Source organism: Marinifilum breve (genome assembly GCF_003202155.1).
Taxonomy (GTDB): Bacteria; Bacteroidota; Bacteroidia; order Bacteroidales; family Marinifilaceae; genus Marinifilum; species Marinifilum breve.
Genome location: NZ_QFLI01000001.1, coordinates 57,672 through 173,014, shown reverse-complemented (window position 1 = coordinate 173,014; position 115,343 = coordinate 57,672). Strand labels below are relative to the sequence as shown.

At 34.8% G+C, this 115,343-nt stretch carries 99 protein-coding genes (1 of these 99 only partly in view); 44 read left to right on the top strand and 55 right to left on the bottom strand.

The genetic code is table 11. From position 1 onward, the window contains the following. Window positions 1–607: 607 nt before the first annotated feature. Both DF185_RS00690 and DF185_RS00685 read right to left on the bottom strand, forming a co-directional pair. Window positions 608–1,336, bottom strand: a complete 729-nt coding sequence (locus DF185_RS00690; RefSeq protein WP_165835902.1) for a hypothetical protein — start codon at window positions 1,334–1,336, stop codon at window positions 608–610. A gap of 78 nt (window positions 1,337–1,414) precedes the next feature. Further along, entirely contained in the window at window positions 1,415–2,722 is a 1,308-nt protein-coding gene (locus DF185_RS00685) for an MFS transporter (RefSeq protein WP_110358805.1), read from the bottom strand. A gap of 136 nt (window positions 2,723–2,858) precedes the next feature. Here DF185_RS00685 and DF185_RS00680 point away from each other — a divergent pair, with 136 nt between their 5' ends. The 5 genes from DF185_RS00680 (at window position 2,859) to DF185_RS00660 (ending at window position 12,212) form a co-directional block, all read left to right on the top strand. Continuing rightward, a complete protein-coding gene (locus DF185_RS00680) occupies window positions 2,859–3,257 on the top strand; it encodes a DoxX family protein (RefSeq protein ID WP_110358804.1) in 399 nt (132 codons plus the stop codon). A 142-nt stretch (window positions 3,258–3,399) separates the two neighbouring features. After that, window positions 3,400–4,752 carry an MATE family efflux transporter gene (locus tag DF185_RS00675; RefSeq protein WP_110358803.1) on the top strand — a complete coding sequence of 451 codons (1,353 nt, stop codon included), beginning with the start codon at window positions 3,400–3,402 and terminating at the stop codon, window positions 4,750–4,752. Between the two features lie 4 nt (window positions 4,753–4,756). After that, window positions 4,757–7,069: a bifunctional glutamate--cysteine ligase GshA/glutathione synthetase GshB gene (gene gshAB, locus DF185_RS00670; RefSeq protein ID WP_110358802.1), complete on the top strand. Its 2,313-nt coding sequence runs from the start codon at window positions 4,757–4,759 to the stop codon at window positions 7,067–7,069. Window positions 7,070–7,109: 40 nt separating this feature from the next. Further along, the gene (locus DF185_RS00665; protein ID WP_110358801.1) at window positions 7,110–10,376 is read left to right on the top strand and encodes an ABC transporter permease; all 3,267 of its coding nucleotides are present in this window, start codon (window positions 7,110–7,112) and stop codon (window positions 10,374–10,376) included. Window positions 10,377–10,607: 231 nt separating this feature from the next. After that, the gene (locus DF185_RS00660; RefSeq protein WP_110358800.1) at window positions 10,608–12,212 is read left to right on the top strand and encodes a fumarate hydratase; all 1,605 of its coding nucleotides are present in this window, start codon (window positions 10,608–10,610) and stop codon (window positions 12,210–12,212) included. 98 nt (window positions 12,213–12,310) lie between these two features. Here the strand turns inward: DF185_RS00660 and arfB are convergent, their stop codons facing one another. Further along, the gene (gene arfB / locus DF185_RS00655) at window positions 12,311–12,730 is read right to left on the bottom strand and encodes an alternative ribosome rescue aminoacyl-tRNA hydrolase ArfB (protein WP_110358799.1); all 420 of its coding nucleotides are present in this window, start codon (window positions 12,728–12,730) and stop codon (window positions 12,311–12,313) included. A 93-nt stretch (window positions 12,731–12,823) separates the two neighbouring features. Next, on the bottom strand, window positions 12,824–14,026 hold the full coding sequence (gene trpB, locus DF185_RS00650; protein ID WP_110358798.1) for a tryptophan synthase subunit beta: 1,203 nt from the start codon (window positions 14,024–14,026) through the stop codon (window positions 12,824–12,826). Between the two features lie 358 nt (window positions 14,027–14,384). Here trpB and DF185_RS00645 point away from each other — a divergent pair, with 358 nt between their 5' ends. The 10 genes from DF185_RS00645 (at window position 14,385) to DF185_RS00600 (ending at window position 20,036) form a co-directional block, all read left to right on the top strand. After that, entirely contained in the window at window positions 14,385–15,149 is a 765-nt protein-coding gene (locus DF185_RS00645) for an SDR family oxidoreductase (protein ID WP_110358797.1), read from the top strand. 109 nt (window positions 15,150–15,258) lie between these two features. Further along, complete coding sequence (locus DF185_RS00640; RefSeq protein WP_110358796.1) at window positions 15,259–15,663, top strand: DUF134 domain-containing protein; 405 nt, start codon at window positions 15,259–15,261, stop codon at window positions 15,661–15,663. A gap of 5 nt (window positions 15,664–15,668) precedes the next feature. Continuing rightward, the gene (locus DF185_RS00635) at window positions 15,669–15,986 is read left to right on the top strand and encodes a NifB/NifX family molybdenum-iron cluster-binding protein (protein WP_110358795.1); all 318 of its coding nucleotides are present in this window, start codon (window positions 15,669–15,671) and stop codon (window positions 15,984–15,986) included. A 12-nt stretch (window positions 15,987–15,998) separates the two neighbouring features. Further along, on the top strand, window positions 15,999–16,178 hold the full coding sequence (locus DF185_RS00630; protein ID WP_110358794.1) for a DUF5320 domain-containing protein: 180 nt from the start codon (window positions 15,999–16,001) through the stop codon (window positions 16,176–16,178). Between the two features lie 31 nt (window positions 16,179–16,209). Then, window positions 16,210–16,548 carry a NifB/NifX family molybdenum-iron cluster-binding protein gene (locus tag DF185_RS00625; RefSeq protein WP_110358793.1) on the top strand — a complete coding sequence of 113 codons (339 nt, stop codon included), beginning with the start codon at window positions 16,210–16,212 and terminating at the stop codon, window positions 16,546–16,548. A gap of 2 nt (window positions 16,549–16,550) precedes the next feature. Next, window positions 16,551–17,396, top strand: a complete 846-nt coding sequence (locus DF185_RS00620) for a damage-control phosphatase ARMT1 family protein (RefSeq protein ID WP_110358792.1) — start codon at window positions 16,551–16,553, stop codon at window positions 17,394–17,396. A 4-nt stretch (window positions 17,397–17,400) separates the two neighbouring features. Continuing rightward, window positions 17,401–18,276 (top strand): P-loop NTPase, encoded by an 876-nt coding sequence (locus DF185_RS00615; protein ID WP_110358791.1) that lies wholly within the window; start codon window positions 17,401–17,403, stop codon window positions 18,274–18,276. Next, on the top strand, window positions 18,269–19,153 hold the full coding sequence (locus DF185_RS00610) for a P-loop NTPase (RefSeq protein ID WP_110358790.1): 885 nt from the start codon (window positions 18,269–18,271) through the stop codon (window positions 19,151–19,153). The genes DF185_RS00615 and DF185_RS00610 overlap by 8 nt, the downstream gene beginning before the upstream one ends. Continuing rightward, entirely contained in the window at window positions 19,150–19,560 is a 411-nt protein-coding gene (locus tag DF185_RS00605) for an acyl-CoA thioesterase (RefSeq protein WP_110358789.1), read from the top strand. The genes DF185_RS00610 and DF185_RS00605 overlap by 4 nt, the downstream gene beginning before the upstream one ends. Before the next feature lie 32 nt (window positions 19,561–19,592). After that, on the top strand, window positions 19,593–20,036 hold the full coding sequence (locus DF185_RS00600) for a DUF4405 domain-containing protein (RefSeq protein WP_110358788.1): 444 nt from the start codon (window positions 19,593–19,595) through the stop codon (window positions 20,034–20,036). A gap of 155 nt (window positions 20,037–20,191) precedes the next feature. Here DF185_RS00600 and DF185_RS00595 read toward each other — a convergent pair whose 3' ends face one another. Next, entirely contained in the window at window positions 20,192–21,820 is a 1,629-nt protein-coding gene (locus DF185_RS00595) for a SulP family inorganic anion transporter (protein ID WP_110358787.1), read from the bottom strand. Window positions 21,821–22,286: 466 nt separating this feature from the next. Here DF185_RS00595 and DF185_RS00590 point away from each other — a divergent pair, with 466 nt between their 5' ends. Then, on the top strand, window positions 22,287–23,507 hold the full coding sequence (locus tag DF185_RS00590) for a threonine/serine exporter family protein (RefSeq protein WP_110358786.1): 1,221 nt from the start codon (window positions 22,287–22,289) through the stop codon (window positions 23,505–23,507). 39 nt (window positions 23,508–23,546) lie between these two features. Here DF185_RS00590 and DF185_RS00585 read toward each other — a convergent pair whose 3' ends face one another. Beyond that, window positions 23,547–24,008 carry a nuclear transport factor 2 family protein gene (locus tag DF185_RS00585; protein ID WP_110358785.1) on the bottom strand — a complete coding sequence of 154 codons (462 nt, stop codon included), beginning with the start codon at window positions 24,006–24,008 and terminating at the stop codon, window positions 23,547–23,549. Window positions 24,009–24,185: 177 nt separating this feature from the next. Between DF185_RS00585 and DF185_RS00580 the strand changes: the two genes are divergently transcribed. From DF185_RS00580 to DF185_RS00560, 5 genes are all read left to right on the top strand, one after another. Further along, entirely contained in the window at window positions 24,186–24,764 is a 579-nt protein-coding gene (locus DF185_RS00580) for a Crp/Fnr family transcriptional regulator (RefSeq protein WP_110358784.1), read from the top strand. 127 nt (window positions 24,765–24,891) lie between these two features. After that, window positions 24,892–25,656: an MBL fold metallo-hydrolase gene (locus tag DF185_RS00575; protein WP_110358783.1), complete on the top strand. Its 765-nt coding sequence runs from the start codon at window positions 24,892–24,894 to the stop codon at window positions 25,654–25,656. Between the two features lie 258 nt (window positions 25,657–25,914). Continuing rightward, window positions 25,915–26,694 carry an SDR family NAD(P)-dependent oxidoreductase gene (locus DF185_RS00570; protein WP_110358782.1) on the top strand — a complete coding sequence of 260 codons (780 nt, stop codon included), beginning with the start codon at window positions 25,915–25,917 and terminating at the stop codon, window positions 26,692–26,694. A gap of 7 nt (window positions 26,695–26,701) precedes the next feature. Next, entirely contained in the window at window positions 26,702–27,814 is a 1,113-nt protein-coding gene (locus tag DF185_RS00565; protein WP_110358781.1) for a metallophosphoesterase, read from the top strand. Continuing rightward, window positions 27,811–28,467: an NAD(P)H-binding protein gene (locus DF185_RS00560; RefSeq protein ID WP_110358780.1), complete on the top strand. Its 657-nt coding sequence runs from the start codon at window positions 27,811–27,813 to the stop codon at window positions 28,465–28,467. The genes DF185_RS00565 and DF185_RS00560 overlap by 4 nt, the downstream gene beginning before the upstream one ends. Window positions 28,468–28,478: 11 nt before the next feature. Here the strand turns inward: DF185_RS00560 and DF185_RS00555 are convergent, their stop codons facing one another. The 12 genes from DF185_RS00555 to DF185_RS00495 all read right to left on the bottom strand — a co-directional run bounded on the left by DF185_RS00555 (window position 28,479) and on the right by DF185_RS00495 (window position 38,659). Next, window positions 28,479–29,180, bottom strand: coding sequence for a hypothetical protein (locus DF185_RS00555; protein WP_110358779.1), 702 nt, complete (start codon window positions 29,178–29,180; stop codon window positions 28,479–28,481). Window positions 29,181–29,414: 234 nt separating this feature from the next. After that, window positions 29,415–30,134: a sulfite exporter TauE/SafE family protein gene (locus tag DF185_RS00550; protein WP_110358778.1), complete on the bottom strand. Its 720-nt coding sequence runs from the start codon at window positions 30,132–30,134 to the stop codon at window positions 29,415–29,417. A 3-nt stretch (window positions 30,135–30,137) separates the two neighbouring features. Further along, window positions 30,138–31,091, bottom strand: coding sequence for a YeiH family protein (locus DF185_RS00545; protein WP_110358777.1), 954 nt, complete (start codon window positions 31,089–31,091; stop codon window positions 30,138–30,140). Window positions 31,092–31,165: 74 nt separating this feature from the next. Further along, the gene (locus tag DF185_RS00540) at window positions 31,166–32,053 is read right to left on the bottom strand and encodes a LysR substrate-binding domain-containing protein (protein ID WP_110358776.1); all 888 of its coding nucleotides are present in this window, start codon (window positions 32,051–32,053) and stop codon (window positions 31,166–31,168) included. Window positions 32,054–32,385: 332 nt separating this feature from the next. After that, complete coding sequence (locus DF185_RS00530) at window positions 32,386–32,670, bottom strand: hypothetical protein (RefSeq protein WP_110358774.1); 285 nt, start codon at window positions 32,668–32,670, stop codon at window positions 32,386–32,388. 1 nt (window position 32,671) lies between these two features. Continuing rightward, window positions 32,672–33,190, bottom strand: a complete 519-nt coding sequence (locus DF185_RS00525) for a hypothetical protein (protein ID WP_110358773.1) — start codon at window positions 33,188–33,190, stop codon at window positions 32,672–32,674. Between the two features lie 117 nt (window positions 33,191–33,307). Beyond that, window positions 33,308–33,772 (bottom strand): transcription elongation factor GreB, encoded by a 465-nt coding sequence (gene greB / locus DF185_RS00520; RefSeq protein ID WP_243421739.1) that lies wholly within the window; start codon window positions 33,770–33,772, stop codon window positions 33,308–33,310. Window positions 33,773–34,351: 579 nt separating this feature from the next. Then, window positions 34,352–34,831 (bottom strand): hypothetical protein, encoded by a 480-nt coding sequence (locus DF185_RS00515; RefSeq protein WP_133249918.1) that lies wholly within the window; start codon window positions 34,829–34,831, stop codon window positions 34,352–34,354. Between the two features lie 84 nt (window positions 34,832–34,915). Next, entirely contained in the window at window positions 34,916–35,467 is a 552-nt protein-coding gene (locus tag DF185_RS00510; RefSeq protein WP_110358770.1) for a hypothetical protein, read from the bottom strand. Between the two features lie 224 nt (window positions 35,468–35,691). Continuing rightward, window positions 35,692–36,669, bottom strand: coding sequence for a TlpA disulfide reductase family protein (locus tag DF185_RS00505; protein ID WP_165835901.1), 978 nt, complete (start codon window positions 36,667–36,669; stop codon window positions 35,692–35,694). A 166-nt stretch (window positions 36,670–36,835) separates the two neighbouring features. Next, on the bottom strand, window positions 36,836–37,918 hold the full coding sequence (locus DF185_RS00500) for a tyrosine-type recombinase/integrase (protein WP_110358768.1): 1,083 nt from the start codon (window positions 37,916–37,918) through the stop codon (window positions 36,836–36,838). 171 nt (window positions 37,919–38,089) lie between these two features. Then, complete coding sequence (locus DF185_RS00495; protein WP_110358767.1) at window positions 38,090–38,659, bottom strand: hypothetical protein; 570 nt, start codon at window positions 38,657–38,659, stop codon at window positions 38,090–38,092. Window positions 38,660–39,910: 1,251 nt separating this feature from the next. On the opposite strand from DF185_RS00495, the gene purT reads away from it, so the two are divergent. Together purT and DF185_RS24100 are read left to right on the top strand one after the other, a co-directional pair. After that, window positions 39,911–41,080, top strand: coding sequence for a formate-dependent phosphoribosylglycinamide formyltransferase (gene purT, locus DF185_RS00490; RefSeq protein WP_110358766.1), 1,170 nt, complete (start codon window positions 39,911–39,913; stop codon window positions 41,078–41,080). A gap of 1,345 nt (window positions 41,081–42,425) precedes the next feature. Next, window positions 42,426–43,256, top strand: coding sequence for a YecA family protein (locus tag DF185_RS24100; RefSeq protein ID WP_317046825.1), 831 nt, complete (start codon window positions 42,426–42,428; stop codon window positions 43,254–43,256). A 226-nt stretch (window positions 43,257–43,482) separates the two neighbouring features. Here the strand turns inward: DF185_RS24100 and DF185_RS00475 are convergent, their stop codons facing one another. The 4 genes from DF185_RS00475 to DF185_RS00465 form a co-directional block, all read right to left on the bottom strand. Further along, a complete protein-coding gene (locus tag DF185_RS00475; RefSeq protein WP_110358764.1) occupies window positions 43,483–44,625 on the bottom strand; it encodes an FMN-binding protein in 1,143 nt (380 codons plus the stop codon). A 74-nt stretch (window positions 44,626–44,699) separates the two neighbouring features. Beyond that, the gene (locus DF185_RS23470) at window positions 44,700–44,990 is read right to left on the bottom strand and encodes a VcrB family reductive dehalogenase putative membrane anchor (RefSeq protein WP_133249917.1); all 291 of its coding nucleotides are present in this window, start codon (window positions 44,988–44,990) and stop codon (window positions 44,700–44,702) included. Between the two features lie 59 nt (window positions 44,991–45,049). Further along, the gene (locus DF185_RS00470; RefSeq protein ID WP_110358763.1) at window positions 45,050–46,543 is read right to left on the bottom strand and encodes a reductive dehalogenase; all 1,494 of its coding nucleotides are present in this window, start codon (window positions 46,541–46,543) and stop codon (window positions 45,050–45,052) included. 123 nt (window positions 46,544–46,666) lie between these two features. After that, window positions 46,667–47,755, bottom strand: coding sequence for a helix-turn-helix domain-containing protein (locus tag DF185_RS00465; RefSeq protein WP_110358762.1), 1,089 nt, complete (start codon window positions 47,753–47,755; stop codon window positions 46,667–46,669). Window positions 47,756–47,924: 169 nt separating this feature from the next. Here DF185_RS00465 and DF185_RS00460 point away from each other — a divergent pair, with 169 nt between their 5' ends. After that, window positions 47,925–48,386, top strand: coding sequence for a 3-oxoacyl-ACP synthase (locus DF185_RS00460; RefSeq protein WP_110358761.1), 462 nt, complete (start codon window positions 47,925–47,927; stop codon window positions 48,384–48,386). 8 nt (window positions 48,387–48,394) lie between these two features. Here DF185_RS00460 and DF185_RS00455 read toward each other — a convergent pair whose 3' ends face one another. The 3 genes from DF185_RS00455 to DF185_RS00445 all read right to left on the bottom strand — a co-directional run bounded on the left by DF185_RS00455 (window position 48,395) and on the right by DF185_RS00445 (window position 53,125). Continuing rightward, window positions 48,395–50,422: an ATP-binding protein gene (locus DF185_RS00455; protein ID WP_110358760.1), complete on the bottom strand. Its 2,028-nt coding sequence runs from the start codon at window positions 50,420–50,422 to the stop codon at window positions 48,395–48,397. Window positions 50,423–50,565: 143 nt separating this feature from the next. After that, complete coding sequence (locus tag DF185_RS00450) at window positions 50,566–51,612, bottom strand: quinone-dependent dihydroorotate dehydrogenase (protein ID WP_110358759.1); 1,047 nt, start codon at window positions 51,610–51,612, stop codon at window positions 50,566–50,568. Between the two features lie 121 nt (window positions 51,613–51,733). Next, window positions 51,734–53,125 carry an alpha-amylase family glycosyl hydrolase gene (locus tag DF185_RS00445; protein ID WP_207784537.1) on the bottom strand — a complete coding sequence of 464 codons (1,392 nt, stop codon included), beginning with the start codon at window positions 53,123–53,125 and terminating at the stop codon, window positions 51,734–51,736. Between the two features lie 132 nt (window positions 53,126–53,257). Here DF185_RS00445 and DF185_RS00440 point away from each other — a divergent pair, with 132 nt between their 5' ends. From DF185_RS00440 to DF185_RS00425, 4 genes are all read left to right on the top strand, one after another. After that, window positions 53,258–54,112: an AraC family transcriptional regulator gene (locus DF185_RS00440; protein ID WP_110358757.1), complete on the top strand. Its 855-nt coding sequence runs from the start codon at window positions 53,258–53,260 to the stop codon at window positions 54,110–54,112. Between the two features lie 111 nt (window positions 54,113–54,223). After that, window positions 54,224–54,523, top strand: a complete 300-nt coding sequence (locus DF185_RS00435) for a hypothetical protein (protein ID WP_110358756.1) — start codon at window positions 54,224–54,226, stop codon at window positions 54,521–54,523. A gap of 332 nt (window positions 54,524–54,855) precedes the next feature. Next, window positions 54,856–55,719: a beta-keto acid cleavage family enzyme gene (locus DF185_RS00430; protein ID WP_110358755.1), complete on the top strand. Its 864-nt coding sequence runs from the start codon at window positions 54,856–54,858 to the stop codon at window positions 55,717–55,719. Further along, window positions 55,679–56,359 (top strand): DapH/DapD/GlmU-related protein, encoded by a 681-nt coding sequence (locus DF185_RS00425; protein WP_110358754.1) that lies wholly within the window; start codon window positions 55,679–55,681, stop codon window positions 56,357–56,359. Before DF185_RS00430 ends, DF185_RS00425 begins: the two co-directional genes overlap by 41 nt. 59 nt (window positions 56,360–56,418) lie before the next feature. Here the strand turns inward: DF185_RS00425 and DF185_RS00420 are convergent, their stop codons facing one another. Beyond that, complete coding sequence (locus DF185_RS00420) at window positions 56,419–58,872, bottom strand: DUF294 nucleotidyltransferase-like domain-containing protein (RefSeq protein ID WP_110358753.1); 2,454 nt, start codon at window positions 58,870–58,872, stop codon at window positions 56,419–56,421. A 308-nt stretch (window positions 58,873–59,180) separates the two neighbouring features. Between DF185_RS00420 and DF185_RS00415 the strand changes: the two genes are divergently transcribed. Then, a complete protein-coding gene (locus DF185_RS00415) occupies window positions 59,181–59,696 on the top strand; it encodes a DUF2892 domain-containing protein (protein WP_110358752.1) in 516 nt (171 codons plus the stop codon). Window positions 59,697–59,752: 56 nt separating this feature from the next. Here DF185_RS00415 and DF185_RS00410 read toward each other — a convergent pair whose 3' ends face one another. After that, complete coding sequence (locus DF185_RS00410) at window positions 59,753–60,142, bottom strand: FKBP-type peptidyl-prolyl cis-trans isomerase (protein ID WP_110358751.1); 390 nt, start codon at window positions 60,140–60,142, stop codon at window positions 59,753–59,755. Between the two features lie 44 nt (window positions 60,143–60,186). Here DF185_RS00410 and DF185_RS00405 point away from each other — a divergent pair, with 44 nt between their 5' ends. Then, on the top strand, window positions 60,187–60,372 hold the full coding sequence (locus DF185_RS00405; RefSeq protein WP_110358750.1) for a hypothetical protein: 186 nt from the start codon (window positions 60,187–60,189) through the stop codon (window positions 60,370–60,372). A gap of 20 nt (window positions 60,373–60,392) precedes the next feature. Here DF185_RS00405 and DF185_RS00400 read toward each other — a convergent pair whose 3' ends face one another. Together DF185_RS00400 and DF185_RS00395 are read right to left on the bottom strand one after the other, a co-directional pair. Then, a complete protein-coding gene (locus DF185_RS00400; RefSeq protein ID WP_110358749.1) occupies window positions 60,393–61,250 on the bottom strand; it encodes a YjjW family glycine radical enzyme activase in 858 nt (285 codons plus the stop codon). Next, on the bottom strand, window positions 61,225–62,787 hold the full coding sequence (locus DF185_RS00395) for a YjjI family glycine radical enzyme (protein ID WP_207784536.1): 1,563 nt from the start codon (window positions 62,785–62,787) through the stop codon (window positions 61,225–61,227). Before DF185_RS00395 ends, DF185_RS00400 begins: the two co-directional genes overlap by 26 nt. A 204-nt stretch (window positions 62,788–62,991) precedes the next feature. On the opposite strand from DF185_RS00395, the gene DF185_RS00390 reads away from it, so the two are divergent. Next, complete coding sequence (locus tag DF185_RS00390; protein WP_165835900.1) at window positions 62,992–63,552, top strand: leucine-rich repeat domain-containing protein; 561 nt, start codon at window positions 62,992–62,994, stop codon at window positions 63,550–63,552. A 56-nt stretch (window positions 63,553–63,608) separates the two neighbouring features. On the opposite strand, the gene DF185_RS00385 is transcribed toward DF185_RS00390, so the two are convergent. Continuing rightward, window positions 63,609–65,330 (bottom strand): serine hydrolase, encoded by a 1,722-nt coding sequence (locus tag DF185_RS00385; RefSeq protein WP_110358747.1) that lies wholly within the window; start codon window positions 65,328–65,330, stop codon window positions 63,609–63,611. A 221-nt stretch (window positions 65,331–65,551) separates the two neighbouring features. On the opposite strand from DF185_RS00385, the gene DF185_RS00380 reads away from it, so the two are divergent. Next, on the top strand, window positions 65,552–66,592 hold the full coding sequence (locus tag DF185_RS00380; protein ID WP_110358746.1) for a sensor histidine kinase: 1,041 nt from the start codon (window positions 65,552–65,554) through the stop codon (window positions 66,590–66,592). A gap of 7 nt (window positions 66,593–66,599) precedes the next feature. Continuing rightward, on the top strand, window positions 66,600–67,307 hold the full coding sequence (locus DF185_RS00375; protein ID WP_110358745.1) for a LytR/AlgR family response regulator transcription factor: 708 nt from the start codon (window positions 66,600–66,602) through the stop codon (window positions 67,305–67,307). A 134-nt stretch (window positions 67,308–67,441) separates the two neighbouring features. Here the strand turns inward: DF185_RS00375 and DF185_RS00370 are convergent, their stop codons facing one another. The 5 genes from DF185_RS00370 to DF185_RS00350 form a co-directional block, all read right to left on the bottom strand. After that, on the bottom strand, window positions 67,442–67,966 hold the full coding sequence (locus tag DF185_RS00370) for a hypothetical protein (RefSeq protein ID WP_133249916.1): 525 nt from the start codon (window positions 67,964–67,966) through the stop codon (window positions 67,442–67,444). A gap of 430 nt (window positions 67,967–68,396) precedes the next feature. Continuing rightward, entirely contained in the window at window positions 68,397–70,052 is a 1,656-nt protein-coding gene (locus DF185_RS00365; protein WP_110358743.1) for a hypothetical protein, read from the bottom strand. A 3-nt stretch (window positions 70,053–70,055) separates the two neighbouring features. Next, window positions 70,056–70,295, bottom strand: coding sequence for a hypothetical protein (locus tag DF185_RS00360; RefSeq protein WP_110358742.1), 240 nt, complete (start codon window positions 70,293–70,295; stop codon window positions 70,056–70,058). 21 nt (window positions 70,296–70,316) lie between these two features. Next, complete coding sequence (locus DF185_RS00355) at window positions 70,317–70,649, bottom strand: hypothetical protein (protein ID WP_110358741.1); 333 nt, start codon at window positions 70,647–70,649, stop codon at window positions 70,317–70,319. Window positions 70,650–70,674: 25 nt separating this feature from the next. Beyond that, window positions 70,675–70,932: a hypothetical protein gene (locus tag DF185_RS00350; protein ID WP_110358740.1), complete on the bottom strand. Its 258-nt coding sequence runs from the start codon at window positions 70,930–70,932 to the stop codon at window positions 70,675–70,677. Window positions 70,933–71,339: 407 nt separating this feature from the next. On the opposite strand from DF185_RS00350, the gene DF185_RS00345 reads away from it, so the two are divergent. The 3 genes from DF185_RS00345 to DF185_RS00335 all read left to right on the top strand — a co-directional run bounded on the left by DF185_RS00345 (window position 71,340) and on the right by DF185_RS00335 (window position 75,373). Beyond that, on the top strand, window positions 71,340–73,379 hold the full coding sequence (locus tag DF185_RS00345) for a TonB-dependent receptor plug domain-containing protein (protein WP_165835899.1): 2,040 nt from the start codon (window positions 71,340–71,342) through the stop codon (window positions 73,377–73,379). Between the two features lie 440 nt (window positions 73,380–73,819). Beyond that, complete coding sequence (locus DF185_RS00340) at window positions 73,820–74,950, top strand: tetratricopeptide repeat protein (protein WP_133249915.1); 1,131 nt, start codon at window positions 73,820–73,822, stop codon at window positions 74,948–74,950. Between the two features lie 201 nt (window positions 74,951–75,151). After that, on the top strand, window positions 75,152–75,373 hold the full coding sequence (locus DF185_RS00335; RefSeq protein WP_110358737.1) for a hypothetical protein: 222 nt from the start codon (window positions 75,152–75,154) through the stop codon (window positions 75,371–75,373). A gap of 98 nt (window positions 75,374–75,471) precedes the next feature. Here the strand turns inward: DF185_RS00335 and DF185_RS00330 are convergent, their stop codons facing one another. The 3 genes from DF185_RS00330 to DF185_RS00320 all read right to left on the bottom strand — a co-directional run bounded on the left by DF185_RS00330 (window position 75,472) and on the right by DF185_RS00320 (window position 81,218). Beyond that, entirely contained in the window at window positions 75,472–76,239 is a 768-nt protein-coding gene (locus DF185_RS00330; protein ID WP_110358736.1) for a carboxypeptidase-like regulatory domain-containing protein, read from the bottom strand. 287 nt (window positions 76,240–76,526) lie between these two features. Beyond that, window positions 76,527–78,863, bottom strand: coding sequence for a hypothetical protein (locus tag DF185_RS00325; protein ID WP_110358735.1), 2,337 nt, complete (start codon window positions 78,861–78,863; stop codon window positions 76,527–76,529). An 84-nt stretch (window positions 78,864–78,947) separates the two neighbouring features. Beyond that, window positions 78,948–81,218, bottom strand: coding sequence for a zinc-dependent metalloprotease (locus tag DF185_RS00320; RefSeq protein WP_110358734.1), 2,271 nt, complete (start codon window positions 81,216–81,218; stop codon window positions 78,948–78,950). A gap of 500 nt (window positions 81,219–81,718) precedes the next feature. On the opposite strand from DF185_RS00320, the gene DF185_RS00310 reads away from it, so the two are divergent. Next, window positions 81,719–82,477 carry a response regulator transcription factor gene (locus DF185_RS00310; RefSeq protein WP_110358732.1) on the top strand — a complete coding sequence of 253 codons (759 nt, stop codon included), beginning with the start codon at window positions 81,719–81,721 and terminating at the stop codon, window positions 82,475–82,477. Window positions 82,478–82,700: 223 nt separating this feature from the next. Further along, window positions 82,701–83,687 carry a hypothetical protein gene (locus tag DF185_RS00305; protein ID WP_110358731.1) on the top strand — a complete coding sequence of 329 codons (987 nt, stop codon included), beginning with the start codon at window positions 82,701–82,703 and terminating at the stop codon, window positions 83,685–83,687. Window positions 83,688–84,122: 435 nt separating this feature from the next. Here the strand turns inward: DF185_RS00305 and DF185_RS00300 are convergent, their stop codons facing one another. From DF185_RS00300 to DF185_RS00220, 17 genes are all read right to left on the bottom strand, one after another. Continuing rightward, window positions 84,123–85,076: a tetratricopeptide repeat protein gene (locus DF185_RS00300; RefSeq protein ID WP_110358730.1), complete on the bottom strand. Its 954-nt coding sequence runs from the start codon at window positions 85,074–85,076 to the stop codon at window positions 84,123–84,125. A gap of 149 nt (window positions 85,077–85,225) precedes the next feature. Continuing rightward, on the bottom strand, window positions 85,226–86,200 hold the full coding sequence (locus DF185_RS00295; protein ID WP_110358729.1) for a restriction endonuclease: 975 nt from the start codon (window positions 86,198–86,200) through the stop codon (window positions 85,226–85,228). Window positions 86,201–86,401: 201 nt separating this feature from the next. Further along, window positions 86,402–87,343, bottom strand: a complete 942-nt coding sequence (locus DF185_RS00285; protein WP_133249914.1) for a hypothetical protein — start codon at window positions 87,341–87,343, stop codon at window positions 86,402–86,404. Between the two features lie 237 nt (window positions 87,344–87,580). Then, window positions 87,581–87,745, bottom strand: a complete 165-nt coding sequence (locus DF185_RS24700) for a DUF6678 family protein (protein ID WP_369073403.1) — start codon at window positions 87,743–87,745, stop codon at window positions 87,581–87,583. A 220-nt stretch (window positions 87,746–87,965) separates the two neighbouring features. Next, on the bottom strand, window positions 87,966–88,316 hold the full coding sequence (locus DF185_RS00280; RefSeq protein WP_110358726.1) for a hypothetical protein: 351 nt from the start codon (window positions 88,314–88,316) through the stop codon (window positions 87,966–87,968). A gap of 218 nt (window positions 88,317–88,534) precedes the next feature. Beyond that, the gene (locus DF185_RS00275) at window positions 88,535–89,068 is read right to left on the bottom strand and encodes an HD domain-containing protein (RefSeq protein ID WP_165835898.1); all 534 of its coding nucleotides are present in this window, start codon (window positions 89,066–89,068) and stop codon (window positions 88,535–88,537) included. A 202-nt stretch (window positions 89,069–89,270) separates the two neighbouring features. Next, complete coding sequence (locus DF185_RS00270; RefSeq protein WP_110358724.1) at window positions 89,271–89,852, bottom strand: hypothetical protein; 582 nt, start codon at window positions 89,850–89,852, stop codon at window positions 89,271–89,273. A 217-nt stretch (window positions 89,853–90,069) separates the two neighbouring features. Next, window positions 90,070–91,503, bottom strand: coding sequence for a TlpA family protein disulfide reductase (locus DF185_RS00265; protein ID WP_110358723.1), 1,434 nt, complete (start codon window positions 91,501–91,503; stop codon window positions 90,070–90,072). 163 nt (window positions 91,504–91,666) lie between these two features. Beyond that, window positions 91,667–92,266: a hypothetical protein gene (locus DF185_RS00260; RefSeq protein ID WP_133249913.1), complete on the bottom strand. Its 600-nt coding sequence runs from the start codon at window positions 92,264–92,266 to the stop codon at window positions 91,667–91,669. Window positions 92,267–92,351: 85 nt separating this feature from the next. After that, window positions 92,352–94,001: a HEAT repeat domain-containing protein gene (locus DF185_RS00255; RefSeq protein WP_110358721.1), complete on the bottom strand. Its 1,650-nt coding sequence runs from the start codon at window positions 93,999–94,001 to the stop codon at window positions 92,352–92,354. Between the two features lie 391 nt (window positions 94,002–94,392). Further along, the gene (locus DF185_RS00250) at window positions 94,393–94,983 is read right to left on the bottom strand and encodes a DUF6624 domain-containing protein (RefSeq protein WP_110358720.1); all 591 of its coding nucleotides are present in this window, start codon (window positions 94,981–94,983) and stop codon (window positions 94,393–94,395) included. Between the two features lie 174 nt (window positions 94,984–95,157). Next, a complete protein-coding gene (locus DF185_RS00245; RefSeq protein ID WP_110358719.1) occupies window positions 95,158–95,502 on the bottom strand; it encodes a hypothetical protein in 345 nt (114 codons plus the stop codon). Between the two features lie 33 nt (window positions 95,503–95,535). Then, window positions 95,536–96,990, bottom strand: a complete 1,455-nt coding sequence (locus tag DF185_RS00240) for a hypothetical protein (protein ID WP_207784535.1) — start codon at window positions 96,988–96,990, stop codon at window positions 95,536–95,538. Window positions 96,991–97,529: 539 nt separating this feature from the next. Beyond that, window positions 97,530–98,453, bottom strand: a complete 924-nt coding sequence (locus tag DF185_RS00235; RefSeq protein WP_110358717.1) for a carboxypeptidase-like regulatory domain-containing protein — start codon at window positions 98,451–98,453, stop codon at window positions 97,530–97,532. Between the two features lie 65 nt (window positions 98,454–98,518). Continuing rightward, complete coding sequence (locus DF185_RS00230; protein WP_110358716.1) at window positions 98,519–98,722, bottom strand: hypothetical protein; 204 nt, start codon at window positions 98,720–98,722, stop codon at window positions 98,519–98,521. Between the two features lie 11 nt (window positions 98,723–98,733). Continuing rightward, on the bottom strand, window positions 98,734–98,943 hold the full coding sequence (locus DF185_RS00225; protein WP_110358715.1) for a hypothetical protein: 210 nt from the start codon (window positions 98,941–98,943) through the stop codon (window positions 98,734–98,736). A 1,676-nt stretch (window positions 98,944–100,619) separates the two neighbouring features. Next, a complete protein-coding gene (locus DF185_RS00220) occupies window positions 100,620–104,540 on the bottom strand; it encodes a hybrid sensor histidine kinase/response regulator transcription factor (protein WP_110358714.1) in 3,921 nt (1,306 codons plus the stop codon). A 565-nt stretch (window positions 104,541–105,105) separates the two neighbouring features. On the opposite strand from DF185_RS00220, the gene DF185_RS00215 reads away from it, so the two are divergent. From DF185_RS00215 to DF185_RS00190, 6 genes are all read left to right on the top strand, one after another. After that, window positions 105,106–106,344 (top strand): glycoside hydrolase family 88 protein, encoded by a 1,239-nt coding sequence (locus DF185_RS00215; RefSeq protein ID WP_207784534.1) that lies wholly within the window; start codon window positions 105,106–105,108, stop codon window positions 106,342–106,344. Next, a complete protein-coding gene (locus DF185_RS00210) occupies window positions 106,341–107,888 on the top strand; it encodes a DUF4955 domain-containing protein (protein ID WP_110358713.1) in 1,548 nt (515 codons plus the stop codon). The genes DF185_RS00215 and DF185_RS00210 overlap by 4 nt, the downstream gene beginning before the upstream one ends. 146 nt (window positions 107,889–108,034) lie before the next feature. Beyond that, window positions 108,035–109,564: a hypothetical protein gene (locus tag DF185_RS00205; protein WP_133249912.1), complete on the top strand. Its 1,530-nt coding sequence runs from the start codon at window positions 108,035–108,037 to the stop codon at window positions 109,562–109,564. A gap of 110 nt (window positions 109,565–109,674) precedes the next feature. Then, window positions 109,675–112,812: a SusC/RagA family TonB-linked outer membrane protein gene (locus DF185_RS00200; RefSeq protein ID WP_110358711.1), complete on the top strand. Its 3,138-nt coding sequence runs from the start codon at window positions 109,675–109,677 to the stop codon at window positions 112,810–112,812. Window positions 112,813–112,822: 10 nt separating this feature from the next. Next, complete coding sequence (locus DF185_RS00195) at window positions 112,823–114,499, top strand: RagB/SusD family nutrient uptake outer membrane protein (protein ID WP_110358710.1); 1,677 nt, start codon at window positions 112,823–112,825, stop codon at window positions 114,497–114,499. Between the two features lie 152 nt (window positions 114,500–114,651). Beyond that, a protein-coding gene (locus DF185_RS00190) for a sulfatase family protein (protein WP_110358709.1) crosses the window boundary here: on the top strand, window positions 114,652–115,343 show its 5' end (the start). It continues 862 nt past the right edge of the window; 692 of the gene's 1,554 nt are visible here — the first part of the coding sequence; its start codon is at window positions 114,652–114,654; its stop codon lies off the right edge, out of view.

Genomic DNA, 115,343 nt, shown 5'->3' with positions numbered 1-115,343 from the left:
TATCGTAATAAGCTTATATCAGAAAATATAGGCGATTATCGTTATACCTTACATTATAGAGAGGATTATATACAATTTAGTATTGAATATCAAAATGTATGTTCTATTACAATAGATGATTTTGGTTCATTCGGTTTTTAGGTTATTTTCAAACAATTGATTATGTTATCTTTTTAATGAATATCAGCATAGGTATTGTTTTGGGAAAATAATGATGCCCTGTTTGCAGATTTAATAGGCTAATCGCCCATAGTAGATGCCAATGGCAAAAAATTATATCCCTATTGTAAAAATCAGTATTCCTAATATTAAGAAATTAAGTCTTGCAAAAAATAATAGAATCTTGCAGTAAAAATATAAGCCTTGCAATAAAAAATAATGACTTGCAGAAAAAAAAGAGAATCTTGCGGAAAATAACATAGCACTTGCAGTGCAAGACGTTGAAACAATATGCAAGTCTACAATAAAAAACGCAAGACATATAAATAAAGTGCAAGAAGATAAAAAAATATCGCAAGCTAGAATTTAATAATGCAAGAGAACATTTCTTACCTATAGAAGTACTCAATTGGTAAATTGGAATAGTAATTTTCGCTTAAGGAGAGGTTTATTCCTTTTGTGATGCTCTTTTTTGGATAAAGTAGTTCACTTTATAGCCTTGAAGGCGTTCTTTATTCCCGGAGAATACATATTTGCCAGATAACCTTATTTCATCGAGCAATAATTTTAGATAGGTGTACGATTTGTCTCTCAAAACCTTTTGTTTGTGCTTTTTTTCTGTACTAGATGTATAGTCGTTGTGTATGTCATGAAGAGAATAAGATAATTGACGTGCTTTCTCCAGCTTATCGAAGTTGAAATGTATTTTTTCTAATGGCTCCTTTTCATGTCGTCCTATTTCTGCAAAAACGCCAAGGTTTTCTACTAAGCTGGAAATACCACGTTTTAATTTAAGACGTTTAATTATTTTCATTTGTCTCTTATCATCTCGATAAGCAAAATTAAAATCGTGTAAGATTTCCTTATGTAGCGCATAGCCAGCTTCAGAGTCTTTTTGCCACTTGATTTTAGCATCTGAAGTGCAGTTTTTGATATTCATCCATTCCGTTTGAAGCAAACGACAAGCTTCAATTCGCTCTTTTACATCTTCTATATGTGTAATATTTATTCCAACCTTCGAGAGTTGATCCAGATCATCCATTGCCCATGCTGCAAGGTTTTCAGATTCTTGTAAATAGATGGCTATGGGAATTGTGGGTGTAATAATTTGCTTTTCTGGTATGGATTCAATCTTATCCAAAAGATCTTTTTGAATGTTGTTTGCTATTTCAGTCACTTCAAATAATATGTTTGGTTCAAGTGACAATAAATTTAACGAAAATGATCAGATAATGAATATAATATCAATAAAAACTTAATTCAATTGCGGGTTCTTTGCTTTTCCCGATAGAAGGAGAAGAACAACCACTACTGCTACGCCAATGTATCCCGCAAGGAAATAATTGCCGGTAAGCGTATAAATTCTACTAAAGAACAAAGGAGCTATTGCGCTGGCAAAAACAATAAGCGACATGGATAATCCACTAATGGCTCCCAAATATTTGCGTCCGAAGAAACGAGGCCAGGTAAGCGATGCAAGCACTGCAAACAAACCGCCCATAACGCCATTACCAAATATTAAAATATAATATCCTACAGGATAATTAAGAATTGCTACTCCCAATGCCGATAACAAACATCCGGATAAATAAACCAATAACAATTTTTGCAAACGCATATAATCGCTAAGAATATTGCCAACAAATGCCGTAATGATAGATACGATAGATGTTGGTATAAATACGCTTAGTGCTTTTTGCTCGGAATAACCGCATGAATCGAATATGGAGATTACATTAAAAGTAAAACCAGTAACAAAGAAAGCACTAAAGCATAAGGCAAGGGCAAAAATCCAAAATACCCATGTGCTGCGTGCTTCCGGCAAAGTATAATCTCTTTTAGGTGTGAATGAACTGTTGTTCGATTTGGCTTCAAGTATTTTTCCATCCGGTATTAAACCACATTCTTCAGGATTATCTCGGTAAACAATAAAGGCAAAAACAACGAACAAAAGGGTTAAGATTGCCAATATCTGGTATGCGGTTCTCCAATCGAATTCACCAATTAACATGGCTATAAACAATGGAGCAACAGCAAAGCCAAATGACTGTATGGCACTGGAAATGCTATTGGCCAAACCCCTGCGTTTGTCGAACCATTTCATAATAAGGTTGCGTGATGCCAGAGTTAATACTCCTTGTCCCGAAAAGCGCAGCAAGAAGAAGAAAAGGGATACCATTGCAAATGAAACCACCGAATATTTAATACTAAAGGCTTCTGATAATCCGCTTGCTATGCCCGTTGAAGCTGAAAACAGCATGAGAGTAATGGCAAGGGTTAATGCCGCAATAATAGCGGTAAATCTTGCTCCGAATTTGTCGTATATTTTTCCTGCATAGGTCAATATTGTTGAACTGGCCACGGTTCCAATTAAATAGGCGGTGCTCAACACATCTCTGCTCAATTGCAATTCGTCAATTAAGTAATCGGTGAAGACAGATACACCAATGGTTTGTCCGGGAATGCTGCAAAGTACACCAATGGTACCAGCGGCCATACTTACCCAGCCGTAGAAAAATGGAAATTTAGCAGGTGCAAAAGGGAAATTCGGATTTCTTCTCATTCAAGTTTTGGTTGATAGTTATTGAGCTGCAAAGGTAATCGATTTTGTTTATCCCTTGATAGAGATTAAATAATAGCTAGTTAACAATTTATTAAGAAATTACTTTCTATTTTAGATTTGAATAAAAAATTAATCAATGGAAAATTTAGGAAAACTAATATTAAGAGTGAGTGTGGCAGGTTTAATGTTGCCTCACGGAATTCATAAATTAATGAATGGAATTGGTGGAGTAAAGTACTTGTTAGGGCAAGCCGGAATGCCGCAATTTTTATCTTATGGAGTATATGTTGGTGAAATTGTAGCGCCAATTTTAATGATATTAGGATTATATACCAGAGTTTCTGGCCTATTAATTTCGTTTACCATATTGGTTGCAACGGCAGCAGCACATGCTCACGAAATATTTAAATTCACCGAATATGGTGGTTTGGTTGTTGAATTAAATGCTCTGTATATATTTGGCTCTTTGGCTGTAGCTCTTATCGGACCAGGTAAGTTCAGATTGGGAAATCAACGAGGCTTTTGGAAAGAATAGATATCAATGAACAGATATAAATTGCAAGAACCAAAGTCCCCCTTCAGGGGGATTTAGGGGGTAATCATAGAAATTAACAATAGATTAAGAAATAGAACTCGAAATACATTGTATTTTTGTACTTGTACTTCGAGTTTTTTTTATGATCAGATTTTTAGCTCGCTTTTTTAAGCGAGAACAACAATATTCAGCAGTAGGCAAAGACCTGCTTAAATTGGCCATTCCTATAATTGGTTCTTATTTGTTGCACACAGCTTATAATCTTACTGATATGATTTGGGTAGGATCATTGGGAAGTAATGCTGTAGCGGCAGTAGGGTCGGCAGGATTCTTTCTTCATTTGGGTTGGGCCATGGCTTCCATTGTAACTGTAGGGGCCAATATTAAAATTTCACATTCGGTGGGAGCCAAGGATGAGGAGGGAGCAGGTAGGTTTGCAACTTCGGCACTTTGGGGTATTGGACTAATCGCTACGGTATTTTCAGCTATATTCTGGGGATTCCCCGAAAAGTTTATCAACTTCTTTCAAATGCAGGATCCAGAGGTGAACGAGATGGCCACTTCTTATCTTGTGATTAGTACATTTGGAGTGATTTTAAGTTATGCCAACCTTTTATTCATTAGCATGTTTAATGCTCACTCCGAAACAAAGGTTTCTTTTAAATCCAGTTTAATTGGAACGGCTGCCAATATTGTACTCGACCCAATCTTAATTTTCGGATTATCTCTAGGCGTTGATGGAGCAGCTTACGCTACGATTATTGGTCGTTTGTTGAGTTTGCTTTATTTTCTATACATCTATAAGAAAACGGCTAACATTAATTTTAGAGGCATTTTACCATGCCTGGATAAGTTTAAGACCATATTTGCGGTGGGTACACCAGCTGCGGTTCAGCGAATTTCCTTCTCGATTATATACATTTTCCTTGCAAGAATTATTGCAGATTGGGGACCGAATGCTATTGCGGTTCAGAAAATTGGGGTTCAGATTGAATCAATTACCTTCATGATTGTAGGGGGATTTATGCAAGCTGTAACCATTATGGTTGGGCAGAATTATGGAGCGAAAAACTTGACTGAAGTACCGAATATTTACAGAGCAGGTTGGAGAATGTCTTTCATTGTTGGTTCAGTAACAACAGTATTATTTTTGCTGATACCTAAAACCCTCTTTTCAATCTTTGTTCCCGAAGAAGAAAGTATTCTTATGGGGAAAGAGTATTTAATGATTCTGGCAGTTTCCCAGTTATTTATGTGCTTGGAGATGATTAATGCAGGTGTATTTAATGGTTTAGGAAAAACAAAAATATCGGCAGTAGTAAGTGTAATTTTCACTAGCTTACGCTTGCCGGGTGCATACTTCCTTGGTTTCTATACATTCTTAAGTTTAAATGGTGTATGGTGGAGTATTACAGGAAGTAGTATATTAAAGGGAATTGTAATGTATATGCTGCTTAGGGCATATATGAAAAAAGATACTTTTGGAAAAATTTAGTGCGATGGTTCATTTAGTCAATAATATTAAGAAAACTCTGACTTGCAATGGTATTAAAGCAAGTATTACCGATGGTTTATTTGGTATTGAAAAGGAAAACGTTCGTGTTGATGAAATGGGAAAAATGGCAAGTACGCCACACCCTGGAATTCTGGGTGATAAATTTCGTCATCCATTTATCACTACCGATTTTTCTGAGAGTCAGGTGGAAATGATTACCCCACCATTAAAGAGTATTGCTGAGGTTCATGGTTTTTTGGAAACCTTAAATGATGTGATTTCGGAAAATTTAGGCGATGAACTGTTATGGCCTCAAAGTTTACCACCACTTTTGCCTGATGAGGATGAAATTCCGATTGCAAAATTTGGAGAAGAGGGAGTTCATAAGGAAAAATACAGAGAGGAACTGGCCAATAGATATGGGAAGGAAAGACAGATGTTGTCTGGCATTCACTTCAATTTTTCTTTATCAGACCGATTAGAACGAAAGCTATGTAAAGCCACCAAATGGGATGGAAATCAAACTAACTTTCGTGAAGCTGTATATCTGAAAATGGTTCGCAACTTTATGCGTTACCGTTGGCTTTTGGTTTGGTTGTTTGGCGAAAGTCCAGAGGCAGATCCATCCTTTAAGATGAAATCGCTTAGAACTGGCGAAAAAATGAAGATGGGTTGTAGAAAGGCTGTTTCAATTCGAACAGGATCTGCGGGCTATAGAAATGCCGAAGAGTACTTTGTAGATTTCAACAGCTTGACTGCCTATAAAGATTCAGTGAAAAATTTAGTGGATTCAGGCAAGCTGCTTTTGGATGAGGAGTTGTACCTGCCAATTCGATTAAAGTTCGATGCAGTAAGTAAAAAACTATCTCATCTCGAAGTTCGAATTTTAGATCTTGATCCTTTTGAAAAGTCAGGAGTATCCAAAAAGAGATTGCATTTTATGCATCTGTTTATGCTTTATTGTTTGTTCAAAGAGGAAGAAAATATTTACAATGAAACAGAGCAAAGAATTGCCGCCAAGAATCACGATTGGGTAGCTTGCAGTGGATTGAATCCTGATCTATTGTTGAAGGATTTCGAAGGAAATATGCTGAAGATTGATGAGATGCTTCAAAATATCTTCTCTGACATTAAAAAATTCGCAAAATCATCAGGAATAATTGATAATGAGTGTTATCGCTTGGCAATGGACAAAGCCGAAGAATTGACTCATTATCCAGACAAGCGCTCTTCGCATAAAGTAAAGCAGCAAATAGAAGAGGAAGGCTTTATTAACTTCCATTTGAATCTTGCAAAAAAATACAAAACTGAAAGTGAGATGAGTGGCTTCCGTTTTCACGGATTTGAAGACCTGGAATTGTCTTCCCAGTTGTTAATGAAAGCTGCATTGCGTCGTGGTGTGGAATTTAAAATTTTAGACCGTAGCGAGAACTTCATCAGTCTGCACAGAGGTGATAAAACTGAATATGTAATGCAGGCAACACGAACATCGTTAGACAACTATTCGAGCGTTCTGATGATGGAAAACAAATTGGTTACAAAGAAGATTCTGGAAAATGCTGGAATCAGAGTGCCTTCTGGTTTAGATTATCGTGATGTGAAAGAAGCTCAATCGGATTTTGATTTGTTTGAAGGAAAAGGAATTGTGATCAAACCAAAATCAACCAATTTTGGTTTGGGAATTACAATCTTAAAAGAAAACAATAGCGAAGAGGTATACAAGCGTGCTGTTGAGATCGCTTTCGAACATGATAATAGCATTTTGATAGAGGAATTCGTTTCCGGAAAGGAGTATAGATTCTTTGTAATTAACGAACAGGTTACAGGAATACTTCACCGCGTACCAGCCAATGTTAGAGGCGATGGGAGCAGTTCAATAAAACAATTGGTTGAGGAGAAGAATAAGGATTCATTGCGTGGTAGAGGATATCGAACACCTCTGGAAAAAATTAGACTGGAAGAAGCTGAGGTGATGTTTTTACAGGATCAGAATTTGGATTTTGATAGCATTCCTGCAAAGGATGAAATTGTATACCTAAGAGAGAATTCCAATATCAGTACAGGAGGCGATAGCATAGATTTTACGGATGATATTCATCCTTCTTATAAGGACATTGCTGCAAAATCAGCAGCGGCTTTAGGAGTTAGAATTACAGGTTTGGATATGATGATTGAAGATATCACTAAACCTGCAGCAAAAGACAATTATGCCATTATTGAAATGAATTTCAATCCGGCAATACATATTCATTGTTATCCATACCAAGGGGAGAATCGTAAGTTGAACGAAAAAATATTGGATGCATTGGGTTTTTAAGTAAATTCAGGCAATAAATCTCAATTTGAATCCTCTCTGCATGAACAAAACGAAATACATCCTTAAAAGTTTGTGGTATTATCGCAAGCAGCACTTGGCTGTTTTGCTAGGAACAATTGTAAGTACAGCAGTATTAACCGGAGCTTTAATTGTAGGTGATTCAGTAAGAAATAGCTTACATGAATTGGTGAACCTGCGTTTAGGCAAAGTGGAATATGCCATGACAACTGGCGATCGTTTTGTGCGTGCTGAATTGGCAAATGAAATTGCAAATGATTTGGATGCTCATGTGATTCCCGTTTTGCAGACTGAAGGTATAGCTGTTCAGCCAGAGAGCAACACGAGAATCAATAACATTCAGGTTTATGGTGTTGATGCTTCTTTCGACAACTTATCAGGTACACAGCTTTATCATCTAATAGCAGATGAAGCCTGTTTGAGTGCAAATCTTGCTGACAGAATAAATGTAAAGCAAGGCGATACTTTTTTGTTGCGATTGAAGAAAGCCAGCGTAATTCCTGCCAATGCCCCTTTTGTATCCGATGAAGATCAGAATATTGCTTTAAGATTAAGTGTGAAGGCCATTTGCGATGATTCCCAATTGGGTAGATTTAGCTTGAAGAGCAATCAGGTTGCGCCATACAATGTATTTCTGTCAAGAGAATTCTTAGCGAAAGAGTTGGAATTGGAATCGGTGTCCAATTTGATTTTAGTTGCATCCAAAGACTCAAAAGAAATGGATTTGCATGCATTACAGGAAAGCTTATCTGCAAATTGGAAGTTGGAAGATGCCAGTTTGAAGATTCAGGATGTTGAAGGGACCTCTCAAATAGAAATGATCTCTGATCGCGTATTTATTGATACTCCAATTACTGATTTGGTTCATGATATTTCGGGTGAGAAAGAATATGTACTAAGTTATTTTGTGAATAGTTTACGCATAAATGAGAAGGAAACCCCATATTCTTTTATCACTTCAGTTGATTCTTATGAAATCAAAGAAAATGAAATCATTATCAACTCTTGGTTGGCCGATGATTTAAATGCTAAACTTGGCGATACACTTCAAATTAAATATTACACAATTGGAGCTTTAAGACAATTGGTGGAAGAGTCAAGAGTGTTTACCATTAAAGAAATTCTGCCAATTACAGATTCGCATTGGGATCAATCTATGATGCCATCATTTCCTGGTTTAACCGATGCTGGTTCATGTAGTGAATGGGAGGCAGGTGTTCCCGTTGATTTTTCCAAAATCAGGCCCAAGGATGAAGATTACTGGAAGAAGTACAAAGGAACTCCAAAGGCATATATTTCATCGAATACTGCCATTAATTTATGGAGTAACAAATATGGGACTTATACAGCTGTAAGATTTGATACGAAAGATGATGTCAGATCAAAAGTACAGGACTTGGTTACCCCAGATGTATTGAATATAGGTTTTGAAGGTGTTAGAAACGAAGGAAAAAGAGCAGCCAGTAACATGGTAGATTTTGGTGGTCTGTTTCTAAGCTTAAGCTTTTTTATAATCGCAGCTGCAATTCTTCTTACGGTTTTAATCTATTCTTTGAATCTGGATAACAGGAATGAAGAAACCGGAATTCTTCTTGGTTTGGGTTTTAACAAGTCGAAAATTATTGCAATTCGAATTTACGAATCTATCATTACAGTGATCCTTGGTGGTATTTTAGGCGTATTATTGGGAATCATTTACAACAAGCTGATATTATCCGCACTGAATTCAGTATGGCAAGATGTTGTGCGCACCAATATGTTGGGTGTCCATTTGGATATGAATACATTGATCATTGGTTTTGCTTCAGGTGTGATCATTGCCATTATATGCATTGTATTTGTTACCCGAAAAAAGGTGAAGCAATCGGTTGTTGAGCTGATTAAAGATGTTCACCAAGAGAATGTGATAGGGAAGAAATCGACTTATTCTATTTGGATCGCTTTGTTTTCATTAATAGTGAGTATTACCATTATAGCATATGCATTCTCCTCTTCTTTAGAACAGAATGCTGAGTTATTGCTATCAGCAGGCGGCTTGTTTTTGGTAGCTTTTTCTGCATTCGTTCATTATTATTTAAATGGGATCAGTAGAAAATTCAGCAATCAAACTCCTAGTATAAAAAACCTATCCGTTAAAAATGCTGCAAGAAATGTAAAGCGAAGTCTGGCAATTGTAGTGTTGTTGGCATTGGGAACATTTTCAGTTTTAATAACCGGAGCGAATCGCAAAACATTTCAGGATTCTGAAAACTCTAACCAATCGGGAACAGGTGGATATGAGTATTGGATTGAGGCTACACTTCCAATTCTAAATGATTTAAATACAAGTGAAGGTCAGGAGAAAGCAGGTTTTTGGGAAGGAGATTTGGATGAATCAGTAAGCTTTGTGCAGTTTAGAGCATTGGAAGGAGATGATGCAAGTTGTTTGAATTTGAATCAGGTAAGCAAGCCAAGAGTTCTTGGTTTTAATACTGCAGATTTTGAAGATAGAAAGTCTTTCAGCTTTGCAAAATTGCTTCCAGAAGTTGATAAAGAGAACCCTTGGAGTGCATTGAATCAGAATTTTGGTGAGGATGTTATTCCTGCCATTGCAGATCAAACTGTGATATTGTGGGGCTTGAAAAAAGCGGTAGGAGATACCTTGGTTTACCAGAATGAATATGGAAAAGATGTGAAGCTATTGCTTGTTGGAGGTATGGCAAATTCAATCTTCCAGGGTAATATATTGATATCAGATAGCTTGTTCCAAAAGAATTTCCCATCGGTTAGTGGATCTAAAATTATTTTGGCTGAATCTCCTCAAAAGGATTCTTTATTTATGGCCAATTTTGAAGATAATCTACAAGATTTTGGTGTAAGAGGAAGTAAAACATCAGAAAGAATGGCTGCTTTTTATTCCGTTGAGAACACCTATTTAAGTATGTTTATGATATTAGGAGGTTTGGGTGTTATTATAGGAACAATTGGTTTAGGTATTGTTTTGTTGCGAAATGTTTGGGAACGCAAAAAAGAATTGGCTGTACTCAGAGCTATTGGTTATACTGAGAGCAATATATTTAAACTCTTGTTTAGTGAGAATCTGTTTTTACTAGTAATTGGCTTAGTAGGTGGAATTCTATCCGCATTAATAGGTGTGCTACCCTCATTGTTTACGAATGCCTTCCAAATGCCATACCTGTATGTGTTATTGCTTATTTTCGCCATTACCATAAGTGGCTTAGCATGGATTTATATCCCGCTAAAGGTAATTCGCAGACAGAATATCATTGAATCATTACAAAACGATTAAAAAAAGCTAAGAGCTGAAAGCTGACAGCTATTAGCTTTATAGGACAAGAGAATTATTATCGAATTATCGACTTAATGAATTGAGTTGGTAAGATGGAAGTAAGTTAATCGTATGTTTAAGGGCAATGTTTTAGAATAGCCTTTTTAATAGACTGAGGAAATCATTTTGTTTTATCTTTGTCTGTATACTTCATTAAGTAGAAATAACACACAAAATTTAAATTATCATATCATGTCCGAATTTAAATATCAGAAACCATTTCCGATAACAAAGGATACTACAGAATATCGTTTGTTGACGAAGGATTATGTATCAACAATTGATGTTGATGGAAGAAAAATTCTTAAGGTTGATCCTAAGGGTTTAGAAATGTTATCAAAGGCAGCATTCTCTGATGTTTCTTTCTATTTGCGTCCTGCACACCTTGCAAAATTGCAGAACATCTTAAAAGATGAAGAAGCTTCAGATAACGATAAATTCGTAGCTCATACCATGTTGATGAACCAGGTAGTTGCTGCTGATGGTCAGTTGCCAACTTGTCAGGATACTGGTACTGCAATTGTTGTAGCAAAGAAAGGTGAAGATGTTTACACTGGAGCAAATGATGCAGAGCATCTTTCAAGAGGTGTTTACGATACTTACCAGGAAAGAAACTTAAGATATTCTCAAGTTGTTCCTTTCAGCATGTTCGAAGAAAAGAACACAGGGAATAACTTGCCAGCACAGATTGATATCTATGCAAATCAAGGAAGCGAATATGAATTCTTGTTCTTAACCAAAGGTGGTGGATCTGGAAACAAGACTTTCTTGTATCAGCAAACTAAGGCACTTTTGAATGAAGAGAACTTAACCAAGTTCATCAAAGAAAAAATTAAAGATCTAGGTACTTCTGCATGTCCTCCATACCACTTGGCTTTGGTAATTGGTGGTACTTCTGCTGAAGCAAACCTTGCTACAGTTAAAAAAGCATCTACTGGTTATTTCGATCATTTACCAACAGAAGGTAATGAAGGTGGTCAGGCTTTCCGCGATTTGGAATGGGAAAAGAAAGTAGAGCAAATTTGTCGTGAAAGTGAAATTGGAGCTCAGTTTGGTGGTAAATATTTCGTTCACGATGTGAAAGTAATTCGTTTGCCTCGTCATGCTGCTTCTTGTCCGGTTGGTATAGGTGTAAGCTGTAGTGCAGATAGAAATATCAAAGCTAAAATCAATGAGGATGGTATCTTCTTGGAGCAATTGGAGAAAGATCCAGTAAAATATATGCCAGAAGAAGCTCCTGCTATGAAGGAAGCTGTTGATATTGATTTGGATCAACCAATGGAAGACATCTTGAAAGAGTTGACTAAATATCCAATCAAAACTCGTTTGAACCTTTCAGGAACCATGATTGTTGCCAGAGATATGGCACATATGAAAATTCAGGAAATGTTGGATGAAGGCAAAGAAATGCCTGAATACTTCAAGAATCACCCGATATATTATGCTGGACCAGCTAAAACTCCAGAAGGAATGCCTTCAGGTAGTTTCGGACCAACTACTGCAGGTCGAATGGACCCATATGTTGGCGTATTCCAGAAAGTTGGTGGTTCAATGGTTATGGTAGCAAAAGGTAACCGTTACCAATCAGTAACCGATGCTTGTAAAGCAAATGGTGGTTTCTATTTGGGATCAATCGGTGGACCAGCTGCTGTATTGGCGAAGAATAGCATTAAATCTATTGAAGTGATTGATTTCCCTGAATTGGGAATGGAAGCGGTTCGTAAGATTCGTGTAGAAAACTTCCCTGCATTTATTATCGTTGATGATAAAGGAAATGATTTCTTTGCAGATATGTAATCTGTTATAGAGTTGAAAAATATAAAGCTTGCATCATTTGGTGCAAGCTTTTTTTATGAATGTCTATAGCTAATTGCTAACTGTTCAATGTTTACTGATTACTGTAAATCAGGTTTCTTTCGACTTTCCTTCTTTTTGGAAAGCTGTTGCTTATCAGTCTTTCTTTTTTCAATAGAAGCTCTTGTTGGACGAGTCTTCTTTCTGGGTTTTACAGGCTTTAAAGCCAATTCAATCCACTGGTAAAACTTCTGAATCGCAATTTCTTTATTCAAGATTTGTGAGCGTTCTGTTTGAGCGGTTACCGATAATATTCCTTGACTATTGATATGGTGATAAAGCTTTCTGAAAATGGTTTCTTTTTCTTCTTGAGTTAGGATATTTGAATCAAACACAGAAAAACGCAATTCTACTTTCGAATTCACCTTGTTTACATTTTGTCCACCAGGACCACTGCTTCGTGAAGTGATAAATTCAAACTCTTTGCTCAGATCTTTTGAAAATTTATAGTCATCTTTCATAGGAAGTAAAGATATATTCAATATTATGAAATAGAAAGGTATTACATAAAAAATGCTGCCCATTTGAGCAGCATTTTGACATATTAATGTTCTTTATTCAGGTAATCCATATTTTTCAACAACAAAGTCAAGATCTTTGTCACCACGACCACTCAAATTCAATAGGATGGATTGGCGAGGATTTGCCTTGGCTAATTTCAATGCATAAGCCACGGCATGTGAACTTTCCAATGCAGGAATAATACCTTCTGAACGGCTTAGCTCATAGAATGCATCAATACACTCTTTGTCTGTAACAGAATGATATTCTACCTTATTCCAATCCTTAAGCATAGAATGTTCTGGTCCAACACCTGGATAATCCAATCCACTTGCTACCGAGTAAACTGGATCAGGTTGACCTTCTTCATCCTGTAAAAGATAACATTTAAAACCATGAATAACTCCAGGTTTTCCAAAAGTTAAAGTTGCAGCATGCTCTCCTTTATCAAATGATCTACCTGCAGGTTCAACACCATGTAATTTACACTCTTTATCCTCTAAGAATGCAGAGAAAATTCCCATTGCATTACTACCACCTCCAACACAGGCAACAACATTATCAGGAAGTTCTCCTGTCATTTCCTGAAATTGGTCTCTAGCTTCAATTCCTACAACTCTTTGGAATTCTCTTACCATCATTGGAAATGGGTGAGGACCAACAACAGAACCAATACAATAAATTGTATTAATTGGATCTTTTAGGTAGGATTGAAAAGCAGAATCCACAGCCTCTTTTAAAGTTTTTAAACCATGTGTAACAGGAACTACAGTTGCACCTAATATTTTCATGCGCATCACATTGGGATGCTCTTTGGCGATATCAACTTCACCCATATGAATTTCACACTCTAAACCAAAATATGCAGCAGCTGTAGCCAAAGCTACCCCATGCTGACCAGCACCAGTTTCTGCAATAAGTTTCTTTTTGCCCATGTATTTTGCAAGTAGCGCTTCTCCCATACAGTGGTTCAATTTATGGGCGCCAGAGTGATTTAAATCTTCTCTTTTAAGGTAGATTCTTCCTCCATATTTGTTTGATAGTCTATTACAGTAGTATACAGGAGTTGGTCTGCCTTGAAAATGCTTGCGAATACTTCTTAATTCAGAAATGAACTCATGAGATTTACTGATAGAGTAGTAAGCATCATTAATTTTCTGCATTTCTGCCATTAATTCTTCAGGAATATAACTTCCTCCATACTCCCCAAAATACCCTTTCTCATCAGGGTATGTCTTAAAATAGTTGCTCGACATGTATTAAAATTTGGTTAATAATCTTCTGTGGTTTTTTATTATCGGCTCAAATATAGCAATCGGAATTGATTTTGTTTACCATTGCCTGCTGTTGTATAATAAAAAATGCAATGCCTCTTAAAAACCTCCAGCCCGGAATGCCATTGGAAAAGATTATAGACTACTCGCACCCGGATAAGAAATCGCAGAAACATTGCACTGATGACAAAGGTAAAAAAATAACGATTCATCACATTTATCTCGTAAGCTTGATTTTTACTGAATTTTCTAAATAATCTATAAGTGCTTATTTACATTGCAATTGGGTATCGATATTTGTAATTTGTATAGATTCAATTTAAATAAAACGGAGGTTGCGATGAATGAATTAAAAGTATCCCCTAATGGGCGAGTTGCTTTTGTAAGTGGGGCAAATAGAGGAATTGGAAGGGCAATAACCATTGAATTGTTAGAAGCCGGAGCAAAAAAAGTTTATGCAGGAGTTAGAAACATTAAATCTCTCGATGATTTAAAACCGGAATATGGAGAGCGATTAATACCTATTTTATTAGACCTGAAAAATGATAAGACAATTATTCGAGCTACAAGGCAGGTAAAAGATGTTGAAATTTTAATTAATAATGCAGGTGTGTATGATGCAAGTGGTTTCTTTTCGGATGATACATTAGATAGCTTATCTGATAATTTTGAAGTGAATGTTTGGGGTTTGGTAAAACTCAGTACTTCATTAATTGATCATTTAATGAACAAACCATTTGCGGCAATAGTAAATGTTGCTTCGGTATTGGGATTGGCAAGTATGCCTATAGCTGGGACTTATTCAGCTTCAAAGGCTGCAGTTCATAGTATAACACAAGGAATGAGAGGGGAACTTCTAAATTCGAATGTTTTGGTAATGGGTGTATATCCAGGTCCTATTGATACGGATATGACGAGAGATTTGGATATGGATAAAGATTCTCCACAGAACGTTGCAAAAAATATCATTACAGGATTAAAAGAGGGACGGGAATACGTATTCCCTGATATGATGTCGAAACAAGTTGGTGAATTGTACCTTACCGAGCCAATTACAGTAGAAAAGCAGTTTGCTCACTTTGTTTCAGAAGAACAAGAAGCTTAAATAAGAATATAAGATATTAATGGAGAGATCAGTATTGATCTCTTTTTTTTGTGTTAAAATATTTGCGAAATGAGAATATTCTCAATAAGTTTGTTTTAAAATTACTGATATGCCAAGACGTACAAGATTAAGAAAGGTTGTAGAACCACCGCGATTTAAGGGATATAGACCTTATGGTGTAAATGCAAAAAGACGTGAGTCAATTGAATTGCTTTATGAAGAATATGAAGCCATTAAGTTGGCGGATTACGATTTGATGAATCATAAGGAAGCAGCAGAGATTATGGGAATTTCACGTCCTACTTTTGCCAGAATTTATGAAGCGGCAAGAAGGAAAATTGCTCAGGCTTTGGTTGAAACAAAAAATATTAAAACGGTATATGGCAATGCCATTATGGATAAGGATTGGTTTGTATGTAACAAATGTCACGCTCGTTTTAACATTCCTAAAACAATGACAAGTGATAAATGTCCAGCATGCAATTCAAGCAATATAGAATCTTTAAATAAATAACACTGATGAAAACAATAATAACAGCAACAGGAAAAGGAGAAGAGAAACTATTTGATTTACGTTTTGGTCGAGCTGCCTGGTTCTGTATTTACGATGATGAAACAGACAATATGGAGTTCTTCGAAAACAAACATGTAGATGTTCCATCTGGTGCAGGAGGTAAGGTAGTAGAAGAAGTTGTAGAGTTGGGAGTATCAAGAGTAATTTCAGGTGATTTTGGACCTAAAGCAAAAGATTTGTTGGAAAAATTCGACATACAAATGGTTATTCTGAAAGATGATCGCAGAACCATTAAAGAGATCGTAGAGAATTTTAAATCATAAAGACAATTAGTTATGCCACGAATGGATAGAACCGGCCCCGATGGAAAAGGTTGTAGAACGGGTCGCGGATTAGGAAAATGCCGAAGTAAAGATGATGGAACATTACTGGATAAGCTTGGCACAGGATTAGGCTTAAAAAGAAAGAGTGGCGGTGGATTAGGTAAGCAAAGAAGGAATAAAAGCGGAGAATAGATAATCTCTAAAAGAACTAAAATCATAAACAATGAAGAAGAAAGTCGCAATACCAGTAAAGGAAGGCATATTAGATTCGCATTTTGGACATTGTAGCCATTTTGCATTAATCGATGTTGAAGGAAAAGAAATCATAGCAGAGGAATTGGTTGAAGCACCGCCACATGTTCCAGGAAAATTACCTCCATTTTTGGCTAATCTTGGAGTAACCGATGTTCTTGCAGGTGGAATGGGAGCAAGAGCCATTGAAATATTTAATGCCAATAATGTAAATGTTTTTGTGGGTGCTCCTGCATTACAAGCAAAAGAGTTGGTTATGGGTTTCTTAAATGAAACCATTGAGTTTAATGCTAACTGTTGCAATCATTAAGTATGAATTCAGAATGTTTAGTTTGTCAGGCTAAAACAATAAATCATATTGCAAATAAATTCGGATCAGATAAGAAAGCGACTGCAAAATTTAAAGAGGAAGCAAATTACATTGTTGCCAATAGTCAGTCGCTTTCTACTCCTTATTCTGGTTTGTTACTACATCGTCTGGCAAAGAGAATTTTTAAAACCGAGAATTTATATGCCAACGAAAAACTGAAGGCAAATAAACTTCTTCATCTTAATTATTCGTATTGGAAATCTCTTGTTTCTAATTCTGATAATCCTATGCATGTAGCGGCTAAATTAGCTGTGATTGGTAATATTATTGATTATGGAGCTCATTCGGTTCCGGATGATATTTTATCAGAAATTAATCATCTTCTGGAAAAGGAATTCGCACTAAATGAGAGTGAAGAAATGTTTGAGGCAATAAATAATGCCAAAACAGTTCTTTACTTAGGTGATAATGCAGGAGAAATTGTTTTTGATAAACTCTTTATTGAGACTTTAAATCATCCCAATTTAACCTTTGTGGTTAGAGGTGAACCCATTATAAATGATGTTACCTACGAAGATTCTCACTTTGTACAAATGGAGGATGTTTGTAAGGTGATCTCTAATGGTCATGATGCTCCTTCAACCTTATTGGAAAATTGTTCAAGCGAACTACAAAAGTTATATAGAGATGCTGATGTAGTAATATCAAAAGGACAAGGGAATTTGGAAGGTCTTTTGGATGAAAAAAGGAACAAGTTGTTTTTCATGCTAATGGCAAAATGTGATTTAATAGCTGGCAAGCTTGGAGTTAAGAAAAAAGATTTAGTGATTAAGCAAAACAAGAAATAGAATTATGAGCTATAAAATTGCCATCTGTAGTGGCAAAGGAGGAACGGGTAAAACAACTGTTGCGGTTAATCTTTTTTCTACGATACAAACGAAGTGGACAAAAAATGTACAGTTAGTCGATTGTGATGTAGAAGAACCAAACGATTTGCTGTTTTTTAAGGATGCGAAAATAATTAACCGTTCCATAGTAAATCAGTCTGTTCCTGTAATTGATGAATCGCAATGTACTTTTTGTCGTAAGTGCGAGGAGTATTGCGAGTTTAATGCCATTTCAATTATTCCATCGGTAAAATATGCATCAGTTGATCCCAACATGTGCCACTCTTGCGGTGCTTGTTTGCATGCTTGTAAATTTGGAGCAATTCAAGAACATCAACATCCGATTGGAGAGTTAACCAATTATTCCCGAGGAAATCAAACTGATATTCTTGAAGGAAGTCTTAAAATTGGATCTCCAATGCAGACGAAAATAATAAAGGATCTAAAGGCGAATGCAAGTGAGGAATCGGATATTTTAATTTACGATGCACCTCCTGGAACAAGTTGTCCAGTAGTAGAAACTGTTTCAGCAGCAGACTTTGTTATTTTGGTAACTGAGCCTACTCCTTTTGGACTATACGATTTGCGTTTGACTGTTAATTTGATGAAGGAAATGCAGAAAGATTTTGGAATTGTTGTAAATAAAGCAGGATTGGGCGATAGAGAGGTGTATGCTTATCTAAAAGAGGAAGAAATTGAACTACTGGCAGAAATTCCATTTAATCGAGAGTATGCAGGTCAATATGCACAAGGTAAACTTCTATCTGATATTCCTCCACTGATTGAACAGGAATATATGAAACTTGCCATTTATCTGAAAAACAGAATGAATCATGATTGAAATAACAATTTTAAGTGGGAAAGGCGGAACAGGTAAAACTGGCATTACAGCGGCTTTTGCAAGTTTGGCCAATAATACTGTTTTTGCTGATATTGATGTAGATGCACCAGATTTACATCTGATTTTGGAACCGGAAATTAAGGAAGAGAATCAATTTTTAGGTGCAAGAATTGCTAAAATCGATACACAAATATGTACCAATTGTGGTTTTTGTATAAAAGAATGTCGATTTGATGCTATTCACTATCGAACCGAAGGTGGTTTGGAGGTTAATCCTTTCGAATGTGAGGGATGTCGCCTTTGTGAAAGGATCTGTCCTTTTAAGGCAATCAGTTCAGAACACAGTACCAACAATCATTGGTTCGTATCTGATACTCGATTTGGCACCATGTTACATGCTAAAATGGGTCCAGGAGAGGAGAACTCAGGAAAGTTGGTTACTACGGTAAGAAAAAATGCCAAGGAAAAAGCACGTGAACAAAATGCGGATTTTCTTTTGAATGATGGTCCTCCGGGTGTGGGTTGCTCAGCAATTGCTTCTCTTACTGGAGTAGATAAGGTGATCTTGGTAACAGAACCTAGTAAATCTGGTTTTCATGATGCAGTAAGATTGATTGAATTGGTTCAGAAGTTTGAAATCCCTTTGTATGCGGTAATAAACAAATGTGATATCAATTCTGAAATCACGAAGCAAATGGAATACTTCTTTATTACGCAAGGAATCCAACTTTTAGGAAAAATTCCATTTAACGAGGACATGGTAAATGCGATTGTAAATCGGAAATCGATAATTGAATACAAACCAGACTCTGAGATTGCTGAGAAAATAAAAGAAATGTGGAATAAAGTAACAGAACCAATTAAAGAATTAAAATGATAGAAGGAGAGTGTCGAATAAGACCACGATATGGAGAGGTAGACCAGATGGGATACGTGTATCATGCCAATTACGTAGATTATTGTCATTTTGCTCGAACGGAGTTGATGAGATCATTTGGAATAAATGATAAGGTATTAGAGGAGAATGGAATTATGATGCCGGTAATCGAAATGAATTTGAAATATAAAAAGCCTACTGCTTACGATGAAGAATTATTGGTAATTACAAGAATTTCAGAAATTCCTTCAACTCGATTTAAATTTAATTTTGAGTTTAAAAATCAAGACAACGAATTGGTTTGTAAGGCAAATTCAACACTTGTTTTTGTCAAAAGTGATAGTCGTAAACCAATAAAAGCACCAGAAATAGTTTTAAATAGCTTGAATGAAGCTATTGTAATGTAAGATCTCTTTAAACTAGCCAATAATATTCTATTATGGGAAAAATGAAATTAAATATGTGGATTGATTTGTTGCTATTATTATGCTTTTCGCTAATAGTTGGAATAGGTTTTTTGATTAGGTATGTATTAGTTTCAGGCCAGGAAATATGGGCTAAGTATGGTACACAGGTGAATTTGGAATTTTTAGGGATGAACAGACATGGATGGGGTAATATTCACTTGATTTGTGGGATAATTATGATATTTCTATTGGTTTTGCATGTAGTTTATCATTGGAATCTGATAAAATCAATGTTTGCAAAGTTTATGGGCTTATCAGGAGGTGCTTTGGCAGGAATAAGTGTTTTCTTGCTAATTTGCTTGTCTTTTATTCTATTACCATTTTTCATTAATCCTCAAGTATCTGAGCAAGCAAGAGGAAATAAACATTATCAGATTGAGAAAAGAATGCATAAACATCAATTTCAAGTTAAATAGCAGATGATATACTATTTCAATATGTATCGGTGTCAAAATATAATCTAAAATATAAGTGTAGTAGCGTGATCATGTCTTTTATATTTGGGTTATTGGCATGATTAAAAAAAGCAGGATCAATTGATCCTGCTTTTTACATTAAACCCAAATTGGTATTATATTTTTTCTTTAGCTCTTTTTAGTGCTTCTTCAAAGTTGTCACAAATGTCCTTATCAGAAATATAATCGGCAATTTCACATCTTTCCAGCTCTTGTCTCACTTCTTTATTTACGCCAGACAATATGACCTTTGTTTTGCGGTTGGCCAGATTTTTAATTATTTCTGTAAAATTTCTAATTCCCGTAGCATCTATAAAAGGAACGTGTCGCATTCTGATAATTAAAACTGATGTGGAATGTTTTAGTTCACGTAATGTTTCCTGGTATCTTTTGGCTGCAGCAAAAAAGAATGGTCCACTAATTTCATAAATCTCTATCTCTTTTGGAATAAGATTGTAATTCTGAATTTCATCCGATTCTGTCTCAACAGGCATTACACCATTTATTTTTGACATGCGATACATGAAAATTAAAGCAGCCAGAACAATTCCAAATTCAATGGCAACTGTAAGGTCAACCAATACGGTTAGGAAGAATGTTGTTAGTAAAACGATGATATCGAAGCGCGATCCTTTTAGAATAGATCTGAACGAGCGCCATTCGCTCATATTGTAGGAAACAACAATCAGTATACCTGCCAAACAAGACATAGGAATCAGTTTTGCCCATTTTCCAAATACCAACATGATTAGCAACAGTGTGAATGCATGAACAATTCCGGCAACAGGAGTACGTCCGCCATTTTTAACGTTAGTAGCAGTTCTGGCAATGGCACCAGTTGCAGGAATCCCACCAAAAATAGGAGAGAAAATATTGGCAATACCCTGAGCTATCAATTCGGTGTTCGAACGATGATTTCCACCAATCATACCATCGGCTACTACTGCAGAAAGCAATGATTCAATGGCACCCAAAATGGCAATGGTTAATGCAGGTTGAAAATAGTTGTGCACCAAACTCCAATCGATGCTGGGCATATCAAAAGAAATAGAGTTAGGTATTTCGCCATATATCGATTCTATTGTACTTACTGGCAATTCTAACACTTGAACCATAACAGTCATTGCAATAATGGCAATAAAGGATCCTGGGATTTTTGGAATCAGTTTTCCTGCATACAGACTTATTAAAATGGTTCCAACACTAATGGCAATTGCATAAACATTAATGCTATCCAAATTTGAGAAGTAGCACATCCATTTCTCAATAAATTCTGAAGGAACAGAATCAATATCTAAACCGAATGCAGCCTTAATTTGAGTAGAAAAAATTACAAGGGCAATACCAGATGTAAATCCCACAATTAAAGGATGTGGAATAAATTTCAGGATTGCACCCAAGCGAAGTAAACCAAATAGAACTAGCATAATCCCTGCTAGGAAGGTCGATATCATTAAGCCCTCTAATCCATACTGACTTACAATACCGTAAACAATAACGATAAAGGCTCCTGTAGGTCCTCCAATTTGAACCCTGCTACCACCTAAAAGTGAGATTAAAAAACCGGCAATAATTGCAGTAATCAATCCTTTTTCGGGCGAAACCCCTGAAGCAACAGCAAAAGCAATTGCCAATGGAAGGGCAACAATACCAACAATTATACCTGCGAATAAATCTTTTTGAAAAGATTGAGAATTATAGCCTTTTAAAACTGAGAATAGTTTAGGCTTGAAAATAGATTTCATTGAAATTTGATTTAGTTACCAAGTAAAACTCCAAATGATTGATCTAAATCTCATCTTTTCTTCTGTAGCTGTACTAAAAAATACAACGTAACTCTGCTATGTTTTAATTTTTTAGATTTCGCCACAAAAGAAAATCCAGAAATTTCTATTTCAATCATTCAGAATTTTACATGGTATAATTAAGCTGCAAAAGTAATGCTAAACAGCTCTCGTTGTTCTCTGTTATTGATAAATTTTTTGATTCCAATATAGATTTTATTTAAGGACAAAATTGTCTGTAATTGTTTGATTATTAGGTTTGGGTTGTAGGGTTTTGATCTATTGTAAATTAGTGGGTAGATAGTCGGATTTGTATAAATAAAAGCAAGTGTAAAATAAGATAGCTATATGAGATATATAAATTGTATTTTTGTGCGATTTTAGGTTCCAATAGCTGTAGTAACTATTTAAAAAAGGCAAGAGAAAAATGCAAATACCTCAGAAATACAAATTCATTGTTCAGCTTGGGAAGGCTCTGCATACTTATGGTGTTCCTTCATATAAATCACAAATATATTTAAACGAAATTGCCGAAAAGAAGGGAATCAAAGGCAGTTTTATGGATACGCCTACTTGGATCAACTATGTATTTTACGAGGAAGATGATCATACCTACAACTATGTAGAATGTGTGCCACCAGGAGAGCTAAATTTGGGAGCATTATCCAAGATTGTGGAGATCACCAACAATGTCTTGTCCAATAAAATAAGCTTCGCAGAAGCCAAGCAGGCCATTGAAGACATAAAGACAGCTCCTTTGAGCTATGGCAAACTAACAGAATTGTTTGCTTTTATGACATCTGCAGGAGCTTTTAGCATTATTTTGGATACAAGTTGGGTTTCATCTCTTCTTGCATTTTTACTTGGGGCAGTAGTATATGGTATTACATTATTTGCGCAAAAATCAAGTTATGTGCGAAGTACTTTGGAATCATTGGTTGCATTTACAGTAACCATTATAACTGGTTTATTGGCCTTAAAATTTGAGCAGATTAACATCTCCATGACCATTTTGGCCTCAATCATTGTTTTTATTCCAGGATTATCCATCACAACTGCATTAGAAGAAATTACTTCCCGCAGTTTGGTTTCCGGAACATCAAAACTCTTTGATGCGTTGGTTTCTCTATTCAAGCAATTCTTCGGAGTTGTTCTTGGACTAGCTGTACTTTCCAGTTTTGTAGACCTGAAACCTAATGATGTTGTAAACGATGTGCCCAATTGGATAGATTATTTCGCGATAATATTGCTTGCCTTAAGTTTATTACCCGTATTTAAGGTACGCCCAAAAGATCTGTTGTTTTGTGTAATAGCCGGGTTTGCAAGTTACTACACCACAACATTATTCGATTTTACAGGTATCTTGATTAGTATTTTTATCGGAACAATTGTAGCGGTAAGCTTTAGTAAACTATTTAGCAAGCTTACAAAAGCACCTGAGTTGGTTTATTTGGTTCCGGGAATAGTTATGTTGGTGCCAGGGAGTAAGGCATTTATAGGCTTGAGTAGTGTGTTTTTAAGTGCAGGAAATTCTCACAGCAATATGGGAGAACAAATCTTGTACATATTTATGGGAATTATTGGAGGCTTAATTTTCTCAGGTAGTTTTATTGATAGAAAAAACTCGCCAGTGTCGAATGCGAAATAAAAAAGGAGAAAGTTTACGCCTTTCTCCTTTATATAATCTTTATTTTTTCTCTGGGATTTTGTAGTAGATCTTATTTACCATCTTCCAACCATTTGGAAATTTATACAAAGAAATGTAATCAACGTAAGTAAGTTTTGTACCAACAAAAAACTGGATTTTAGCTACTGCGGCATTACCGGTAATGTCTATGTTTTCGAATTTTACACTTACCTTTTTGTCGCCGGTACGAGGAAATTTGCCATCGGCTTTTTTCTTTTTGGTTTTCTCTTTCCATTGATCGATAGGAAGACTCCACATGCTATTGTCTTTACCAATTCCAATTAAACGGAAATCCGGATGGATTCCTGAATCAATCTTCTCTAAATCACCTTCATTTTGAAGACCATCAACATAAGCTGTTTGAATTACCTGTTTAATTGCTTCTTTTTCTTTTTTTAGATCGTGAGCAAAAACTCCAGAACTTAGCACTAATGCTACTAATAAAAACAAAATCTTTTTCATTTTTTTGACTTTTTAGGATGAGTAAAATAATTGGTGAAATTCGAATGATGGTAAATAGCAGAATCAATTTGGATGATTAAATATAAGACAATTCAGGATTTGTTACAAAGAATATTTTCTATCTTGCTTTAGCACGAATCGAATTAGACCTATATTTGCATAGAAAGCAATAATTGAATGAATACATCACATTTATATCATTTCTTCGATACAGATTTTCCTTTAAATCAGGAAGGATTAAAAGAATTAATAGAATCCTTTAGCGAGAGCAATTATAAGAAAGGAGAAAGCTTGTTGCAAGAAAATACAATTGATACCAAATTAAGATTCCTCAACTCTGGAGTTGTGCGAGAGTTTTATGCGAGTGAAGTCAAGGAAACCAATATCAATTTTTATACAAAGCCTCAGTTTATAACTGATTTTTCATCTTTTAAAAATACTATAATCACCCGAAAAAATCAGGAGTGTTTAACGGAGGTGCAGGTCTTGACAATCAACAAGGAACGATTTGAAGAGCTATTGAACAAATACCCCTGTGGCAAATCATTTATTAATGCTACATTCCAAAAATTACTGGAGGAAAAGGAAGAGTTCGAATACATTCGATTAACCAAACAACCAGATGAAATGTATCAGTTGTTGCTTGAGAATTCGCCTGAGTGTTTGCAAATGGTGCCTCAGTATCACATTGCTTCCTTCCTGGGAGTAACTCCTGAAACACTTAGTAGAATCAGAAAGAAAATGTCACTTAAATAATCTGCTTAAGCATTTCTTGATTTGAATCAATGAAAACTGGTTTTTGACTTTTTAATTTTGTTTTACGATTTTATATACTGAATTAAATGTTTGTACAATCGGTTTAAATAATATAAAAGTCAATATCATGAAAATTCATCATTTACGTCACGCAACTTTTGTAATAGAGGCAAATGGTCATTATATCTTAATCGATCCCATGTTGGGAGAAAAGGCTTCAATGCCACCTTTTGCATTTTTTCGACACAAAGCCATTAAGAATCCTATCATTGAAATGCCTACCAATAGCCAAGAAATCTTGAATAAGGTTACCCATTGTATTGTAACGCATTATCATCCTGATCATATCGATAAAGCTGGAATTAAATTCCTTAAGGAAAAGAATATTCCTGTTGTTTGCTCTTATATAGATGAAAAGAAACTAAAAAAGCAGGGTATTACAGTAACTGAAACAGTGAAATATTGGGAAAAGAAAAATTTATTGGAAGGTACGATTTGTGGTATACCTGCTCGACATGGATATGGATGGGTAGCCAAACCTGCAGGTGATGTAATGGGATTTGTTCTAGAATTAAGCAATCAGCCTAGTTTATATATAAGTGCAGATACCATTTATACACCAGAAGTAGAAAAAGTTTTAACAGAGATGAAACCGGAAATTTCAGTTGTGGCTAGTGGTGCTGCTCAATTTGATATTGGAAAACCTCTGATTATGGATCCAAGTGATGTAATAAAATTCATTAAAAATGCTCCTGGCAAAGTATATGCCAATCACATGGAAGCTGTAAATCATTGCTCATATAACCGAGAAAAACTACATGCAGATTTGGTAAAGAATAAGCTAGCTGAAAAGGTATTTGTACCTCAGGATGGAGAAAGTTTCGAGGTATAATTCGAAAGGATATTATTTTAATTGGAAAAGCCTGTTTGTTTTAAGCAAACAGGCTTTTTCTGTAATAAGTATACAAGAATCAGTAAAAGGGTTAATTAAATTTTTTTAGGCTGCTATAAATTTGTAAATGTATAGAAAAGAAGTGCATAATGGTTAGACTAATGAAACGAGCATGTAAATTTAATTGCTAAATTTTCATAAAGTGAAGTGATTAAATTTATCATGCGACTTTCATTCAAACAGTAAAATTACATAGAAATGAAAAAGGTAGCATTAATAACTGGTGCATCGGTAGGTATAGGTGCAGAATTGGCAAGAATACATGCAGAAAATGGTGGCGATTTGGTAATTGTTGCTAGACGAGAAGACAAGCTAAAAGAACTGAAGAACGAGTTGGAAAGTAAAAATGGAGTAGAGGTATACACCATTGCTAAAGATCTTACCAAGCCCAATGCAGCATCAGAAGTGTATGAGGAAGTAAACAGTAAAGGAATTGAAGTTGAGTACTTAATCAACAACGCTGGTTTCGGTGGACGGGGAAAGTTCCAAGAGAGAAAATGGGAAGATGATTTGGCTATGATTCAGTTAAATATTGTTGCTCTTACTGCTCTAACAAGGTTCTTTTTGGATGATATGGTGAAAAGAAATCATGGGAAAATTCTGAATGTTTCATCAACGGCAAGTTTTGCTCCTGGTCCATTGCAGGCTGTTTATTTTGCCAGCAAATCCTTCGTTACTTTCTTTAGCAATGCCATTAGTAATGAGCTAAACGATACCAATGTTACTGTAACAGCATTAATGCCTGGAGCAACCGAAACAGAGTTTGCCAAAGTATCAGGAATGGATAAAACTGCAGGTTTTAAGAAGACAGTGAGTGCTAGAAGTGTTGCGATGGATGGCTATAAAGGAATGCTAAAAGGTAAAATGGATGTAATATCAGGTTTGACATTCATGCAGAAATTAATGCTTTCATTTATTCCTCTGACACCTAAAAAAGTCATCATTCAGCAAATGCGTAATTTTAATGAAGTAAATTAATTAGGAAATGAGCAAGTACATTCCATATGTAATATTATTCACGTTTTTTACATTGTTAATTCTCTCGGTTGTCTATCTTTCAAAGAGAACTGCCTGGAGCTTTGATACATCTTATCAATGGCCTTTTTACCTGTTCTTTTCTGCAATCAGCATCTTTATGCTTGGTGGTGTAATGTCTAATATTCAGTCGGTTGACAGTAATGGACACATCATTTTTGTTGTTGGTGCAATTACCATGGGAGTATTCCTTTTTGTGCTGCTTTCATTTCTTTTTACAGATATCATAAACATCTACTTTAGGTTTTCACCTTTTAGATTTGGACTAGTAGCATTGGGTGTAACTACTTTATTAACTATTTATGGCGTATGGAATGCTTCTCACCAAAGAGTAAAGTACGTAGATGTTCGGATTGATGGTTTGGAAAAGAACCTTAAATTGGTGCATTTGTCTGATATTCACCTTGGACATTTTAGAGGAGCAGAATTTCTTGAAAAAATGGTGAAGAAAACTAATGCTCAACATGCAGATGCCATTTTTATAACAGGTGACTATTTGGATGCAAAAATTGCATTGAAGAATGAACATTTTGAACCATTAAAAAAACTGAATGCACCAATATATTTTGTAGAAGGGAATCATGATGAGCATACAGATATTGAAGCTATCAATTCAAAAATGAGAGAGGTTGGAGTAAGAGTTCTCGAGAATGAAATTGTTAAGTTTAATGGAATTCAAATTGTTGGTTTAAACCACATGTTGGCCGATAAAGAAACTTTCGATATGCATGCATCTCCTTTTAAACCAACCGTAAAAACTACATTGGCCGAATTGCAGGTGCAAGCAAATCAACCTGCCGTATTACTTCATCATGCACCAAATGGAATTAAATATGCAAGTCAATATGGAATAGATTTGTATTTGGCAGGGCATACTCATGCCGGACAAATATTCCCATTTAATCTATTGTCCGAATTTTTATTTGAATACAACAGAGGGTTGCATGAATATCAAGGTACCAAGGTTTTTGTTTCTGAAGGTGTTGGAACAGCCGGGCCGCCAATGCGTTTGGGAACACAAAGTGAAATCGTTGTGATTAATTTAATTGCCAATCAATCATGAAAAATATTATTATTACAGGAGCCACAGGAATGACAGGTGGTATTATTCTAAAACAATGCCTGGAATCAAAGGAAATAGGTAAAATTACGAGCTTTGTTCGCAAACCGTCAGGTGTAGAACATTCCAAATTAAATGAAGTGGTAATCAGTGATTTCATGGATTATTCAAAGCATCAGGATGAATTTAAAGATATTGATGCTGTCTATTTCTGTATTGGAGTTTATACAGGAGCTGTTTCAGATGAAAAATTCAAAGAAATTACGGTTGATTATACCAATCGTTTTGTGGATGCCTTAAAAGAACACAGTCCCAATGCCAAATTCTGTTTTTTAAGTGGAGGAGGAGCAGATAACACCGAAAAGAGTCGTATGTCCTTTGCCAAATACAAAGGAATGGCAGAGAATTACATGTTTGCCAACCTGGTAAATGCCATTACTTTCCGACCTGGATATATTTATCCCGTTGAGAAAAGGCAGGAACCAAATTTCAGCTATAAGGTATCCCGATTTTTATATCCCCTAATTAAACTTTTGGGTAGAAATGCCAGCATAAAGTCAACCGAATTGGCTTACGGAATGTTTAAGGCAGGACTGCGTGGTGCTCCAAAGAACATATTGGAAAATAGAGATATTTTAAACTTTATAGAACACTAAAGGGTAAATGCCTAAATTAAGTCTGCAGCAATTACAATCATTATTGCTTCAGGAACCCTCAATTCACCTTTAATTGTATATAGTTTAGGTCCTGCAAACTTCGAAATGCTTCTATTGTCGTATGAATAAGTTTCTGGACCTGAAAACTCTGAAATTCTTCCTTTCGATGCAGAATAAATCTTTTTTCCTGCAAACTCCGACAAATGATTGGATTCCCAGGTAAATCTTTTATTACCTGAGAAATCACTAATGTATTTTCCATCGAATTTGAGAATCTTACTTTCTGCAAACTTTGATAAATACATACCATCCCATATGTATTGAGGGCCTTGTGCAAAGGCAGATATTACAGCTTTACCATTTTCCCTTTCAGCTTTAGATTCTTTTTGGGTACTGAATGAATTCATTGTATTTTGAGTTTCATTCCTGTAATCTTGTGCGGATCTGAATGGAGCTCTCATTTCACCATAAGCCTCAGCTTCTTGTTCAAATGTATTCTGATGAATTTTAAGCTTGCGTACTTTTTTTATGAAGTAGAATGCATAAACTGTTCCCATCAGGATCAGTGCAAATAAAATTTCATTCTTCGTAAAAGAGGTCTGAATGGAAGAATCAGTTTTAGGATTGATCTGCCAGTTGTATAATCCGCCAATAACTACCAATCCAACCATTATACCGAGCATTAAAAACCTTTTCTTTATATTCTTATCCATAATAATCAATACATTTTTTAATTTTCGTACAGATTTCCTGCACTTAGAAAGAACAAAGTAAACATAATCTTTCCTAATAGAAGTATGTTTATTTGATTATTTCCTGAATATTATCACACATAGATTGGTATACTTTCACCTAAAGATCTTAAATATCATATCCATTATCTTTTAATCTGTACTATTATCATTTGCTTCATTCTCTTTGAATTGATTCTCTCTGCCTGAAGAGGGTTAGCGTATTAACAAGAGCAGGCAAGAAATAAAAGTAAGTAGAATATTGATGGTACGAAAACTCTTGATTGGAATGATGCCATTAAAATACTTGCCAATCACGGTTCCTGCTAACAGGATGGGAGAGAAGAGCAAGGATAATTTTAAGGCCTGTGGAGTAAGCCAGCCAACCTGGTAGTAGCCTGCAATGGCAATTGCTGCTGTCACAATGCTAAACCATGCAAAGATCTCCCTAAACTGTTTGTTGTCTACATTTGCCCTGTTTAGAAAAAGGGCTAATGGTGGGCCACTAATGGATATAATACCAGTTATTGCTCCAATAATAGCACCAACAATAGGATACACATAAACAGGCAAAATGGCATGTCTTTTACTGCTTTTGATGAAAGACAAGAAGGTGATCACCAGAAATACAACGCCCGAAAAATGAACCAAACGATTGGCATCAACATACTTTAAAATCAATACCCCTATAAGTGTAAAAATCCCACCTGATACGATTAAGGACATGGATGCTTTGTCAATTAATGCTTGGTTTTTCTTTTGTAAGATGATAAATACCGAGGCAACAAGATTGCAAATCATGAGAACTGGGATAATCTCCTTGGGTTCGTACCATGTCAATAGAATCGGTAAAGAAATTAGAGCAAAACCAAAGCCGCTTACACCTTTAATTAAACTCGAAATTATCACGGTAAGAAAGATATAAATATTTGGCATGACTTAATAAATTAACAGGAACAATGAACCTACTGCTATCACTACCCAAAGAATAATGCCAAGAGCAAAACTTTTGACACCCGATTTTCTAATTTCACCAACACTGATATTCGAACCGATTAGGAACAAAGCAATCAGCATTCCGCGTTTTCCCAGCCAGCTAAAGTGTTCGTAACTTGCATGGTATACTGGGAAAGTATTGGCAAAAACAATGGCAATAACGAATAACAAAATGAACCATGGAAAATGGATGGATTTCTTTTCTCCATTTCGATTCACAAATGCAACAATCAAGGATAATGGGATTATCCACAAGGCACGAATAAGTTTAACAGTGGTGGCAACTTGCAAGGCCTTTTCGCCATAAATAGCTCCAGCGCCAACAACCGAGCTGGTATCGTGAATGGCTATGGCAGCCCAATTGCCAAATGTTTTCTGGCTAAGACCCAACTGGTGTCCAATAAAAGGAAACAAAAGCAAGGCTAAGGCATTCAACACAAAAACCACAATAAGAGCAAAGGAATTTTCGTAGTTTTTACTATTCAGAATGGGCGCAACGGCCGCAATGGCACTTCCTCCGCATATGGCTGTTCCGCTGGCAATAAGCAGACTAATGTTTTTCTCCACTTTAAACAGTTTACCCAGCAATATGCCTAGTAACATTACAACACTTACCGAAATTGCCGTTTCAAGAAAACCATCCTTCGATGATGAGATGACAGCAGTTAAACTCATTCCAAAACCCATTAAAACAATAGATGCTTGTAATATTTTTGATGTGTAATGGTGTATGCTTTTATGCTTTATTCCCAGAAATGAAAACACCAAGCCAATACAAAGTGCTACAGCCGGAGATACAAACGGCATAAAACACAAACAAACAATGGTTAAATAAGGCCAATTGAAATTCTTTGTTTGATTTCCAATGCCACTCTTTACAGCTTTCAATGCGATCATACGATTACTTTTTTGTTTACAAAAGTATCATCACAGTATAATCAAAGCAAATACTGAATAGTCATGGAGTATAACTACAAGTTATATCCTAATAGGAAGTTTTCAAACAATTCAACCTGTCTGCTTTTGTGACCCATTTTGTACGCAATTCGAAATTGACGTGGAATATGTACACCGGTAACCTTTATTTCTACAAGTGTTTTTAGGTACAATTCGGTTTTAACTGCTTGCTCTGAAACAATCGCCAGACCATCAAAATCAAGTAAGAAGTTTTTAATCGATTCGGTACTTCCCAAATGGATGGGTACATTAAGATCTTCGAAATCCAGATTTTGTTTCAACAAAGCTTCTTTTATCACTTCAAGTGTACCCGAACCTTTTTCTCTAAGTACCACAGGAAACTGAAGCAAATCATTCTTGCTTATGGTTTTGCGTTTTGAATAGATGCTATTTCCACCAGTCACCAAAATCAATTCATCATCAAGAAAACTTTTGTATCGTATGCCCGACTGTGAGGAATGGTTTTCTACCAAGGCAATATCAACCTTATTGTTTAGTAAAAGCTGCTCCATGTCGAAAGAATTGCCATTAATAAGGTGGATATTCACCTTAGGGTAGCGCTTGTGAAAAGAGGCAATGGTTTTGGGAATGAGATATTGCGATATGGTTGAACTGGCTCCAATGATAAAATCACCCGAGATATCATGATTCAACTGACTGATTTCAAATTCAAGCTCTCGATATTGCTGTTCAATCTGTTTGTACGAATTGTATACAATCTTTCCCTTTCGGGTAAGGAAAATTTTATTCCCCTTTCGCTCAAATAAATTCGTGTTGAATTTGATCTCTAATTCCTTGATATGCTTGGTTACCGCTGGCTGACTAATGTTTAAATCATTAGCTGCTTTAGAGAAACTCAGGTTCTCAGCAACGGAAATAAATACGGTATCTCGATAATCCATTTGTTTATGCTACAGGTCTTTTACCAATTGTTATTTTTTATTCATTTATCATTCGTTGTAATTCCTTTTCAAGTTCAACTCTTGTTAAAGAATCCAATTTTTCAAGTTCGGATAGCCCTTTAGGTTTCGGAGGAATTTGTATTGGCTTATAATAATCCTTGTCAAAATATATTTGATCTTTAATTCTTGTCAAATAGCTTGATATCCTTAAGATGTCCACTAGTCCATACGAGTAGAGCTTCAAAGTATCTCTTTTATTGTGAACTATTTCAAACCTTAATGATGCACTTTTATTCGGGATAGTACGTTTCTGTAATTTTGAATAAATAGTCTCAAAATTCAATTCGTAATTTTCCCTTGAAGTCATTTTCTATGAACACTTCTATGAAAACACTATCGTTCTGTTTAGTTATTATGTCTTTTTCAAAATGCTCTCCATTGCATATACTGAAATCTGCATTAACAACTATTGTATCTAATTCAGTCATAAATTCAGAGAAATTTCCAATATCCCGAACTAAATCAAATGTTTTATCATTGGTTTGACTAAAAACAGTACTTGCCTTAAAGATTACCAATAAGATAATAAGGATAATATTCCTTAATATGATTCTCATTTTATTTGTGCCTTTTTATTAAATGATGATATAAACAATCCTTAATCCCCGAACTATCATTTTGTCTTTCAATTAAATTTAGAGAACCCCAACCTCCAGAATTATACACACCAACAATACCAAGTTTTGTATTCCAGAATATTTCTGATTCTTCATCCTGACTGTTTTTACGGTCATAATAACTTCGAATTAAAAGTATAGAATCTTTTGTTATAAAAATAGAGTCAAGAGTTAAGCAAGCTTGGCCATAGTATTCAATTCCTGTCTTACTTATTGAATAGGAGTTGTTAATACTAATTGAGTCTTTCAAATATTTTTCGAGATATATTTTTTTGCCATTTTCTAGAATTGTTGAATCTAGAAACAGTATTGATGAATCACGTTGATCAATACTATCTATATTGCTAAGCCAAATCTGATAATTATAACTTGTCATCAATATGGTTGGATTGTTGACTCGTGGCTTACATGATTGAAAAAACACATAGAATGTCAGTAGTATGGTAATATATTTAGTCATCTATTATTAATTGACTTTCTGAATTGATCTACTTGAAAGCTTTCGGGGAGCATCACCGCCCTTAAATTTTAATTTTTGTTAGTGGTTCGGCTTTTTATTTTGATTTGTCAGGAAGGCCTACTTCTGATACTGAATACTATTAATTCTCCAGACCATATCTCCAATCTTCGTTTTTACGACAACTTGATCGCCAACGCTTTTTTTCATTAAAGACTTTGCCACAGGGGAATCCATTGAGATATAATCAGAATTCCCAATAAGTTCTTCATATCCAACAATTCGCAGCTTTTTCTTAAACCCTTTTTGCAGGTTTTCAATTTCTACCCATGCACCAAACATCACCTTTCCTTCCTGAGATGGATGATATTCTACTACTTTAAATTCATCTAAGCAAACACGTAAGTATCGTATACGCCTATCAAGCTCCCTTAAGCGTTTCTTATTATAATGATAATCGGCATTCTCAGAACGGTCACCTAAACTCGCCGCCCATGATACTTTAGCTGTAACCTCTGGCCGTTCTACTGTCCATATATGATTCAACTCTTCCTTCAGTTTCTCGAAACCTTCAGGTGTAATCATGAGTGTGCGATTAGTCAACTTTATAGTTTCTGATTCTGGTATTTTACGGCGCATAATGAAATTTTATTTAAAAAAGTTAATACTGATTTTGGGGTTTAGAGCATAATACTACGAACCCCTAATGCTAGTCAACAATTTCCCAAAGTAAGCAAAAATACCCTTTATAATCTTTCAAACATATAAAGTGTGTCAGATATTCTTTTACTAAATTCCTCATCTTCTGAATCTCTTAATTGCAGAGAATGTAAAGTCGATTTATTGTTATTAGAGCACAGTAAGGATAGCTCCCAATTGCAGAGTTAAAAGGGTACTTTTCGAACGTTTGTATAGCTCTTCTCTTGCTATTTTAAAATCTTACGTCATTTCTTTCGCTGACCGCTAACGGTTTTGCTAAAATTTGAGGGCTCCCGATAGTTATCGGGATTAAAACTACCACCTTATCTACCGACCAACGGGAGATCACGATACGTAGTGAGTAACCCGCTACCGTTTAAATTTTGTTGTATTATCAACCCCGAAAGCTTTCGGGGGAGCGTCACCGCCCTTAAATTTTAACTTTTGTTAGCGGTTGTTTTATCATTAATCTTCCTTTGGGAAAAATAAAGAAATACTCAATACATCTTTAAATTCTGTGTCTTTATAAATTGAGCAATCATAAATCATGTTGTTTTTTCCATTCCGAACAAAAAATCTCGGATTTTCCATGTTCCATTTTGAAATAATATAACAGTCATGTTTTTCAATAAATTCAACTACTTTTACACTGTCAGCTTTAGCAATTCTAATTTCACAATTCCTCCAGTAGACTTCGTTTGATTGATACATATATTCTGCATGGAGTTGATAATAAATTAGTGTATCACCTATTCTTTTTCCTAATAAAGACACATCTTCAGGAATTGAGAAGTATCCATTATCAATTAAATTTTTCTCTGATATATTAAAATTGACGTCAAAAGGATGAAATATTGGTGTTCGATCTTTAATCAGAAATCGCAACAGAAAACCTCCTAAGATCAAATTCATTAGAATCAATACTATTATGACAATCCTTCTCATTAAGTTGTTTTAGAATTACCGCTAACGGTTTGGCTAAATTTTGAGGGCGATTTACAACCACCGCCTCATCAAAGCCGCTGCCGTTTAAAATTTTGTTTTATTATCAAGTTGAGCGTCACCGCCCTTTAATTTTAACTTTTGTTGTAGGGCGTTATCTTTTAAATTTTGCTTATGTCTTTCAGATTTAAATTTATGACACTTCACATTAGAATTGCTATAGATTGTGTCAATTTTCGATTCAAGGTTTAGTTTAAATATACTTGTATTTGATTTCACTACAGTCAAATTATATGCATCCCCAATTTTCATTTTTTTATCTGAAATTGTTCCTGTCATAGTCGAATAAATCTCGTGATGAATTGTGTCATTATATTGAAAGTTGAAATAAATTACATCTTCGCTAGTAGTAGTACCTTTTCTTGAGTTGCGTTTTAATTTTTCAATAAAGGCAATTGTTTCAAAAGAGTCATTTCGTAATAATTCATTTCTTTCTTGAGTTTTGAAATAGATGTAAACGAACAATGGAGAAAATATACCAATCAATATTAGAGCAATCTTGGCTCTATCTTTTATAGAGAGTTGCTTCTTTAATTTTTTCTTCCCTCTGTTATTTTCAATTCGTTTTTTTTTTCTCATTTATTAATTTTCTGTTCCTTTAATGCCCTACAACGGTTTGGCTATGTGGAGTGCGGGACTTTGAAACGCTTCACAGTCAGGCTGCCACTGAGCCAATTCGTTTATTCATATTTTAATTTTTATAGCCAAATCGTCAAAGACGAATTGGCGGTGTTGCAACGAAGAGCTGCGGTTGAATTACCCGCTGAACCCCGCATTACATATAGCTTTTGTTGTGTGGCGTTTTATTTTATTTGACTTAGGATTTTTTGCGGATTCAAACGACCAGCCCACCTATCGACGATAATTCCATTCTTGTCAAGAAGCATAAAAGTTGGTAAAACATTTATTTTGTAGACTTCCAAAACATTTTTCTTTTGGTCTACTTCCCATAACGAAGTACATTTGAAATCAATATTTTTTTGTTTTGCTATTCTATACCATGCTTCCCTTACATTGTCATTGTCAACATGAAACGAAATTACTTTAAGGTTATTTCCATGTAAAGCTTCCAATTCATTCATTCCTTCATATGCTTTCCAGCATGGCTTACATGCTGTTGCTGTAAAATTTAATAACACATACTTTCCTTTAAAATCTGACAAATTTCGGGTTTGCTCACCTTGCCTCCATTTAAAGTCAAATGCTTTGTTCCCTTTTTCCATCGCTTCAATATGGTATGTATCAAGGTAGGCTTTAATGTCTTTAGCATTTTCTTTCAACGGCTCATTAATCATAGAATACAACTCCCTAACCTTATCTATTGTTAAGCTTCTCTTGTACATTATTAAATAGTCAACACCTGGAAGTGTATTAATATTTTGAGATAAAAGGGTATAAAATTTTTCTGTGTTTTCAGTCTTAATTGCATCTTTGAATTCATTCATTATTCCTTGGCTCGCTGAACCTGTAATATGTGTCTTCTTCAGAAAACCTTTCTTATACACTTCTGCATGCATAATGCCATTTTCAGCATAGAACTCAATAAATCTTTTCAATCTCGGAGCGTATAACTGCATTTTTTGAGGACTTGATTTTAGGGGAATTGTAATCTTAAATTTATTATTTTCAATTTGCACAGTGTGCGTCTTTTTAGCCATAATTACAAGCTCGCCTGTTTTAAAACCAGTACTATTACCTGTAATAGTGACCTCGCTCGAATATGCATTCAATGAAATTGATAATGCCAATGAAAACAGAAAGGATAAAATTTTATTCTTCATAGTTTTGTTATTTGTTTGTGTTTTCGTCATGTTTTACAATTACAGTGCCATAAAGTCAGGATATTAACTTTTCTATGGACTTGGTAAATGCCACACAACGTATGTATAAAGTGCAATGCACTTTATCTACCTTATCTATTATTTTATGTATGTTGTTGTAATTTAGTTATTTATCCTTTAGGATTGTGTCTAAAGGACTTTTTATTTTTGCAAGAGATCTTTTACTTACGTGGGTGTAAATCTCTGTAGTTTTACTTGATCCATGTCCTAAAATTGTTTGTATATATCGTAAATCTGTTCCTTGTTCCAATAAATGAGTGGCAAACGAATGCCTCAGCATATGAGGCGTAACATGCCTTTCGATTTTAGCTAGTTTTGCAGCTTTGTCAACAATTCGTAATACCGATGAAGCAGTATATTTAGTCCTGTCCTTACCTTCAAATAAATAGTAATTAGGCTTATAAATTTCTAAGTATTTCTTAAGAACAACAATTAGAGATTCAGAAAATACAGTAGTTCTGTCTTTTTTACCTTTTCCAGCTCTAACAAATATTAGCTTTTTATCAAACCAAATATCTTGCTTTCGTAAGTTAAGTAGTTCACCTCTTCGTAGTCCGGCTGAATATATGGTTGCCAATATTGCTTTGTGTTTTAAATTTGTTGTCCCCTTAAGCATTTTTAGTACTTCTTGTTCAGAAATTACTTTTGGTAAAGCACGATGTTTTCTTGGACGATCAATAGTATAATATTCTTTAGTTCGACCTAGAACTTTCTCAAAGTAGAATTTTATAGCGTTTATGCGTTGGTTTTGTTGACTTAATGAGATTTTTTGTTTTTCAACTAGTTCATACAAATACTGATTAATATACTCAGGAGTTAACTCAGCTAAATTTGTATTTAGGAAATAGGTTTGAAAATCTTTGAAATATTTGCAATACACTTTTATTGTACTTTCACTATATCTCATACGTTTAAGTTTCTCCAAATATCCCTTTGGTAGGGCAACTTCAATTTTCTTTTGTTCTTTATCTGCTATTGCCACAATTTCTGCAATGGGAGAGAATAACTTTTTAAACTTTTTATAATCGAATTCTGTTCTGGCAATCCACCAACATTTCTTCGATTGGCTCCACTTAATCTGGAAATGCTTTTTCAATAATTCCAATATCCCTAAACTGTAGTCAAATGTAATCTTGACAATTTTTCGATTTTTATGCAAATCCGGGGATAATAAAATTCTTGTTTTCATTTCTTTCTAACTAGATTCTCAAATTTAACAAGATCTTATCACATAACAAAACATATACTTATGAAAGGATATTTGTAACTTTTTCCTTTCTCCCTTCTCCTTTCTCCTTTAACCCAAAAACACCCAACAGCCCCAAAGGGGCCATTAGGTTTCTTTTATGCAAAAGCACTATTATCCCAGCACAAATTCCTTATCCGTCTCATTTCCCGGATAATCGAATGCTTTTACCACAATCTTGTCGCCAGCGAATTCAGTATTGGCAACCGTGGCAGCATATTTCCATTCGAAATCACTACCATTTTTACTGGCAAGTCCTTTTTCCACCAGGCTACCATCATTGTGATAAATCTCAATTTCAACATGTTCAACTTTAAAATCGTCAAATGCGATAATTTCGATTTCATCTCCAACCTCACCATGGTAATCTTTGGAAATCAGCTTACCAATTTCAGGAGCATGAAAATAGTCGGCAACTGCCAAATTGTAGGCGCTGTACATTCCCTTCTCCTTAGCACTTTTTTTATATTCCTCTTTGATTTCAGGAATACTCATTTGAACTTTAGCGAACTGAATCGCCTTCTTAAATTTATCTTTGTGCAGCTCTTGCGCGTTGGAATCTTCTCCTGTGCGCTGTGGTGCAGTAGATAAAATGGTACGACCATGACTCTGTCTGAATACAAGATCGCTTCCAAGCTTACCGCTTAAACCTTTGGTAAGTGGATTGATTTTAAAAACAGCCATAAAATTGTGATTTGGTTAAGGCTTTAATTTATAACTTATGTACCATCTCAATTCAAATGGTACCGTACAACACGCACCCGATTAAATCAGGACAACATATCACTTCAAGGAGTTTCGCATGAAAACATCATTCTAAATAACTGTACGTGTTGGATAAAAGAGAACTAAATCCTGATTAAAGGATGAAAATCTATGATAAAGTTTCAAAGTAATTTTTAAAATATCAAGAGGCTCAAAAAACAATAATGAGAAACAAATGTAAAATATAGAATCAATAAGGTACAGTTGTATTAAACCATAATACTTGCTAATAGTATAGAAAGGTAGCCGTACTGTGTCCGTACTGTGCCTGTACTATGTCCGTACTATGCCCATTTGGTGTTTAAGAAAACATAAAAAGTCTTTTAAGGAGCTATAAATATGATAAAACAAATAACGACTGAAAATCAAGTGTATAGGGTGTTATTTATTTTACTTCTAAATAAAAGTTCACCGAAAGAAACTACTTGTTTAAATCACCTTACCTCAATCCTTTACTTGAGGTGAGGAAGTAGTGCAAAGAGAGATTTAGGATCGCTATTTAATTGCAATGTATTCCCCTTCTCATTAAGGAGAAGGGGTTAGGGGATGAGGTAATTTGTATTGCAAATCGGCGTAACAAAACCCAAATCAACTCAACAGTTCATTTTGAGCGGAAGCCGATAATAGTCCCGATAGCTATCAGGAGCGAGTCGGGGCAGACCGATACTATGGAATGGCGAGCAGTATCCGATTGGATTGATTCTTTTGAGGTAATGATAACCGAGCCTTGCGAGCTCATGAATTCCCGTGAAAATTAAGAATGAATAAAAGAACAGCCCGTCTGGCTAGAAGACAAAAGAGCCCCAATTATTTTAGTTGCAAGAACAATTACATTGCTGAACAGTCATTTCCTCCTTCTAATAAATAAGATATTTGCTGTCATGCAAAAACTTACCCAATCATTACTCAGACTTATGAATTCATAACTAGAAACTATTATTTTTGCAGCTTAAACAACCAAACACGAATTTTATACCATTTATTAATAATAGAGAGCTAATTTTAGCACTCAGGTTATGAAGGTATAATGCCGATATATAATTTATAAGTATAACATGTATCATACTTGGATTAGAATTTACATTCTTTTGAGTATGTAATAAGGTGAATAAGCATATAAAATTAATAATCGGTATTATATATCCATTATCTAATTAGAAAGACACATTTATGCTAAAAAAGATTTTACTTTTAGGATCGGGTGAACTGGGAAAAGAATTTGTAATCGCAGCTCAGCGATTGGGGCAACAGGTAGTTGCAGTTGACAGTTACGAAAATGCACCAGCCATGCAAGTGGCAGATCACTTCGAGGTAATCAACATGTTGGATGGAGCTGCACTTAATGCAGTGGTGGCAAAGCATCAGCCAGACCTAATTGTACCGGAAATTGAAGCAATACGTACCGAGAGATTTTACGATTACGAGAAGCAGGGAATTCAGGTAGTGCCAAGTGCCAAAGCTGCAAACTTTACCATGGATCGACGAGCCATTCGCGATTTGGCTGCCAAAGATCTAGGATTAAGAACTGCAAAATACCTGTATGCAACATCGCTTGGCGAAATGTATACCGCAGTAGAAGAGGTGGGAATGCCTTGTGTGGTAAAACCATTGATGTCGTCATCGGGTAAGGGACAATCGGTAGTAAAATGTAAAGATGATATTCAAAAAGCCTGGGAAATTGCCGGTGCAAAGGGCAGGGGCGATTCAGGTGAAGTAATTGTAGAGGCGTTCGTGAAATTTACCTCAGAGATTACCTTGTTAACCGTAACCCAACAAGATGGTCCTACGCTATTTTGCCCACCAATAGGACATGTGCAAGAGCGAGGTGATTATCAGCAAAGTTGGCAGCCAGCCTTAATCTCTGATGCTGATGTAAAGGCAGCTCAGGAAATGGCCGATAAGGTAACAGCAGCGCTAGGTGGCGCAGGCATTTGGGGAGTAGAATTCTTCATTTGTGAAGATGGAGTAGTATTTTCGGAATTGTCTCCGCGTCCGCACGATACCGGTATGGTTACATTGGCAGGAACACAAAACTTCTCGGAGTTTGAGTTGCACTGTCGTGCCGTATTGGGCTTGCCAATTCCTGAAATTACATTGGAAAGAGTAGGAGCTAGCTCGGTAATTCTTGCTCATCAGGAAGGAGAAAATCCTTATTTCGAGGGATTAGAGAAAATCGCTGTATATCCAAAATCAGACTTTAGATTATTTGGAAAACCAATAACCCGCGAGTACCGAAGAATGGGAGTTACCCTTGCATACAATTCTGCTGATGCCGATGTAATGGCGACGGTAGAAAAAGCCAAGGAAATGGCTGCTTTGGTTACAGTGATCAGTGAATAGTAAACAATTAACAATGTGCAATTAACAATTAATAATTAACAGAAATCAGATAGGTTTTTGTAATCAAGTGGAGTGAAAATTGCATTAAAAACCTGTCTGCGTTTTTTTAACCAGACAGGCTGATTTTTTACTATTGTGGTTCCATATGCCCATCCGGCTAGAGGATGATAAATCAATTTGTTTCGTCGCAATAAAGTATCTAATTCAAACAACACCCACAGTTGCGACGATAATAATTCGATGATATTACCCCAGGGCGGCGGTCGTTCTCACTCCCTTGCCCTGGGCTGAATGATATTTGCCTTTCAGGCAATTTTCCATTAAGGAGAAAGATAGAATGAAGTGTTGATATTCTCTAAATCTCCTCACCTTAATCCTTTCCTTGAGCCAATCTTTATACACATCTTTAAAGTGTGAATTAGATGGTGTAACTCCTACGGAGTACCAAATGAATCTATAGAACATCGCTACAATCATGTAACCGCTACGCGGTAATAATTGGAACATGTAAATATTGCCTGTAGGGCATATATCTTTGTAGCCTAGGGTAAAGTCGTGATAGCGACTGCCATCCTGGGTTAAAATTGTAAGTTTAAATCCGTCGCACATGAAGGTGTTAATAATAGATTTCTGCTATCATGCGATGGAACAATCTATGACACATTTAATAATCCAGCACATAAACTTTTTAATAGAATTACAATCTTCTATAAAAATTGAAAATATTTGTGCATAAAGTCTAGCTCCTTGAGCTAATCTTTATACACATCTTTAAAATGTGAATTAGATGGTGTAACTCCTACGGAGTACCAAATGAATCTATAGAACATCGCTACAATCATGTAACTGCTACGCGGTAATAATTGGAACATGTAAATATTGCCTGTAGGGCATATATCTTTGTAGCCCAGGATAAAGTCGTGATAACGACTGCCATCCTGGGTTAAAATTGTAAGTTTAAATCCGTCGCACATGAAGGTGTTAATAATAGATTTCTGCTATCATGCGACGGAACAATCTATGGCACATTTAATAATCCAGAACATAGACTTTTTAATAGAGTTACAATCTTTTATAACAATAACAAGTTGAGTGTTTCCCTTTCATGGAAACTGTCGACAGACTAAAGGGTGAGAAAAGAATAATTTAAGCCCAAACGCACCCTTCTCCCTGCTGGGCTCGTGAAAGCTTTCGGGGGATCCCCTAGAAGGGGAGAATTAAGAATTAACTGATTGTTTATATAATTCTCCTTCGAATTATATTCTTAAAAACATCTAGCAAGATTTCTTTTCTACTATTCTACCTTTTTACTTTTATTTATCTTTGCGAGCTAAACATGAAAGATATGATCCGATCAATAAAACAAGCATTCGATATAATAGACAGCAAAGTTACTGGCATTCCTTACGAAGCAATCGACTACTTAAGAAATCACGAAACTTGTGATGAGTTAAATGATAAGCTCGTATATGCACTTAAAAACGCCTATAGTGGTAAGGCCTATTATTCAGAAAAACACAGGATCATGTTGCCCGCACCTTTGTGGTATGCAGTGGTTGCCGAAAAACATTTATCAGAAGAGTTGTTCGAACCTTTATTGGAAATGTTTACTACCGAGGAAGACTGGGATGTAATGAACGAGCAAGCCGTCTATTTGGTTGGATTGTTGGCCAAGGCATTTCCAGGTGCATTTTTGGAGAAAGTCTTATTCTTTATAGAGGAGAACATCAAGAAAGAAAACAAAACTCCTTACATTTTCTGTTTCGAAGCACTGTACTATGCTGAGGATAATCATTTCGAGAGAATCCATGCCATGCTCGATAAGGAGAATTTCCATTGGGTAGATCACTATGTAAGAGTCTTGGGGGATTTAATGCGAAAAGATACGCTTGTAAAATTCAAGGAGATCTTGCCTAAGTTTGAAGGAAAACATACTGCTATCGAATTACAGTATTACATTGATGTAATGGAAGGGAAGATTACTGATTTTCAAAAAGGTGTAGCATTCTGCGAAATGCGCGATCCGGAATGGAAGAATCATTACCAACATATGGAGCAGATGTTTGCAAGTGCTCAATCGCCAATACAGCAAGAGGTAAAAGTCAATCGTAACGATGCCTGTCCTTGTGGATCAGGAAAGAAATACAAGAATTGTTGCTTGCAGAAACTATCGTAAAAGAGATTCTAACCTGTTTTTCTGGGCTATATATTTTAAACTGAATTCAGGTTAATAGTATAATAAAAACGGTTTTACTACAATTGTGGTAAAACCGTTTTTTTAATAAACCCAAGCGCCAACTACAAGTTTATATAATTAAAACTTACTTGCCATATATAGAAGTATGGATATAAGGCAGATTGCGTAAAGTGCAAATCCAGCCCATGTTTCCTTTTTAATATTTTTAAGCATGTTGTTTTTGTTTTTGAATCAGTTGTTTAACTTGATTTCTTCTGGCAATTACCCATTTTAGAATTCCACCCACAGGACAAAAGAATCGACAAAAGAAATTCGAAAAGAATAAAGCCCCTATGAGTGCTGTAGGCAAAATATACCATTGAATGCCTTCCCCTTTTAAAGAGAACAGCATTGCAAATGGTTCATAGGACGATAAGCTGGGATTTTGTGATATAAAGATCAGGATCAAAGACAACCAAATCAGGAAATTTGGAGTAAAGGCCAAAGCCTTAGCAAGTGATTGATCCATTTTAATATTGATGCCTGATATTTGATGCAATAACATTTGACTTGCTCTAAATGGGCAAATGGCTGTGCAATACACATTTTTACCCCAAATGATGATCAAACTTAAGGTCGCAGAAACCAGCAGCCACCAACTTAAATGAGTATGGATATCCGGAAAGTATCCCAATAATACTCGTCCAAAGTGAGTCAGTGAAAGCGAGGCATTAAAAAGAAAGCCTATAAACACCAAGCCCAAAAATAGGTTAAAGTAAACCAGTTTCTTACTCTTGAAATAGATCGCTAAAAAGGCAATGATGATGATCAATGCAACAACTCCTTCTTTTGGAGTAAGTCTCCAGCTTTTCTCAATTCGCGGAGTTTCCATCTGAAACACCTTATGAGCAATTTGGTAGGAAGCATCACGCGCAGCATTGGCAATGGCCAATGAACTCACCGTTGCTCCCGATACGGCTTCTACATCCTCTTTTAATTGAAAACGATCATCCAGATTTCTATTTTGGTATTGTTTGTAGTATTTCTTATTGGATAGTTTTGCAACAAATGAAGGTGTTTCAAAGCTTTTAATTAGCTCTGTTCCTATAATGGAACCATTAGTATCGCTTACAACTGCTACCTGCAATGGTCCACCATAACCTTGAGATGTTCCAGTTGCTAAATATCCAGATACATTTCCGTTTTTATAGAGGTGATATACACCTTCCTCAGCTTCTTTTAGTTGAAGATTTTCAGCTTCAAGTATTTTTAAATGCTCAAGTTCATGTGAATGATCGGTAAAAATAATACCATAGCAAAAAGCTATGCCCAGACTGATCCAGGCGATCCAATTGATATATTTTTTCATATACTTTATTGATCCCTAATAAATGGAGATCGAAGCCATATGTGTTTATGACTTCGAATCTCCTGAAACAAAAACTATTTGCTTACCGCTTTTTTTAATGCAAGTTTTCTCGATAAAAGAAGCAGAATGAGCGAAGGAATCACGAAAACAATTAATCCCATACTTGCTGCTCTGGGCTCACCCTCCAGTATTGAGCTAAAGGACCAGGCAATTCCAAATATGAATAAGAATACACCAATGCAGCTGCTTATCCATGTTGAGATATTAAATTTCAATTTTTGATTGTAATAATATATTAGTCCCGTGGCAAGAGTGGTGATTACGCCCAGGGAAAAAAACAATATTTCTATACCTGTAAATATCATGTGTTTGATTTTTTTAATGTGATAAATATGAATCGCTATATGAAGCAATGTATTTTGCTTTAATGTCCATCGTAGCTTTTGCCTTCAGGACTGTAGAATTTCTTTATGGATTCCTTGTCTTCAACATTACCATAGCCAAAGAGTTCATCCATTTCACGCATTAAGTCGTGTACCGGACCAGGCATTGCTGCTGTAATGCTATCTACCAATCGGTGATGCCAAAAATCAGGCTTATTGTATGGACATGAAGCCATACACATTCCACAATCATCGCCTAATTCGCCCCATAGTTTGAAACATTTCTTTGCATCAACATGATATTTTTTAACTCCTTTTTGATTGTACCAGGCATTGTCTTTGTTGTCATGAGTTGGTTCAAAGGATGGTTCTTTGTCATAGGAGATGGCTTTGGTTGGACAAGCATCGGCACAGCGCATGCAGTTTTTACAAAAATCCATCACTCCGAATGATTTTGGTTTGTCATATTCTACAAAGTCAAAATCGGTATACACCTTTGCCAGTCGAACACGAGGACCATACTTATAGGTTACGGCTTGTCCCAATCTGGATGCTTCTCCCAAACCTGCAGCGATAGCATATGGTACGCTTAATCCCATATCGTTACCGGCAGATACAGCATTAAATCCCAGGTTTTTAAGATATACAGCTAACTGATAAGGTACTTTTGCCATTTCAGAATAGCCAGCTCCTGCAGCGGCACTACCTACAAAGGAAGGAGAAGTGGAGATTCCCTCGTAATCCATATTAAAAGCCATTACTATAACTGTTTTTGGCTCGAAAGGGAAGTCACTCCAGTCGGTCACAAATTTATCAGGGCCCCAATTGTGGAGTTCTTCCAATTGCTCCTTGCTTGGAGGGGCTAACAAAGGTTTTCTTAATATAGGAGGAACAGGATTTAGAAACTTACTGTAATCCCATCTTTTGTCTCTTCTGGTAATTCCAACTAAATCAGCACCAAAAAGTTTTGCTGCTCGTTTAATTTGATTGGCCGCTTGTTGTTTGTTTTCGAATTGGTATTTCTCTTTTACTACATAGTCATTATCAAATAGAGCAAATTGTACCTTATCGGTACGCTGTTCCCAAGAGTTTACTCCAAAGTTAGGAATAGCGGCGGGACTGGGACCAGCTGCATAATTATTCATGGCCCATGCGCCAGCTAATAAGGCTTTATCAGCTTGATTGTATCCAATTTTATCGTTGTCGTAAGCAAAGTTCATTTTCTGAACAAATGCTTGTCCATCTGCAACAATATCATCCTCTACAGTTTCACCAATAGCTCGTATTTCGTTCACGAAAAAAGATCTGGCTTGTACATGATCCCAATTTCGCGGCGGCACATAGTCAGGTCGTACTTCTGCAGGAAAATCATCATGTGTGGTTACAATTTTATCCACAAGACGTTTATCCAATTCTTTGGCCGCAGTTTTTTGCGGTAAAGTAGTTAAGGCACCCGCACCAACCGCGGCTGTTATTCCTCCAATTTTAAAGAAATCTCTTCGATTTAATTTTGATGAATTTTCGTTTTTACTCATAGCGTCAATGTTTTTGTAACAGTTCAAAGCTGCTTCTAAAACATTGATATAGCGACAAAACCAATAATTTCGGACGTATTCCAATTTTATCGTACCATCAATCGCCTCATTTTAAATCGAAAACTATTCCAGTTCTTTCAGGAATTGAGAGGGTGTTTTATTGGTGAATTTTTTAAAAGCTGCATTAAAGGTGGCTTTCGATTTAAATCCAGCCTCGAATGCCAATGCCAATATGGTGTAGTTCTTGTAAGCTTCCAGTTTCGACAGCCTTTTAAATTCTTCCACCCTGTAATTGTTAATGTAATCATTAAAACTTTGATTCATTAATCCATTCATAGTTTCTGAAATCTCATGGGAAGAGATATTACATTGCTGAGAGAAACTTGATAAGTTTAGCTCTGGATCAAGATATGGTTTTTCAGTTTCCATAAGCTGATTCATTTTGATGACATTTTTTTCAGCCAATTCTCGAGTAAGCTTCGACTTGTCATATTTTTTAAATCCGCCTAATCCTATCTTTTCGGTGCTTAAATGTAATGTTCTGGGTTCACTTACAATTACATAAGATATTGCATAACCTAAAAGCATCAAAAAACTAAGGTTGATGATATCCATGGTGGCTTCTGAACCAGAAACAAAGAGTGGTAGGTTGGTTTTAATTTCCAGAATTACAAAATGCAAGCTCATCATGAAGCATAGCAATTTAATCAGGCTTGTTCTTTTCTTGTTGTAATTGAATATACTCAGCGACATGCCTTTGATTTGGTAAAAATTCCCAATCATCTTTAAAATCAAGAAAGGGTAAATCAGGTAAAGGGAAACCAGTATGTTTTTGGCAATTAGCAGGTAAGTACTTTTCAAAGAATAGGTATTCAGATACAGGATAAATATGACTCCGTTTATTGCAAATGGCAGTAGGTGCAATAAACTTACTTTGGTGAATTTAAGTTTTCCATATAATACCGACATTACATAGTAGTATACTACCATTGGAGCCATTGTAGCAATAGGAACTACGCTGTAGGGCCAATTGGAATCTAATGCTATAAATCCTTTGTAAAAGAAATAGTAGTAAACGTAGTGGAATATAATATTAATAAATATGAGCTTTAGAATAAAGTTGGGTAGAGTTCTGAACTTTTTGCGTAGCAATATCAGGATCAATCCAATGATTTGGGCTGAGCAAAAAAGGATCAAATAGGGAATATTCATAAGAGAATAAGTGCTAGTTTAGATTTTCCGAAAAGTAAAGTATTTTTTAAAAAATCGCAAAATAGCGTGGGGTGATTTAAAGTTTGAGGTGAAACAGATGATAGTTTTCAAGCTTAATCGGGATTGCTGTTTCTTATTTGTACATTTGAATTCTTAACCGATTACAGGAATGAATACATCAAATACACTAAAAGTAGACTTGTACAATAAAGCACAAGAGTTAATTCAATCGAAAATTGAGGCAAACAATGAATCGCTATCTGTATTAAAAGAATCTGTTGCGAGTGAAACCAAAAGTACAGCAGGAGATAAGCATGAAACGGGTAGAGCCATGATGCACCTTGAGCAAGAAAAGGTGATGCGACAATTAACAAATAACCAAAAGCTTAAAAGCATTATCGATAGGGTTAATCCTGAAATCGTTAATGAAACTGTTCAGTTAGGCTCATTGGTAATTACCAACAGCATATCATTTTACGTTTTGGCAGGTTTGGGACAAATGGAATTGAACGGACAGAACTATTTTGTCGTTTCATTTCAATCCGATTTGGTGCAAGCCCTTAAAGGAAAACGTAAAGGTGATTCTCTTACATTTAAAGGACAGGACTATACCATCAAGGAGATATTATAGGCCAAAGATTAGGTTATTGGTAAAGTAAAATAGAACGAACTTCCCTTGTTCACTTTACTTTCCACACGTATTTGCCCGCCATTTTTATTCACAAACTCTTTGCAAAGAATTAGGCCAAGACCAGTACCTTTTTCATTAGAAGTACCTGGACGTTGCACATTCGTACCAATATAGAACAGAGCTTTTTGAATTTTGTCATCCATGCCAATGCCATTGTCTGCAATGCAAATTTCAAGTTCATCATCAATTAATTTTGATGAGATGTTTATCTCGCCATTTTCATTATTATATTTTATGGCGTTATTAAACAGGTTTGAAATCACTATCTGAATGGTTTCTTTATCGGCATATATGAAGCTATTATCATCAACAAAATTGTTAATAGCTATGTTTTTCATTTGAGCCGCACCTAAATAGGCCGAAATGCTTTCTTGAACAATAGAAGATAATTGTAATTTCTCTGGGGTAAATTGAATAAAACCACTTTGCGATCTGGCCCAGGTCAATAAGTTATCAAGCAGATTTAAAGCTGAATCTGATGTTTCCTTTATAATACCAATCATTCTTTTCCGTTGCTCTTCATTATAATCATCATAGCTAACCGATAGCTCATTACTAAAACCAACAATTGCATTAAACGGGCTTTTTAAATCATGAGAAATGATAGAAAAGAATTTGTCTTTTGAAGCATTCATTCTTCTTAATTCATCTTCGCTTTCTCTTAATTGCTGATTCTTTTGATTTGTTTTTCGGTAATAGAAAATAATAATACCAATGATTATAATCAGCAAACTTATTCCTGTTAGGGCAATATTGGTTCTATTTTTAATTTGAATTTGAGCATTCTCAATTTGCTGATCCTTTAGTGCCTGCTCCAATTCAAATCTTTCAATTTCATCCTGTCTGTTTTGCTCTTCGAACTCATCCATAAAGCTGTTAACTTTACTTCTCTGTAGTGAGTCGATAAATTGGTTTTCCATTCTTGAGGCATGATAAGCTTTAGAATATAATCCAAGCTTTGAATAAGCCTTTGCCTGCATTTTGTAGATGCTTGGAAATTCTTCTTGCAATCCAAGTTTCTGGTATGAATCCAGACTTTCTTGGAATAGTTTAATGCTCCTCTTATAATCTTTCTTTTTTAGTAATAATTCAGCTTGCTTCTTGTCAACCCTGGCTTTAATATGCGGATAATTGTTTTTGATACAATAATCATATGCCTTTTGAATATGATATTGACATGTATCTAGATTGTCTTTTGCCAGATGATAAGTAGCCAATGAGGTATGTAGATATGATTTAATGTATTTACTTTCAATTTTAGGGATAAGTTGAATGAGTGTATTGTATTCATTAGACGCATCTTCATGCTTTTGATGTTCAACTTTTAAAATTCCGATATTCGAATAACCAATGGCCAAGTCTCTGGGAATATTTTTAGAAATGTCTATTGCCAAAGATTTATTGAAATACTTTAAAGCGGATTCATAGTTGTTTAATTTTTTATACACGGTTCCAATATTGTTATACAATATGGATAAGCTGGCTGTATCTCGCAATGATTCTGCATACTTAAGAGCTTCAAGGTTATAGCTTAAGGTTTTAAGTTGGCTACTGCCATAAGAACTTACATAACTTAGCCCTCTGTATGTATCTAATATATTTATAGAATCGTTCGCTTGTTTAAACAAGTCTAAAGCAATATGAAAGTTTTCAATTGCTGCCTTTAAATTAGAAGTTTGTATTGATGCCCTGGCATAATAGGAATGAGAAGTTGCCAAACCATTCCAGTACTGTAATTCTTTTGCCAATAGTTTTCCTTTCTCACTATAGAGTAGGGAACTATCAATATTTATAGCGCCATAGGCCAAGGCAATTCGGTTGTAATTATCAACCAGTTCTTTATTATTCTTTAGCTGTTCATTAATGTTCTTTAAAGAGTCGATCACCTCCTGTTCGGATTGTTGGGCAATAGAAACACTGTTAACAGCTACGCTAAGGCACAATAGTGCTATTTTATAAATCGATTGTAATCTCACGTTTTGGTAATAGTTTTAATGGTAAAACTAAAGAAAAATACATGAGAATAATCGTTTTCTCCTTACATTAAATCTATAGAATGAGAGAATGTATATAAGGTGGAAGTATTTATGAAAATTAGCTAAGTTATTCTTCCAATAGTTTAAATTGAGGCTCTTTTGATTAGAGCTTTATTGATATCCTTAATTAGTCCAGGACCATTATATATAAATCCGGTGTAGATTTGAACTAATGAAGCTCCAGCATCTAATTTTTCTATAGCATCCTCAACAGTCATGATACCACCAACCCCAATAATTGGTATCTTTCCGTTCGATTTTTTGTGAATGTATCGTATTACTTCCGTAGATTTTTTCTTTAAAGGGTTTCCACTTAAGCCACCTGCACCAACTGCTTCAATTTCGTCATCCGAATAGCTTAATCCTTCTCTGGAAATGGTTGTGTTTGTAGCAACAATTCCAGCAATCCTGGTTTCCGTAACGATTTCAATAATATCATCCAACTGCGCCTCATTTACATCAGGAGCAATTTTTAAGAGGATGGCTTTGGTCTTCTTTTTGATTTTATTTAATCCCATTAATTTATTCAGAAGATCTTTTAATGGTTCCTTATCTTGCAATGCCCTAAGGTTTGGAGTATTAGGAGAACTTACATTCACGACAAAGTAATCAACGTATGGATACAATGCCTCAAAACAGTTGATATAATCGTCGCTGGCAAGTTCGTTAGGTGTGACTTTGTTTTTACCAATATTTCCTCCAATGATTACATTGGTTTTCTTCTTTTTTAAGCGTTTTACAGCTTCCAAAACACCATCGTTATTAAATCCCATTCTATTCACAATGGCCTTGTCATTTACAAACCTGAAAAGGCGAGGTTTAGGATTTCCTTCCTGTGGTTTTGGAGTAAGTGTACCAATTTCAATAAAGCCAAATCCCATACTGCCAAGCATATCAAATGCCTCAGCATTTTTATCCAATCCAGCTGCAAGCCCAACGGGGTTTGGAAATCTTAAACCAAACAACTTACGTTCTAATATTGGATCTTTTTTCGAAAAGAATAGGGAAGAGATTTTTCTGAAGAGAGTAATTTTTTGGAAGAAAATCAAGCATGAAAAGGTAAACTTGTGTATTTTCTCAGCATCGAATTGAATTAATAGTGGACGTATAATTAGGCGATATAAATTCATTTTGTGTTATTGTTTTACACAAAGATAACAGGATAATTTGAAGAAAAAGAGTTTTGTGTCCGATTTGAGCAAGTGGGCATAAAAAAAGTGCAGTGGGGCACACTACACTTTTTATCATATCTTACAAATAATAAACTTTGTAACCGTATTTAGGAAGTTTAATTTTTTGCTGTCCTGTTAGCTTTACTTTTTGCTTACTGAACAGTTCGGTATAATCTCCTTTTTGAATATTGCTCTTAATTTCGAATTCGGCTTCTTCATCATTAAAGTTGATTACTACCACAACTTTGTTTCCATCTTTTTCGCGAGCAAAGCTTAATATTTTTTTGCCATTATTAACTATAGGAATCATATCGCCACCAAATTTACCATTCCAAAGGGCTTTGTTTTCTTTCTTCAGATGCAAAAGGCTCTTGTAAAAATCAAATAGATAATGATCCTTCCATTCAATTTCATCTTTTTCGAAGAACGCCAATTGTTTGTCTAATCCTGCTTCCTGACCACTATAAATTAAAGGCATTCCTTCAGCAGTAGCGGTTAAAACAATGCAAGCATCCAATGCTTCCCCAAACATGCTAAATTGAGTTCCTTCCCATGAGTTTTTGTCATGGTTATCTACGAAATTCATTCTATAGGCATTTCGTGGGAATGTATTCGAATTGTGTGCAAAGTGCTCGTACAAACGGTAGAATTTTCCATTGTTCATTACCAATTCGTGCATAGCCGCATGTAATTCCCAGCTGTAACTCATATCAAAAGCATGCTTGTGTAGATCTCTTGAATCCCATTCTGCCAGCATAAATACCGGTTTAATTTCATCTAACTCTTTTCTGGCATTATCCCAAAAGTCAGTAGGCATAAAACCTGCAACATCACATCTGTAGCCATCAATATTGGTTTCTTTTACCCAATACTTTAAAACATCGGTCATGTATTTACGAATTCCAGGATGATTGTAGTCAAAGTCAATCACATCATCCCAATCGTACCATGGAGTAGGTTGGAAATTTCCATCATAATCTTTGGTATACCATTCAGGGTGTTCTATAGTTAATGGATTATCCCAGGCTGAATGATTGGCAACCCAGTCAATAATAACATACATGCCCATATCATGGATCTTATTTACTAAACTCTTAAACTCATCCAAACTTCCAAATTCAGGGTTTACTGCATAGTAATCTTTTACTGAGTAATAACTACCTATATTACCTTTTCTATTCTTTTCCCCAATAGGGTGGATAGGCATCAACCATAAAATATCTACACCAAGTTCTTTTAATCTTGGTAAATGTTTCTCAAAGGCCTTAAAAGTACCTTCTGGAGTATATTGTCTGATATTAACTTCATAGATAGAAACATTTTTAGACCATTCAGGATGCTTTAGTTGCACATAGTTCTTGGGCTGGTATGGATCATTTGCTTTTTCTTTAGCTACACTGTTTAAAGTAGAAAAAGTTAGCGCGAAACAAATAATCACCAAAATTGACTTGTAAGTGATTTTCGACATCATATCATTTGTTTTAGTTTGATTTTTACAAAGTTCCGATAAAAAGAACAACTTTAATGATAGTTTTTTTGCAGGAAATAGTACAATTTTGATAATATTAGTAGATTTTATATAATTTTAGTCAAAAATGTACAAATGGCACCAGTCCCAGAAATCATAGATCATCCAGCAAGCCAATCGTTTAGTGTGCGTGAATTTATAACTCCATGCAAAGAGCAGATTTTCCATTATCACAAGGAGTATGAGCTTACTTGTATTGTAAACGCCTCAGGGGAAAGGTTTATAGGTGGGAAGCTAGAAAGGTTCTGCAATGATGACTTGGTTTTAATTGGTAAGGATACACCTCATTATTATATACATGATAAGGAAACACAGGAAAAAAAGAATGCTGAAGTATTGGTACTTCATTTTTCTGATGATGTTTTAGGAGGAGAGATTGATAAATTATCGGAATTAAAACAGTTTGTGAAGTTATTGAATACCGCTAAACATGGAATTCAATTTTCAAAAGAGATTGCTCTTCAAGTCAAAAACTTATTGTATAAAATTAAAGAGTCAGAAGGAATTTATCGATTGGTGTATTTGCTGCAGGTGTTTCAATTGCTTGAAACCGATGGTAATTCTCGTATAATCGGAAACTTAGGAGTACAGGCAAATGTTTCACAAAAAGATGAGAATAGAATTAGTACAATCTACTCATACGTATCCGTTCATTTTCAGGAGAAAATAAGCACATCAGATGTTGCCAGTATGGTACACATGACACCCGCTGCATTTTGTAGGTTTTTTAAAAGAATAACAAGAAAATCTTTCATACAGTATTTAAATGATTTTCGAATTGCACATGCCTGCCGTTTGCTTACAGAATCGTCACTTTCGATTGCAGATATAGCCTTTAAAAGTGGTTTTGCTAACCTGGCAAATTTTAATAGAACATTTAAAGCAAACACAAAATACACTCCATTAAGGTACAGAGAAAAATTTATATAGAATTTTTCAAATTCGTTAAAAAAATAATTTGTCATAAGGTAGAATATTCCTAAATTCGTTAAACAATTAAATTTTAAGAACTACTATATTGGATAGGCTAAGTATTAAATAATGAGTAAGTTAAAAGAAATTAAGCTCAATCAGTTTCAACTAAATGTTCTTTTAGATGAAGAGGAAAAAGCAGCTTACGATTATATCGTTCAGGAGGGTACATATTGTGTGCATTGCAAAGAAATGTGTACAAAAGGTGTAGATGTAAAAGAAAACTTTTTGAATGATATGAATGATATTCTGATCAAAGGAACTTGCAAGAAATGTAATGGCAGAGTAAGCAGGTTTATTGAGTATGGAGAATTCGACGATTTTCGGGAAAAAGCTCTTCGATTTCGAATTTCCATTGGAGCTGAATAAATGAAACGTCCATGAGTAAATAATTATTACCCTGATAGCTATCGGGGCACACGCGAAGGTGATTGTTTAGGAATGGTAATCCCGATAGTTGTCGAGACCATCTGATCTTAACAAGAAAATTATAAACAGATAAAGTTGATATGTACCTTCTTATTGTATGATAAGGAGGTTTTTTACATTTATAAGTTAAATCCAATACTAAAAAGTAGACAAGTCAAATCTTGTTTAATAATAGTTAAAGTGTTGTTTTTCTGTACATAAAGCCTCGTGTTTAATTGCTCGAACAAGGAAAAATATTGTATATTTAATTGTAACCATTAACTATACAATAGATGAAGAACGACAAGATTATTATAAATTTCTGCCCAACTGGAATGGTTCCTACAAAAAATATGACACCATTTGTGCCGGTTTCTCCTCAAGAAATTATTGAACAAACCCATGAAGCATATGACATAGGGATTACCATTGCTCATCTCCATGCACGTGGAGAGGATGATGTGCCAACTTACAGAAAAAATGTTTACCGAGACATTTTTGAAGGAGTGCGTAAACATTGTCCGGATTTGATTATTTGTGGCAGTACTTCAGGAAGGAATTTTCCTGAGTTTGAAAAAAGATCAGAGGTAATTGAGCTGAAGCCTGACATGTGCTCGCTGACTTTGAGTAGCCTTAATTTTGTGAAACAAGCATCAGTGAATGCTCCTGATATGGTGCAGCGCTTGGCACTTAAGATGAAAGAATTTGGTGTTAGAACTGAACTAGAGTGTTTCGATTTGGGAATGATTAACTACGGCAAATATTTAATCAAAAAAGGAATTGTAGAAGGGCCATTTTATTGGAATTTACTCTTTGGAAATATTGCAGGTTTTCAAGCTAATTTTCAGCAAATGGGTACGGCCTTGTCCGAAATTCCAGATGACCATTTTGTTGGTTTAGCCGGTTTAGCCGCCGATCAACTTAAAGTGAATGCAGCCGCAATTGCTATGGGGTATGGAGTTAGAGTAGGAATTGAGGATAACATTTGGTGGGATGAAAGCAGATCACGCCATACAAGCAATGTTGAGTTGGTACAGCGAATACATTCATTAATTGCAATTCACAATAAACAGTATTTTTCACCTAAAGAATTTGGACAACTTGGATTTAGAAATAATGAAGTCGCAAAAGAATTTGTATCAGTTACTAGGCTTTGATCCGAATTGGGTGTGTGTTATACATGATTTGCTCTATTACAATCATGAAAAAGAGATTGATCTAAAGGTTTTCCTAAATGTAGAAATGCAGGCAAACCTGAATGATCATTTGATGAAAATTCCTTTTCAGATTGGGGATAAAGCTGATATTAACAGAAATTTGCCAATGCTATTTGGATTGGCAAGTCCAAAGAATAAATACCCTGTTTACAAGAGCTTTTCGAGTATTCTGAAAAAGAAGGATTACGACAATTTAGTAGCAGACTCATCCATTATTAGTATTAGTAGTCAGTGTGATAAAGCATTGTTGATTGATCATCAATGCGTAATAAGTGCACAAACCAGTATTGGTTTTGGTGTAAGTATTAAACGAGGTGCAAAAATAGGTCATCACAATACGATTGGAGATTTTACCGACATTAATCCTGGAGTGATAACATCTGGTAACGTAACGATAGGCAAAGGCTGTGAAATCGGTTCAGGTGCAATTATCAAAAACAATGTGAAGATTGGTGATAATTCATTCATAGGCATGGGGAGTGTGGTTACCAAAGACATCCCAGCCAATAGTATTGCATTTGGAAATCCATGCAAGGTAATTCGGCAGAATGATATGTGGAATTTTGAATATAGTTATTAAAAAAAAAGACTTTGGCATTGTATCATCCAAAGTCTATTTCATTTGCGATATGATTGATTTTACTGGTATTCAGAAATTTTAAATGCAGTTTTTAATTCATCTTGCAGCGATGCGATTTCTTTTTCTATTCTTTTGAATGTAGCTTTATCCAATTCGGTTAGGTTTTTAAGCAGAACTTCATTTTCAGGCCAATCGTTATCCAGTATTAGATTTACTTGCCATTTCATTCTTAAATGCATCAGAAAGTTATACATGGCCTCTATCTCTTCTGCGTTTTTTTCCGAAATAACACCCAGAGCCATCAACTGATTCAGACGCAATAAGCTATTGGTTTCACGAATAGAATGGTGCAAAGCATGTATTCTTAAATAACCTATAATCGGTTGTAAAAACTTTTTTATATTGACGGCTTTTTTGTTGAAGCTTGGTTTAACTCCGATAACGGTTTTTGCCAATTGATTGTAAAAATCATGATGATGATCCAATTCTGAATATACATGTTCAAAAAGATCATCTACCAAAGAATTATCACCATAAATGCTTCTCAAATCTAAAAATATTGAACTATCCAATACATTTGGCATATCAGGATTATCAATCCAATTTGAGAAATAGTTTTTCCAAACATCAATTGAGTTACACCATTCGGGATTTCCTGCCATCAAATCACCTTTGCATCGCGAATATCCAATAGCATGTAAATTTTCATTAATAATTTCAGATAGCCTTAAAAAATACGATTTGTTATCGTCACTGTCATTAGCAAAAATAATGGCATTATCCTGGTCGGCTTTTAAGGTTTGTTCAGAGCGACCTTCGCTACCCATAGTAATAAAGGCAAACTTACATGGTGCTGGGCCAACTTCCTGAATTGCAAGTTCGATAATTCTGGAACTAATGGTATCGGCAATGGAAGTGATGATTCGCGATACGCTATTGATGTTTTCAGAACTCGTAAAAACTGCTTGTATTAGTATTGGAACCTTGTTATGAATTCGCTTAATACTTTCTACATTGTTGCAATCGTTAATCTGATTGATTAAATGAGTTAGCGAGTTTTGCTGCATTTCCAAGCACTGTTTGCTGCTTATATTTCCAATAATATTGCCATATTCATTCTCAATCAACAAATGCGATACCTTGCTTTGTTTAAAACGCAAAATGGCTTCATATAGTAAAGCATCATGTTTGATACTGATTACAGGAGCCGTCATAATTGTAGCTACGGTGTCATCAGTATTTTTATCATTAGCCAATACCCTTGTTCTTAAATCGGTATCAGTTATAATTCCAATGATTTGATCTCTTTCTTTAATACAAACTAATTTGCAGTTTTGATCAGTCATTAGTTTGGCAGCTTCTTTAATGCTGGTATTTAATTGGCAACATACATTTTTTTGAATCAGGTTGTCGATGGGTTGATTCATCAATTGCAAAGAAAGCTGAATGTCTTCCGATATTTTATTGGCATCCAGCCTTAAACGTTTTTTTTCAGTTACATTTTTGGCAACAATAATGTATCCCACTTCGCCGGATAATGTGATTTGTGTAACCGAAATTACTACAGTTTCGCGTCCAGCTTGAGCATTTACTAGTTCTGTTTCGAAAGTTGAGGTTTTCTGTGGATTCTCTATTTTGCTTACTAAATCGCTCCAACTCATTTTAAATAAGCTTGAGAAGCTAGAACCTACAATGCTTTCATTGTCGAATAACTTTGTGAATTTATTGTTGGCAAAAACGACCTTCTCATCCACCAACATTAGGGTTCCCTCAGTAGATGCATTCACAAGGCTTTTATATTTTTGGATGGAAGACAGAAGTTGTTTTTCTGCTTTTAACCTTTTTTCTTCAATGATCCTGCTTTGTCGGAGAACGTACAATAAGATAAAACCAATAAACAGAATAATGGTGAAGGATATTTTTAATAAAGTCTTTTTTAACTGACTGATTTCCATTTCAACATCATCTAAATATATTCCGGTACCAATTACCCAATTCCAATCTGAAAATCCCTTTACATAGGATAATTTTGGTGAAATTTTAGAGGCATCGTCTTTCCATTGCCAGTAATATTGAATGAATCCTTCACCTTCTTTTTTTACCAGGTTAGCAGCATCAACAAATAACTTGTTCTCATGATTGTCTGAAAAATTGGAAAGGTCGGTATTGTTAAGTTCAGGACGATAGGGGTGCATTATCATTTTTGGGCTGTTGGTAATGATCCAGAAATAATCTTTCTGTTCGCTGCCATATCTCATTTTACCAACATGTTCCGATGCTTTTTCTTGCGCTTCAGCTAGACTAATTTCCCCATTGTGGTAAGCCTCTTGGTATTCGGATAATACACTCCATGCAGCATTGGTTAGTTCGGAAATCATTTCTTTTTTTCTGTCCATCATACTGCGCTCGAATAGCGGAATCAGGATCAGGTAGAATGTAATGACAAACATCGAGATTGCAATGATAGTTGGAATTACAATGCTGTATATAAATTTGTTGTTGGCTTTTTTCATGTATTAAAGAGTTTGAAAAGAAGCAGAAAAATCTTCTAATTGTACTCAGGTAAATATAGTAAATCTTATTACACCAGTTATACTATGGAAATATTCCTAAATTATAACCTATAGTAAAATGCCGATATATTCATGACAAGCTGTTTGAAGAATTTATATGTGGATAACTATCACTCAAACACTTGTAAAATCAATAGAAAAATTAGGTTTAAATAGAAAGAATATTAAATAGTAAAACAGAGGCTTTGTACACTTGCTTTTTAACAAAAAATGATTTGTTTTGTAGTGCAAATTAAAAATTACATACCATGTTGAATAATATTATAAGATTGATTATTGCTGGAATTCTACTGTTGGGTTCAATCTTTCTATTCATAAATTCTTTTATCGGATTAGGAGTGTTGGCAGTATTGTTATCTGGATTATTTGTCCTTACTCATTTTAAGAATGAGAAAAACCTAATCGCCTTTTATTTTTTAAGGAAAAATAAGTTTGAATCAGCGGGAAAAGTATTAGCAGGGGTAAAGCATCCCGAAAGAATGATCAAAAGTCAGGAGGCATATTATTACTATTTATCAGGATTGATTTTTTCGCAAGAGCATAAAAACAATCAGGCTGAAAAACAGTTTAAAAAGGCTTTAAATATCGGTCTAAGAATGAAAACTGATAAAGCAGTTGCCAATTTAAATTTGTCAGGAATTTACCTTTCAAGAAGAAATAAAAAACTGTCTAAATATTATTTGCAAGAAGCCAAGAATTTAGACAAACAAAAAATGCTAGCAGCTCAAATTAAAGAGATTGAGCATATGATGAAGAGAATATAATCGTAGAAGATTAAATATAGAAAGCCTGACAATTGATTTTGTCAGGCTTTTTTGTACTAAAAAACTTTGTTGAGTATAATATCAAAGATCAATACTGATCCTCCAGGAATTGCTCCATAATCAGTATTTCCATAGGCCAAATGTGATGGGATGATTAGAATACCTTCTCCACCTTCTTTAAAATAGGATAAGCCTTCTTTCCAACCTTCGATAACTACCGATAGGTTAATTTCCAGATTTTCACTTTTATCGAAAATATTACCATTGGTCAAGTAACCAATATAAGCAATTGATACATTGCTCTCAGAATTAGGACTTTTGCCTTCTCCCTTGTTTACGATTACATAGTGCAAACCTGATTCTGTTCTTTGTGCATCCAGTTTATGTTTTGCGATGTATGTTTCTATCTCTTTCTGGTTAAGTTGTCTAAATTTGTTTCTCTTCATGATTATAATACTATCTTGCAAACACAAAGTTAAATTTTAAAATTATGCATCCTATTTTTTGTTTTATTGGAGGAAGCATTCGTTTTGTCATTCTTTATATGCGATATTTAATTACAGGAGAGGAGAGGCCAAAATACAGTTTGGTTTGTCAAAACAAATCGAATGCCTGGTTGGGATTTTTATTGATTATTCCTTTAGTATTGCTGTACCTGATTATTTATCAGTGGTAAAATTGAATTGCTTGTTTTTCTTATATAACAAGAATATCCAACTTTGCTTGTGAAAAAATATTTTTCGCATATTCTATTTCCTCTTCTCTGGGTTCAATTAGGTGAGCAAATTCTTTTCTAATTCCATGTTTTCGCATTTTAATTAGAGATTTTTGCACAGAAGGAGATACAGATTTCATCAGCTTAGCGATTTCTCTAATTTCCATTTCATGGTTATTGTAATCAGGAACCAAAACAAAACGAAGTTCTTTTAATTTACTTTTATTGTCTAGGTAATGGATAGATTTCAAGATCTTCTCATTGGAATATCCTGTAATTTTCTTGTGTGTATTTGCAGAATACGCTTTGATATCAAGCATTACACCATCAATATAAGGAAGTAGAGAATTCCATTTTTCCTGATCAATATTCCCGTTCGAGTCAATTAAAATAGATAAATGTTTTAGCTCAGAATTTGATCTGATTTCCTGGAACAATAAGCTTAAAAATGGAGCATGAAGCATTACTTCCCCACCAGATACGGTAATTCCCGAAATAAAATCTTTTCCTTCAAGAATTTCAGAAATAATATCCTCAACCGACATTTGTTTGTAAAATGGGCTACTGTTTTCAGGACAAACTTTAAGGCATTCATCACAACGAGTACAGCTATTTTCATTGTGGATGATTCGTTTGTTTTTAGAATCAATCTTCAAACTGTTGGAGGGACATGTATGAACACAAGTACCACACAAATTGCACAATCCTATGGTGTGGGAATTGTGGCAATACATACAGTTTAAATTACATTCCTGAAAGAAAATAACCATGCGATTGCCTGGTCCATCAATCACACTCGATTTGATGATTCCACTAATATTTGCCTGCAACTTGCTCATTGGAAATTACTCGTTTCGAAACACGATTGTCAACATTGGCATTGTCCATAGAATTAGCTGCAAATAGTGCGCTACCATATCTTGATCCTTCTTCTCTAAACTCCAGCAAATCGCTTCTTCTTACCAAATAACCCGTAATACGAATAAACTCACCATTCGATAGATTAAAGGTAAACATTCGCATTCCTTTTCTAAATGCGCCCTTGATAATATCCACAATTGCTGTGCGATTTCTTTTTACTGTTTCATCAAAGTGGAAAATATCACTAATTCCTCCATTAAACAGGTGATGATGTGGAGCAACTGCATTAATATGTGAATAGATATCAGGCTCACTTCCAATTGGAATTCGAGCTCCTGCAGTTTCCTCTATGTCAATATCGATACCCGATTGAGCATGAAAAAAAGCTTTGCCATTACTTGCTTTGCAGTAAGGAAGCTCCCTGGCATCTACAATTTTCTTCATTTCTTCTAAAATAAGATGAGCAAGCTGATTGGCTTCTTCATCTTTTCCATAGCAAAGTTCATTACCACAGCGTTTCATAAATTGGTTTACACATTCGGCAAGTCCATAAAAACCAAACATAGCTGAGAAGTTATCCAAAGAAATGATTCCTTCTTTGGCCAGAAAATCATTATCGTAGTACTTTACAGTTTCTACAAGATATTTTGTTCTCGCTTCGATTACATCCAGTGTCATCTCACAATATTTTTTCAATGTGCCTGATATAAAACTATCAGCATCACCACTGTGTAAATCTGTGATCTTTTTAAGATTTAAACGAATAAGAGTATGAGAGCCACCACCTACAGGCAAAGAGTTGTAGCAACTCACTACACCATATTCTCCCTTAAAATCAGAAGCAGTCATCTTGTGATTGGCAATATGAGGCTTAGCCACTTCAAAAACTGTTTTGCTGGCCTCTAAAAGTAGCTCATCAGAAGTAATTTCTGGATCGTATTTCAAGGTAAGATTAGGAACAACCTGTTTTAATTCTCTTTCAATTCTTAAAATTACTCTGGCAATTATATTGTCCTCAGGTCCTATATTGATATGAACAAAAGCATCAGGAAGTGTTCGATCTATGAATTGCCAAAACAGTTTTAGCTTTTTGTAGATCTCTTCTTCCGATAAATCATCAACATAACCAAGCAATAAAGTGTCGATATTACCTAGATAAACTGAATATCCAGTAATAGAAGGAACTTGAACATAGAGTATTGATAGAAAATTAATTGCCTCATCGAAATTGGTAGGAGGTTCCAGCTCAAGATAATTTACTCCATTTTTTAAGGCGTAAGCATAATCAGGAAGAACATACCTAGGGCGATAAGGAGCATTACCTTCAAACAAGTCACAAATAATTTTCTCATTTAAGGCCGCTGTTGCTTCTTTGGAGATTTCAGGATAAGCCTGAGTACTCTCTGCAATATATGCCAAAAGATGCTTTTTTTGTCGATAATCTAAATTGCCATCGGTTAAAACTTGTAATACTCTATCCTTGATTTCTTCCATTCTTCTACTTTCAATATTCATTTCAATACTAAAGATTCTGATGCTTCAAAAATATACAAAAGAATGCAGGACAGGATAAGAAATCAGAAAATATATTAAGAATGAATATTTTGTTTGGTTCACCAATTAAGTTTTTACTATTTTGCAGCTAAGAAATCAATTGGAATAGCGTAAATGGAGGATGTAAAGATTATTGAGGAATTAAGTGAACAAATTAATCGAAACTTGAAACAAGTAAGAAAAGTGACGTGGTTAATCAAGGGTTTCCAGCTAAATGATCTTGGGCATGTTACACACTTGAATATTGCCAAGTGCAATTTAAAAGGGAAGTGGCCTTCTGCTATTTTTAAATTAAAGAACCTACAGTTTTTAGATATTCAGGAAAACCAAATAGATCATATACCAGAGGAAATTTCAAGATTAAAGAATTTGGTTTGTATTGACATTCGCAATAATCGTGTCCAAGAATTACCTCAGGCAATAGCAGAAATTCCAGTTTTGCAGAAATTATATCTGGGAAACAATGTTTTTACTCATATACCTCAAATTCTTAGCAAATGTAGCAAATTGAAGCTGATAGATTTTACTGACAATATGATTTCGGAAGGAGTGGAGCATATTTTGAATTCTGAATCTATAAGCAATGTCTATTTAAAAAATAATCGATTGTCGAAGTTTCCATTTCATTTGATAAAAGAGGATCAAATTAAGGAGATGAACCTAATGGAAAATGCGATTGAGAATTTGCCTGAAATAGTCTCTAAAATAGATAATTTACTTCATTAAGTATGTTAAAATGAAAGCCATAAGATTGCCTAAGCAATCTTATGGCTTTACTAGTTTTAATTCTCTTTTGTTAATGTAAAGTTCTTAACCCTTCCCACATCTTGGATTATCAATAATTTGATTGACCCATTTTCATTACGTTCAAATTTAAGCATATCAAGACGTCCGGCTGAAAAATAGTCTTCTCCCAAATATTTAATTTCCATTTCACCGATGTTCAAATAGGTTTTTAAGGTTTGTGGAGGTGAAAGAATCAATTTGTTATTGACAATTTTTACAGGGTAAGTAACATTTAATTCTTTATTGATATAATTGCCTGCAAATTCTTTTTGCATTTCTGGAGTTAACTCTTCAATTTTACCGGCTTTGAGACATGGATAATCAACTCCTCCTTGTTTCCAGATTACTTCTTCTACTTTCCCATTTGGAGAAAGCTTGAATTCGCATTGTGCATCAAAAGCTTTTAAAAAAAAGACGTTATTCGATTCTGCATGTAGGTTAAATACATTATCATCTGGAAATTGCAGTTTTAAAGTATCATTATCACATTTAAAGTCAAGAAGAAGACCGTTTGGTAATCTGAATTTGCCTGCATAAGATTGTAATAATTTTCGGTCAACTTTAATTTCCTTTCGTTTCTTAGCGGCAGTCTCTACTATCTTATCAGATAGAATGATATCACAAATTCTATTTAAAAGTTTATAACTATTAATACTTTCTGTGTTTAGTAATATTACAATACACAAATCATTTTCTGGATAGAAGGCAAATTGACTTCTGAATCCCAAAGTACCACCACTATGTCTAACCTGTTTTAGTCCTTTATAGTTTTTAATATTGAATCCATAAGTATATTTAATAGTATCACCATCTATCAATGTGTTATATGTATTGCTGATTTTTGATAAATAATTGTCATAGGGAATATCGTTTGCCAAAATATGTTTTCCCCAAGTGAGCATATCCGTTATATTCGTAAAAATGTTACTAGCTCCATATGTATAATTTGATTCCTCGTTGTATCTAACGAATTTGTTTTTTACTTTTTTATAAGCTTTGGTTGTTAATTTTTCCATTTGGTTAGGCGAATGAAACACAAAACTTGAATTCAGAGACAATGGACTAAAAACATATGTTTCCATAAAATCAGCATAATGCATCTTACTAACATTTTCGATAATTTCTGCAAGTAGTGAATATCCCGAATTAGAATAACTGAAAGCTGTATTTGGAGGTGAATTCAATTTAGAGTAGGAGCGGATTAATTTTATTTCATCCTCTTGATTCCATGTGGATTCAAAACTAATATTACCTAGTAATTGAAGTACATCAGTAGATGTGAGTCCACTAGTGTGTTGTATCAAATTTCTTATGCTGATCTCATCTTTATATTTAGGCAAATATGGGAGGTATTTGCCAATTGGATCATCCAGTTGAAGTTTTCCATCTTTTTCAAGAAGTAAGAGGGCGTATGCGGTGAAATGTTTGGAAACAGATGCTAAATTAAATTGGGTTTGATTAGTGTTTTGTTTTTGATTTTCAATATCGCTCAAACCATATGCTCTTTGAAAAGTATGATCATTCTTATATAGAATTCCAACACTCCCTCCTGGACTATCTGTTCCTATTTCAGATTTGAGAAGACTATCAATTTTCTCTGTAATGATATTCCAATTGTTTTTGGCCTTCTTATTCTTTTGATCCTTAAAAGCAAAGGCCATTAATGGCATGCAAATAAATAGAATACTAAATGATTTAAGTATTTGTTTCGATTTCATGATTTTGATGTTTTGAATTATGCTTCAATATTATCTCACCATTAAATCATTTGAAAATGAAATACATCAATTGAAGGAATTATACACGAAAATGAAATCAGTATGGACGAATTCAATTTGTCAATTAAAAATTACAATTGGACATTTTATCTGATAATTTTGTCCGTAATCATTTTCATAATTAATAATCAATCTTAATTTTATGATTTAAAATTGAAATAATGATATTGAAGAAAAGGTATTTCGAATATTTTATTCACGGGTTGATTTGGATAACAGGATTAATTATAGTTCTATATAATGTAAAAACTATTGGCTTACTTAAAGAAAGTATGGGAAGTTATACATTGGCCGTTGTAATTGGAACGCTTTTTAACCTTATACTCTTTTACTTGGTTTCATTATATCTAATCCCAAGATTTAACCTCTCCGGATCTAGAGGTAAACTAATAAGTTTTCTAATTATTCTTACAGGAGGTCTAAGTGCAATAGAATCTTTAATTGACTACTATCTAATGCCTGTTATATATTCGTCAGAAGAAGAACCATACATATCGCAACTTATTGTAATTCTAGTGTTTCATATTTTTATATTGGCCTTGGCTTTGGCATATGGGTTTACTCGAGAATGGATTAGAAAAGATAAAAATCAGCAAGAATTAAAATCTGAAAAATTATCTGCTGAATTGAATTACTTAAAAGCACAGGTAAATCCACACTCTTTATTTAATATGCTGAATATGGCTTTTGCTAGTGCAACAAAAAATGGAGATGAATATACGGCAGATCTAATTGAAATGATCTCTTCGCAGTTAAGATATATGCTTTACGAAAGTAATTTCGAGAAAGTGTCAGTTCAGAAAGAAATAGATCATATTAACAGTTTTATAGAAATACAGAAACTCCGTATTGCAAATGATATGCCGGTTAAGATTAATTATCGAACCGAAGGAGATTTTTCTACAAATTCTGTTGCTCCATTATTGCTGATACCATTTATTGAAAACGCTTTTAAACATGGTCTTCATTATAATGCCAATACAAATATTGATATTCAGATATCATGTCAAAACCAACAGCTAGAGCTAAAAGTATCAAACCCAATTAATCAAAAGCGAGCGTCCGTTAATAGTCAATCTTCGGGTATTGGATTAGAAAATGTTAAGAAAAGACTAGAACTGATATATCCTAAAAAATATGCACTTCAGGTAAATGAAGAACCTGATATTTATAGTATTTATTTAAACCTGAATTTAAATTAGTATACGAATGAAATGTATTGCCATAGATGATGAACCATTTGCTCTTGACTTAGTGAAAGATTACATTGAGAAAACACCTTTTCTGGATTGTATAGGTGCTTTTTCTAATCCATTAAAAGCACTTGGATTTCTAGTGGAAAACAAAGTGGATTTGTTGTTCTTAGATATTAATATGCCCGAAATTACAGGCATTCAATTCTTAAATTCATTGAAGCATAAGCCTAAGGTAATCTTTACAACTGCTTACTCCGAATATGGAGTTGAGAGCTATGAATACGATGCAATTGATTACTTATTAAAACCAATAAAATACGAACGTTTTCTTCGAGCTGTTGGAAAAGTATTTGAACTCAATAAGAACATTTTGCAAGACAGTATGCGTGTTCAAACTAATAGTGAAGAACAGGAGCAAATTTTGATTCGAAGTGGATCTCAAATTTACCAAGTATCACTTGAAGACATATGTTTTATTGAAGGGGCTGGAAACTACGTGAATTTTCATACCAACAACAAGAAAATTATGGCTTTGCAGACAATGAAGAAAACCATTGATCTATTGCCATCTGCATATTTTACAAGAGTCCATAAATCCTATGTCGTTTCTCTGAAACACATAGATATGGTAGAACGACATCAAATTACCATACAAGGTCATAAAATTCCTATAGGAATAACTTATAGAGAACAATTTCTAAATAGATATAAGAGTGTATGAGCGAATTTTCAAAATAAGAATAATGTTCCTAGAAGTATTGAGTAAATACATGAGCGCATATCAATGGTGAAACACTTTTGGATATAATGAAAAAGTAAGGTGACTATAGAGTAAAAATAGCCACCTTTCAATTACTATCTAGGTTTAAGAATTTTATAATTAACTTTCACGACTCCATTTTTGAATGGCATATCATACAGTTTGTAATGATCATCGATATATGGATCATAATCAGGATGGAATTCATCATCATATAATGGGTAGTTTCGAATAAAACCAGGAAAACCAGTTGATGGATTTAAATCAAACCAGTATACATCGTAAGGATTCAAGTGAATGTATATTCGAAAGTCATGTTCATATTCATCCGGTCTAAAAATATAACCGCGTTCACTTAGAGAATGTATATCCGCTCGATCCCAATGAGCAACAGCTCTATTTACTTCAACCCAACCATTTTCTAGTTGCACTGGCCTATTATTCTTATCTCTGATAAAAACCTGTACTTCCTTATTGTTATTGTAATCTTGTGCAATTCGTACAGAAATTTTCAGTATTGATGGATCTGTCAATTCAATATCGCTAAGGGCAGATTTGCTGCATGATTGCATACCCAATATGCTAAAGAGAAATAAAAGTGTATATATCCTTGCTTTCATATTTTTATAGTATTGGTTTACTAATATGACAGCTAACTAAACCAATACACGTATATGCAATGAAGCAAGAACTAGATTAAATGTATGTGGTGCTTTCTAAATCATGTTGTTACGTATTGGTTTAATTGATGATATTCTCCCTTTGCATGGGTGAAAGTGCACATTGATTTTGTAAGAGCATATCTTCTTAAGGGAGTGCAGATCCTAAATTGAACTGGCATTTTACATGTAAATTTCGTAACTTATTAGTTCTTTGCAATGAAGACTATTTATATATGTGTGTTAAAAATTAGGGTTAGTCTTCATCTGAGCGATTTCATTGATAGGTGTATAGAATGAGTGTGTAAAAGATTAGAAGTAATTGATGAAATCGCTCTTTCCTTTTTTATTGAATTTTCCAGCTAAATTTTGTAGCATCTCCAAAATCGAACTAGTGATCAAAATTAAGAGTCAACCTATTGTATTTAAATTTGTTGTCGGCTAGATATTTTATTACCTCTACGCCAAGTTGTATCCAACCCATGGGTCCTTTTGCAACTTTAATCGCAATGGAAATAACTGTTCCTAAAAACTCAGATACTTCTTCAAGCGCCTTGGTAATCCACTTGTTTTTTTTGATGTGTTCCTCAATCAATTCCTTGTCGGAACCAATTATAGTAGTTAAGCTATCAAAATTAAAATCGTAATCGGTGATCAGTTGAGAGTTGGAGTTTTCGGTCTTTACAATTCTTTTGGAAAAAAAGAATGACAATGCAGTTTTGGCCATATGGAATGCCTTTTTTAACTCTCTAAGTAATATCTTAATTCCATTCTTAAACCATTTAAACAGGTTCTTAATTGATTGTATAACCCATTTAATCCCATCTTTTATAAAATCGCCTATGCGTTTAAAAAATCTACCTATTGACCGCAATAATCTTTTACCTCCTCTTGTTTTGGATTTTCGATTCTGAGGAGACGCAAGTTCGCCTTTTATTTCCTGATCAATAATTTTTAATACCTCTTTTTTATCTTCCTCCTTATCAAGTTTGTTAATAATGGTGCTAAATTCTTCTGAGATGGTTTCCATCTTTTTATCACTTTCCATTTTGATTAGTACAGGAAGTAATGCCTTAAATAGATAGCTGACATTTAGGACCCACTTATCATTTCCTAAGCGCATTAGCAAATCACTCATTTTATATCCCTGCTTTCCGCCATAGCTTTCATGTATGTATGAAATTAAAGAATGAATGCCAGTTATACTTAAAGGACCAAGGTCATTATCGAGCTTGCCTTGGTAATTGCCTAATAACCACAATCTAATTTGTACCAAGCGAATCATGAGCTGATGCAATTGATCATCTTGAAAGGTATCATATGAGACTTTCTTTTTTTTAACCAAGGCCAAAGTTTTTTGACTTTCTTTAGGAATAAATTGTAATCTGGATTCAAATCTTTTCTTGTTGCTTGTAAACTTGACATCTTGATCTTTTAACTTTTTGTAAGAGTTTTTAAAATAGATAAGGTGTCGATATTCAGATTCAGGGTAGGAATCCTGTTTGGCAATTGCCATTGAAAGATCTTCCATATTACCCAGCAGTTCAATGATTTTCTTATGATCTGAAGTGCTGCACCATGTTCCTAAAAGATTAAGTTGCTTTTTGAGATCATCTGATAACTGATTTGAAATACCTTTATTGAATATGGAAAGAATAGCTAATCTCCAGTTCAGAACTCTTGATAGGATAGGGTTTTGCTCAATTTTCTTTAGCGAGTATTGATGAAGTTCAAATTCGCCTTCAAGAGAGGATATTTCATGAAGGAAATCAAGTTCCTCCTCAGTAAGTAATTGGTTTTTAAATGTGTCAAAACGATCAATTCCAATATCGAAATCTTGTTTGTTCATTTCATATTCTTGTCTGAATACAGAAATTCCTTCTTTTAATTGCTCTAAGGTAGCAGTTTGCTTTCCGCTGTTGCGATCAAGTTCGATATAACCCAAATTATCCAGAACTTCTTCACATTCCAGTTTATGAATGGCAGAGAAATTTACTTCCACTTCGGGTTTTAAAAACTCACTTTTAAAAATTTCTTGTATCGACATGATCTACGATTTATCCAATTTCTTTTTCATGAACTGCAGAAAATTCACAAACTGCTTTTGAATGTTTATAACATATTTTCCATACCCTTTGACATTTGGAGCTTGATCTTCGGCTTCTAAGTATGGAGCGATTTCTTGGGCATTTTGTGCCTTCAGTTCCTTCCAAATATTTGAAGCCTGAAATGAATCCTCCTTAAGATTAATCTTAAGGGTACAGAAAATATATTTGACTTTTTGTTTCACACTTTTGAATGATAAAGCTTATTATTTGATTATATCTTTAAGCGTATTGTAAATGGTATTGAAAAGAGTTTTGCGGGTTTCCAAGGCAGACTCAACTAGAATACTATGATCTTCTACCAGAGCAGTAAGTTCTTCCTTGTTGTTTACAAAGTTTACAGCATCCCCATCCAATTCAAAACGAGTATAGGCTACCAAATCAGATTGTGCAAGATTGCTTCGAATGGCTTCGAATACACTTTCGTTTGAGCCATTGGTAAGGTCAAATTTATTGTCATTTGCATTGGTTAAAGTTGCAACTTCAAGGGTTGCTACATCATTAATTGCCTTTTTTATAGGCTCTACATTGATACTCATAATAGTTTGTGTTTAATTAGTATTATTAAAGGAGCGATCTGCTAATAAATTCCCACACAGCTTTGCGGTTTTTACTCGAACAGATCAATAATTCGTTGTGTAGTTGTGTGATTTGTTGATTTTCTTTCGATAATACCTGAATGGCATCACCTTCTAATTCAACCTTTCCATAGGATAGAAATTTCGCTGATGAACTATCAAAATCTTTTTTTTCGATGATAGCTACTTCATTGCTGTTGAGATCTTGTATAAGTTCCTTAACAGCCTTTTTTAATTCAGACATACTAAGATTTAATACTTAAGTAAATTTAATGAGTCAATAATTGTAATAGTTTTTTAATTACTCTCTTGTTCAACTTGATAAAACTTAAGAGTAATCTTTTAATTTTCATAAAAAGTTACAACTAAAATTACAAATGCCAAAAATAATATTAACTTAATTTATTCTTATTATCGAAAGGTAAATAAATATATGCTGATAACTAGGCCGAAAGGAGTGTTGCCTTATGCTACATTACAATCAAAAGAAATAGATTTTGTAACCAGTGAATGAATAAGTTTGCCAATAATGGGGTTTTAATAAAGTTAAAAGGGATATTTAATGTAGACTAAATAAAATTAATTTTAGACCGTGAAGATCATTTTTATTTCTACTTTTGCCATCCTTATTATAAAAAGTAAATGAAAATAATGTTTAAACAAAGCCAATGGGCTAGTATGTTAACATTCCGACGCTGGGGAGGTAAAAACTATTCATTATTTCAGGCCATTAACAAAGAAGTTAAGATTACAGTTTTGCTTGTAGCTTATCTCACTGTTGTTAGTCCTGAAGTTGTTTTTGCACAAAACCAATCATCGGATGTAAGCATGCAGTACGACCTTGATGAGATCAAAGTCAGTGCCCAAAGATCACCTGTTACCTACTCGCAGGTGGCGCGGATTGTATCCGTAATCGAGAGAGAGGAAATTGAGGCTGCCCCTGTGCAGAGTATACAAGAACTATTAGAATACGCTCTTAGTGTTGATGTCAGACAAAGAGGGGTTCATGGTGTTCAGGCCGATATTTCGGTTCGAGGAGGTTCCTTCGATCAAACCTTAATTCTTTTAAATGGCATCAACATCTCCGATCCTCAAACCGGACATCACAACTTCAATCTTCCGGTGAGTTTAAAAAACATTTCAAGAGTCGAAATCTTGCAGGGGCCAGCAGCACGTGTATATGGTCCCAATGCATTTTCTGGAGCGATTAATATCATTACTGATGAAAATGCTGAAAATGAAATGAATCTAGACTTGGCTTATGGGGAGCATAATCTATTGGATTTAAATGCAAATTATGCATTTACAACTGGTAAGTTTAAGCAGTTCGTTGCGGCTAATCGAAAATCTTCCGATGGATACATTGACAATACCGATTTCGAAACGCATAACATTTTCTACCATGCACAACTAGAAAGTGAACCAGGTAAATTGGATGTACAATTGGGCTATACACAAAAAGGTTTTGGCGCCAACAGTTTTTATACACCTAAATTTCCTAATCAGTATGAAAAAACCAAAACTACTTTTGCTTCCATTCAATACGAAACGGGGAAGAAGTTACATTTTAAACCATCATTATATTGGCGTCGTCATCAGGATCGTTTCGAGTTGTTTCGCGACAATCCAGCAAGTTGGTACACAACCCACAATTATCACCTAACAGACGTGTTAGGAGCAGGTTTAAATACATGGTTCAGTTCCAGCTTGGGAAAAACTTCCTTTGGAGCTGAGTTCCGATCAGAAAACATTTGGAGCAACGTGTTGGGAGAAGAAATGGATGAGCCAATTAAAGTTCCAGGAGAAAGTGATCAGTATTTTACTCGTTCTCATTCTCGTTCACATGTTTCTTATTTTGCAGAACACTCCTTATATCTAAACAAGTGGAGTATTTCGGTAGGAGCCATGTTCAACTGGATTTCCGATCTGGATTTTGACTGGAAGATTTATCCGGGTATTGATGTAGCCTATCAGATTAGCGATGATTTAAAAATATACTCGTCGGTAAATTCTTCTATGCGCATGCCTACATTTACCGATTTGTACTACAATGGACCTACCAATATTGGCAATCCCGATTTAAAACCAGAAAAGTCGATTACTTTCGAAGGTGGTTTTAAATTCAATAACAAAGCTATAAAAGCGCATATCAATACCTTTTATCGAAATGGAAAGGATTTAATTGATTGGGTAAGAGAAAATGAGGAAGAGAAGTGGAAAACACAAAATCTAACAGAGGTAAACTCATTTGGAATTGAGACCGGACTTGATATTTCACCAGAGAGATTATTTGGAAAGTCGATCTTTGTTAAAAAAGTGAAGCTGAATTATTCATACATTAAATTGGATAAGGGAAGTGATGAGTATTTTTCTAACTATGTATTGGATAACCTAAAACATAAGCTCGACTTTACGGTGAATCATAGCATATGGAATAAGCTGTCGGCCAATTGGCAATTGAGTTACCAAGACCGAAATGGCAGCTATATGAATTTCGAGGATGGTGAATATACAGGAGAAGTAGCTTACGATCCTTTTTGGTTGCTGAATTTAAAATTGCAATGGAGGCACAAGAATTTGGAATTTTATTCAAGCGTAACCAATTTGCTGGATGAAAAATACAACGATATTGGTAACCTAAATCAACCAGGTCGTTGGTTTACATTCGGAATTCATTATAAATTGAAATAAAGTATTGATTCTTCAATCAAGAATATATAATTAAATCCTCCTTTTTTAAGGGGGATTTTTTTGTGTTAATATTTCATATAAACACTTGCTAATCATCAAATATCTGGTGATAAAGTGAGTGAAAATTGCTAAATTTATATAAGCTTGCATTTAGAGCTTTGTTTGTTGATAACAAAGGAAATACAATCAATAACTCTCTTGATCTACACACGAAAATCATGAGAAAACTAGCTAGGGATTAATCAGATTTCTCATAACGCTATTTAAAAATTTGGATTGATTTGAATGGAAGATCTTAAACTATATAAGATGAAACAATTTTCCTTTCTTTACTCTTTTATTTGCCTTTCTAAAAGTGAAAGGTTTTAAAGTGTTGGTTGAATATCTTAATCAATGCTACCAGGCTACTCAGCCATAAAAATCCAGTTAAAACCCCAATCATGAAAAATAACAATATTATAAGAAAGAGACTGTTAGGGTGTTTCCGATATCTTATGAATGCAGTGCGCTTATTTGGGAAATGCAGTTTATTGTTGGTTTTGATTCAAGGAACAATAGTATTTAATTCTCTCCAAGCCCAGAATACTAATTCTAAAGATCAAATTTTGAAAGCTTATGAATTAAGACTTTCAGGAAACAACGATGAAGCACAAACCATTCTCAAATCTGTATTGCAAGCAGATTCTACAAATGCGATGGCTCACTATGAATTGGCCAAGACATTTCCAATGCTATCGGATCAAAGGTTGCACCATTATCAAAAAGCAAGTGAATATGAACCAGAAAACCCCATGTATTGCTTTTATCATGCTGATTATATCATGTTACAGGCATATGTAGCTATGAAAAAGAATGAACCAGAGCAAAGTATTAAAGAAATCGTAAATAGGTCTTGTGATCATTTGAAAGAAGTATTGAAAATTAAACCAGAGTGTAAGGAAACTCTTTTATTTCTGGTTGATATTTATGGCAGTTTACCAGAAAATTTTGGTGGGAATAAAGCAGAAGCCCAAAAATATGTAGAGAAGCTTAAAAAGTCAGCTCCTGTTTATGCGGCACAAGGAGAATGGATTCTGTCTTCGGATAAGATGGAATTAAGTCAATATTGGTTGGCCTATATGGATAAAAATGGAAAACAAAAAGATGTACAGATTAAGTTGGGCAAAGCTTATCTGCTAAATGACAATATTGATAAAGCAAAAGAGTGTTTTAATAAGATCATAACAAATAACCCTGATGAATGCATTCTATATCTTGACTTAGCACGTGCTCACCTGTACAGAGCCATGAGAGGTGCTTCTGCACCTGAAGTAGAGATTCCAGAAATTAAGAAATACATTAACAAGTATCTGGATATGGAACAAAACAAACCATTGAATATTGAAGCTTGGTGCTATGGATGGCTGGGGACATTGAGTGGTAAGATAGGAGAGAAGGAAGAAGCCGAAATGTATTTTGCAAAAGCGAAAGAAACTCTTCCTAATTATTCAAGAGCATCAGCAATACCAAAGAAAGAAAATCCGCCTAATATAGTAGCTTATCAGTTTAGTTCTTATTTCTCGCCATTTTAATTGCTATGCAATCAGTTCAGAAAAATAAGACGGTGTTGATCATTGCCATCTGTATGATGATTCTCTCTGTTGTGTTGATGTTTATAGTAATGCCTGACGTTTATTGTTGATAAAAAGAATACCGGCGCTGTAATTGGTATTTTATTGGCAATTGTAATTAGATTAATCATTATATATACTTGTTTTTCAACTCTCAAGAAGATGAGGGGTGTTGGACAAATTAACAAAGGTGCATACATTGCACTTGGTTTGTTTCTGCTTGTTTTTGGTCTAATCTATATCGATGGTGCATTTTCATTCTTAGATAATAAGAACATTATTTATGTGTCTTATTTGATGTTCTCCAGTGTAATTTGCGACCTACTTGCCTCTGGTCTAATTTTGGTACTTGCCTTTAAAGGTGGTAGAGTTAAAATGAATTAAATGTATGGTTAACTAATTGGTTTCTCATGAACTGAAAATTGCAATCGTATTGGCAGCCCCAATAGTTATTGGGACTGCCATTCTTTTATGTAAAGTGTTTATTTTATTCTTTTCACAAAAGCTTCTCCTTTCCCTATTTCGTTGGTCTCTTTGGAGTGAAGTCTTACGGATATAAAATCATATTCAGCATCTGTATTTCTTGTGCGTTCAGGTTTACGCACTTGTAGCAGGTACCCATACATTTTAATTCCGCGTGCATATTCCTTTACTTTATTAATTTCCAACACCTCTGATTTTACTCCATTTATCTCAATCAACAATTCCTCGGGAGAAATGCTGTCAGGTGAAATGTTAATAATTTTGACTGAATCATTCAGTAAACTTTCTGTTTGCTTTGCCGATTCAAATTCTGCCTTATTCACTTTCTGATCTGCTGCAAATTGCAGCGATTTTGTCAAACTCATGGGCCTGAAATAAATCATGTAGGTTTCGTGGGGTCCAACTTGGGGTTCAATCACATTGATCCCATATATTTCCATGCGCTCATACTGAGGGTTTATGGTAATGTTTTCATGAACGGGTACATTCCAGGTCCAGTATTCAAGGCGGTTTACACGATATTCTGATAATTTAATGGCATACAAACTAGCGTAATCTCCTTCCTTAACCCTCAAAGAATAGTTGCCATCCTTGTCAGTTAAGGTTTCATATAGGTTTTCAAAAGCTTTGTTTTTTAGCCTTACGCATACGCTATCCAAAGCTTGCCCATTAAAATCTGTTACCTTTCCGTTTAGTGTGTAGTAAACATCATTCGAGCATGATGTTAGAAATACCATCAGTATTCCTAAGAATAATAATCTTTTCATTTTTTAATCTAAACTGGGTTTGCATGTTGAGCATTTCCCGTTCTAGGGTACCGTAGCCAAGCGAAGCTCGTGAACACAATTGAAAATTGATTTAATGTGAACAAACTGTCGTCAGACTAAAGGGTGAGAAAGAAAAATTTTACCCAAAATACACCCTTCTCCCTATCGGGATCTCCCCCTGGAAGGGGAGAACTTGGAAATTAAACAATTGTATATCTTTTTCTTTGTTGAATTAAATTCATAGAAATTATAAAGTGTAGCTTATTAGAATGAATAAGTTGTGAAGCTTATTTCAGCCACTGGTTGATTTTGGCCTTTAAACTGTCTGTGCAAAAGAGATGAATTCTGTCTTCAATTTCATTCATTTTCCAGATAACAGAATCTTCTCTGGGAGTATTCACAATTTTTTCTCTGCGTTTGATTTCATTCAGAAAATTGTCATCAACCAAATTCGGGATTCCGAAAACAATTTTTTGCTCGTAGGTTTGCTTGTAGAATACCATGCCATCAAAAACATCGGAATACACATGATTGTGTTTGGAATAAGGCCAATAGTCAAAATGATCATTCCCGAAGACGTTGTCTGTAAAATCAAAACCAATATCGTCCTTATTGAGCGCCTTAAATGCAGCGGCCCATTTTCCATCCTGAATGGGTTCAACATCAAAATCGGTATCCGAACGATAGGCACCAAACGTGAATGAATTAATCATTACATTGCCTACTTTATCGCCATAATTGTCCATTAAAAAGCCGCCAACATTATCAACATTTTTAAAATGAAGAGCAAAGGCATGGCGATAGTTCATAATGACCAAAGCCTTTTTTCTTGCAGAGTTTCCATTCTGAATGGCATCATATTTTTTAATGATATAATCAGCCATCCTGTTATCGCGATCACCAAACTTGGCTTTTACATTTTTGTTGTATGTTGTTTTGTCCAGCTCTTTCCAAGTTACTTTCAGATCGGTAGGGTAGATTTGAATGTTCTTATCTGTAGAGCTGTTTATTTTGCGCACCTCTTTTAGGAAGTAGTAGAAGTTATAGTAATCCCAAACCGGATGAGCCCGGTTATTACGGCAAATATGAATCAGCAATTTTTCTGCTTCATCTTCAGTTAATGAATCATTCAGGTAAGATTTTATATTTTCTTCCTGGTACCTGCCACAGGTTTCAATAAAGATATGCCCAATATTATTGATAAAATACGTATCCCTTAGGATATCCAATATCATTTCATATTGTGTAAGTTCAGGGTGCAATCGTTCACTAAGAATAAGCATATCTTTTTGCTCAAACAAAGAGAGGATATAGTCTTTTGCACTGGTATTCTGATTTCTCAGAAAATCGATATAGGGAGCAATTTCCTCAGCGTATTTTACCTGCTTTTGGGAAGTCGAAGTATCCTTATTGATCCAATAATTGATGTCTTCCTCACACTCCTTAAGATTCCAATAAGTACCCTCCTTATACTTAAAAATGTCTTTCATGTCCTTTTTATCAATCTCCCCACCATACAATTCGGTATATATTTTAAGGCGAAGATAAATTTCATCCAAGCACTCCTGATCAATTAAATTTTCCAATCCGTGAGCCCTGATGTGCTTTTCAAAAGGCAAATAATAAACCATTCCCGTAAATACATCTGCATAGGTGTGTTCTGGCTTCGAAAAACCCCATATATCCAGAGAATCTACTCCGAAGGGTGATTTCTCGAAATCAAACCCCACATCTTCTTTTGCAAGAACTTTAAACGATGCATCCCATTTTCCACCCTGTATTGGTCTTAAACCATTTGGGGTGCCAACCGTCATTGCATTTACATACACACTGGCTACTTTGTTGGGAAACTTATTGGCCAAAATGCTACCGACACAAGGAACGGTACCTATTTTATTTCCAAATAGTGGAGTTCCATCATCTATTATTTTTTCATTTCTTACATTCTTTAAAAATGCGTGTCTGTAATTCATGATTACCATGCATTTTTTGCGAGGGCTGTCTGATTGAATAGAATCAAATTTTGCAATAATGTTTTCAGCCATAACACTGTCCCTGTCATGGTTTTGATATTCCTTTTCAAATCTCAAAAAATCCTCCTTGCTTTTGACACTGCCTTTTTGTGGAATGACTTCATCAATGGCATAAACCTGAATTTTATCCTCAGGTTTTAGCTGCTGATTCATTTCGCTAATTTTTGAGAGCATGAAGTAGGAATTGGACTTATCCCAAATGGGCCAGGCGAAATCCCTGTAAATTTGAACCAATTCATTTTCTCTTTGCTGTGAATTGGCGTAATTGGTATTGAGAAATTTCAATAATCGATCCTGAACCGTAATGGAACCCACTTCAATGAATACATGCCCCACGTTTTTTACGAAATAATCCGACGAAATAACATCTTGAATCAAATCATATTGTGTCATTTCGGCATGATCTCTTTCGCAAACTACCACCATGTCATTTTCTTCCCATTGCTTTAGGATATAATCCTTGGCAGAAACATTTTCCTTTTTCAAAAAATCAACATATTCTTTAATCTCTGTATGATAACTTGTTTGACATGAACCAAATATGCTTGTCAGTAACAGAAATGTAAGTATGAAGATTCTGTTTCTGATCATTGTGCATATTCCTTTCATAAATCTCAACAATATAAAGAGTGTAACTAAGCTTTTTTTGTGTTGCGTCATCGTTTATTGTAACAATTAAATTTTTGATAGTTCAAGGTAAAAACCTTTAAGCAATTGGTTTTTATTGGTTTCAGATTTGTTCTTTACTGTTTTTAAGATGTAATCCAGTTCTTTCTTTAGTAAATGATTTAGAATCAAATTGTCGGTAGCTTTTTGCTTTAACTCTTTAACCCTTTTTGCAAAAAACTCTTGAACATCTAAAGGAATCTCTTCTGAGCCACTGTTTTTGAGAATCAAATTGCTTAGAGTTCTGAGTAGGGTAGCAGTATTGGATGTGTTGTTTTTCACATCATAAGCCACCAATCTGGAAAACCTGTTTTTATTCAGCAGCATCTTAAGTGCATAAATCTGTATCTTTTCTAAACTGTTTTTATAGAGCTCTTTGTTGCTGATTTCTTCCAACTCGCTATTGTACAACCAATTCATATTAGAGAACAGATTGCTTGAAAGAAAATCCATTGCTTCCGATGTCATTTCGGTATCAGTAGTTTTCAGTATAAACTCCGAATTACTAAACCTGTTTTTCTGTCCTCCAAGCAAGACAATCACATTCTTGAAGGTTGAATTTAACTGTCGGAGCAATGCATCATATCGGCTTAATAAAATTTTAGGATCTCCGTTTTCAAGCATCGACCACTCTACAATATGTGGCATAATTCGCTTGAGGTTCTTTAATGCATATTTTCCAGTAAGAAAAGGATCGTCGCCCAAGTCTCCTGTTACATTGGTTGGATCAACTACTTCAGGCCACTCTTGTTCCATGTATTGGAGATATGGATTTTGCAGTCTCTCGTTTATCTCTTCATTCGAGAATGTTACTGCCATTTTTGAATGATCACCTGACGGACGAACGTATTTGTAGGCATGTTCAATGGCCCAATAGTCATAGGGTCCAATCTTTCTCAAAAGGCGCAATGGCATGTCTTCGGGTTGAGCAACAAAGTTGTAAGCCGCATAATCCATTATCGATGGCGTAATGGAATACTTTTCAAGAAAATTTCTTGATCGCAATGAATCTGTTGGGTAGGCAGAGCTTGCAATCATATTGTGTCCCAAGCCTAAGGCATGTCCCATTTCATGAGCCATGGTTTCGCGCATCAGGTTTCCAAATAAACTGTCTGGCAAAATAGGTGTTCTGGCACTTGGATCAACGGCAGCAGCGTTTATAAAATAGTCAGCATTTACAGTTGAAAAATAGTTTTGATACCAGGTTAATGTTCCATTTAATATTTCTCCCGTTCTTGGATCTGATATGTAATTTCCCTGTGCATCTTTAATTTCTGATGATACCCAGCGAATCATATTATAGTTCGGATCCGCATCATCCCAGTTTGCATCTTTGGGTTTGTCGTGGACTTCAATCGCATCTTTAAAACCGATTTTTTCAAAAACTGGCAACCAGTCCAATACGCCTTGTTTTATATATTTTCTCCATTTAGGCGGTACATTTTCATCAAAATAAAACACGATAGGCTTCTTAGGGCGAGTAGGAATTCCTCTAAAATAGGCTGCTGTATCCACCGGTTCCATTTTCCAAACCTCCAGGAATGCTTCTTTCTCAATGTAATAACTATCGCTACTGTATCGTTTGTTCTCCAAATAAAAATTTCCCACACGAGGATCCCATTTTCTTCTCTTCATGGGATTTTCAGGAAGAATTCTGAAAGTCAACAGTTGTTCAACAGAAACATTCTTAGAGTAATGCTTTTCTGGTGACTTTTCTGCTGTATAGTTCAAGTTTCTTGAAATTTGAATGTTATTTTCACCCAATTGAAAGCCATTTACATGTATTGCTTCTTTTGCAATTGCTTGCAATTGGTATTTGCTCATGCTTCTTTTGCTCACAGGAGAAAACAATTGGATGTCATTTTTGAAAAATTCAATATCCACTGTTATATAATTCTTTGTTGATGATACAATGGGGATAAAGCAGATGGTAGGATCAAAATGGTTCTTTTGAACTGATGTTTTAATAATATCATTTTGGGGTGTGTGGTTCTGAAATTGTTCCTGAATCACTCTAATGTACTCACCGCTCTCAAGTTCAAATCGCAATACTACCGAATAGTCAACATCCATTCCTGAACTTCCATAGTGATACAATTTGTTTGGATAGCCAGTGATTCGATTGATGAGTTGAATTTGTTTTCCCAAAAAATCCTTTGGAATCTCCAGGTATCTATTTTTAGTATTGGCTTTATTCTCAGGTAAACTGGTTTGAGCATTACTGTTAATAACAAATAGAAATAACAGTAGAAAATTGAAAATGGCTTTTGCTTTAATCATAGTATGATTTCGTTAGTAAAATGCTGTTAATGATTTGGGTTCTATATGGAATTTAGTGGGTAACTAAAGCAACCTTTATTTGATTAAAAATTATCCTATGATTTGTTATTTTAACTTTACTTTGCTCAAGCCGCATGGCTTTTACTTTCTCCATTGATGAGAAAGTAAACAAAGAATCTAGGGTGTGTAAGCTCAAACTATTTATACTTGAAAACTTTAAGTGCGGCGGCGTGATCTTCGAACAAGTTCTCAGCTTCCCCGTCTTACTAAAAATTTTTCTGCGTCTAATTAGCTTGACCTTCCAATACCCACTTGGGTCACTGGAACAAAATAACGGTCAAAACAATAATTCATAAAGAATGACCCACTATAAATCATGCAGAACCATAATTTGTTGTAGTTCTGCTTTAATCTTATGCGACAAAAATAGCTTGCCGCCTATTTAATTTGGCTACACAAAAGGGTAGTTTGTCCATCTGGTTTTTTATTTTTGTTGATCTATGGCCGATATTGATAACTTTTTCTCATTCCAAAATAAAGTTGATGAGCTAACAGAAGCTGACTCTCAACAATTAAATGATTATATAGCCACTGTTGATGCTTTTGCACGAACAACATACATGAGTATGTACCTGATCGATTATCACACAAAGCGATTCGATTATGTTTCTGAAAATCCATTGTTTTTGTGTGGTTTATCTGCTGAAGAGGTCAAGGAAATGGGCTATGACTTCTATTTTAAATTTGTTGTCAAAGAGGATTTGGAACTCCTTCAAAGAATAAACACCATTGGATTCGAATATTATCAGGATATTCCCATGTCGGAACGCACCAAGTATACCATATCTTACGACTTTAGACTGAAAAACAGCGCCAACAATACTTTCCTTGTTAACCATAGGCTTACTCCTTTATTCCTCACCGAAGAAGGTAAAATATGGAAGTCGTTTTGTATTGTCTCTTTGTCTGAAAACAAGGCGCCTGGCAATATTAAAATATACAAACAGAACGATAATAAATTCTGGACTTACAATCTGGAAAAGAATTACTGGGATACCAATAACAAGATTGAATTAAGCGAAAGAGAACGTCAAATACTTTACTTATCCAGTCAAGGCCTCACCATAAACGATATTTCTGATCGGATCTTTGTTTCTGTTGATACGGTTAAATTTCATCGTAAAAAGTTATTTGAAAAAATAGAAGTGGCTAACATTACCGAAGCAATTTCTTATGCCACCAATAACAGATTGATATAAAGTTTGGCTCGAAGTCTTGCTTTACTTTAAAATCTCTACACAAAAGTATCTTTAAAGCTCCATAGGCTAAAATTGAATATTACTGAAGTTTTATGGGCTATGCAGTTAGCAATTGGAAATTGGGATTTTACAAAAAGCTTCATCTGTTATTGGTAATTTTTACCAATTCATCTTTTATTACTTCATATTTTTGTATTTTCCGCAAAAATAAATTTGCCTCTTTATGAAAAACGCAAAAATTGACAATTCCCAATATCAAAATACATTATTGGAACAGATCTCTTCAAAGCTTGATCCTGCCATCTCATTGGTGGATGCGATATCCGATATTTTGTCCATAAGCAACGATGCAGCTTATCGGCGAATTAGAGGCGAAAAGAAAATGGATATCTCAGAGATCGCTTTACTGTGCAAGGAATATTCCATTTCGATGGATGCCATTTTTGCAATTGATTCCAATAGCCTTCTGTTTAATTATTCTCCTCTCAATTTGGAGAACAAGGAGGTCTACTACGCGTACATGAGGCAGTTCAATTTGAGCATCGAAAGTATCAATAAACAGAAGAATGGGAAAATACTTTTCAGTGCAACCGACATTCCAATCTATCACTTTATGCCTTTCAAAGAATTAACGCTGTTTAAATTGTACTCCTGGAATGCTGGCATATACAATACCTCAACAAAGTTCGAACAGTTCTTCAATGAATTTGCAAGTACCGAATTGTTTGATATTTACGATTCCATTTATAGCAATTATCAAAAAGCCAACTCACTGGAAATATGGACTGACAAAACCATTGATCCGATATTGCGCTTATTAGAATATTACAATGAAATAGGAGCCTTTGAAAGTCAGGAAACTCCTAAGTTACTTTACAAACAACTTCTTGCTTTAATCGAAAATATTGGTGAATGGTCCGCTTCAGGAAAAAAGGGCGCCACAGGACATGCCGCTGAATATGAAATGTTCCTGAGTGAGATTGAATTAGAAAACAATTTTGTATTGACAAAATCTGATACTTCTCAGCACTGTATCATCAAGCTTTTTACCGTAAACAGTATTTCAACCGCTAACCAAAAATTCTGTAGGGAAACGGAAAAGTGGTTTAATGATGTGATTAAGAAATCAAAATGCATCAGTCGCATTTCTCAAAAGGACAATTACCGCTTTATCAATGGAATGAAAGAGAAGGTAGGGGAGTATTTGTAATTACAATGGATGATTTCGTGAAAGTAAAAAGATAGCATCAATTATTGATTCTCTAGATATCTTTAAATAATCCATGTTTTCTTCTCCTGCAAGTTGTCTGCCCCTAGGCTAGGACAGACATATCTTTTGACAAGTTTGCGACAGTATGTGGGATATTTTGATAGTTTTTAAAATTCTGATACAAATTTATGACAGAGCTTATGGCGATTCTGTATACAAATTATCTGGTGTTGTATAAATTTCTACAATTGGCAATTGGTGAGTTGGTTAAAAAATGAACTCTTTTAACCGTCTTGCTCAAATTATGGAATACGATAAGGATTGGGATTAAAACTGCTGCTTTATTAATAGCATTGGCCTTTATTGTTTTTGTGCATTATCTGGTTAGGCGTCACCGCCCTTAAATTTTAACTTTTGTTAGAAACTTTAGCTTTGCTAGTCATATTTCTTTCTAATCCTTTTTAGTAATTTGTATTCATCTATATTTGCTCCTAGAGCTTCAGCTTTATCTATCATTTTACAAGCTTCTTCATACTCTGAAGTTGCATTAAGGAATAAAGCTAAGTTACAATAGTAAATGTGTTGTGTTGAATCTAACTCAATTGCTTTCTTTAAATCAATTATAGCATTTCCATTTTCTTCAAGTTTATAATAAAGTAAACCTCTATTGTTATAGAAGACTGGATTCTGGTTATCTAAATTAATGGCAGTGTCGAGTTCATTTTTAGCCATCTCAAGTTCATTTGTGTAGGCATAGTTTTCAGACATTCCAAAGTGGAGTGTTGGGTTGTCAGGTTCGATAGAAATTGCTTTTTTGAAAAGATAGATTGATTTAAAATAGTTTTTTTCTTTTTGGGCTTCAAATGCTTGTTTACTCAAAGTTTCTGTTTCCTTATAACTAAAGTGATAGGACAAGTCAATTTCGTGTGATTTATTAACATTATATCTATTGTACCAATTTAATGGGACGTAATTTCGTGGATCATTATTAAAATCAATGTCGAAAAGAGGAATTATTAAAATGCAAATTAAGATTGAAGTTAAGCTAGTTTTTAAATACCGTGAAGTTTTGGATACTAAATTAATTAATGATGAAACTAGAAAAATTGGAATGATAATTAAACCCAGATAATCTCCAAAGGGGTGGTATAAATACTTTGCAAATATGACTGGAGTTATAGTAACTATCAAAAGTCTTATAAACAAATCACGTTTTTGGTATTCATTCCTTGTTATACGTTTAATGATACTAGCAGAGAAGTAGATAAAGATTCCAATTAGACCATATCCGAATAAACTATTACCTGAGTCGATATCGATAATTCTTAAAATAACACCAACGGGTATAATTCCTAAGCAAAAATAAAATAGGGCATCTGTTTTTCTCATGCTATTGTTTCTAACGGTCCGAATATGTGGCGTTTAGTATTTAAAAGCTCCAAACTGTCAAACCGTTATATATTTTATTATTTGTTCTCATTTTAATTTTACCACTATCTGCCAAATGACCTATATTTATTGTTAGCGGCTGCTTTTTATTATAGTTCCATCCTGAAATCAGCAATTTTTTTTCTTAGTAGTTCTTCTGGACTTTTTATTTGTAGCATTTCAATAATATCGTTATCATCTAAAACAATAATCATTTTATTATTACCTATCCATTGTTCTCTAACTGCATTTCTAGCAGCTTTACTCATCCCTTTCCTTGACGTTATAATAGCGAACATCCCACATCCATATGGTTTTAAATAATGAGCCACTTCAATTATTGGCTTTTTGCTTAGTTCATTACTGTAATTTTTAGCGTCTACAACTACATAGTGTCCTTCATATGTGTCTTTAATAGTTTTCCAGAATCCTTCAGTTGCAGAATTCTCAAAAATCATATCACGGCGATTATCTTGTTCCCTATCAGGATGCTCATAACGTGGAGTTTCCAAAGTTGGGCAAAACATGAACTCAAATGTATCTGAAATAAACTTTTGATATTTTGACCATTCGGTTTTCCCAGGTATAATATTAGATAGTTGACTTAAATATAAATTCTCTTTTGGTATTTCATTTTTAAACTCAAAATTGCCACCAAAATATTTTTCGTAAATTTCTGGAGTAGTTAAACCTGCAATTTCATTAAAGCCCCAAATTCTTACATTGTTATTTTCTGCAATTTCTTTTGCCTGAGTTGTTAATTGACCAATTGTAACTATACCAAATTTAACATTATTTTCAGGTAAATTAGAATGCCAATAAATCAGTTGGCTTATAACGTCAGTACCAATTAATTTAGTCTTCTTAATTTCAATTAACCATTTCGTTGGGAATTTGGGGGATGTAATAGTTTCTTTCTCAATAGCAATAATATCTACACCTTGATCAATATTTGTTGAGCTGAATTCTGTCTTTTGAAACTCACCAGAACTAATTAAAATATCGTATACAAATTTTTCAAAATCTCTAGTAGATAGAGATTCTAAAAGAAGGCGAAACTCATGTATTGATGTTAAAATTTTCATATTGCTTTGTTAAAGTTGCCGCTAACGTTGGGCTAACCCAACTTAGTTGGTTTATTTTGATTATCTCATTTTGTTTATTTATTAAGTTTGGGTCGCTAACCCAACCCCCAGCTACCGCACGAGTCTTCTCGTGTGGTTTTCTATAAAGGAACGCGATAGAATCGAGCGCCAGCAAGGGCTTTTTTATGAGCGGATCTGTATTCATTCTATTGTGACATTTTCAGAAGTAGGTTTCATATAAATCTCACTATTTTTAAAATCAAATATCATATTGAAATTTGCAAAGAATTTATTACCAATCATCCCAACATATTTACTTGATTTATTTGATTTGAACATTTTCATTGCAACAACAAAATTTTTTGTCAGGTAGATATTTCCAATTTGAAACTTGTCTGGCATTATTATGGCTAATTTTGTTCTAGGATTAGGCCTAAATTTAGTTGTATCCTTTAAAAGAAGTCTGTCTGACTTAGATACAAACCTCTCTACTTCGGGAAGGTTTCTATTTACAAAAATCGCATTGGGGGCACCCAAATCAAGCAAAAAATTACCTTTTAACTCCTCGTTTGTATTTAGGCTGTCGTATACTTTCAAACTTGTGTTTATGTAGAGTCCCTTTGTTTTATCATCTGTTTTAGCCTCAAACTTGATATATTCAGGACTTAGTGTTTTTAAGTTTTTGTCAACAATCATATAGCTATCGCTTAAGTTAATTTCAACAGCTCCACTTAAATCTCGTAGTGGGTAAATGATATCATAATTTTTCCACGACTTTATTGTGGAAAAATCAGCAACTAAGGCATCAAACATTACATTATTTCCATTTACTTTTAGTGTATCTTTTATTAGGGAAAGAATTTTGATTTTATTTTGCTGCCCCCATAAGGCAATAGCAGCATCTTTGGATGCTTTTTCTGATTTTAAATCGGATAGTTTGTTCTGAGCAAACTTTTGATTGATAACGATTTTTGGAAAACCCGTTTCCAAGAAGACTTTTGCTTGTATAGAATCATGGAGTTTCCACTCCGAACATAAATGCCCGAATTTCATTTCTAATGGCAACTTTACCTCTTGCCCAAATAAAGATGCCCCGATGGTGAAACATAAAGAAATGGTGAGAGAAATAGATTTTAGATTCATTTTATTGTGGTATTTATTCTTTGGACTTTGATTTTTTTAATCTAACTGTTAACGGTTTGTCTATGTGAAGTGTGGAACTTTGAAATGCTTCACAATAAGGTTGCCACTGAGCCAATTTGTTTATTCATATTTTAGTTTTTATTGCCAAATCGTCATAGACGAATTGGCGTTGTTGATGCGAAGAACTGTGGTTGAATTAACCGCTGAACCCCGCATTACATATAAATTTTGTTAGGCTTATGTTGTTTTTATTCTATATCCATACACCTTAAATATTTCATCATTTATCTCAAATGGTATTGAATGCTCATTTAGTACATTTTCAATAAAGTCAGAAAAATCCTCTGTTTTTGGTTTTACAAGTCGACCGATATGAGTTGTTTTTGTTGGATTGATTTCCAATTATTCAATTAGATTAAAACCATCTCGCTCAACATCTTCCCACCAAACAAGGCTAAAAAGTCCATTATTTTCTGAATCAAACAAGTATTTAATATTTACTGATGGATTAAAGTTTTTGTTTTTAGTTATTCCCTAAATTAGTTCAGTCCATTTTGTATTATTCATACATGAACTAAGTTGATTCTCGAAAATGTATCTTTCTAAAGATTCTCGTCCCATTTTATTTAGTCATTACGTTGTCAAGAAATCCAGTTAGCAAGAAGGTATCATTTGAGAGTGCTACTTTTTCTTTCAATTCAGACAGCAAAGCCTTTAATGAAGCCTTTGGTCCATATTCAATTCCCTCTAGATTATCAGGGTCAATGCTAGAAAAATCATAAATACTTTCAATACCATCCTCCTTCTCATCAAATACTTCTACCAGAAAACAATAATAACCATCTTTATCCTTGCCAATAGAAACAAATCTATGACATGGCAAGTTATCAAGTTTGAATGTTCCTAAATACTGTTCAATTATCTTTCCAGCATTCAGATATGGTTCTATTTCATTTTCTTTTAAGTATCTCATTTAGATTTTATCTTGGTAATCATTTACAATTATGCCTAAGGTTAGGCTAACCTAACCTAGTTGGTTTATTTTGATTATCTCATTTTGTTTATTTATGAAGTTTGGGTCGCTAACCCAACCCCCAGCTACCGCACGAGTCTTCTCGTGTGGTTTTCTAAAAAGGAACGCGATAGAATCGCGCACCAGCGAGGGGGCTTCCTACTTGATTGTACAGTTTTTTATTGATTTTGCCATAAGATTAATTCATCAGATTTATTAGAAAGTTTTACTAAAATCTCATCTAGTTTTACATATACTTCCCAATAGTCAATATTCAAATTATCAGAAATGATTTTTCCGACCTTTTCTTCTAATTCCGCAATTCTTTTTCCTTTCCATATTTTATCTGATAAGCTTACAATTAAGTCTTCAATCGTTAAATTTTCTTCTTGCCAATTCCCATGTGTAAATGCAAATCTTGCCTCCTCTATTTTAAATCCATGATTTTGAAGAAGATATTTGCCTTTTAATTCATGTTTCCTACCTTTTTCATAAAGCTCTTTTGTGATTAAAGATTTTCCAATATCATGCGTGCCAGCTCCAAATAAAATCAACTCTTCATTAAAAACAATTGTCGGCCATTCCTGTTTTATTTGGTTAACTAATTCACTGGCTGTAGAGTAAACAATTTGTAAATGTCTTTTTAATCTTTCTGGTGAATCTACTTCCTCTAATAATTCAACTATTCTATTTGGTAAATCAATTACTTCCAATTCGCGCTTAATTGTGTATAACGGTCTTGCTAATTTTCTTGGGCGATTTAAAACTAATGTCTTATCAAACCGCCAAATAAGCAAGCCGCTTAAATTTGTTTATATTTTTTAGCAAATCAATTTTTAAATCACAAACACCTTTTGAAACAGGGTAGGTGAGTCATTCTACTGGCTTGCTGTGTTTATTAATTGAACTAAGCTTTCAAGTTGAGCGTAACCGCCCATGAAATTTAGCTTTTGTTGTATGTTGTTTTTTTCTGGCTTTCAGAGCTTGTTGGGCCTCATAAACTAAGTGTTCTTTAAATTTTTTCTCTTGTTCTTCTTTGGTTAAATCGGTGTAGTAAAACAGTGGACTTCCATCATCTAAGTCTTGAAGTTCTCTATACCAAGTATAAAGTTTTTCAATTCCTGCTTCTTGGCCTACATATTTTTCATCTTCCATGTCTTCTTTCTCGGTTTGGAACACCTTTGTGTAAAGTTCATTGTCAATTAATTGCATGATGTGAAAAGAATCTGAAGGCTTTGTAATCATTTGTTCTAAGTAATGATCCAGTAAAATGTTAGCAGATTCGGTTCTGTTAGGTAATGAAAAGCTTATTTCAGTCAATGCTTTTTCAAAATATTTTTGCCTCTCGTATGTTGGATTATTATCTGTCATACCTGCCAGGATGTAAAGTGATTCTGATTCATAACCTTCAATAAGGGCGTCTAGTGCCAATTGAGGTAGATGAGAATAGCTGTACTCACCAAGAACATACTTGCATATTTTTTCTTTGAACTTCATTCTTTATTTTGGTACGAGTAAAATTACACACAACGTTGGACTAACCCAACTTAGTTGGTTTATTTTGATTATATCATTTTGTTTATTTATTAAGTTTGGGTGGCTAATTCAACCCCCAGCTACCGCACGAGTCTTCTCGTGTGGTTTTCTAAAAAGGAACGCGATAGAATTGAGCACAAATCCAATATGACTTATACCATGTTTTATCGCCTGTAATTTATTCTTTTTCAATTAAATTGTTTATCACCTTAATTAAATCAAAATTGGTTCCTTTTAACATCTCATTTCCTGGAGCAGGTGCGTTTTCATCAACAATTGCTCCATTGGCATCTATTAGAACATATCTTGGTATTCCTTGAATATTGAATAATGCTTGTAATTCGGCATATTGATTTTCACTTAACAAGTAATGTACTCCACCCATCTGTTTCTCCCTTATGGTTGCTTTCCATTTATCTTTTGGATATGGTGCACAAAGGTTAATAACCAGGAATTTATCAGGATTAATTTTCTCTTCAATAATTTTTATATACGAAAGTTGTGCCATGCACGGTCCGCAATAGGGTGCCCAGAATTTTAAATAAAGTACTTTGTTCTTGTATTTTTCTTTTAATTCTTTTAGAATCCCTGTTTTGTCAATTTGTGTAAAGGATTGGAGTCTGGCAGAATTTAAACTTGGATTATTAAATATTGAAAGGCACTCTTCATATTTAGCGGTAAATTGTGTTTTTAGTTTCGTACTACCAATTGCAGGGAAATACTTTTCCATAAAGATTTTTGCTTGTGGAAACTCTTTGCTCCCAATTAGTGTATAAATTGCCCTGCAAAGAATAATGTCACGCAAAACAGAAGAATCTAATTCTAATATTTCTTTGGCTGATTCATTGGTGATTGGATTCGAATACTTCATTTGAATCCTATTTAGAAAATTGAGTGCATTTGGAGTCAATCTGATTTCATTTACATTTTTCATTAATGTATCGACTAAACAATAGTACTCGTCGGGGATAGTTCTTTTTTGATTGAAAATATATTGGTTCAGAAATTCATAATCTGCAGTTTCCGATACAATAAAAAAATCAATTTCATTTTTTAATTCTTGTTTCTCAATGTTATTTAAATTTTTACTAACAGAGAATGAGTCAATGGTTAAAATCAATGTATTATGAATCGAATCTAATAACCTCTTAAATTTTTCTTCCGAAAGTTCTTTTAAAATTGTAGGGTTTACATTTTTGTTTATTGTTTTCTGAATCTCACATTGAACGAATTTAAGGTTATCGTTAATTTCTTGATGGTTTTGCTTAGTAAAGTTGACTTCAATATTTTCATCGTATTCAATTGTAATGGTGTCGTTAGGAGAGACGAAAACCGGAATCCTCATTGTAGAATTGATTCCGAAAAAAATAGTTTGTGAAAAATCAATGGCAATTGAATAATTAAAATTTCCAGCAGAATCAATTTCAACAAGATGAACTTCCTCTTCCTCAGAGAATACTTCTTTTTTAGAAAGAGTAATATTAGAAATCGCATCATCAAAATGTCCCGTGAAGAATACAGTACTTTTGTCATTACTAATCTCACTCTTTTTGCAATTAACAAACACTAATGCGATCAGGAATATGAATATAATATTAATCTGTTTACTCATCAATTTATTATTTGCTGCTAATGGTCTTACTCAACTTTAAAGGTTACCAATTGTTATCGGAATTGCAATTACCGCCAATCAACGCTTGCGTTTATTGTTTTAATTTCATTATCTGGTTGGGCGTCGCCGCCCTTAAATTTTAACTTTTGTTATAGACCGTAATTTAATCTTTGTATATAGCCAGCCTAATTTTGTTATATGTATTCTTTTCATTGCCAAATATGAATAAATAAGCATTCATCCCATTCTTGTCAAGCCACTTATAACTATCTCGAAAATTTCCTTTCTTATTATAAACTGAACTTACCTCAACAACTGTCGGATCTCCATATAATTTCATTAAAAACGAACTTAATTCTTCATATTTTAACTTAAATACTTCTCGTCGTTTATCATTCTCCTCTTTGCTATGAAAGTACCCAGGTTTATGTTTTAAGTCCTTCCATTCGTACATTACTACTCGAATGGTACTATCTTTAGTATAATGGTAATCTGTTTTTATTGAAAAATTAGGTTTTTCAAGGCGTAAGAAATCTTTTGAGATTTCAAACTCGTAATTATTCTCATTCGGATAAATCCCTTTACCTAAACTAACTCTACGACTGCGAGAAATATCTTTTGACTTATATTTCTTTTCAAGGTTAAGAGCATACTCCAATTTAAGATTATTAAATGTTGAAATTCTATTAGATAATATACCTTGTTTGGAAGTTTTACAGCCAATCAAGCCTATGATTAATATGCTTATTATCGTGTATTTCATTTTTATGGCCTATAACGTTCCGGGTATGGTGTCGTAGCTGACGTTAGGAAGCTATGCACTATACCCATTGTTGGGGCATCGTTTTTTACCAATTCATTAATATTTCATTTACTAATAACTGAATATTTTGTTCTTTACTATTCTTGAAACTAGAAATGTAATTTTTAGCTTTTTCTCCTTTTATCATAGACAAAGCACTAAGAAAAACCTGTGCATTGTAGTCACTCGCTTCACTTTCTTCTTTGCAGGCTTCAATTATTAAGTCAACAGAATTTTCATCTTTTAATCGTCCAAGTCCCAATGCAGCATTTCTTTTTATGAATGTGTCTTCTTCCTTATCGCTCAATATTGCTCTAAAAATTTCCCTATGACTGGCAAGAGGGAAAGTAGAAAGGTATTCTATTGAACTTCTTTTCCAATCTCTGTTTGGGTTGTCATTATAAATAGACTCAAAAGTCGTTTGTAAAGTATCTATATCGTTATTGATTAGAATGTCTGTAAACGCTACCGTTCTGTATACAGGAGATTTTATTAATCTTATGATTTCATTAATTACCAATGGTGAATCAGCCCTTTTCAGAGCAGACGCTGTCCAATACCGAACTGAAGAGTCATTGTGGCTTAATAATTCGAGTAGGATATTTATAGATTTTTCATCAGTTCTTCCCTCTAAACCTTTTACCAAGTATTTTATTATATCAGGGTTTTTGCATTCCATCAATGTCAATTGAAGTTCGGGAAGAATTTCGTTTGAGTAAAGAAGCGGTTGTTTATTGTTATTGAAGTAGTACTCTTTAGGTACTGGTTTAGTTCGTAAAACTTCAAGCCAAAATTTAACGTTTTCGGGATTGGTTGATTTGTAAAAACCATCTAAGAAATCTTCTGAAACAGTGTCCTGCTCTGCAACAAGAGCTTTTAAGTAATCAACATCATCTTTTGTTAGACTATTTGCTAATGCTTCTATTGCAATTGAACGTGTTTGAGTGCTATCTAATAATGGTTGGAAGGATTCAAGCAGATTTCCAATTTCCAAAACTTTAACCGAGTAAATAGCATAGCCTTTTATGTTGTAATCCCAATTTTTAACAGCTTCAAGTAATAATTTTTCGGTTTTTTCATTTTTTTCTGTTGCTGATAAAATTTGAGCTGCTAGAATTTTTGCTGTTACATTTTCGCTGTGGATTCTTTGATATGCTGTTGATTGTAAAGAATCTGGGTTTAATTTAAAATATAATGGAAGCATATGGGCGTCCCCAAATGTTTCATTCTCTACTAGAAAATCGAATAATGGAGTAGTGTATTCTGTGTTTAGATAAAGTAATGCCATTCCCGCCCAAATGAGATTTCCTTTGTTTGTTTCAATCTCTATTTTTTTAAGCAATCCTTTTTCAAATGATTTGTCCCCTGAACCTGCAATGACTAAATAAGCTAAAATTCTTTGGTACGAGTTATCAGAGTCAAAGAGTTTGTTAATGTTCTTTTTATATATTTTTTCAGATTTAAAGGAATTCAAAGGGTATTGTTGAATAGACTCTCCTTTAATTCCTGCTGTGAGTTGAGTTATATCACTATGAGGAGTCAAAAGATTTGAATAGGTTCTGAACATTTGATTTAGTTGTTCTTCGTCAAAACCTTGGTCGAGAGATTTCTCAAAATCAATCTTAAAGTCTTCTATTGTCTGCGAAAAACTATAGAAACTAAAGGTCAAGAATATTAATGTAAGTAGTTTTCTCATTTTATTTAATGTGCCCCAACGTATGGCTAAATTGCAATGCACTTTATATTACTTATCCGTTGGTTTTTGTAAGTTATTGTGTTTGTTATTATCTAAAATCCTGTCTAACAAATTTTTAATTTTTGCAAGAGATTATTTGCTCATGCGGGTGTAAATCACTCTTGCATCACGTCTTATCCTCCCTAGCTGCCACACGAGTTCTCTCGTGTGGTTTTGTTATAGAAATGGAGCCACACGAAGGGATTGATTTTATCGAACTTCGTTTCGTGCGGCAGCGGCGCGATTGCGGATTTCAAACCTATCAAACTGTTTAGATATTGATGCGGGCTAAAACCGTTGAATTTACCACTGTCACGCCTATTCTTTATATAGATTGTTGTGTGTGGTATTTCTAGTTAGCGTCAAATGTAATGTTAAATCTTTTTAGATAATCTTCTATTGGTTCTAATCCCATTTTCTGTCTTCTTTCATTGACAGTTTCTGGCTCTTCTAAATCATACAATTTGCCATTTTTAATTTGGCTTCCATATATTTGAGGTTTACCTTCATCCATCAGAATTCTATCTTTCATTAAAGCATAATGCTCTTTGCTTAAATCGCCATTTTTTACAGCTTTTTCAATAAGAGGAAAATACTTTTTTCGATATTTATATTCAGTATGTTGCAATCCCAACCAAATTGCATTCATTTGTTTTTGATTTACTTCCTTTAAGGTTGGCATTCCACATTTTTCAATAATACTTATAACTAATTCTTGATTCCTATGGTCTTCCTTTGCATTCTTAATTAGATTATTCTCTCGTCTTATTTTTTGGTCACTTTTATAGACTTCATTTAGTATTTCGATTTTCTTACTGCAGTCAACATCAACATAGTCAACAGAACCAACGTAAGTAAATTTATCTCTGTTGATGTATAAGAATATCGATACTATCGATATTAGAGATAATAAAATAATGAGGAAAACTTTAATCTTTTTCATTTGTTCTTATTTTTTTGTTTTTAATTATATCACACACAACGGTAAATTGTATGAGTAGTGGCAGATTGCGTGGTAGTTTCCTGTCAAACCGCTATGCAGTTTGAGCGGGCTACAAACCTTGATATTTACCACATTGCCTGCCATTACTTATACAAAATGTTGTGTGCAGTTTTTTTACCTAAAACGTAAATTTTGCATTTCATTTATTAAATCAATTACAATTTCTATTGTTTCTTGATTGCCTTTATCATCATTTTTAGTATTCTCCAAGAATTCTAAGGTTCTCCTTTTATTATAAATTTGAATAGGATTATCAGTATCCTCATTATACCTAAAACCATGGGGAATTAAGCTTTCATATCTGATTCTTGTTGGAAATTCATACCTTAAGTCGATTAGTATGTATTCACTTTCAGGTAATTGAAGCCTAACTTCGTAACAGTGCTCTGACTCAAGGTCTTTATGTGTTAAGTAAATTTTCTCAGTACTTAATATCTTCCTTTTTGTTTTCCAATGCATATTGTACGTTTTTGTTGAATCAAGTAATCACATTTAGTTATCCTCAATTTTATCAATAGTCTTTTTTAATAATGAAATATCGTCTTTGTTATCAAAGAATGAACCATCTTTAATTACTACAGTCCGCGAATCTGGAATCAATTTTCCAATTAATTCTTCTATTTCATCTAAAACTGGTTTTAAAAGCTCAATATCTTTGTTAAAGACTTTTTTAGCATCTGCAATATTTTTTAAACCTTGATGCATATGAGTGTATAAATTAATCTTAAATTGAACAAGATTGGAGTCCCCAGCCAATTGACTGTAATCCCCTTTCATAACACGATTACTTGATTCATATAACTGTTCAGATATTTCATTAATCAAATCATCTTTACTCAATTTTGAGTGAGGATAGATTTTAGGAATCATTTCTTGAGGCATTGTCTTTGATATTAATTTCAAACTCAATCGCTTAAAAAGATAAGGAGCTGCAATACCAATACTAAATACGTGTATTTTATTGAAGAATAGTAATTCGTGGGTTATTTTCTGTTGAATATGCTCATGAATTTGAGAATTAACAAAATCAAGTTGCTGTTTGTTAATCACTCCAATTACATCAGCAATGCTTGTCATAAGTTTTTTTAACTCATCACCTTTTATAAATTTAAAGAATTCTGTGCTATACCCAAAGAAATCTACGAATCCCAAGTTTATTCTATCTTTATCTTCTGTTTCTCCGATTCGCTGTTGTAGTGATTTTAAATCAATATCTGTTAGCATTCTTAACCCATAGTCATCTAATGCTTTCCTAATTACATTGTCAGCTCCTTCCAAATCAACAACTGACATTATTTTAAAAAAACTTTGGGCAAGTTTGATATTCGAATTTAGTTCTCTTGATAAATCCGTCGAATTATAATATTTGACACTTATTTTCTTAAGAATATCATAAATAGCTTGTGTAGGTTGATTTGCCGTAAAGGAGCTAAACGATTCATATTCATTTATTACTTCATCTGTATACTTGGTTATTACGTTATCCGATATTTCCTTTTCAATTTCAGAGTTGAAAGACTTTATTAGTGTTAGTGTTGGCTCCGTTATATCATAAGAAACAAATAAATAATATTCAAAATTCTCCCTGTTTGGTAATATTGCAGTGTCTTTAATAGCAAATAGTGCAAACTTTATTAACTCTTTCAAAAATTGAGGTTTCGTAAATCTAGCTTGATATTTTTTGCATTGTATTAATCCCGAAACTTCTCCATTTTGATAAAGTACACAATCGCGCCCCCTTTCTGCAACTCCCTGCATTAATGCAATATCAGTATGATTTCCGAACGATTCATTTTCAATTTTTTCTTTTACTAAAAGGTATGATAGCAATTCAAACTCTCTATCTGATAAATCTGAAAAAGGGAAAGTAGTTATACCTGACTCAACAGTCAGAGGTTTATATTTTCCTAATAATTCGTTTTGTATTTGCTCTTCAGTAATTTTCATAATTTATAAGTTCACTTCTTATCTCAATCGCTCACTCAAAATTGCACACAACGTATATATAAAGTGCAATGCACTTTATCTACTTTATCTGTTGTTTTGTGTATGTTGTTGTAATTTAGTTGTTTATCTTTTAGGATTGTATCTAACGGCCTTTTAATTTTTGCAAGAGATAATTTGCTCACGTGAGTGTAAATCACCCTTGCACTACTAGCTTCATGTCCCATGCTCATTTTCACATCTGGCAAATCTGTCCTTTGTTCTTTTTACATCATTTTCATGTGTGGTGAAAATCAAATTTATAAACAATCATTTTCAAAGCAAATATTTTACAGTAATAAATTTTAAGAGAATTATCTATTTTACCCATAAACTTGTATTTGCGCACTATTCAGGAAGAAAATTAGAATCAATCTACATAATTATGATGGAATATCAACCAAACTTTGACATTATTGCCACAAATTGGTTTTGTTTGCTCCCTTTTTGGTACAATTCGAAGTTTAGCAGGGGATAAGACACCTACTATATTTTTATGCTGATTATACCGAAGCTTCAGCTTCTAAGGGAATGGCTTCCATTTCCAAATACATTTTGCTTTGTTCCGATTTGTAGCGGCGAATGGGCACAAACAAGCTTTTGTAATTGATATTTTCTACAATCAATTGGTATTCCCCTTCAGGAAAATCTTTGAATCGAAAGCTTCCTTTTGCGGTAATGTGCGTAGATAAGTCCAAACCTTCCACCCATACCTTGCCCAGGGCAATGGGTTCGCCTGTGGCTTTGTCTTTTAGGTAGCCCAACACATCGAAATGATGTTGTATCTCTTTGCTCTTTTGTCGGGTAGCAAAATAGTATTTCACAAAATCGGGATGGAGAGAGCGTAAATTTTCTATGCTATGGTCCAGCTTGCCGTTCAAAAGCTGATTGATCTTCTTCTGTAGCATTTTGTATTCGTTCTTAGCATTGGCCTTCTCCTCTTTTAATGCAAGCAGCTTGAATCGCTTTTGCTCAAAGGCTTTGCAATCCTTCTCTACATCTGCAACAATTGCTTTGCTAATGCCATAGGGTTCCAAACTTGTAACATGCTCTTTGGCTATGTCGATGCTTTGCTTGTAATAATCAATCAGATCCAATTCGCTGAGCCATTTTAGGTGTTTTTTCGAAACATATGCCTTTTCCAATATCTCGCTATCGCATACCGAGTTGGCATAACAGACCAAGGCATTGGAAAAAGAATAGAGTTTCAGCTCCAAAGCTTTCTTAATGGTATTTTTTTCATCAATCAACCACTTTATGGACTGATCTGCTTCCTCTTTCAATTTCAACAAGCCTTGTAAATCAAAAGTAAATTCATCTACCTGGACTTTGATGCTCACATTGCTTTCATAAATGCTCACATTCTGGCTTAAAGCCTCTTGTGTTTGCAAATAAGAATCTAATTTTAAATTACTGGCTCTGTTCATTTTTATATAGTTTAAGTAGTTTACTCCAAATTAAAACAATATTCAATTATTTTGTTTTTAATCCCTTACGCGTTTTTCGAATCAACAGCTGACTTCTTCCATTTTCCAAGGATCGGAATTGATTTACTTCCTTTCAGAATCGAATTTCTTCCATTCTGAATTGATTTTCCTTCAATCTGGATCAATTTTTCTTCATTCTGAATCGATTTTCTTTCATTCTGAATCGAATTACTTCCATTCTGGATTGATTTTTCTTCATTCTGAATCAATTTTCCTTCATTCAGATTCGATTTTCTTCCGTTCTGGATCGATTTATTTTCATTTCCGTACAGTCTATTTCCTTTTTTGTTGGATCTATTTCCACTGATGGACTTTCTATTTCCATTCCGGAATGGTTTACCTCTGGTAATTTTTGGTTTTCCTGCTCTCTGGAAGTGTATTCTTCAATTTCTTGCGCATTTACACCAATCTGCAGATCATGCAGGTCCAATAAATAGGAGCTTAAGTTTTGCTAACAGCGAAGTACCGATGCCATTCGATATCGAGGGAGTCATTCAGCAAATGTAAAATACATTAACCCGATGGTCTTTTATGTATTTAAAGTATGTAGTAGAATCTATTCCACTTATGATTTACTACTTTAGTAGTTTCTTGGTTGAATTGTTAGATAAATTTAGAGAATTATTTCTTTAATTTCCAAATAAAAGCGTGAGTAATATTTTAATTTAGCTTGTTTATCAGGTAAATACATCCATTTGTAACTATTCGAGGTATTAGTGTTTTCAAACTAAAGAGAAGGGTAGAGGCGGAAGTGTTTTTTTAGAGTGAGGACAAATTAAATCCCAATTTTATTTCGTCGCAAAGGTTATTCCAGATCTATTAGGATTTGCAGTTGCGACGATTTCATGACGGTGCTATTAACCCAGGGCGGCAGTCGCTTTCTCTCCCTTGCCCTGGGCTAGAATGATGTATGCCCTTCAGGCAATTTAATTATATTGTACTAATGCATTTCTATTTTTTTACATCACGTGTTCTTTTCTCCTTAAGAGCCTGTCCCGATTAATCGGGAAGAAAGATAGAATGAGGTACTTTTTGTTCATAGGGTCAATTCGGTATAATCCATTTCAAGTCACCTCACCTCAATCCTCTCCTTGAGGAGAGGAAGTTGTGCAAAGAATATGAAGGCGTAGAATATTTGTGAGAGTTATCTATGGAAAAACCATCCTTTTCCGTCGCAATTAACACCGCCCCACAAAACAACACTCCCAATTGCGACGATTTCATGACGGTGCTATTAACCCAGGGCAGCGGTCGCATTCTCTCCCTTGCCCTGGGCTAGAATAATCCTTGCCTTTCAAGCAATTTAATTATATTGTACTAATGCATTTCTATTTTTTTACATTACGTGTTCTTTTCTCCTTAAGAGCCTGTTCCGACTTATCGGGAAGAAAGATAGAATGAGGTGTTTTTTGTTTATTGGGGCAAATCGGTATAATTCATTTCAAATCACCTCACCTCAATCCTCTCCTTAAGGAGAGGAAGTTGTGCAAAGAATATGAAGGCGTAGGATATTTGTGAGAGTTTTCTATGGTAAAACCATCCTTTTTCGTCGCAATTAACACCGCCCCACAAAACAACACTCCCAATTGCCACGATTTATTGCAGAATCCATTAACCCAGGGCGGCGGTCGCATTCTCTCCCTTGCCCTGGGCTAGAATGATGTATGCCTTTCAGGCAATTTAATTATATTGTACTAATGCATTTCTATTTTTTTACATTACGTGTTCTTTTCTCCTTAAGAGCATGTCCCGATTAATCGGGAAGAAAGATAGAATGAGGTATTTTTTGTTCATTGGGTCAATTCGGTATAATCCATTTCAAGCCACCTCACCTCAATCCTCTCCTTGAGGAGAGGAAGTTGTGCAAAGAATATGAAGGCGTAGGATATTTTTGTGAGTTTTCTATGGTAAAACCATCCTTTTTCGTCGCATTAAAATCCGCCTCACAGAACAATACTCCCAATTGCGACGATTTATTATAGAATCCATGAACCCAGGGCGGCCGTCGTTTGCTCTCCCTTTCCCTGGGTTAGAATGATGTTTGCCTTTCAGGCAAATCTTTTTTATTATCTGATTCGAAAAGTAGTTTCTTCAAATTCCATAATCCTACCTGTATTGCGAAGGGCTCTCACCAAAATGTTTTTTAAAGCTCTTGCTAAAGTAATGGGGAGTTGAAAAGCCACAAGAGTAAGCAATTTCTGAAATTGTGAGTTCTTGGTTTAATTTTAGCATTCTGGAAGCCTTATCCAAACGAATAGAGTTGATAAATTCATTTGGAGTTTTGCCTGTAATCCCCTTAAGTTTCGAAAAGAGGGAGGTTCTGCCCAGTCCCATATCGCTGGCAAAGGAAATCACATCGTATTTTGAGTTGTCAAGGTTCTTGAGAATGGTTTCTTTGGCCTGTTCCAAAAACTTTTGGTCGATTTGGTTACTGGTAAGCTTTTGAACCGAAAAAGAAGGATCTTGGTTGAATTTATCTTGCACTGCCTTTCTGTTATTAATAACATTAACAATTCTGGCAATTAGTACCTTGGTGTTGAATGGCTTGGTGATGTAGTCATCTGCCCCGGTTTCCAATCCTTCTATTTTATGGGTTTCGGCCGTTCTGGCTGTCAACAGGATGACAGGAATATGCGAGGTATCGAAATTGGTCTTTAGGTTTGAACACATTTCTGTACCACTCATTTTTGGCATCAAAACATCGCTAAGAACCAATGTTGGCTGAAGCTCCTTGGCCATTTCCAATCCTTGTATTCCATCATTGGCAAGGCTGATGTTAAAGTGTGGATGCAGCAGATCTTTTAAAAATTCCCTTATTTCCGGATTGTCATCTACAATAAGAAGAGAATGTTCGTGATCTGTTTTAATTTCAGGATTTTCCAGATTGCTTGTGAATTCAGGTTGATCGCTTGATATTTTAAGCGGTGATTCGTGCTGACTAATTTCTTCGGCAGAAAAGTGATTCTTTCCCAATGGAAGTGAAACCATAAAGTTTGAGCCATTTCCTATTTTGCTGCTCACCATGATCTTACCTTTATGTGCTTCTACTATGCCTTTCGAAAGTGCCAGGCCAATTCCTGTTCCCGTAGAATGATTGGAGGATACATTTTCCAATTGGTAATAGCGATCGAAGATACGATGGATGTGTTCTTTTGATATGCCTTTGCCATTGTCTTTAATTTCAATGCGAATGCCATCATTTACCTCCTCAACACAAACATCAATCTGACCATTTTGTCCGGTAAATTTAAAGGCATTGGACAAGAGGTTATAGAATACCTTTTCCATTTGCAGTTTATCGAACCAAAGGGGAATTGTTTTACTCGGAGCAATAAAATTGTATTGAATATCGGAATGTTTGGCCAATTCAATAAAACTTAGGTATATCTCGTTTAGAAAAGCAACTACATCCTGATTGGATACCTGAATTTTTAAATGTCCTTGTTCTTGTTTTCTAAAATCCAGCAGTTCTGAAATTAGGTTCTTTAATCGCGAAGTATTTTTATGAATGCGAAGTATTTTCCGATACAGTTCAGGGTTGATATTCTTCTCTTCTAAAAGTACCTCTGTTTGCCCGTTAATAATGGTTAATGGGGTTCTAAATTCATGAGAAATATTGGTAAAGAACTTAAATTGAGATTGATTCAGCTCCAGTTTATCGGTTAATCTTTTTTTCGAAAGATATTGCTTGTTTAAAAAAGCAATGATCAGTATGAATAGGATGAGGTAGATGAAATAAGCCAGGCTATTTTTGTAAAAGGGTGGGGTAATTAAAATGGTTAAACTCTTTTGCAAGTTCGGATGATCGGCCTTTCGAACTCTAAAGGTATATTGTCCTGCATCCAGATTGGTATAGGTTGCCTTGTTGTTTTCGGCCTGTTGCCAATTCTTGTCAAATCCTTCCAGTTGGTATTCCAATATCTCTTGGTTCGATTTTCGATAACTCATGTCGGAGAATTGCAAGGAGAAACCTGTATGATAATGCTGTAGTTCAAGCTTCTGTGTAAGCATAATGCTTTGATTCAGTATCTTACTTCCATTATCAGGAGTTACCAGTTTGTTATTTACAATCAAACCTGTAATCTGAGGAGGGATAAGCGTGGTCTTGCTTAAAAAATCACTCTCTCGAAAGGAGGCCATACCATCAATTCCACCTGCAAATATCTCACCGTCGGATGTAATAAACAATCCACCTTGATTTAGCTCTTTTAAGGGAAACCCATTTTGAGTGGTAACATTCTTAAACGCTTTTTTCTCGTAATTAAAAAAGCTAATGCCTTTATTGGTGGACAGAATTATATCTCCATATCTCGATTGAGCTAGGCTAAAAACACAGTTCCCAGCCAATCCTTTGTCTGTTGAGAACTTATCGAAGTCATCTGTTTCTGGCGCATAATGATTCAAACCATCTGAAGTAGCAATCCATATTCTCATGTAATGATCTTCCATGATTTTGTAGATCAGTTTGCTGGCTAGACTTCTGGAATCGTAAGGATTATGCCTGTAGGTTTTAAGTTGTTTCTTTTTCAGATCATAACAGGATAGGCCCAGGTGATCGGTTCCAATCCATAAACGATCTTTGCTATCAATTAGCAAGCAGGTTATCGATTTTCCTATTTTTTGCTGCAATGAATCCGGAAAGAAGGATGTAAACACTTCATTTTTCGGGTCAAAGTGTAATACTCCTTCACTGGACGAAAGCAGGTAATTGCCATCATATGAAATTATTTCCGATAAGATATTACTTTGTATGGAGTTCGGATCATTCATGTCATGCCAGTAATTGGTGAACCTGCCTGTTTTAAGATCCAGCTTATTTAATCCTCCCATATGGGTTCCAATCCATAAAATGGAATCTCCTTCGTTGTAAATGGATTTCACATTGTTGTGAGAGATGCTGTTTTTTGTAGAGGAGTGAACGAAATAGTCAAATCGTTTGGTCTTCCTGTTGAAATAATTCAGGCCGCCACCTTCGGTACAAATCCATAAATTCCCCAGTTTGTCCTTTTGCATTGATCCAACAACACGGTAATTGATACTCTGATGATTGTCGTCGTTTTGCCAATAGGCTTTGTAAAGAGTATTGGTTGGATGAAAGAGATTAAGCCCTCCAAAATAGGTTCCAGCCCAAATGGCTCCCTTTTTATCTTTATAAAGTGTCCAAACAGAGTTGTGAGACAAACTGGTTGGGTTTGCTTCATTATGCTGATATTTGATGATTTCATTTTTAGGGGTAATACAATTCAATCCTAAAAAGGTTCCAACCCAAATGTTTCCATTATCATCTTCCTGTATGCATCTTACATCGGGATGTGTAAGGTCTTTTTCGCCATCAAAATAAGTTGTTGATCCATTTGGCATCATTTTAATCAAACCATCGTTTTCTGTCCCTATCCAGATGGCATTGTTTCTGTCGGGATACATACAACTAACATGAACGTCTTTCTTGATTTCTTGAAGCCCATTTGATGCAGTAAATGAGTAGGCGCAATTCTCTGTTCCAATTAACAGATGTGGCCCTTGTTGAATAAGGCTTGTAATTGGTGATTCCTTTGGAATTTTTATGGATATTTGAGTCAATTGTCCATTATCTTCCGAAATTGAATAAATGTTGTTATTGGTAGCAATCAGAATCTCCTCTTTGTAAATGCAAAAGTCTTTGATGTTTTCAATTGGAAAGTTGGTGAAGCGTTCCGTGTAAATATCGAAGAAGCTCATTCCACTGCGAGTTTGAATCCATACTCTATGTCCATGCGAAATGATTTTCTTTGCATGATTGCTGATAATGGCATTTGACTCACTATCGCTTGTTTTGTAAACAGTCATTTCCTGACCATTGTAGCGATTGATACCATTTCGGGTTCCAAACCACATATTTCCAAGACTATCACTTGCAATGGCGTGAACGGATACCTGGCTTAAGCCTTCCTCCAGTCCGATGTGTTCAAAATGCATGATTTGAGCAAAAGCGGATTGCAGCGTAAATAAAAAGTATAATGAGAGTAATATCCTTTTAAGTGGTTTCATATTGTATGAGCTTTTAATTGATGCAGTAAGGATAAGCTTTTCTGCATTGCCATAAACTGTACAAACTAGAGAGCTTTATCGGTTTGTAAACCTCATTCTTAGATTTTAGAATCGAAAAATACAAAAGATATTTAAATATCGTTTTCTGATCTTGTTGATTGCATCTTTTCCAGTAGCTTTTCATTGGTGAATAAGTACGAAATTGTTGTATAAAAGTACACAAGTCACAAGGCAATTTTGATTGCTGCTTGAGGTTTTACCTTATTTTGAAAGTTCAATCTTTCAAAAAGATGTTGTATTATTGATATCTGTTAATGTTCTGTAATCTAACCATGTGAGATTTGTGTTGTAGAGGAGTTCGAAGGGGATGTATTCATATTTGTTTTTTTGGTTTGAATTTGTTTTTGCGTTCATGAATTCTTGTGAAGGGAGATCTGTGTATGGGAATAGATTGATGGGGTTGTTGCGTACGATTGTTTAATCGATTTGTACAATTGTGAGGGATTGAAAATAGACTTGAAGCTAGTTTTGTCCTGAAAGAAATTATAACTGATCCCATTGCGAAATGGATGTAAAATTAACGAAAAACAAAATGAGAGCTGAGCGATATTTAATCTTTGCGCTATTGTTTTTATTAGGAGCTTGTTCTCCTAAAGGAAAAGAAAATGCGGATTTTCCGGAAAAGGAACTCGAGAAATCTGAAAAGCAATTGAGTTTACTACTTGATGATGCCAATAAAGAGGGAAAGAATCCAAGAACTGTGACTGCTGATGGACATATGCATTGGGCGACCAGAGATAATGGATCTTTTGATTGGACTTTGGGATTTTTTCCAGGAAGTTGTTGGTATATGTATGAATTTACCAAAGAGGAGAAATGGAAAGAAGGAGCGATTAAGCTTCAAAATCAATTGGAAAAGTTTAAATCATTTAAACATTCACATGATTTAGGTTTCGTATTTCAATGTTCTTTCGGAAATGCATATCGTTTGACTCATAATAAGGCTTACATAGATGTGTTAGAAGAAGCAGGAAATTCTCTGATAACTCGTTTCAACCCTAATGTTGGTTGCATTCAAAGTTGGAATGTGGATAGAGGTTGGCAGTCAAAGAGAGGATGGGAGTTTCCTGTTATCATCGACAACATGATGAATCTTGAAATGTTATTTGAATTATCGAAGAATACTGGAGATGACAAGTATAGGAAGGTGGCCATTGCTCACGCGAATACTACAATGAAAAATCATTTCAGAGAAGACTTTAGTTCATTCCATGTTATAGATTACAATCCTGAAACAGGAGAAGTTCGTAACAAACACACTGCACAAGGCTATGCTCACGAAAGTGCCTGGGCAAGAGGTCAGGCATGGGGATTGTACGGTTATACTGTATGTTACCGTTACACAAAAGATGAGAAATACTTGCAACAAGCAAAAGAAATTGCCAATTACATCATCAACTATAAGGGTACACCAAAGGACATGATTCCTTACTGGGATTACAATGCGCCAAATATTCCAAAAGAACCACGCGATGTATCTGCTGCTGCCATTACTGCTTCAGCTTTATTGGAGCTAAGTGAATATACGGAAGGTAAATATTATGAGGATGCTGAGAAGATCTTACATTCCCTTGCTTCAGAAGTTTATACCGCTAAATATGGAGAAAACAATCATTTCTTGTTAAAACACAGTGTGGGAAGTATACCTCATAACAATGAAATTGACGTGCCATTGAACTATGCAGATTATTACTACATAGAGGCATTAATGAAATATAAGAACCTAAAAAGTCAACAGTCATGAAGAACTTTTTATTATTGATATGTTTATTGGGAAGTACTTCGGTGTTTTCCCAGAAAAGTAGATTGTGGGATGATTTTGTTGCTGCCCAAAATAATGGAACGGAAGCAAAATTGCCTGATTTTTCCTATGCTGGTTACCATCATGGAGAAAAAGGAATTCCTACGGTTGATTACAAGATATTCAATGTGGTGGATTTTGGAGCTAATCCAAATGATAAGAAGTCAGATCGTAAAGCTGTTGAAAAAGCCATTGCTGCAGCAGAACAAAATGGATCTGGAATTATCTTTTTCCCAAAAGGTCGCTATTATTTTAATACCAAAAGAGATCCTAAGAAACCAATCGTAGTGAATGGAAACCGAATTGTTTTCCGTGGTGAAGGCTCAGGGGTAGATGGTTCTGAATTGTTTATGGAGAATCCAATGCCACCGAAAAATCCAAAGCAAATGTGGAGTTCTCCATCTATGTTTAAGTTTACAGGAAGCGGAGGGGAACCTAAACTTGCCAGTGTAAATGGAAAAGCCAAGCGTGGATCTTTCTCAGTTCAAGTAGATAATGCATCTAAAATTAAAGTAGGCAATTGGGTTGTGTTAAAGGTAAAAAATCATAACCCAGATTTGGTTGCTGAAGAATTGTGTCCATGTTGTGCCGATGAGAAATGGACAAACATTACTCAAAAAGGAGTATATGTTAGTGAATACCACCAGGTAAAACAGATTGATGGCAATACCATCGTATTTAAAGAACCAATCATGCGTGCAGTGGATGGAAAATACGATTGGGGTATTTTTAATTATGCCCATCATGAGGATGTTGGTGTAGAGAATTTGGCATTTGTTGGAAACTGGAAAGAGAAATTTGTTCATCATGCTTCGTGGTTACACGATGGAGGATACAAAATGTTAATATTAAGTCGTCTGGCAAATTCTTGGGTGCGCGATTGTCGCTTTACTGATGTGAATGGCGCCTGTCGCACATCACTTTGTGCAAACGTTACAATCCAGAATTGTATTATCACTGGGAATCCTGGTCACAATGCGATTTCATCCAATGCTTCAACTCGTGTGTTGATAGCCAAAGTGGATGATCAGTCCTCACAATGGCATGCTCCTGGAGTTGCTGGTCCTGCAATTGGAACAGTTTTATGGAGAGTGAAATATACCGATAAAACAAGTTTTGAAACTCATGCATCTCAGCCTCGTGCAACTTTGTTTGATTGTACTGAAGGAGGTTTCTTCCTGGGTAGAGGAGGTGGAGCTCGACACAATTTACCGAATCACCTGCGCGATTTAGTATTGTGGAACTATAAGGAAACCGATGGTCCCGATAAAGACTTTGAGTTTTGGTCTTCAAAAACTTGGTTCTGGAAAATTATTCCTCCTATTGTGGTAGGTTTCCACGGGGCCGGTACAACTTTTAAAGAAGATCAGATTCAAGAACTGGAGAGTTTGGGTACACCAGTAAAACCAGAATCACTTTACGAGTCTCAACTGGAACTTCGTTTGGGAAAACTTCCCAATTGGATTATTGAATTGAAAAATAACTAAATCTTAGATAAAACAGATATGTATACTGATTGTAAATTCTATTGAGAATTAAACTACTGCCCTTGATTCCGGAAAATAAAGTAGCTATGAGAGCAAGTGTCAGTTGTAAATCATATCTGTGCTTAAAAATAATCAAATCTAATACTATGAAAATAATGAATTTGCTGACAATGTTACTTCTTTGCTGCCTAATTGGAACAGGCTGTACGGAGGAAACATTTACAGAGAATGTGAGCCCAGGTTCAGAAGGAGAGCCTTTTGGATTGAGCTACGCACCTGTTATGAACGCCAGGGAATATGCACAAATAAGAACTGCACCACCTACAATTAATACTGGAGGAGTGATTCCACATTTTGAAATTCTTAATGTGAAAAATGGAGAAGGAATCCTACTGGATGAAATATATCTTGCCGATGTTCAAATTATGAACGCAGGCTCAAAAACTCTTCCACTTGAGGAGGAAAACTACTATGTGAATACAGCTGGTGATACCGTTAAAGAGGTAAATGGTCAGGACTTAAGAAATGTGGGTACCATTGTCATTGCCAATAAAAATAAGTTTGGGATTGGTGATTACTACTTTAGCTTTAAAGTGACTACAGTGGTTGATAATCAGGCAACAGAAACCATCTTCGAAGATGCATTTCACTTGAATGTTGGACCACAATTGGTAAGCGCATTAATCTATATTCCAAAATCTCAAAACCTATTATTTGGTGAAGAGGCAAATACTACAGAACCAGTTATGCCTTCTGGTAATCAGGATGTAAGTTTTGAGTTGGTTAACTATTCGGATACATTGGTGATTGATGTATCAACAGGTGCGATTTCATTAGCAGATGGATACACAAGTGCAACTGGATTCGATACTTTACACCCACAGGTTAATGTAGTAAGTAATATTAGTGGAGAAGTAGTCGCTTTTAAAGATGTTGTAACTTTAGTTGCTTCAAATACACCAGTTGTATTCCCTAAGGATTCCATCAAATTTTTCTATCCAACATTCCAGGCCGAAAATGCACAATACGGTTACAAGAAAATTGTGAACGATCCTGGTTTGGTTTCTTCATGGAACATTTGGAAGCAGATTTCTCCAGCACCATTAGCAGAGGTGGATCGTCCTATTGAGAACAGTTCACAAAAAGCATTAAGTACCAATCTTGTGGTAAGTGGAAAATCAACTCCATTCGATTCTTGGGTAATTACAAATACGCAGAGTTTGAACAACTACAACTTAGGGTATAATTTGTCTGCTACTTTCTATTATCAAAACAAGTATGTGGAATACATGGCCAACGGACAAACTCCAACTGAATTGGAATTCTACATCTCTACTGATTATATGGGATCTTTCGAAGATGCTACCTGGACCAAAGTAAATGATGTGTTAAACTGTTGGATTAATACTCATGATGGAGGCGCAACAATAGGAACACCATATCCTGGCGATCAGAAAGGAGAGGATCCTGAAGGAAGGAAAAATACATCATACAATGCCGATGGAAAATGGGTGAAATGTGTACTTGATTTGATGCCTTATAAGAATGAAGCAAACTTCACTATTGCATTCCGTGTGAAGTGTAATTTCGATTCTGAAATAGTATACAAGAATGGCGAAGGAAGAGCGGGTACCTATAATGTATCGGATCTTTACTATATGGCTGTTGAGCAATAGGAAATGATTCAAATTGTTGAAGTTGTCCTGTTTTAATACAAAATATAGAAGATATCAAAGGATCGATGCAGGACAACTTTATTCTGACCATTAAAAGAAAATTTTAACAGATGAAAAAACTATTTATACTAAGCTTATTGTGCTTGTGCTCAGTATCGATGGCTTTCTCTCAGCAGAAAGTCTCGGGAAAGGTTACCGACAATAATGGAGTTCCAATACCAGGAGTAAATATAATTAAGAAAAAAACAACACAGGGAACAGTTACCAATATCGATGGACAATATGCTATTGCAGATGTAAAGCCATCAGATATATTGGTGTTTAGCTTCCTTGGATTTGAAACCATAGAAAAGCAGGTTGGTAAGCAGTCTGTAATTAATGTGGTGTTGGAATCTTCTAACTTGCAATTGAACGAAGTAGTGGCTGTTGGATATGGAACTGTAAAAAGAAAAGATCTTACAGGTGCAGTTGCTAGAGTTGAGGCTGCAGATTTGGTAAAGACACCCACTTCAAACTTCGATCAAGCCTTGGCAGGTCGTGTTGCAGGGGTGCAGGTTTCTTCAGCAGATGGTACTCCTGGTGAAGGTTTGAATATCGTAATTCGTGGAGGAAACTCTATTACAGGTGATAACTCACCATTATATGTAGTAGATGGTATTCCTTTGGAAGATTTCGACCCGGCAAGTGTTAGTTCTAAGGATATTAAAAGTTTTGATGTACTGAAAGATGCTTCGGCCACGGCAATTTATGGTTCTCGTGGAGCCAACGGGGTAATTGTAATTACAACTAAAGGAGGGCGTACAGATGGTAAAACTGATATTCGTCTTAGCGCTTCGCATGGTATTCAATTTATTCCAAATCGTTTGGAAGTATTGAGTCCATACGAATATGTGAAGTATCAGCAAAACATAGCCTATGCAAAAGATGGATATGTGGCAGGTACCTATACAAAGGCTTTCTTGGCAGATTGGGTTGATCCTGAATTGTATAAAAACTCTAAAGGAACGAGTTGGCAGGATGAGATTTTTAGAACCTCAAGAATTCAAAACTATAACTTTACCTTAAGTGGAGGGAATAAAACCTCTTCAATTTATTATAGTGCAGAATATCTTGATCAGGAAGGAACATTGATTAATACAGGTTTTAAGAAGATTTTGAACAATTTAAAATTTACTCATAAAGCCAGCCCTAAGCTAGATTTTAGAGGATATTTACAGTATACTTATATCAACCGAAAAGGAATTAATATTTCAGGAAATAACTATACAAGTATTATTCGCGATGCAATTCAATTCCGTCCAGTAGAGCCTATCAATAATGATGGAGCTGAAGAGGGAGGATATGATCCTTTTGACGATGATTACAAATATTTGTTTAACCCGGTTAAAAACCTGAATAATACAACGCGTGATTATCGTTATGATGTGATTCGAGGTAACCTTACTGCAAATTATAAATTTACCAAGGATCTAACGTTAAGATTATCGGCGAACTATCAAACCGACACGCGAAAAGAAAATGTTTTTTACGGAGCAGATACTCAACAAGGTGCTCGTGGTAACGACCACATTAATGGTACCATCGCTCAGCGTCGCTACCAGACTTTGTCAACCTCGAATACTTTGAATTACAAAAAGAAATTCAGAAAAACACGTTTCGAGGCTTTGGTTGGGGTAGAGGCACAAGCTAGATTATATGATTTTGCTTGGTTAAAAAGTTCAGAGATTCCTACTGATGCCTTTGGCATTAACAAATTGGATATTGGAACGTCACCAGCTATTCCAAAAACCTTAAAGTCGGAAAGTACTTTACTGTCCTATTTTGGTAGAGTAAACTATACTTATAAAGATAAGTATTTGTTCACTGCCAATTTCAGAGCTGATGGCTCTTCTAAATTTAGAAAAGAAAACAGATGGGGTTATTTTCCGTCAGTATCATTTGCATGGAGAGCTGGAGAGGAAGATTTTATTCAGAATCTAGGCATTTTCTCAAATCTTAAGATTCGTACTGGTTGGGGATTAACAGGAAACAACCGTATTGGTGATTTTGATGCATTCAACCTGCTGGGAGTGAGCACAGCTAGTGGATATGTTTGGGGCAATGGCGAAAACTATATGCCAGGTGCTTATCAAACCAATTTAGGTGTACCAGATCTTCGTTGGGAAACAACAGCACAGACTAACCTTGGTATTGACTTTGGATTTTTCAATCAAAGAGTGAATGGTGGAATTGATTTTTATTACAAGAGAACGAAAGATTTGTTGTTGAATGCAGAAATGGCATTAAGTACAGGTTTCAACAAAGTACAGCAAAATATTGGTGAGGTAGAAAACCGTGGTTTGGAATTTTCTATTAATACTGTAAATGTTCAAACTCGAGATTTTAAATGGAAAACCAACATCAATATTTCATTCAATAAAAATAAGACCATTAAACTGAATGATGGCCAGGATGCCATCTACACCAATCCAAATTGGAATTACCATTATAACGAATACCAATACATTACTAAAGTAGGAGATCCTGTTGGGATGATCTATGGTTTGGAGTTTGATGGAATCTATCAGATGGAGGATTTTAATTGGGACAATAAAGCTCAATCTTATTTGTTGAAAGAAGGTTATGCTGATAATGGTGCATTGCCTGTAGCTCCAGGTAGTGTGAAATTTGTAGATCAGAATGGAGATGGCACCATTAACGAAAATGACCGTGTTGTAATTGGAGATCCACATCCAGATCACTTTGGAGGTATTACCAATGATTTTTCTTACAAGAACTTCGATCTTCAAATTTTCTTCCAATGGTCTTACGGATTTGATATTCTAAATGCTAACAAGGCAGTGTTTGAGGTACCAAGTGCTTCTCCAATGAATGGATTCAAAGCTTTGGCTGATGCATGGATTCCTCAGAACACAGATACTAATGTGGGAACCATCGTTTACAATTCTGTTTATGGAGCACCTCCAAAAGGGAATTGGATAGATAACCGTTACATAGAGGATGGTTCTTATTTGAAACTAAAAACCATTTCATTGGGATATAATCTTCCAAAGACAATTTTGGAAAAACTTAAACTGAAGAAATGTCGTTTATCTCTATCTGCACAAAACTTATACACTTGGACCAATTACTCAGGATACGATCCGGATGTTTCGGTTGGACGTTATGGAGCTTTAACGCCAAGTCTTGATTATTCGGCTTATCCGCAAAGTGTAACAATTTTAGGTGGTCTTGAAGTAACTTTTTAATCGATTTAAAATGAAGAAAAATATATATCATTTCATTATAGCAATACTTGTCATCGGAGGGATGACAAGTAGTTGTGATCATTTGGATGTAACTCCTGAATCCAATTGGGGTGTTGATGAATTTTATTCCAACGAGACTGAAGCAGAAATTGCCTTGTCTGGAATCTATTCTCTGTTGGCTACTGATAATGTATATGGTCAAGCACTTTCCATTATCATGGAATCAGGTACCGATGAGGGATACTATAACCGTCGTTACAATGAGAACTGGACCGTTGGTTTATATCGACATACTGCCGCTGATAATTACGTAAAGAACTTGTGGACCAACCTTTACTCTAGCATTAACATGGCCAACATGTTTAATGAAAAGCTTAAGAAATCAGCTTTTGAAGAAGAGGAATACAATCGCTTATTGGCTGAAGCCAGATTTTTACGCGGATTATGCTACTTCCATCTTGTGAACTGGTATGGAGATGTTCCTTTGCGTTTAAATTTCACAAAAGATCAATCAGACAATCATTTGGCTCCTTCACCAATGAAACAGGTGTATGAACAAGTGGTTGAGGATTTACAATTTGCTTCAGAGCACTTATATCATGCCAATAATCCAAAATATGAGTCAGGAAGAGCAAATAAAATGGCTGCTCATGGCTTACTGGCAAGAGTTTATCTAAAAATGTCTGGTAATCCTCTTAAAGAAGATCATTATCAGGATGTAATTGAGGAGTGTGAAATCATAATCAATGATGGTTGGCATGGTTTGCACCAATCTGCAGGCGACAATTTAGGATATCGTAAACACTTTTTGAGCTACATTGAAAACAATTACGATTTACGTGAGTCTCTATTTGAAATCTCTTTTTCATACTTAAGAGAATTGGGAATCATGGTTGATGGTCGTATTGGTGCTTTAAATGGAGTAGCCTTTTCATATGGTGGAGGACAGGATGGATATCCTGCATCTTATGCCATGTTTAATACAACTCCTAACCATAGAAATGCTTACGACGAAAATGACCAAAGAAAAGATTGGAACATTGCAAACTACCAGTACACCAAAAAGGGAGATATAGTAGAAGTAACGAGTGCTATGGCTCCACAGTTTTGCCCAGGCAAATTCCGTCGTTGGGAACCTATGAATTGGGAGGATTTAACGAATACTCCTGCAAGTGGAACTACTGAACCGTATATGGTACTTGAAAAAGTGAGTACTTTAAGTAAAAGTTTTACTTCGATTAATTTTCCAGTGATTCGTTATGCTGATGTATTGTTAATGTATGCTGAAGCTGCCAACGAAATCAATAATGGTCCAACTGCTAAAGCCATTGAATATTTAAATGCAGTTCGTGAAAGAGCAGGATTAGGAGCTATTGAAACTGAAAAACCAGGCGCGATTGCAAACCATACAAACTTCTTTAATGAAATTGTTGATGAGCGTTTGCGTGAATTGTGTTTTGAAGGACTTCGTAAACAGGATTTGATTCGTTGGGAATTATTAGGAACAAAACTTGCAGAAACAAATGCCAGCATTAAGGGTGATCCTGATTATATTTCGACCAACGAGTCTCATAGAGCATATTTGCGTTCAGGAAATTTCTTCGATGAAAACAAACATTTGTCTTTACCATATCCAAGCCAAGAGGTGGCAATTAATAATGAATTGAACCAGAAAGCGGGTTGGTAAGATTTCCAAAATCGTTCAGGCAGTAGTGCCTGAACGGTTAAATGGATGCCAAAAAAGGAATTTGAAACTCATATGGCACCATATGAGTTTTTAAATATCCGCAAAAAGACAATTTTGTGTATAAATATGTTTTAATGATTAAAAAGTAGTTTATGAAGTTAAAAATAAGTCTTATAGTTTTGTGTTGTCTTCTTTCAATAGGAGGCTATGCTAAAGAACAAAAGAAGGTAGATAATGATAAACCCAATGTGTTGATTATTTTTCCTGATCAACTTCGTAGATACAGCTCAGGATACTGGTCGCAAGATCAATATAGAGAACATGTAGTTGGAAAACCAGATCCAGTTCATACCCCAAATATTGATAAGCTTGCCAATAATGGTATTGTATTTACGCAGGCTATTAGTAATTATCCTCTTTGTAGTCCTTTCCGTGGAATGTTGCTTTCGGGGATGTATCCGGAACAGAACGGAATTACTATAAATTGCCGTAAGGGAAGAGAAGATCAATTGAAAAAGGATATTACATGTATAACTGATCTATTCTATGATGCAGGTTACAATACATCCTATTTTGGAAAATGCCATTGGGAAAAAACAGAACCTTTGTTTGACAAGGATGGAAATTACAAAGGAACAACTGATGAACCAGGTGGACACTATGTGAATAGATATGATACTTATGTGCCTCCCGGAGCTTCACGTCATAGCATTGAATATTTTTATCAGGCCTTAAAGGACGAACATTTCAATCCACATGTTTACTCCAACGATCCATACACAATTGATGGAAAGAGTGATGGAGAATTGCATCTACCTAAGAAGTTTTCCGCTAAAAACGAGGC

Excerpts from the sequence above, each read along its gene's own strand:
- DF185_RS00660 (WP_110358800.1), top strand. The coding sequence starts at position 10,608 with ATGTCCGAATTTAAATATCAGAAACCATTTCCGATAACAAAGGATACT.
- DF185_RS00405 (WP_110358750.1), top strand. The coding sequence starts at position 60,187 with ATGCATCCTATTTTTTGTTTTATTGGAGGAAGCATTCGTTTTGTCATT.
- DF185_RS00465 (WP_110358762.1), bottom strand. The coding sequence starts at position 47,755 with ATGAATATTCCCTATTTGATCCTTTTTTGCTCAGCCCAAATCATTGGA.
- DF185_RS00475 (WP_110358764.1), bottom strand. The coding sequence starts at position 44,625 with ATGAAAAAATATATCAATTGGATCGCCTGGATCAGTCTGGGCATAGCT.
- DF185_RS00320 (WP_110358734.1), bottom strand. The coding sequence starts at position 81,218 with ATGATTAAAGCAAAAGCCATTTTCAATTTTCTACTGTTATTTCTATTT.
- DF185_RS00300 (WP_110358730.1), bottom strand. The coding sequence starts at position 85,076 with ATGAGAAAAACAGATGCCCTATTTTATTTTTGCTTAGGAATTATACCC.
- DF185_RS00260 (WP_133249913.1), bottom strand. The coding sequence starts at position 92,266 with ATGAAATACACGATAATAAGCATATTAATCATAGGCTTGATTGGCTGT.
- DF185_RS00215 (WP_207784534.1), top strand. The coding sequence starts at position 105,106 with ATGGATGTAAAATTAACGAAAAACAAAATGAGAGCTGAGCGATATTTA.
- DF185_RS00685 (WP_110358805.1), bottom strand. The coding sequence starts at position 2,722 with ATGAGAAGAAATCCGAATTTCCCTTTTGCACCTGCTAAATTTCCATTT.
- DF185_RS00495 (WP_110358767.1), bottom strand. The coding sequence starts at position 38,659 with ATGGCTGTTTTTAAAATCAATCCACTTACCAAAGGTTTAAGCGGTAAG.
- DF185_RS00460 (WP_110358761.1), top strand. The coding sequence starts at position 47,925 with ATGAATACATCAAATACACTAAAAGTAGACTTGTACAATAAAGCACAA.
- DF185_RS00585 (WP_110358785.1), bottom strand. The coding sequence starts at position 24,008 with ATGAAAAAGATTTTGTTTTTATTAGTAGCATTAGTGCTAAGTTCTGGA.
- DF185_RS00635 (WP_110358795.1), top strand. The coding sequence starts at position 15,669 with ATGAAAACAATAATAACAGCAACAGGAAAAGGAGAAGAGAAACTATTT.
- DF185_RS00355 (WP_110358741.1), bottom strand. The coding sequence starts at position 70,649 with ATGAGTATCAATGTAGAGCCTATAAAAAAGGCAATTAATGATGTAGCA.
- DF185_RS00310 (WP_110358732.1), top strand. The coding sequence starts at position 81,719 with ATGGCCGATATTGATAACTTTTTCTCATTCCAAAATAAAGTTGATGAG.
- DF185_RS00570 (WP_110358782.1), top strand. The coding sequence starts at position 25,915 with ATGAAAAAGGTAGCATTAATAACTGGTGCATCGGTAGGTATAGGTGCA.
- DF185_RS00330 (WP_110358736.1), bottom strand. The coding sequence starts at position 76,239 with ATGAAAAGATTATTATTCTTAGGAATACTGATGGTATTTCTAACATCA.
- DF185_RS00345 (WP_165835899.1), top strand. The coding sequence starts at position 71,340 with ATGTTTAAACAAAGCCAATGGGCTAGTATGTTAACATTCCGACGCTGG.
- DF185_RS00505 (WP_165835901.1), bottom strand. The coding sequence starts at position 36,669 with ATGAAGAATAAAATTTTATCCTTTCTGTTTTCATTGGCATTATCAATT.
- DF185_RS00350 (WP_110358740.1), bottom strand. The coding sequence starts at position 70,932 with ATGTCTGAATTAAAAAAGGCTGTTAAGGAACTTATACAAGATCTCAAC.
- purT (WP_110358766.1), top strand. The coding sequence starts at position 39,911 with ATGCTAAAAAAGATTTTACTTTTAGGATCGGGTGAACTGGGAAAAGAA.
- DF185_RS00325 (WP_110358735.1), bottom strand. The coding sequence starts at position 78,863 with ATGATCAGAAACAGAATCTTCATACTTACATTTCTGTTACTGACAAGC.
- DF185_RS00515 (WP_133249918.1), bottom strand. The coding sequence starts at position 34,831 with ATGAGAAGGATTGTCATAATAGTATTGATTCTAATGAATTTGATCTTA.
- DF185_RS00575 (WP_110358783.1), top strand. The coding sequence starts at position 24,892 with ATGAAAATTCATCATTTACGTCACGCAACTTTTGTAATAGAGGCAAAT.
- DF185_RS00420 (WP_110358753.1), bottom strand. The coding sequence starts at position 58,872 with ATGAAAAAAGCCAACAACAAATTTATATACAGCATTGTAATTCCAACT.
- DF185_RS00240 (WP_207784535.1), bottom strand. The coding sequence starts at position 96,990 with ATGAAAATTACTGAAGAGCAAATACAAAACGAATTATTAGGAAAATAT.
- DF185_RS00630 (WP_110358794.1), top strand. The coding sequence starts at position 15,999 with ATGCCACGAATGGATAGAACCGGCCCCGATGGAAAAGGTTGTAGAACG.
- DF185_RS00335 (WP_110358737.1), top strand. The coding sequence starts at position 75,152 with ATGAGGGGTGTTGGACAAATTAACAAAGGTGCATACATTGCACTTGGT.
- DF185_RS00500 (WP_110358768.1), bottom strand. The coding sequence starts at position 37,918 with ATGAAAACAAGAATTTTATTATCCCCGGATTTGCATAAAAATCGAAAA.
- DF185_RS00245 (WP_110358719.1), bottom strand. The coding sequence starts at position 95,502 with ATGCATTGGAAAACAAAAAGGAAGATATTAAGTACTGAGAAAATTTAC.
- DF185_RS00525 (WP_110358773.1), bottom strand. The coding sequence starts at position 33,190 with ATGACTAAATATATTACCATACTACTGACATTCTATGTGTTTTTTCAA.
- DF185_RS00365 (WP_110358743.1), bottom strand. The coding sequence starts at position 70,052 with ATGTCGATACAAGAAATTTTTAAAAGTGAGTTTTTAAAACCCGAAGTG.
- DF185_RS00675 (WP_110358803.1), top strand. The coding sequence starts at position 3,400 with ATGATCAGATTTTTAGCTCGCTTTTTTAAGCGAGAACAACAATATTCA.
- arfB (WP_110358799.1), bottom strand. The coding sequence starts at position 12,730 with ATGAAAGATGACTATAAATTTTCAAAAGATCTGAGCAAAGAGTTTGAA.
- DF185_RS00220 (WP_110358714.1), bottom strand. The coding sequence starts at position 104,540 with ATGAAACCACTTAAAAGGATATTACTCTCATTATACTTTTTATTTACG.
- DF185_RS00235 (WP_110358717.1), bottom strand. The coding sequence starts at position 98,453 with ATGAACAGAGCCAGTAATTTAAAATTAGATTCTTATTTGCAAACACAA.
- greB (WP_243421739.1), bottom strand. The coding sequence starts at position 33,772 with ATGATTACACCTGAAGGTTTCGAGAAACTGAAGGAAGAGTTGAATCAT.
- DF185_RS00430 (WP_110358755.1), top strand. The coding sequence starts at position 54,856 with ATGAAGAACGACAAGATTATTATAAATTTCTGCCCAACTGGAATGGTT.
- DF185_RS00555 (WP_110358779.1), bottom strand. The coding sequence starts at position 29,180 with ATGGATAAGAATATAAAGAAAAGGTTTTTAATGCTCGGTATAATGGTT.
- DF185_RS00600 (WP_110358788.1), top strand. The coding sequence starts at position 19,593 with ATGGGAAAAATGAAATTAAATATGTGGATTGATTTGTTGCTATTATTA.
- DF185_RS00400 (WP_110358749.1), bottom strand. The coding sequence starts at position 61,250 with ATGAGCAAGTTGCAGGCAAATATTAGTGGAATCATCAAATCGAGTGTG.
- DF185_RS23470 (WP_133249917.1), bottom strand. The coding sequence starts at position 44,990 with ATGATATTTACAGGTATAGAAATATTGTTTTTTTCCCTGGGCGTAATC.
- DF185_RS00580 (WP_110358784.1), top strand. The coding sequence starts at position 24,186 with ATGAATACATCACATTTATATCATTTCTTCGATACAGATTTTCCTTTA.
- DF185_RS24100 (WP_317046825.1), top strand. The coding sequence starts at position 42,426 with ATGATCCGATCAATAAAACAAGCATTCGATATAATAGACAGCAAAGTT.
- DF185_RS00380 (WP_110358746.1), top strand. The coding sequence starts at position 65,552 with ATGATATTGAAGAAAAGGTATTTCGAATATTTTATTCACGGGTTGATT.
- DF185_RS00510 (WP_110358770.1), bottom strand. The coding sequence starts at position 35,467 with ATGAGAAAAAAAAAACGAATTGAAAATAACAGAGGGAAGAAAAAATTA.
- DF185_RS00385 (WP_110358747.1), bottom strand. The coding sequence starts at position 65,330 with ATGAAATCGAAACAAATACTTAAATCATTTAGTATTCTATTTATTTGC.
- DF185_RS00425 (WP_110358754.1), top strand. The coding sequence starts at position 55,679 with ATGAAGTCGCAAAAGAATTTGTATCAGTTACTAGGCTTTGATCCGAAT.
- DF185_RS00285 (WP_133249914.1), bottom strand. The coding sequence starts at position 87,343 with ATGAATCTAAAATCTATTTCTCTCACCATTTCTTTATGTTTCACCATC.
- DF185_RS00375 (WP_110358745.1), top strand. The coding sequence starts at position 66,600 with ATGAAATGTATTGCCATAGATGATGAACCATTTGCTCTTGACTTAGTG.
- DF185_RS00340 (WP_133249915.1), top strand. The coding sequence starts at position 73,820 with ATGAAAAATAACAATATTATAAGAAAGAGACTGTTAGGGTGTTTCCGA.
- DF185_RS00270 (WP_110358724.1), bottom strand. The coding sequence starts at position 89,852 with ATGAAGTTCAAAGAAAAAATATGCAAGTATGTTCTTGGTGAGTACAGC.
- DF185_RS00625 (WP_110358793.1), top strand. The coding sequence starts at position 16,210 with ATGAAGAAGAAAGTCGCAATACCAGTAAAGGAAGGCATATTAGATTCG.
- DF185_RS00450 (WP_110358759.1), bottom strand. The coding sequence starts at position 51,612 with ATGAATTTATATCGCCTAATTATACGTCCACTATTAATTCAATTCGAT.
- DF185_RS00550 (WP_110358778.1), bottom strand. The coding sequence starts at position 30,134 with ATGCCAAATATTTATATCTTTCTTACCGTGATAATTTCGAGTTTAATT.
- DF185_RS00540 (WP_110358776.1), bottom strand. The coding sequence starts at position 32,053 with ATGGATTATCGAGATACCGTATTTATTTCCGTTGCTGAGAACCTGAGT.
- DF185_RS00195 (WP_110358710.1), top strand. The coding sequence starts at position 112,823 with ATGAAGAAAAATATATATCATTTCATTATAGCAATACTTGTCATCGGA.
- DF185_RS00370 (WP_133249916.1), bottom strand. The coding sequence starts at position 67,966 with ATGAAAGCAAGGATATATACACTTTTATTTCTCTTTAGCATATTGGGT.
- DF185_RS00305 (WP_110358731.1), top strand. The coding sequence starts at position 82,701 with ATGAAAAACGCAAAAATTGACAATTCCCAATATCAAAATACATTATTG.
- DF185_RS00545 (WP_110358777.1), bottom strand. The coding sequence starts at position 31,091 with ATGATCGCATTGAAAGCTGTAAAGAGTGGCATTGGAAATCAAACAAAG.
- DF185_RS00615 (WP_110358791.1), top strand. The coding sequence starts at position 17,401 with ATGAGCTATAAAATTGCCATCTGTAGTGGCAAAGGAGGAACGGGTAAA.
- DF185_RS00445 (WP_207784537.1), bottom strand. The coding sequence starts at position 53,125 with ATGATGTCGAAAATCACTTACAAGTCAATTTTGGTGATTATTTGTTTC.
- DF185_RS00605 (WP_110358789.1), top strand. The coding sequence starts at position 19,150 with ATGATAGAAGGAGAGTGTCGAATAAGACCACGATATGGAGAGGTAGAC.
- DF185_RS00205 (WP_133249912.1), top strand. The coding sequence starts at position 108,035 with ATGAAAATAATGAATTTGCTGACAATGTTACTTCTTTGCTGCCTAATT.
- DF185_RS00255 (WP_110358721.1), bottom strand. The coding sequence starts at position 94,001 with ATGAGAAAACTACTTACATTAATATTCTTGACCTTTAGTTTCTATAGT.
- DF185_RS00665 (WP_110358801.1), top strand. The coding sequence starts at position 7,110 with ATGAACAAAACGAAATACATCCTTAAAAGTTTGTGGTATTATCGCAAG.
- DF185_RS00640 (WP_110358796.1), top strand. The coding sequence starts at position 15,259 with ATGCCAAGACGTACAAGATTAAGAAAGGTTGTAGAACCACCGCGATTT.
- DF185_RS00295 (WP_110358729.1), bottom strand. The coding sequence starts at position 86,200 with ATGAAAATTTTAACATCAATACATGAGTTTCGCCTTCTTTTAGAATCT.
- DF185_RS00415 (WP_110358752.1), top strand. The coding sequence starts at position 59,181 with ATGTTGAATAATATTATAAGATTGATTATTGCTGGAATTCTACTGTTG.
- DF185_RS00620 (WP_110358792.1), top strand. The coding sequence starts at position 16,551 with ATGAATTCAGAATGTTTAGTTTGTCAGGCTAAAACAATAAATCATATT.
- DF185_RS00410 (WP_110358751.1), bottom strand. The coding sequence starts at position 60,142 with ATGAAGAGAAACAAATTTAGACAACTTAACCAGAAAGAGATAGAAACA.
- DF185_RS00250 (WP_110358720.1), bottom strand. The coding sequence starts at position 94,983 with ATGAAAAAGATTAAAGTTTTCCTCATTATTTTATTATCTCTAATATCG.
- DF185_RS00395 (WP_207784536.1), bottom strand. The coding sequence starts at position 62,787 with ATGAATATTGAAAGTAGAAGAATGGAAGAAATCAAGGATAGAGTATTA.
- DF185_RS00200 (WP_110358711.1), top strand. The coding sequence starts at position 109,675 with ATGAAAAAACTATTTATACTAAGCTTATTGTGCTTGTGCTCAGTATCG.
- DF185_RS00210 (WP_110358713.1), top strand. The coding sequence starts at position 106,341 with ATGAAGAACTTTTTATTATTGATATGTTTATTGGGAAGTACTTCGGTG.
- DF185_RS00645 (WP_110358797.1), top strand. The coding sequence starts at position 14,385 with ATGAATGAATTAAAAGTATCCCCTAATGGGCGAGTTGCTTTTGTAAGT.
- DF185_RS00610 (WP_110358790.1), top strand. The coding sequence starts at position 18,269 with ATGATTGAAATAACAATTTTAAGTGGGAAAGGCGGAACAGGTAAAACT.
- DF185_RS00590 (WP_110358786.1), top strand. The coding sequence starts at position 22,287 with ATGCAAATACCTCAGAAATACAAATTCATTGTTCAGCTTGGGAAGGCT.
- gshAB (WP_110358802.1), top strand. The coding sequence starts at position 4,757 with ATGGTTCATTTAGTCAATAATATTAAGAAAACTCTGACTTGCAATGGT.
- DF185_RS00470 (WP_110358763.1), bottom strand. The coding sequence starts at position 46,543 with ATGAGTAAAAACGAAAATTCATCAAAATTAAATCGAAGAGATTTCTTT.
- DF185_RS00595 (WP_110358787.1), bottom strand. The coding sequence starts at position 21,820 with ATGAAATCTATTTTCAAGCCTAAACTATTCTCAGTTTTAAAAGGCTAT.
- DF185_RS00530 (WP_110358774.1), bottom strand. The coding sequence starts at position 32,670 with ATGAGAATCATATTAAGGAATATTATCCTTATTATCTTATTGGTAATC.
- DF185_RS00280 (WP_110358726.1), bottom strand. The coding sequence starts at position 88,316 with ATGAGATACTTAAAAGAAAATGAAATAGAACCATATCTGAATGCTGGA.
- DF185_RS00435 (WP_110358756.1), top strand. The coding sequence starts at position 54,224 with ATGAGTAAGTTAAAAGAAATTAAGCTCAATCAGTTTCAACTAAATGTT.
- DF185_RS00565 (WP_110358781.1), top strand. The coding sequence starts at position 26,702 with ATGAGCAAGTACATTCCATATGTAATATTATTCACGTTTTTTACATTG.
- DF185_RS00560 (WP_110358780.1), top strand. The coding sequence starts at position 27,811 with ATGAAAAATATTATTATTACAGGAGCCACAGGAATGACAGGTGGTATT.
- DF185_RS00680 (WP_110358804.1), top strand. The coding sequence starts at position 2,859 with ATGGAAAATTTAGGAAAACTAATATTAAGAGTGAGTGTGGCAGGTTTA.
- trpB (WP_110358798.1), bottom strand. The coding sequence starts at position 14,026 with ATGTCGAGCAACTATTTTAAGACATACCCTGATGAGAAAGGGTATTTT.
- DF185_RS00440 (WP_110358757.1), top strand. The coding sequence starts at position 53,258 with ATGGCACCAGTCCCAGAAATCATAGATCATCCAGCAAGCCAATCGTTT.
- DF185_RS00265 (WP_110358723.1), bottom strand. The coding sequence starts at position 91,503 with ATGAGTAAACAGATTAATATTATATTCATATTCCTGATCGCATTAGTG.